The following is a 115,343-nucleotide window of genomic DNA, read 5'->3' as shown; positions in this document are numbered from 1 at the left end:
ACGACCGTCGCGCAGCTCGCCGCCTGTGATCCCCTCGATCTCGTCCCGGAGTTCGGGCCGAAGATGGGCCCGTGGTACGCACAACTTGGTCGCGGTGACGGCGAGCGGCTGGTCGATGACACTCCGTGGATTCCTCGCGGGCACAGCCGGGAGACGACCTACCAGCAGGATCTGGCGGATCCCACGCAGGTGGACAAAGCCGTACGGGTACTCGTGGCGCGGGTCCTTGAGGACGTTGTTGCTGAGGGTCGCCCCGTGATCGGTCTGACGCTCAAGGTGCGGTACGCACCGTTCTTCACCAAGACGTATGCGAAGCGCATTCCCGAAACGTTTGATCGCGACGTCGTGCTGGCCCGTGCCCTGGAGCTCGTCGGGAAGATCGAACCGGGGCGGCCCATCCGGCTTCTTGGTTTCCGGGCGGAAATGCCGATGCCGGAGGAAGCGCGGAAGGGGCATACGCCGACACGCAGCGGCTGGTGAGTGCACCGTCGTCGTTGCCGTCCTACCGTTGAACGTACAGCGGCTCCCCGGAAGCCGCAGCAACCGGGGAGCCGATGTAGACACGAAGGGGAAACCCCAATCAGGAAGTTCTGATTAGGAGACCGTGACCGGTTCCTTGCGCTCGGAGACGCCGCGAACGGCCTCGTCGAACTCGGCTTCGATCTCCGCGTTCGGCTTCCAGGTCAGCCGGCTGACGACGACGGCGACAACCAGGTTGGCGATGAATGCCGGCACGATCTCGTACATCGTGGACGAGAGCGGCGAATTGCCCCACGCGAAGACGATTGCGGCGCCGACGATCATCCCGGACAGCGCGCCGGGCATCGTCAGTTTCCGCCAGAACAGCGACAGCAGTACGGCAGGGCCGAAGGAGGCACCGAAGCCGGCCCACGCGAACGCGACCAGCGAGAGGATGGACTCGTTGCGGCCGGACGCGAGGACGATCGCAACGATCGCGACAACCAGCACGCCGAGTCGACCGAGGATCACGCCCTGCTTCGCGCTGAGGGTCTTCTTGGAGACCATGTTGTAGAGGTCCTCGACCAGCGCGGAGGAGCACACCACGAGCTGCGACGAGATGGTGCTCATGATTGCCGCGAGCACCGCCGCGAGGACGATCCCGGCAACGAACGGGTGGAAGAACGCCTGTGACAGCGAAAGGAAGACGGCCTCAGGATCAGCAAGCGTGAGCTGGGGGTTCTGCTGGAAGTAGGCGATGCCCACCAGTGCAGTAGCAACTGCACCGAGAACAGTGAGGATCATCCAGCTGATACCGATCCTGCGTCCGGCAACGGCGTCCTGCGGGCTGCGCAGCGCCATGAAACGGACAATGATGTGTGGCTGGCCGAAGTAGCCGAGGCCCCAGGCGGCAGCGGAGATGATGGCCAGAACAGAACCGCCGGCGACGAAGTTGAGCATGGACGGGTCCACTGCGTTGATCGACTCCGTCATTCCGGTGAAGCCGCCCACCTGGACGAACCCGATGATCGGCACGACGATCAGCGCGAGCAGCATGAGAAGTCCCTGGGCTACGTCGGTGAACGTTGCACCCATGAAGCCTCCGAACAGCGTGTAGGCGATCGTGACCACCGCGACGATGATCATGCCGAGGGTGTAGCTGGAGTTGAAGGACGACTCGAAGAAGACGCCGCCGGCAACCATGCCGGAGGAGACGTAGAACGTGAAGAACACCAGGATGAGGATGCCGGAGACGATACGGAGAAGCCTCGAACGGTCCTTCAGCCGGTTCTCAAGGAAGCTGGGCACGGTGATCGAGTTGTTCGATACCTCCGTGTAGCTGCGTAACCGCGGCGCAACGAACTTCCAGTTCAACCATGCGCCGATGGTCAGGCCGATGGCGATCCAGACCTCAATCAGGCCGGACAGGTAGATCGCGCCGGGGAGTCCGAGCAGCAGCCACCCCGACATGTCGGAGGCTCCAGCACTGAGCGCTGCAACGCCCGGCTTGAGCCCGCGGCCGGCGAGCATATAGTCATCGAGGTCGGACGTTTTCCGGTAGGCGTACCAGCCGATTCCCAGCATGGCGATCATGTAAAGCGCCATGGCAAGGTATTGCCAGGTCTGGTCAGTCATGGATTCCTTTCACAGTTTCCTTGGAGTTGGCTGAGTGCAGCCGTCCACTATTCCAAGAACCCACACCGCATGGCTAATAAGGTGAGTTGTCTCACGATCCATCCGGACGGTTACTCACCGGTAATATGGCAAAATGCACCTGTTTTTCCGGACACTCTGGATCCTGTTCGCTTCCCGGCGTCGACCGCCCGTCAGTATTTGGGATCCGGCGTCCTTGCCGCTGCGGGTTCGGCTCACCGACATTGACATCGCCATGCACGTCAACAACGGCATGTACCTCTCGCTGATGGACCTCGGCAGGTTCGATCTCATGATCCGGAGCGGTGTTTGGAAGATGATGCGCCGCAAAGGGTGGAGCCCTGTGGTCAATGCCGAAACCATCACGTTCCGGAAGTCCCTTCAGCTCGGCCAGCGCTACACCATTGAAACGCGGATTATGGGCTTCGATGAGCGCGCCATCTACTTCGAGCAGCGCATGGTGAACGACGACGAAATTTACGCACGCGCCTACATCGCCACCCGCCTGCTCAGCGTCCAGGGACCCGTTGCGAACGCTGAAATTTTCGGGGCGTTCGGGAACCCGCCGGAGGATATGGTTCTACCGGAATGGATTCATGAATGGCGCGCGAACACTGCCCTACCCAGCACCCGCCGCCCCGCTCCACACGAATGGTCAGCGTAGCGGGCGAGAGAAACCGCAGGTATCAGGCTCCGTTGAGAACGGCACTGACGACCACGAAGACCACCACCGCGAGAATCAGGACGGCGATGCCGCCCATCATGACGTAGCTGACTTTCTTTTGACCCTTTGGGGTGAGATCGCCGTCGTCGGTTGAGTGCTGCTTGTCGGGTGTCTCATTCATTGGGTGTCCTCACGGTCGGTCCTTGCTACTTTTCCATCGTAGGAAGTTGCGGATGAAATGGAAAGGAAGCTTATTATCTCAGCGATACCTTCGATGCAGGTCCGCCGGCTGTCCGTCGGAAGGCTCCTGTCCGGTCTCCCCGTCCGGTTCGGCGATCCACGGGCCGGTTCCCTCCGACGGGTCGAGGACGCCCTCCTCGAGCCACTCATGACGGCCGTCAAGGACACTGCGCGCAAGCCGGTAATCCGTGCTGTCGGTGTTCTTCCACAGCTCGGTGAAGAGCTGCTCGATCCGCAGCCGTGATTGTCGGCAGAAGGCATCCGCAAGATCGATTGCTTCCCGCCGTCCCTGGCCCTCAAGGTGTTTGGCGTGCGCGCAGGTTGCCGCCATCGCGAACAGTTCCGCTCCGATATCCACGATGCGCCCCAGGAACACCTGCCGGTGCTCGAGCTTGGCCTGCCACCGCGCCATCCCCATGAACGTATGTCGGGCAAGGCGCCGCGATGCCCGCTCAACGTAACGCACGTGCCCGGCGAGCCGCCCGAAATCGGTGTAGGAACGCGGTGAAAGACCCGGTCCTGCAAGCAGTTGCGGCAACCAGCCCGCATAGAAGCTGCTGGCACCGGCGGCCGCCTTCGCCTTCGCTAACAGGTCAGCGTCCGACGACGCGAGGTCACCTGCCGCGGCAAGGTGAGCGTCGACTGCCTCCCTGGCAATGAGCAGGTGCATGATCTCGGAAGAACCCTCGAAGATCCGGTTGATGCGCAGGTCGCGCAGTTGCTGTTCGACCGGAATGGCCCGTTCCCCGCGCGCTTTCAGGGAAGCAGCCGTCTCGTACCCCCTGCCACCACGGATCTGCATCAGTTCATCGGCGATGCGGTAGGCCATTTCGCTGGACCACAGCTTGGCAAGTGCCGCTTCGATTCGGACGTCCTTCTGCCCGGAATCAGCGAGGGCCGCCGAGAGCTCGAAGACGGACTCGAGAGCGAACGCGGTCGCAGCGATGAAGGAAATCTTCTGCGCGACCGCCTCATGCTTGCCGATCGGCCTGCCCCACTGCACCCGGGCATTCGACCATTCACGCGCAATCTTGAGTGACCATTTACCTGCGGCAGCGCAGTTCGCGGGGATTGAGAGCCGTCCGGTATTCAGGGTGGTCAGCGCGATCTTCAGCCCCTGCCCCTCCTTACCCAGACGATTCGCGATCGGGATCCTCACGTTCTCGAATCGGGTGACGCCGTTTTCAATGCCGCGCAGACCCATGAAGGCGTTGCGGTGCGTCACCGTAATACCCGGCGTATCCGCTTCCACCACGAAGGCGGAGATGCCGCCCGGGCCGCCGCTGTGTGCCGGTACCTTTGCCATCACCACCACCAGTTCGGCGATTACTCCGTTGGTGGTCCAGAGCTTGCTGCCGTTGAGTACATACGTGCCGTCGTCGTCATTGCGGGTGGCAGTCGCGCTCAACCGTGCGGGATCGGACCCGACATCGGGTTCGGTGAGCAGGAAAGCCGAGATCGCGCCGGAGGCGCAACGGGGGAGATACTCGCCTTTCTGCTCCGGCGTGCCGAACATGCGAACAGGCTCAGGTACGCCGATGGACTGGTGGGCGGAGACGAGGGCGCCGAGGCTGGGGTGGACGGAGGTGAGCAGCATCAGTGCCCGCCCGTAATAGGCCAGAGACAGTCCGAGTCCGCCGAAATCCTTCGGGATTTTGATACCGAAGACACCCAGGGAAGCCAGATCCTTTAGGTACTCATCGGGGATGCGTGCGTCCCGTTCGATCACCTGCCCGTCCATGTTCGAAAGAATTGCGGCCAGCCGGGAGAGGAACTCCTCGCCGTCGTCGTTCCCGGTGTAAGTCGAGGAGGGTCGGGGGTGAATCAGAGAGATGTCGCAGCGGCCCAGATAGAGACCCTTGGCAAAGCTGGGCCGCGTCCATTCCGTTTCCCTGGCGGACTCAGCCACCTTCCGGGATTCGCGCTCGTTGACGTTCTCCTGAAGTGTTTCGGCGCCCATGGCAGCCCCCTTCAACGGCAGGCTCCGCCAGCCGGAACCCGGCGATGGACTAATGCTACTCCTGAGTAGCAAAACTGCATCCTAGCGACACATTCCCGATCAAAGGAACGACCTCGATTCATTCCCAAGAATTGTCCAAGGAATGGGGCGCAAAGTGGGCGAACCGAGCCGGTAGTAAGCACGGTTTCGGTTCTGAAACGAGGGAGCTCTGAAATGTCCAACCATCCACACGCGGTTGATCCCCCGAAGGACCGCCGCACATTACGTCTCACATCATCAGCAACAATTTCAGCGATGCTCGTGGCGGTACTCGCCCCGCTTGCCGCTGCACCCGCGCAGGGCGCTACCGCCGCCACAGGCCCCGTCAGCACTCTCCATGGTTATCCCGAGTGGTATGACGATGGCACAGTCAAGCTCGCGCTGTGCTACGAGGCCGGACAGGGCTGCCTGTCCGAGCCGCCGAACCCGGAGGCGCCGGCCTCCTACCCAGACAACTTCCCGGACGAGTCCTTCTGGTTCCAGGCCGCTGCCGAGGTGGGCACTATTGGGTCTTACGAGGCCGCGCTGGAGGCAGCGCACGCGAACGAAGCCGTGATTCCGGGGGACCAGATTGGTTTCGGTCGACTTCGGTTCCGCTTCGAGGGCCTTACGCCGAACTCGGATTACACCATCGCCCATCCCTACGGGACGCATACATTCACCTCCGATGGCGAGGGCTTCATCAACCAGACCATCGACGACGGCTGCCTCGACACGCCCTGTGACTGGAATGAAGTCGGTGCGGCGTTCCTCGGGGACTACGCGGTGGGCACTACCGCGACCTTCCTGAAGCAGACCACTGCCCCGGCGGGCACTATCGGTGACATCAACACCGCCCGAACCGTGACTGGAGCACCTTCCGGTCTGAACGGAGTGACGGTGACTGACGCGAGCGGAGCTGTTCTTGCCTCGACAACGCTATTCACCGTTCAGGGCCTGATCGCCACGGTTGTTGACGGCTCCCCGTCCACCCCTAACCTGAACGATGCAAGTGACAGCGGCCGTTCAAACGCTGACAATATCACCAACGTAAACCTGCCGACCTTCACCGGGACGACGACGGCGGATGCGCCCGTTGACCTCCTGGTTGATGGTGTTGTGGCCGCTTCCGGCGTAGCAGGGGCTGATGGCAGCTTCTCGCTGACCCCGGCGACACCCCTTGCGGATGGGGCGCACGCCGTGCGGGCCCAGATCCCCGACCCGGCCACTGCCGGGGCATTCCTCACGTCGGCGGCGCTGAACATTCACGTGGACACAGTGGCCCCGGCCGCTTCCGTCGTGGCACCATTGCCGTCCAATCCCACAGCGGACGACACGCCGACGCTGCACTTCACGTCGGAAGCAAACGCCCGCTTCGAGTGCCAGTTGCTTCCCAGCAACTCGATATTCGCACCGTGCACCTCGCCCCACACCTACGACTCGCAGCTGAATGGCGACTATACGTTCAACGTCAGGGCCACCGACGTCGCCGGGAACACCGGAGCCAACGCCACTTACTCCTGGCGGATCGGTCCCGCAACACCACCGCCGCCGCCGACCGCTGAGCAGAAGGACATGAACGGCGACGGCAATCCTGACCTCGTGGCACGGGACTCCGGCGGACGGCTCTGGCTCTACCCGTCGACTTCATCCGGCGGTTTCGGAACTCGGGTCCAGATCGGCAGCGGTTGGGGTTCGATGAACGCCATCCTGCAGCCGGGTGACTTCAACGGCGACGGACACTCCGACATCATGGCCCGCGATACGTCCGGACGGCTCTGGCTCTACACCGGAACCGGCACCGGCAGAATCAACGGTGGCGCGCTGATCGGTTCGGGCTGGGGCGGCATGACTGCCCTCGTTACGCCGGGTGACTTCAACGGTGACCGAAAGGTTGATCTGCTCGCCCGTGACAGTGGCGGACGGCTGTACCTCTACCCGGGTAACGGCGCCGGCGGTTGGGGCACCCGCACCCAGCCCGGTTCCGGCTGGGGTGGGTTCACTGCCATCCTCAGCACCGGTGATTTCAGCGGCGACGGGCGCTCCGACGTCATCACACGCACCTCCGGCGGAGCCTTGTGGCTCTACCGGGGTAACGGCACCGGCGGCTTCGGCACAGCGAATCAGATCGGATCCGGCTGGAACGGCTTCACCCTGACCGGCCCGGGAGCTTGGGGCACCGCTGATGCACACAGCGACCTCGTAGCCCGCGACAGCGCCGGAGCCCTGTGGCTCTACCGCGGAAGCGGCACGGGAGGGTTCGTCGGATCCCGGACGCAGATCGGCGGGGGCTGGGGCGGGTTCACCATCGTCCAGTAACGCTTCGATTCCGCAGTGATAAGAGAAGATCCCCTCCCGCTCAGGCGGGAGGGGATCTTCTCCGTGAGGCACAAACCGGGGGGAGCCAATAGATTAGGAAGATGCCTGAGCTCACACCACTCCAGCAACTTGCCGAGCAGCACCGCGTCGGAATCACTTTCAAAGGCTGGGACGACACTCCACAGACGGTCAGCGATGCAACTCTCGTTGCGGTCCTTACCGCCCTGGGCGTTCCCTGCACAACGGACGACGACGTGGCGGCCTCCCTGAGCGCAGCGGAAGTAGCGCCGTGGCTGCGGACACTGCCCGCCGCCGTCGTCATTCGGGAGGGCGATGCAACCGAAGTGCCGGTGAACGTACCGTCGGGCAGCTCGCCGACCCTCCGCATTCTGCTCGAGGACGGGTCTGAACGGTCACTGACCGTAGACGCCGCGCGAAACCAGGAGATGGACGGCAAGAGCATCAGCCGGTTCACGGTGGAGATCCCGCTTGACCTCCCGTTGGGCTGGCACACGCTCGTCGCGGATGACGGCTCCACCGAGAGCAGCTGCGCGCTCGTCGCGACTCCGCGCAAGCTCAGCACCGCAGACGGTTTGACCCGGACCTGGGGGCTCATGGCACAGCTGTACTCCGTACGGTCACGATCGTCATGGGGCATCGGTGACCTCGATGACCTCGCACGCCTCGCTGAGGTGTCCGCCGCCAAGGACGCAGGCTTCGTACTGATCAACCCGCTGCACGCTGCCCAGCCGAAGCCGCCGGTGGAGGCATCTCCATATCTGCCGAGCACCCGCAGGTTTTTCAACCCGATCTACCTGCGTGTGGAAAACATCGCCGAGCTCGAGGCTCTCTCCGACCCGGACGCTGAGGTCATCCGGGATCTGGCGGGGAAGTTCGAGACGGCAAACCTGAATGCGGAGAGGATTGACCGGGATCCGAGCTACGCCGCCAAGCTGCAGGCTCTTGAGCTCGTCTTCGGCGTACAGCGCACACCTGAACGGGAAGACGCTTTCGGCAGGTTCCGCCGGGAAGCAGGGCCGGGGCTGGAAAACTTCGCGCTGTGGTCGGCGCTCGCCGAGAAGCTGCCCGAGGGAGCACCCGAGTGGAATGATCCCGAATTCCTCGAAGCGCAGCGGGTACAGCTCGCTGACCGTATCGAGTTGCACGCCTGGCTGCAGTGGCTCTGTGATGAGCAGCTGGAAGCAGCCCAGCGGGCCGCCACGGACGCCGGGATGAATCTCGGCATCATGCACGACCTCGCGGTAGGGGTTCACCCGGCTGGTGCGGATGCGTGGACGTTGCGCGACGTACTGGCCTCCGGGATCAGCGTCGGCGCGCCACCGGACATGTTCAACCAACAGGGCCAGGACTGGGCGCAGCCGCCGTGGCATCCGGAACGGCTCGCAGAATCCGGTTACGCCGCGTACCGCGACATGCTGCGCACCATCCTCCGACACGCCGGCGGCATCCGGATCGACCACATCCTCGGCCTCTTCAGGCTGTGGTGGATCCCGCAGGGGCAGATGCCCGGCGACGGCGCGTACGTGTACTACGACCACGAGGCGCTCATCGGCATCCTCGCGCTGGAGGCCGAGCGGGCCGGCGCCGTCGTCGTCGGTGAGGACCTCGGCGTCTTCGAGCCGGGCGTGCAGGAGTACCTGGCCGAGCGCGGCGTGCTCGGCACGTCCATCCTGTGGTTTGAGTACGACGACGAGGAGCCCCGCCCCGCGGAGCAGTACCGGACGGCGTGCCTCACCACGGTCACCACACACGACCTTCCGCCAACCGCGGGATACCTCGCCGGCAGGCACGTCGAACTGCGCGAGCAGCTCGGTCTGCTGGGCAGGCCCGTGAAGGAGGAGAAGGCTGCGGACCGGGAGGCCCAGGAGCAGGTGCTCTCGCTTGTCCGTTCAACGACCGGCATCGAGCCCTCCACGGCGCAGGAAACGGTCGAAGCAATGCACTCGTTCATCGCGAAGACTCCGTCGGTGCTGCTCGGAGTGGCGCTGACCGACGCCGTCGGTGAGGAGCGCACGCAGAACCAGCCCGGGACCACAGCCCAGCAGTATCCCAACTGGCAGGTCCCGCTGGCAGGGCCGGACGGCGTCGTGCTGGTTGAAGACCTGTCCGGGTTGCAGCGGTTCGATTCGCTGGTTCGCGCTCTGCGACGCTGATTCCGCGCTACCTTTCGTCGCGCCGGGATGACCGTTCACCGCACGGCAGTGTTGTGTGCCCCGGGCAACATGTGACCTAATGCACAATTGTCCCTGGTGGGGGCCGAGCGGACGTTGACGTCCACTAAATAGAGGGAAAGGCGTTCAGCTCATGAGTTGGCTCGACAGGGAACACACAATCGCTCCACCCGGATTCAACCGCTGGCTGATTCCGCCCGCAGCGCTCGCCGTGCATTTGTGCATCGGCCAGGCCTATGCCACCAGCGTCTACAAGACAGCGCTCGTCGAACACTTCGATGCAAGCCTGACCGAAATCGGCGTCATCTTCTCCATCGCCATCGTGATGCTCGGCCTGTCCGCGGCGCTGATGGGGACGTGGGTGGACAAGAACGGCCCGCGCAAGGCCATGTTCACCTCTGCCCTGTTCTGGGTCAGCGGCTTCCTGGTGGCAGCCCTCGGTATCTCCACCAACCAGCTCTGGTTGGTGTACCTCGGGTACGGAGTCATTGGCGGAATCGGCTTGGGGATCGGGTATATCTCACCCGTCTCGACTTTGATCAAGTGGTTCCCTGACAGGCCGGGGCTTGCCACCGGTATGGCGATCATGGGCTTCGGCGGCGGTGCGCTGATCGCCAGCCCGCTGTCCACCCAGTTGCTGAGGACGTATGACCCGAATTCGGGCGCTGAAGGCTGGGTGGCCAGTGGGGCCGCGGTCTCCATGCTCTTCGTGACCCTCGCGGTGATCTACCTGGTCTACATGGTCTTCGGGGCATTCACCATCAAGGTACCTGCCGCGGACTGGCGCCCGGACGGTTTCGATCCGAGCACCCTGAAATCCAAGCCGCTGGTCACCAGTGACAATGTCTCGGCCAAGAACGCGATCCGGACAAAGCAGTTCTGGCTGATCTGGATTGTGCTGTTCTGCAACGTCACCGCCGGGATCGGCATCCTTGAGCAGGCCGCCCCCATGATTCAGGACTTCTTCCGCCAGCCCGATGGCATCAGCGCTGTTTCGGTAGCGGTGGCGGGCGGCTTCGTAGGTCTGCTGTCGATCGGCAACATGGCCGGCCGTTTCGTATGGTCCAGCACGTCGGACATCATCGGACGCAAGCGTATCTACATGGTTTACCTCGGCGTCGGTGCCGTGCTGTACACGGTGCTGGCCCTCGCGGGTTCCTCCACCACAGCGCTTTACGTTCTGCTGGCATTCGTGATCATCTCCTTCTACGGCGGCGGCTTTGCAACTGTTCCCGCGTACCTTCGCGACCTCTTCGGTACGTACCAGGTCGGTGCCATCCACGGCCGCCTCCTGACCGCCTGGTCGGCTGCCGGTGTTGCAGGGCCACTGATCGTGAACGGGATCCTCGATGCAAGGGGTACGCCCGGGCAGCTTGTCGCATCCGATTATCAGCCGGCACTGCTGACCATGGTCGGCCTGCTGATCATTGGCTTCATAGCGAACCTGATGATCAAGCCCGTGGACTCCCGTTTCCATGAGCCGTCGAAGACCACCACCGAAGAACCTGCACTGGAGGCATGAAATGGAAATAAGCAAGGCTCGTCTGGTCGTTGTATGGGCACTCGTGGGTTTGCCGCTGGCCTATGGAATCTTCCAGACCCTCACCAGGGTCACCGCACTATTCACCGGGTAGGAGTGGCCGCCTGAAAGGAGCAGGACCGTGGAATTGTTCCCACGGTCCTGCTCTCTTGTGACGCTTATTTGCGCTGGCTAGCCCCGCGAGACGTTGAGGTGAACGCCTTCCTCGTCGACGCTTTCCACGGAGTCGGCTTCCTCGTAGAAGTGGTTGCCGATACCGGTCCCGTCCACCTCCACGTAGCCTAGCCTGAGCAGACGTTGGCTACGTTCCTCATCGACGTCCTCGGAGGAGAAGGCACCAGAGAAGAAATTGACGATCCCGGGGCGTTCCTCGGATTGGCCCTGCGGAGTGACCGCCTCCGGGTCGCCCATCTTTACTTCCTTCACCGTGCCGACCTTTTTGCCGGCGGCATCGAAGACGTCCATCCCTTCGCGAACTTCACTGAGCTTATCCATGGTGAATGTCCTTTCCGATCGCGTCCTGGAATTTCAACACTAGGACGGTGGCCGAGCTCCGTCGAGGCCTGCTACCAGCGAGGGTGGACCGCTTCCCGGAAGTAGCGGTTGTAGATGTCCTGTACACCAGACCCGATGTTCTTGCCAAGGTCCAACTGCCCCGCTGCTTCCGCATTCGCCCGCGCCTGAGCAGCGGACCGGGCTCCGGGAATGACTGTGGTGACGCCGTCCTGGGCGATAATCCAGGCAAGTGCGGCCTGGGCGGTGCTCCCGCCGTCTGGCACCAACGACGTGAACTCGTCCGCGGCTGCCAGGCCAGTCTCGAAGTCCACGCCGGAGAAAGTCTCACCGACGTCGAACGCTGCACCCGTGCGGTTGTAGTTGCGGTGGTCGTTTTCCGGGAATTCCGTGTTCCTGGTGTACTTGCCGGACAGCAGGCCCGAGGCCAGCGGCACCCTGGCGATGATGCCGATTCCGGCTTGCTTTGCGGCGGGAAGTACTTCATCGAGAGGCTTGAGCCGGAACGCGTTGAGAATGATCTGCACGGTGGCGGTGTTGCCGCGGCGGATCGCTTCGAGGGCTTCGTCCGTCCTTTCAACGCTGACTCCGTAATTGGCAATGGCCCCTTCGGACACAAGGGTGTCGAGGGCGTCATACACTTCGGATGAGGAGTACACAGCCGACGGCGGGCAGTGCAGCTGGACAAGGTCCAGGGTGTCCTGCTGCAGGTTACGGCGGGAGCGGTCGGTCCATTCCCTGAAGTTTTTGAGGGTGTAGTTTTCGGGCACCTGGTCGACCCGGCGGCCCATTTTGGTGGCCACCGTGATGTCGAGGCCTGGGTTTGCCTTCAGGAAGTTCCCGATAGTTTGTTCGCTCCGGCCGTCACCGTAAACGTCCGCTGTGTCGAAGAAGTTCACTCCGGCGTCGGCGGCGGCCTCAAGGACCGCGAGGGCGTCCTCGGGCCGGACGTCTCCCCAGTCCGCTCCCAGCTGCCATGTTCCCAGACCGACGGTCGAGACGTTGCGTTGTGTTCTGCCAAGTGTGCGTTGTTCCATTGTTCGACTATAGGGCGGCCGCTCCTACATGAGCGACAGAACGAACGCGAGGACGAAGCCTGCCGCAGTGCTCATGGCGACTGCGGGTCCTCCGTGCTCGTAGGCCTCCGGCATAAGGGTGTCCGCGAGAGACGCGATCACGGCGCCGGCCGCGAAGGCCAGAGGGAGCGAGATCGTCTGCTCGGTGGCACCGGAAAGCGGGCCGGCTCCGATCACGACGGCGGCTACCAGCAGTACGGCGCAGGCCGACCAGAGGCCGACAATGCGCCCCTTTGGCATCCCCTGACTCTGCATGGAGGCGGAGCCGACAAGTGCCTCGGGCAGGTTGGACACGAAGATGGCCGCGAGGAGCGCCAGCCCGCCGGTGCCCCCGCCGAGCGCAACGCCGAGGGCTACGTTCTCCGGTACGCCGTCCAGCGTGACAGCGGCCAGTAGCGCGAGACCGGCAGCGCCGCGGGTTGACACGGCGGATGACTTTTCATCCTCGGCGGCCGCGTCGGTATCGAGCTTCGCACTGCCCTGATACTCGTCGGAGGGAGTGTCCTTCCCTCCGGGCTGCGCCCACTTGTCCAGCAACGCGCTCAGCACCGTGAAGACAAGGGCACCGGTGAAGAGGCCCACCGCCGCCAGCATAATCCCGCCGCGTTCGTAGGCGTCCTGGAACAGTTCGAAGGCAAGTGCCGTTATCAAGGAACCCGCAGCGAAAGACAGCATGATCGCGAGAACCCGCTTCGGCAGCTTGAAGCGGACGCCGATGAGTGAACCGATGATCAGCGGCGTCGACGCGACCACCCCGAACAGAAGGGCCGTTCCCATGGCGAAAGTATAGGCTCGCTTGCGGGCGAGCGGGGGGCCTCTTTTCGAGGATTAGCGGATGGAGGCAAGCTCCGCCGTCGGAATGGCTTCCTTCGCCGGGAACGACGGCGGATTGACTCCGGCCATCTCCTCCATGACGCGCACTACCTGGCAGCTGTAACCGAACTCGTTGTCGTACCAGACGTAGAGTACGAGGTTGTTGTCATTGCAGATGGTTGCGAGACCGTCGATGGTTCCTGAGCGGCGTGAGCCCACGAAGTCGGTGGAGACGACGTCGGGGGAGTCGATGTAATCCAGTTGCTTGCGCAGCACGGAGTGCAGCGACATTTCGCGGAGGTAGTCGTTGACATCGTCCTTGGTCGTCCCGCTCTCGAGGGACAGGTTGAGGATCGCGATCGACACATCCGGGGTGGGTACGCGGATGGAACTGCCGGTGAGCTTGCCCTGCAATTCAGGCAACGCCTTCGCGACGGCCTTTGCGGCACCCGTCTCGGTGATGACCATGTTGAGCGCAGCCGAGCGGCCGCGGCGGTCGCCCTTGTGGAAGTTGTCGATGAGGTTCTGGTCATTGGTGAACGAGTGAACGGTCTCGACGTGCCCGTGCACGACGCCGAACTCGTCATTGATCGCCTTGAGCACCGGGGTAATGGCGTTGGTGGTGCAGGACGCGGCGGTGACAATACGGTCATCGGCGGTGATATCCGTGTGGTTGATGCCGTGGACGATGTTCTTCAGCGAGCCCTTACCCGGCGCCGTCAGCAGTACCTTGGCAACGCCCTTGCTCTGCAGGTGCTGGCTGAGGCCTTCCTCGTCACGCCAGCGGCCGGTGTTGTCCACGACGAGCGCGTTGTTGATGCCGTACGCGGTGTAGTCGATGGTTGCCGGGTCATTCGAGTAGATGACCTGGATCCGCACGCCGTTGGCGGTGATGGTGTTGGTTTCCTCGTCCACCTGGATGCTGCCCTCAAAGGACCCGTGCACCGAGTCGCGCCGCAGCAGGCTTCCGCGCTTCATGAGGTCATTATCGGCGCCCTTGCGCACCACGATCGCTCGCAGGCAGAGACCGTGCCCGCCGCCTGCCTTCTCGATGAGCAGCCGGGCCACCAGGCGGCCGATGCGGCCGAAACCATAGAGAACGACGTCGGTGCTCGTCCGCGCATCCGCGCCGCGCTTCCCGACGACGTCGGCCAGCTCCGCCCGGAGGAACTCTTCCAGGGAGGCGTCACCGCCGTCGGCCTTGTACTTCTGGCTGAGGCGGGCGACATCAATGGACGCGGCTCCCAACTCCAGGTCGGCGAGGATGCGCAGCAGGGGAGCAGTCTCTTCGAGGAGCAGCTCTTCCTTGCTCATGCGGCGTGCGAAGCGGTGCGCCTTGAGGATGCCCATGGTGGACTTGTTGATCAGGCTGCGCCCGTGAATGCTGGTGACCACGTTGTTTTCGCGGTACAGACGGCCGATGACGGGAATCATCCCTTCGGCCAGTGCCTCCCGGCTCATCCAGGTGTCGCGGGTGACTGAAGGGTTATGATCCACGATGATCAGGTCCTCTCTCTCGCCGGTTGTTCCGGCGTTTGCCGCTGGCTTCCAGAACGGGAGTGCGGCAGGTTCAGTGGCTCGGTTTCCGCGCTGATCCGGACGGCTTCGACGTCGACAGGTTGGGTGCGGTGATGCAGCTAGGATATCCGCCGCCCGGGCTGCGGATAACTTCTGGGGGCGATCTGTGACGAACGGCATACCGGGTGGGTCAGCGTGTTACGACGCGAATGCAGAGAGGGAGGGCGCTCCCACCGATTCCCTCTCGATCAGGGTGGCGGGAAACACAGGCAGGACCGGTGGAGCAACGCCGCGGATGCGGTGCAGCAGCGTGGTGGCCGCTGCCTGCCCAAGTTCGTAGACCGGCTGCGAAACCACAGTCAGCGGCGGCGTAACCAGCCGGGTCCAAGGAAAATCGTCGTACATCACGAAGGAAAGGTCCTCAGGGATTCTCACGTCCATGGAGCGCAGTATCTCCAGAACACTCAGTGCGACGAGGCTGTCAGAGGCAACAATCGCCGTTGTTCTCTCGCCACTGGACAGCAGGTCATTGAGGATTGACTGGACGCTTTCTGTGGTGTTGGCGCCCAGTCGGATGAAGGAATCGTGAAACGGAACCCCGGCTTCATTGAAGGCCCGCCGGGTGCCGCTAATGCGCTCGCCGACCGCTGAAGATTCCAGCGCTCTGCCGCTTTGATACTCGGCACCTCCGGTCTCGAGCGCCGATATATAGGCTATGCGCTCATGACCGCGGTTGATGAGGAGTTTTGCAGCATCGTAAGCGGCCTGCTCGACATCGGAAGCGATCATATCGACGTCGACTCCGGGCGCTGAACGGTCAAAAAGCACCAGCGGGCGGCCAGCCTCAACGATCTGTTGCAGGTGCTGCGTGCTGGAGGAGGAAGCGGGTGCAACAATCAGGCCGTCCACCCGCTTGTCCTGCAGGACCCGCACTGCGTCAATCTCGGCTTGCAGGTCCTCGCCGGTGTTGATGAGGATGACGTCGTAGTCGGCCCGTTTCGCGGCATCGGAAATGCCGCGCATGGCAAGTCCGAAATGGGGGTTCTCAATATCCCCGACCACAACGCCGATCGTGTTGGACCTTCCCGTGTTCATGCTGCGCGCAAGCTCGTTGGGCCTGTAACCCAATTGCTCCGCCGCCGCCAGGACCCGTGAATTGACCTCCTCGCTCACAGCCCCGTAACCGCCGAGAGCCCTCGCCGCCTGCGCTTTCGACACTTTCGCTTCGCGGGCCACGTCGGCAACGGTGATGTCCCGCTTCCGGGAACTGGAGGTCGTCATATGCAGCCTTTCGAATGGTGGGGTTGACGTATCTCTCGATGTGCGCGTAGATTCCTCATCAACCTTTGTGAGCCCGGTCTCATCCTAGCCATTGAGACCGGACTCAACAAGTACGGCAACCGAGGCACACCACTAGCACCCCACTGATAGAGATTGGATCAATGATGAATATCCGTTCCAAGTTCCGCCCCACCGTCGCAATGGCAGCAGCGGCGCTGTCACTTCTGGTGATGACAGGCTGCGCCAGCGAAGCAGTTTCCGACACGGCCGAAAGCAACCCCTACGGGCTGATCGAACCAGGGAAGATCCGGGTTGCAAGTCTCGGTGACGCCAAGCCGTACACCTTCACCGATGAGTCGGGGCAATTCACCGGGTTCGACGTTGAACTGTTCGAGGATGTAGCCGGACGTATTGGGATCGAGGAAGTCGTCTTCACCGGTCAGGACTTCTCCGGCCTACTCGCTGCCGTGGCGAACGAGCAGTTCGACGTCGGCGTTGCCGCAATCGGCATCACCGAGGAACGCAAGCAAACGGTCGACTTCTCGGATGGCTACCTTGCCGGCTACCTCACCGTGATCACCACGGAAGGATCGGGAGTTACGGGCGAGGATGCGCTGGCGGGCCGGCGACTGGGCATGGTGCAGGGGACGCTCCAGGAGGCCTACGCGGTCAAGAACTTCACCGAAACCGACTTGGTGCGCTTCCCGGATAACAACACCGCAATTTCCGCGGTGAACAGCGGCACCGTCGACGCACACTTCCTCGATTATGAAGCAGCCAAGGACTACATGGAGAAGTTCGGACTGGTCAGCGCAGCCGACATTCCGTCCTTCGACGCCCCCGCCGGCTTCGCCATTGCAAAGGGGAAGGAAGAATTCCAGGCAGCCCTCAATGAAGCGCTGGCCGCCGCAATGGAAGACGGGACCTGGAAGGAGCTATACCAGAAGTGGTTCCCGGGATCTCCTATGCCTGAGCAGTACCTGCCCGAAGCCGAGCAAACTTCCGGCAAGTGACCGACGCAGCGCACATCTTGTACTGCGCAGCGAACCGTATGACGACTGAGAGCCAATAATGGACCTGCTCGATACCCTCGCAAGAACGTTCCTCGACTTTGAAGCCATGATGGCAGTGTTGCCCCAACTGCTTCAGGTGGGGCTCATCAATACCCTGATCATTTCTGTCAGCGCCACTATCATCGGCGTTGTGCTCGGAATGGTGGTCGCGATCATGGGCATATCGCAGTCGCGATGGTTGCGCATTCCTGCCCGCATCTACACCGACCTTTTCCGCGGACTGCCGGCCATCCTGACGATTCTCCTGATCGGACAGGGATTCGCACGGATGAGCCAGGAGATATTCGGCCCCTCGCCATACCCCTTGGGCATTCTCGCACTCAGCCTGATTGCCAGCGCCTACATCGGCGAGATCTTCCGCGCCGGTATTCAAAGCGTTGAACGGGGTCAGCTGGAAGCATGCCGTGCACTGGGCATGAGTTATGGCCGCGCGATGGCACTCGTCGTAGTACCCCAGGGCATACGCAGGGTCCTCCCGGCTTTGGTGAACCAGTTCATCGCCATCATCAAGGACTCCTCCCTGGTCTACTTCCTCGGCCTCCTCGTATCCGAACGGGAACTCTTCCGGGTGGGACAGGACGCAGCAGTGCTCACCGGCAACCTCTCGCCCCTCGTCATGGCGGGGCTGTTCTACCTCATTATCACGGTGCCACTCACCCACCTCGTGAACTACTTCGACCAGCGCTTCCGGGCCGGCGGGCGCCGTCGTCCGGCTGCGCCCACCAGCGGACTGAAGGAAGTAACTGAAATCGAGAGCGCAACCACAGGGAGCGGACGATGAACCAGACAACACCGATGGGCCAGGCCATCGCCACTCCGGAAGCCAAGACATTCCGCGGATCAAGCCTCGAGTTGCGGGGAATGTCCATGGCGTACGGCGATGTCGACGTACTGCGCAACGTGAACATCACCGTGGACCCTGGAACGACAACATGCATCATCGGGCCTTCCGGATCAGGAAAGTCCACGCTGCTCAGGGGTATCAACCGTCTCCACGAACCGAAGAGCGGGGACGTCCTTCTGGGCGGGACCAGCGTGCTGAAGGACCAGCCCGATGCGCTGCGCCTGCGCATCGGCATGGTCTTCCAGCACTTCAATCTCTTCCCCGACCACACAGCACTCGAAAATGTTGCCCTTGCTCCGTGGAGGGTCAAGCGGATGTCCAGAGCCGATGCCAGGGCACTGGCCGCGGAGCGCCTGAAGGAAGTTGGTTTGGCCGAACGGGCTGACCATCGCCCCCGCGACCTCTCCGGTGGGCAGCAGCAGCGGGTCGCGATCGCCCGCGCCCTCGCCATGGAGCCTGAGGTCATGCTCTTCGATGAGGTCACCTCCGCGCTGGATCCCGAACTCGTCAAGGGTGTATTGAACCTCATGGCGGGTCTCGGCGAACGGGGAATGACCATGGTCGTCGTCACCCATGAGATGGGCTTCGCACGCAAGGTCGCTGACCAGGTGGTCTTCATGGATGAAGGCGAGGTTGTTGAAGCCGGGCGACCGGCGGACCTGTTCGACCGGCCACAGTCCCCGAGGCTGCAGCGATTCCTCTCGGAGGTGCTCTAGTGGAAGCCGGAAAACCCCTGCGCACCGCCGTCGTCGGTTTCGGGGTATCAGGTCGGGTGTTCCATGCGCCGCTGATTGCGGCGAACCCCGACTATTCGCTGGATGTGATTGTCACAGGCAATCCCGACCGCGCGGCCCAGGCGGAGACCCTGTACCCGGGCACCAAAATCCTCGCAAACCCCGAGGATGTGTTCGCGCATACCGATGAGTTGGATCTGGTCGTGCTTGGAACTCCGCCGGCCAACCACTATGCGCTGACGGAGCAGGCAGTAGCGTGCGGTTTGAACGTGGTTGTAGACAAGCCGTTCGTCCCCACTTCTGCCGAGGGCGAGGAGTTGATCACGAAGGCGGGTGACGCCGGCGTCGTGCTCTCGGTTTTCCAGAACCGGCGCTGGGACGGTGATTTCCTCACCGTCCGCAGACTGATCGACGGCGGCCACCTGGGCGATGTGCGCACGTTCGAGTCGCGCTTTGAATGGTGGATGCCTGAAGGTTTCCGAAGCTGGAAGGACGAAGCCCGCATATCCGAGGGGGGCGGCATTCTCTTTGACCTCGGAAGCCACCTGATTGATCAGGCAGTCGTGCTGTTCGGGCCGGTTAAGGACCTGCATGCGGAAGCCGTACGCCATTCGGCGAGCAGCGTGTCAGATGCGGATGAAGACACTTTCGTGTCGCTGCTCCACGAGTCCGGGGTGCGTTCCCGCTTATGGATGAACGGACTGGCGGCCCGCCCGGCTCCCCGCTTCCATGTGCTCGGTTCCCGTTCGGCCTACACGAAATGGGGTCTCGATGGACAGGAGCCGGCACTGGACGGCGGGCTTTCACCATCAGATCCCCACTATGGGGTTGAGCCCGAATCTCGCTGGGGTGAGCTGGGCGCAGGGGAGAAGGAGCAGTTCGTCCCAACCGTGCGAGGCAATTACCCCGAGTATTACCGGCTGCTGGCCGGTGCTATCCGTAACGGTGGGGAACTGCCAGCAGACCCGGCCGACTCCGTTTCCGTCCTCAAAATTATTGAAGAAATCCACGGCCTGCTTTAGGCCCGTCAGTTTGAGAAAGAGAGCTGCTATGTCCCTGGAATCACCTGCCCGGAGAGTTGCCGTCATCGGTGGCGGCATCCTGGGAGTCTCCACAGCCGTCCACCTGCTTCGCGGCGGTGCGTCAGTGGTCTTGCTCAGTGAGGGGGAACTCGCCAGCGGGGCCTCCGGTAGATCACTGTCCTGGCTGAACTCGGCGGGGGAACGGTCCCGCCCCTACCATGACCTTCGCCTGGCCGGGATCGACCGGTACCGCACGCTGTTTGCTTCCGATCCTGATCGCGACTGGCTGCGCTTCGACGGTGGCCTGTTCTGGGATATCGAAGCGAACAGCGCAGCGACGGTGAAACGCCACAAGTACGAGAAGGCACAGGGCTACGACTCCCACCTCATCGCCCCTGAGCAGCTCAACCGCTGCGCACCCAACGTGAATAGCGCCACTGCGGGAGCAGCATCCATCTTCAATCCGGGGGAAGGATGGGTGAGTTTGCCTCATCTCATCGAGTTCCTGATGGAGGAGTTCAAGGAATTGGGCGGTGACCTCGTCACCCACGCCGGTAAGGTGTCGGTCACCGTGAACGATCAGGGCCGGGCGGCAGGTGTTGCGGCGGCCGACGGGGAGGCCTATGCAGCCGACGTCGTTCTGGTTGCATGCGGACCCCAGACGCCCGCGGTCGTCGCCGGCCTGGGTGTACACATCGACGACGCCTCGCCGGTGTCCATGCTTGTACTGACTGAACCGGCGGAACACGGAGTTCGAGCTGTGATGAACACGCCCCGTGCCGCCGTACGCCCGAACCCTGATAGCACCCTTGCCCTTGACCACGACTGGTATGAGGAGCAGATCACGGAGCATCCGGACGGCACCTTTTCCATCCCGGAAGCCGTTGTCCAGGAACTCGCGGACGAGGCCTCCGCCTTGATCGAGGGGACGCCGCAACTCAAGGCGGCCTCCTGGCAGATCGGCCGCAAGCCTATCCCGGGCGATGGAGAGCCGGTTTTCGGTGAGCTGCAGAAGGTCCCGGGGTGTTTCGTTGCGTTCACCCACTCGGGCGCCACCCTTGGTCTGATCGCAGGGGAGCTCCTGGCCGGGGAGATACTGACGGGCGAAAAGCACCCTATGCTGGCTACCTTCCGCCCGGAACGGTTCGAGAAATAAACCCGCACGGGTAGTAGCTCTACCCGGGGATTATTTGCCGCGCGGCTACGTTGGTATTGGCAGAACATCACTACGAAGATAGGTACCGCGTCATGGCTGGATTAGGCTCGCTCGGCAAGATTGCCCGGGAACTCGCTCGAAACCCGAAGGTTCGGGAGGCGATCAACAGTCCGAAGGCAAAGCAGATGGGCAGCAAGGTGGTGGACCGTGTGGCGGACGCCGCAGACAAGGCCACCAAAGGTAAGCACCAGGACAAGATCCAGGACGCCCGGGGTTCGGCGCAGAAGCACTTGCGCGGCCCCGGGAATGGTCCTGAAGTAAATCCCAATGACCCGGGAACACCCCGCTCCTAAGCCTTGAGCGGGGCAGTTGATTTCATTGACGCAGCGCTTCAGCGCGAGGCGTCCTGGGACCGGGCTGATGCACTGAACGCGCTCGACGATGGACTCCGCTATTACGGGTCCTCCGTCGGCGCGGTCCGCGGCACCGTGCGCGACGCCGTCCGCAAGTATCGCGGCATGGATCGGCAGGACGTGCTCCTTTTGAGCGCTGAACTGTGGTTTGAGCCGGTGTTCGAGAGGCGCCTTGCCGCCGTCGTGCTGCTGCAGACCCAAGTGGCGCTGCTTCGACACTCTGATCTCGCCCGGCTGGAGCGGTATGTGAGGGATAGCCGGAAGGACGCGCTCGTGGACCCGATCGCGGTCGACGTTGTCGGACCCCTGGCGGCGCGCCTGGCGGGGCCGGAGCGCGCCCACGCCGAAGAGGTGCTGGACCGGTGGGCGTCGAGCTCGGATCCTTGGCTCCGCCGGGCCGCCCTGCTGGCACCGTTGCGGGAGTTGCGCTCAGGCGATAACGACGGTGATGCTTTTATTCGCCGCGCTCGTCTGGCGCTTGCAAAGGAGGACGACGACGGCCCCGTCCGCGACGCTCTCGACGTCCTGAACACTGAACTGGGCAAGCGGCGCCCCGAGCTTCTGGCCGAACTGCCCGCGCCCTCTGACTCGCCCTGAGGGCCTGCTTCAGGAGACACGGCGGCGCTTCGGGAACGGGATTCGGTCCAGGTCGCTCGCCGCGATCACCTGCGTGCCGACGACGGCGGCCGTTGCCTGCTCCGCCAGCAGGCCGACATCCGGGTACCGCGACGAAAAATGGGTGAGGATCAACGTCCCCGCATTGCCGTTAGCGGCCAGCGCGCCCGCCTGCCCGGCGGTGAGGTGCAGATACTGCTCAGCAAGACCGGCGTCGTCGTTGCTGAAGGTAGATTCCGCAACGAGTACGTCGGCGCTGTCTGCCAGCGACTCGGCGCCCTCGCACTCCGCAGTGTCCATGACGAAGGCGAAGCTCTGACCCGGACGCGGGACACTGACGTCCGCAAGCGTGGTGTTGCCGATGCGTCCTTCGCGCTGCAAACGGCCGACGTCGGGTCCTGAAATTCCGGCGTGAGCGAGGCGATCCGGCACCAGGCTGCGCGACGGGGGCTCGCTCAACCGGTAGCCGTAGGCCTCGATCCGGTGCCGCAGCGGTTGCACTTCCAGGCCGTCAGCGATGGTACCCGCCGAGCCATGCGGCCTGAATCGCAGGTCGAGGCCCGGTGTCGCCAGCGAAACCAGCGCGCGGAGCGACTCTTCCCCGGACGCGGGGTAGTGGAGGTGTACCGGGTGGGTTACGCCGTCGAGCACCATGCGCGACAGGACCCCGGGGAGGCCGAGGCAGTGGTCGCCGTGGAGGTGGGTCAAACAGATGCGGGTGATGCTCGAAGCGCCGACGCCGGCGTAGGTCATCTGCCGCTGTGTGCCCTCACCCGGGTCGAAGAGCAAGCCCTCGCCGTCCCAGCGGAGCAAGTAACCGTTGTGGTTGCGTGTCCGGGTGGGAACCTGGGAGGCGGTGCCTAGGATCACGAGTTCACGCATGGGGACGAGTCTGCCATCCCTTGCCAGTCGGACACACCCGGGGGTCCGGAAGCCTCCAGCAAGTCCTAAGTCGCAGGCCGGGACCGCTCAGCCAGACGCTTCAATTCCTTCAATTGCTTGCGCATCATGAACAAATCTCCCCATGCGAGTGCGTATCGGCGGAAAGTCTTCAGTGGTCCGGGAGGCCGCGGAACAACCATCTCCACGATGAGACGCGACTGCGCACCCCTGCGTTCGACCTCATAGTGCACCGTCAGGGCTCCGAAGAGCGAGCGCGGTGTTCCCTTGTTCATGCTCACAGTCATCGATGTCCCCGGCACAACCGCAATCACGGTGAAGATGGTCATTACAGAGTCACCAACGGAAACGTTCACCAGAGCCCGGTCAATCGATTGAGGGCTTCGGCGTCCAAAGTTGTCGGCCCAGTCGTAACTGTAGGGCGCCCTGCGCAACTGCGTGACCCAGGCGAACAGCTCCTCAGGCGCAGCATCAATGTCGATCGCCCGGACCCAGCGCTGCCCCGGACTTGTCGCCGCAAAATGCCGCGGAGCAAAGCCTTCACGGGATCCAACCGGATACCACCACCAGGGAGCGCGTTGCGGCAGGGAGTCCGCGTCGCCGATTTTCACAGTCCGCGTGCGGGGGAGAGTTTGCGCATGAATTGAGTCTGCCATCCTTGCCCGATTGCTGGTTCGGCACACGCCCATGGGTGCACGCTGCGCGGTAACGTAGGTGGAATCAACGGGGAATGATCGTAGGAGGAACTCATGAGTACCGGTGATTCGCAGAACGGCGTACAGGACGGTCTTCAGAATGAGCACAATCCGATATCGCGGGACCCTGAGCGCACTGATGATGAAAAAGCCGCGGACATAGCCGCAGACGAAGCCGAGGGTGTCGCCGAGGGCGTCAACGAAGCCGCAGGGCCTGCCGAAGAGAAAGACCAGGAGGGCGACGATGACCGCGAGCTGACCACGGACACCAGTCCCAGCGACTAGGGCTTCGCGGCGGCCGTTTCCTCCGGAACTTCCAGAGCTTGCCAGCCGCCCTTGCGGAACACCGGTGTGCCACACAGGAGCACGACGACGGTGAGCGCCACAGTGCCGAGCATGACCACCGCCATGGAAACGGCATCGCCGCCCAGAAGCCCCACGACCGGACTGACAATCCCAGCCACGCCGGATTGCAGAGCGCCGATCACTGCTGCAGCAGTGCCCGCCATGTGCCCGTAGGAGTTGAGAGCTAGCACCGATGCGTTGGCCGGGATCATGCCCTGGGTGCCGAGGACCAGCCACAGGGCAGCGCAGAGCCCAACGACGCCGCCGAACCCGGTGGCCGCAACTGCGAGCAGGATCAGCGCGAACAGCAGTTGAGCGACCGCCGCCGTGCGCAGGAGCCGCGCTGGAGCGATTCTCCGGACCAACGATGCGTTCACCTGCGCAGATAGCACCAGCGCAACCCCGTTCAGCGCGAAGACCATCGCGAATTGTGCCTGGCTCAGGCCGTACTGGTCCTGGAACACGAAGGGTGAACCCACCACGTAGCTCATGATCATTCCGAGGCCGAGCCCCGGAATGACCGCGAGGGACATAAAGCGCACGTTGCGCAGCAGGTGCCAGTAACCGCCCGCCACGTGCCTCACGTGACTCGACCGCCGCCGCTCCTCCGGCAGGGTCTCCGGCATGAACCGCCAGACGATAATCACGAGGGCTACCCCGATCAGTGCAAGGGCGTAGAACACCGCGCGCCAGTGCCACACTCCGGCGATCGCCTGCCCCACGGTGGGAGCGAAAAGCGGGGCAACGCCGATGACCAGCATCAGGCGTGAAAGGAGCCGGGCGGCGTCGGACCCGACGAACCTGTCGCGGATAACCGCGATGGCGACGACGGCGGCGGCCGCGTTGAAGAATCCCTGCAGAACGCGAAGCACAATGAGCGTGGCGATGTCGGGCGCGATCGAGCACAACAGTGAAATCACCACGTGGAGGGTGATCCCGACGATGAGCGGCAATCGTCTCCCGAACCGGTCGGATAGCGGACCGATCACGAGCTGCCCGACACCTCCGCCCAGCAGCATCCCGGACAGCGTGAACTGCACGGCCGCCTGGCTCGCCCGCAGGTCCTCCGCAACCGCGGGAAGAGACGGGAGGTACATGTCAGTGGTGACGGCCGGCAGGGCGGCGAGGGCTCCCAACATCAGGATGTACTTGATGCCGGGAACATAGCGTGGGGTTTGAGCCTGGGATGCAGGCAGATTGTTCACCCGATCAACTGTAAACCGATTTCGGCTCTAGTGGAGTGGGAGTTGAAACGTTACGAGCGGGTCAGACGGTTCTGCGCCGAGTCGCAGCGACGGCCGCTGCATAGCGCTGCGGGAAGTCGTTCATTCCGCTCACGGCATCCCGCCTGGTCCGGCCTGGCCCTGCATCCCGGCGCTCGGGTACTGGTGCGGGTTGTGCGGCCGGTCGTCGTCGAAGGTTTTTCCACTCGACTCTTCGCCGTACGTGCGTGCGCGCTTGAGGTCGCGCTTGCGCGCCTGCATCCCGAGGAAGAACATGGCGATTCCCTCAAGCAGCAGGAACGCTCCGATGACCGCGAGGAACCAGTCCAGCCCGCCGGCGGTGCCGTCGACGATCTCGCTCAGCGGCACCAGGAACAGGAAGACGCCGGCAAGCAGCGACGTGCCGCCGGTCAGCAGGAGCTTGGTGTAGTTCATTGCGTTCCCCCTTTTGATAGTCCCCTCCATTCAAACAGGGACGACGGCGGCTGGCTATGCAAACCGCGCGTCCTCAACGCCGATGGCCTGCCTTCAGGGACACCGGATCCACGAGCGTCCCGGCTTCCTCCCGCATCCAGACCAGCCCGTTGACCCGTTTCTCCTCGTGCGTGGAGAAACGGTAGCGGAATACCCGGGCACGCACGTATCTGGGTGGTTCGCCGTTGAACGGGTCATGCCGCAGCAGCTTCAGGATCTTTGGATCCGCCTCCAGCAGTTTCACCAGCAGCGGCGTGAACCACCCGCCGTCGGACCCTAATGCCAGGAACCACATCAACCAGTCGAGGCGCAGGTGGTAGGGCGCGTACTGGCGCGGCGTGCGGCTGGGATCGCCGGGCTTGCCCTTGAACTCGTACTCCTCCCAGCGGGAACCCGGTTCGCCGTCGTCAGTTGTACCTTCAACGATCACCTCATACCGGACCTTCGTCACGCTGCCGAACGCACCATACGCATTGACAAGGTGGAAGCGGTTGAAGCTGGCGTTCATCAACTGCCGCTTCGCGAACAGGTTCCGCAGCGGCTGCCAGCTCAGGTAGGCAATGAAAACTGTCGTGAGAACGGCGACGGCGGCGAACCAGACCGGGGTCGTGCTGTAAGTGGGCCCGATCGTGAAGCCGAGGGCTTCATAGAAGGAGTCGGGCACCGCGCCGAACGTGAGGACAATGGTGATCCAATTGAGCCACGCGAAGTTCCCCGAGATCACCAGCCAGCCCTGCGTGACGATGATGATGATCGCGGCAACGCCCGCGACCGGCTGCGGCGCGAAGAGGAAGAACGGCACCACCAGCTGCGTGAAGTGGTTCCCGGCCACTTCCATGCGGTGCAGCGGTTTCGGGAGCAGGTGAAAGAAGCGGCTGGCCGGGTTCGGCATCGGCTGGGTTTCGTGGTGGTAGTAGAGCGCGGTGAGATTACGCCAGGAGCGGTCGCCGCGCATCTTGATCATCCCGGCGCCGAACTCCAGCCGGAACACCAGCCACCGGATGGCCAGCAGCACCAGGAACGGAGGTGCCACCTCGTTGGAGCCCAGGAACGCCACGAGGAATCCGGCTTCAAGCAGCAGGCTCTCCCATCCGAAGCCGTAGAACACCTGGCCTACATTCACGATCGACAGGTACAGCGCCCACAGAATCAGGAACGCGAGTATCGGGAGCCACGGCGGCCCGGCCTGCGGAATCCCGATCACCAGCAGCGCCGCGATAATGCTGCCCACCCAGCACACCGCCAGCAGCAGCCGGTCGGAGTAACGCCAGCGGAACAGCGTGGGGCCGGCACGCTTGCCCGCCCGTTCGATGAACCGGGGAGCCGGCAGCAGTCCTTTCTCGCCGAGCAGCGCCGGGAACTGGTTGATGGCCGAGATAAAAGCGATGAGGTAGATTGCGGCCACTCCGCGCTGGAGGATGTGCCGCCCCACTTCGTATCCCTCGGCGTCGAGCACGCCGCTCAACCACTCCATGCTCCAACGAAACTCCCGTCACGCCCGGAGCGTCAAGGGTTGTTGGGAAGGGTCAGGATGCGTCCCGAGCGGTCACCGGGTGCGGAACGATGGTGATCGAGGTGACTTCCTTCAGCGTCGGGGCAGCATGGTCGCCGCTGACGACGCCGGTGTCCCACCGCAGCTTCAACCCCTCCTCGGTCACCTCCAGGCTTGCGAGGTTGTTGTCGAACCACGGGCTCTTCAGCGTGGACCAGTGGAACGGCGGATGCGGGACGAAACGGGCCAGCATGCCGCCGAGGGGGCCGGCCACCCGCGTCGACAGCAACGCTGCAACCCAGCGCAGCGCAGGCCGGAGCGGATTACGGATCGGGGAGCAGACCGCCTGCAGGACGCGGGATTGCATGGGATGATCCACTTCCTCGATGTAGGAGAAGTGGACGTCGCCGGACAGGAAGGTCACCGTTTCAGGGGCGGCGCCGCGCCTTCCTTCGGCGACCTCCGTGGCCATGGTGGCGACGGCGCGGAAGCTGTCCGGGAACGCGGCCCAGTGCTCGAGGTCGATTTTCTGGCGGATCCATTCGCCCACCGTGGCAAGGCGTTCGCCCCAGCGGCCATCGGCGAGCACGGCGTTCCAGTCTTCGATGTGGTGGAGGCCCCGCGGAAGCAGGAACGGGAGGGACGTGGCGACCAACAGGTGCCGCCGATCACCCTGCATCAACTCGTCCAGCCACTGCAGTTCCTTGTGGTCGAGCATCGAGCGCCGACCGGGTTCCAGGACGCGCGCCGCCCGCGAATCGAGAACGATCAGGCGCGTATCGCCGAAGTCCCGGCAGAAGCTCCAGCGGTAGCGCTCGGGGTCGCGGTCAGCCTCCTCGACGACTGCCTCGACCACGGCGCTGAGGTCCAGTTCTTCCGGTCCCTGGTGGGACTTGATGGTTTGCCAGACTTCGTCGGCGGCGCGCTCGGTCGGGGAGAGGTTCCCGAGGTGCTGGTACACCCAGTAGGACGCGAGACCGGAGACGATGCGGTCATGCCACCAGGGGAGTGCCGCTACCTTCTTCTTCCAGAGCAGCGAGGAGTTCCAGTCGTCACGGATGTCGTGGTCGTCGAAGATCATCGCGCTGGGGACAGTGGAAAGCAGCCACCGGATGGCCTGCCCGCACCATGCCAGCCGATAGACCTGCGTGTACTCCTCATAGTTGCGGAGCTCGGCGTCCAGCTTGGTGCTGATTCCGCGATCGTCGCTGATGAGCTGGCGCATCTCATCGCTTGGAATGTCGGCGTACACCTGGTCACCCAGAAACGCGATGAGATCCGGTCGGGCCCCTTCATCACGGGCGGCGAGGTCGAGTGCGAACGCCAGCAGGGAGTCCACTCCGTGCTCCTTGTGCGTGGCAACGTCGTTGGCTTCGCTCGTCCGGCAGGAACCGTAGGAAAGTCGCAAGGGGCGTTCCGGATCCAGGGTACGGATGGTCGGCGCAGGGAACGGCGATCCGTCCTCCGGCCACACTCGCTGGCCGTCGACTTCCACCGTGTACGCCGAGCTCGATCCTGGTTCCAGCCGGTCCACCTCAACCAGCGCGTAGTGGTGCCCACGCACCGCAAAGGTTCCCGTTTCCCATTCCCGGCCGGCGGCGATGACCCGCACACTGGCGGTCGAGCGCGTTTCCACCCACACACTTGCCGTCGTCTCGTCGACGTACCTGAGCATCGGGCCGAGTACCAGCAAGCTGTCCATCCCTTATTTCTACGCGAGCGGGAGGTGTGGCGCCATTGCAGGACGCCTGCGCTCAGCCGACGTAGTCCTCCCAGAGGCGATCGACGTCGTCGTTCTCGGTTGCCGCGCCGCGCAGCAGGAGCTTCCCCGTCGATTCCAGGTGGCGGCGCATCGCCTGCGCTGCGGCGTCGGCGTCGCCGTGTTCGACGGCGGTGAGGATCGGCAGATGCTCGGCGTAGACGTCCTCGAGTGAGCGGGCCGTGCGGATGGTGGACATGCCGACCAGGCGGGTTGCGTCGCGCAGGTTCTCGATGATGCGGATGGTGTGACTGTTGCTAGCCAGGTTGAGCAGGACGGCATGGAGCCGTTGGTCGTGCAGGAGGAACGCACCCTCGTCGCCGTCCCGGACTGACTGTTGCATGGCTGCGCGTTCCCTCTCAAGGGCCGCGCGGTCCTCCGGGCTGGCGCGTCGGGCAGCCTGCGCGGCCGCCGGAACTTCAAGGGCCAGCCGGACGGCCATGATTTCAGCAAGTTCACGCGCACCGGGCAGCACCACCCGGAAGCCGCGGTTCTTCTCGATGGTCACCATTCCGGTTTCGGCGAGCCGCAGCAGTGCCTCGCGGGCCGGGCTGCGGGACACGCCCAGGCGGTGCGCCAGCTGGTAGACGGAATACAGCTCGCCGGGTACCAGCGAACCGCTCCGGATATCGTCCCGCACCGCTTCGATGGTGCGCTCGGTGAGCGACGGCGGTCTCGACGACTGTGCGGCAGGCATGCGTCAAGCGTAGCCGTGTGCACATACGCCGCGGAGGACTAACATGTTACGCATGGCGACGACGCTCACAGCACCCCGGTCCCTTGTATCCGAACTTCAGTCCCGCGGAGTCGGGGATGCGCGGGCCGATGCCACCTCACGCGCTGTCTACTCGAGCGATGCCTCGCTCTACCGGATCCAGCCCGCGGCAGTCGTCTTTCCACGGCACATCGACGAGGTCCTCACCACCCTTGAGGTCTGCCGGGAACGGGGGATTCCGCTAACGTCACGGGGCGCGGGGACCTCCATCGCGGGCAATGCGATCGGCCGGGGCGTCGTGATCGATTTCAGCCGCCACCTCAACCGGGTCCTCGATTTCGACGCTGAAAACCGGACCGCCGTCGTCGAACCAGGTGCTGTCCACGCGACACTGCAGAAGGTGGCACTCGCCAACGGACTCCGGTTCGGGCCCGATCCGTCGACGCACACCCGCTGCACGGTCGGTGGCATGATCGGCAATAACGCGTGCGGGTCGCGGGCTCTCGCCTACGGGCGGACGGCCGACAACGTAACGCACCTCGAAGTGCTGACAGGCTCCGGAACCAGGCTTCGGCTGGGAGCCGGCCAGACGCCGTCGTCCGCGGAAACCGACGCGCTCCGCGAACTGGTGGCCGCCAACCTCGGAACAATCCGTACTGAACTGGGACGGTTCGGCAGACAGGTATCCGGCTACTCGCTCGAACACCTGTTGCCGGAACGGGATTTCGACCTCAGACGAATGCTGGTGGGCACTGAGGGGACCCTCGCCGTCGTGCTGGAAGCCGGCGTCCGGCTGGTGACCGACGCGGCCCACAAAACCATGGTGGTGCTCGGATTCGAGAACATCGGTGAGGCCGGTGACGCCGTGACGTCCGTCCTCCCGTTCAAGCCGACCGCGTGTGAGGGGCTGGATTCGCGCATTGTCGAGGTGGTGCGCTCGCGGAAAGGCCCGCAGGCCGTGCCCGAGCTGCCCGGCGGAGCGGCGTGGCTGTTCGTCGAGATCTCGGGTGAGGACGCTCTCGAAGTGGCCGACCGGGCCGCTGCGGTGAGCCGCCTCGACGTTGCCCGCCACACCCGCATCATCACCGACGCCGGCCAGGCCGCCGCGCTGTGGAGGATCCGTGAGGACGGCGGCGGACTCGCCGGCCGCTCACCAGCCGGCGCACCGGCCCATGCGGGGTGGGAGGACGCGGCTGTCCCGCCGGAGCGGCTCGGGGACTATCTGCGGGAGTTCGACGAACTCCTGCTCGCGCACAATCTCACCGGCTTCCCGTTCGGACACTTCGGCGACGGCTGCGTGCACGTGCGCCTGGACTTCCCGTTCCAGCGCGACGACGGCACTGCGGCCTTCCGTTCGTTCCTCACCGATGCGGCCAGGCTCGTCGCCTCCTACGGTGGCTCCCTGTCCGGCGAACACGGCGACGGACGTGCACGCAGCGAGCTCCTGCCCTTCATGTACACGCCGGCCGCGCTGTCCCTGTTCGGAAAGGTCAAGCGCATCTTCGACCCGGACAATATCCTCAATCCGGGCGTCCTCATCGATCCCGAGCCGCTCGACGCGAATGTCCGCGTCGCCGAGGCGGGACCCCTGCGGTCCGGCCTGGCCTTCGGCTACGAGCACGACGGCGGCGACTTCAGCCAGGCGGTCCACCGCTGCACGGGTGTGGGACAGTGCCGTGCCACTAATCGGAACAATCAGACGGTGATGTGCCCGTCCTACGTCGCGACGCTCGAGGAGAAGGACTCCACGCGAGGACGCGCCCGCGCGCTGCAGGAGATGATCAACGGCAGCGTGACCGGGGGCGCGGCCGCAGGTCACACGCGTGGCAAACCGAACTGGCGGGCGCCGGAAGTCCATGACGCACTCGACCTGTGCCTGTCCTGCAAGGGCTGCGCTTCGGACTGCCCCACGGGCATCGACATGGCCGCCTACAAGGCTGAAGTCCTGCACCAGAGCTACAAGGGGCGGCTCCGGCCGGCGTCGCACTATTCGCTTGGCTGGTTGCCGCGGTGGGCGTCAGTTGCCGCAGTTGCACCGCGCCTGGTCAACGCCCTGGTGAGCCTGCCCGGTCTCGGAAAACTGGGCCTGCGGATCGCGGGGGTGGACCAGCGCAGGAAGATCCCTGCGTTCGCTCCGCAGACCTTCCACAAGTGGTTCGGCCGCCGGACGGCCCGCGCGTCCGCGCGGCGGCCGCAGGTGCTCCTCTGGGCCGACTCCTTCACCAACAACTTCTCCCCGGAGGTGGGCAAAGCGGCAGTCCGGGTGCTGGAAGATGCCGGGTACGAGGTCCGGATTCCCGAAAAGCCCGTGTGCTGTGGGCTGACCTGGATTTCGACCGGGCAGCTCGACAGTGCCCGCAAGATCCTGCGCTCCTCGGTGGAGACGTTGAAGGAGTATGCGGAACAGGGCATTCCCATCGTCGGCCTTGAGCCCTCGTGTACCGGGGTGCTGCGGTCGGACTCGATCGAGCTGCTGGGTCGGCCGGAAGCCGGGGGCGTCGCAGCCGCCACGCATACTCTCGCGGAACTGCTCGCGAAGACACCGGGGTGGGAAGCGCCGTCACTGGAGGGGACCACCGTCGTCGCGCAGCCGCACTGCCACCATCACGCCGTAATGGGTTGGAGCCCGGATGCGGCTTTGCTGGAGGGTGCGGGCGCCACGCTGCAGAAGCTCGGCGGCTGCTGCGGTCTCGCCGGAAACTTCGGCGTGGAGCGCGGCCACTACGAGGTTTCGGTTGCGGTAGCCGAGCAGCAGCTCCTGCCGGCGGTCCGCGCGGCGGAGGCCGACGCCGTCGTACTCGCGGACGGCTACTCCTGCCGAACCCAGCTGGAGGATCTCAGTGAGCGGAAGGGAATTCACCTGGCGCAGCTGCTGGACCCTGAGCGACGCTGATATCCGCGGGTAGGCCGAAGGTTTCCGCCGGTGCATTTCATCCTGCATGCGCCTTCAGTGGGGTCATTCGTCCATCGACCCCCGGGCCGGTTCAGCTTAAGCTGGCAGTAGCCATTCGAGCGCAGGTGCAAGGAGGACGGATGCGGATCGCAGCCATGCAGGAGGCCGCCGGGGTTCTGGACGTCGACGGAAACCTTGCCCTGATCGAAGCCGCCGCAATCCGTGCGGCCGACGCAGGTGCGGACGTTCTGGTTACCCCCGAGTTATTCACCTGCGGCTATGCGCCGCAGGCGGTGAGCCCCCGTCTGACCACGGACCTGGTTCGCCGTATAGAGGAGGGCGCAGCACGAATCGCGGGAGAGCACCACATCGGGCTTGTTTACAGTGTCCCTTTGCCCGCCCCCGACGGCTGGCATATCGGGGCGGTGCTGCTGGACAAGTCCGGCCACGAACTGTTGCGTTACGCCAAGGTGCACCTGTTCGGTGACGAGGAACGGGCCTCCTTCATGCCGGCATCGGCGGTGCCGGGCGTCACCGTATTCGAAGGGCTGAGCGTGGGTCTGCTTGTCTGCTACGACGCGGAATTTCCCGAGAGCGTTCGCGCCCTGGCCGACGCCGGCGCGGAGGTGGTGCTGGTGCCCACTGCGCTGGGGACCGGCTTTCAGTCGGTGCCACAGGTGCTGCTGCGTGCCCGGGCTCTGGAGAGCCAAGTGGCGCTGGCCTATGCCAATCACGCGGGCAACGCACCCGCGGCTGACGGCGGGACCCTGGCTTTCGGCGGGGGCAGCATCATTCTTGGCCCCGACGGGGGCGTCCTTGGCCAGGCCGGACCAGATCCGGACCTGATCATCGCCGACGTGGAGAAGACAACAATCGAGCAGGCTCGCTCGGCTGTTCCTTATCTGTTGGACCGGCGGCGGGATGTCTACTCCTCCTGGATGACTGACGCAGCGGCCGACTAGGTTTTCACGAACCGCAGGGCTATCAGCAGTTCCGCGCGTGTGCCGGCATCGGCCAGATCCACACCCAGGATCTCGGCCGCCTGACCTACCTGCCGCCGCACGCTGTTGCGGTGCAGCCCCAGTGCCTTGGCCGACGCGTCCCAGCTTCCGTTTTCCTCCAGCCAGCCCCGCAACACACGCAGCAGTGGATGCGATTTGGCTGGATCCGGGTCGAGCAGCGGCCCCAAGAGCTGCTGTGCCAGCATGTTTCCGGCCTCCGGTCCCAGAAGGCCCTCAACGGACCAGCCCGTCTTCTCCGCCCGGAGACTTTTGCCCGAGGTCTCCAGTTGGCGGCGCAGGGCAGTAACCTGCCGGTGAGCATCGGGCAGCTCGTTCGGCTCAACCGGTTCGGACACCGCCAGCAACCAGCCCAACCGTTCTGCTTCGCCAGTTGCGGCGGGATCCACCTTGAGCCGAGTGATCGCACAGAAACCGTAATCGGTCAGCTCCACGAGCTTGGTGTCGAACAACCGCCGCCACTGCAGCAGGTCACGCATCGGACCTTCGGTTCCGCCGTGAGGTGCTCCGGAGGCCGGGATGCCGTGAACTACGCGCAGGGGCGTGAATCGTGCGGACGAGGTGCACTGGGCGAGCAGGTCCCGATCCGCGCCGGCCTGCCTCAAGGATCCGGAGAGAGCGGTCTCGGGATGCAGCAGCAATCCGGTCGCGAGCTGGCCGGGAGCCAGGGCGCCGCTGGTGCGCTGGCGGAGCAGTGCCTCGAGCAGGCCGACGGCGGCTTCCACGATATTGCGATCCACCGGACCGAAACTTCCATCCGTGCCGACGAGAACAGCACCGATGTTCGCGTCGCGCGTGCTACGCAGCGGATAGCCTGTGACGGCGCTGAAGCCGGGTTCGTCGAAACTTTCCAACTCGATCCGCGGACCGCTGCCGGCAAAAAGCCTGCCGAGCACCGCCGCGACCTTCTCCGGATCAGGATCCTGTCCGGCACCCACACGCAGGCGGATCCGGCCGTCCGCCCCTGCCAGGAGCGCTGTCACCGGAACGTACCTCGTCAGCGTCTCCAGTACCTGGGCGTCAGGGCGTGCCGACAGCACGGCCTTGAGCAGCTGACCCGTTGCCTCGGACAATCTGCGCAGGGCATGCAGGTTTTGCGCCTCCAGGAGTCGGGCGAAGTGCAGCCCCAGCGCGGCGAACGGCACGCTCTGCGGAATCTGCAACAGCATGAGCCGGTGCCGCCGGCAGGCGTGGACCAGTTCCTCAGGGACCTCGTCAAAGTAAGGCTCGACGCCGAATCCCAGGGCGCATACCCCGGACCGCACCAGCCGGGCAACGTACTCCTCCAGAGCCTCGGACGTACCGCCGGAGCCCAGGAAGGGCAGACCGGCGGTAAGCACGAGCTCGCCCTCAAGGAGGTACGGCGTGGGGTCTTCGAGCTCGCTCGGTTCCACCCACCGAAGGGCGGCCCCGCGGGCGGCATCCACCAGGTCCTCGTCGGACAGGAGCCGGATTCCCGGGGGCAGCACGTCCAGGAAGTCACCGAGCACCACCTGCCCGAGCTGATTGACGCCGTCGGATTCCGAGATTGCAGGTGGAGGTGCAGAACGTCCCATGAGGACAAATATTAGGGCACTTTGTCCCGGCTTGTAACCGGCACCACATGCCATTCTTATTGGCGGTGGAGACCCCGGCAGGGAGCCGGCGGTCCACGGACCCGCCGGCTCCGAGCCGGCCCAGCAGGATTGGAAAGTCAACGATGACCCAGCAGACAGGTACCCGCGGCCAGCTTGGCCTGACCCGGCAACTGGCGCGCCGCAAGCCCCTTGCCCAGATGATCAGCGAGTCCGGCACCACCACGGGCGGACCCTCTCTGCGGCGTAGCCTCGGCGTCTGGCAGCTGACCATGATCAGTGTCGGTGCCACGCTCGGCACCGGCATCCTCGTTGTTCTCGGTTCGTCCGTGCCCTTGGCCGGACCGGCAATCTTCATCTCCTTCCTGATTGCGGGCGTAGCCGCACTGCTCTCGGCAATTTCGTATGCCGAAATGGCCGGCGCCGTGCCGGTTTCCGGGTCCAGCTACTCGTACACCTACGCCACCATGGGAGAAGGCCTCGCGTGGATCTGCGGTTGGTGCCTGGTCCTGGAGTACGCCGTCTCCGTGGCCGCCGTCGCCGTCGGTGCAAGCGAATACGTCAATGAGGCCCTGCAGACCTTCGGCCTGTCCCTGCCTGCGGCCCTTGCTGCACCACCGGGTGCAGAAGGCGGCATGCTGAACCTGCCCGCCATCGTCATCGTGGTTCTGGCGATGCTGCTGCTGGTCAGGGGCGCGCGGGAAAGCGCCTGGGTCAACACCGTCATGGTGATCATCAAGGTGGCGGTCCTGGTCCTCTTCATCGCTATCGCGTTCACTGCATTCAACGCCGGCAACTTCCAGCCGTTGCTGCCCATGGGTGCTGCGGGCATGTCCGCTGCCGCGTCCCGGTTATTCTTCTCCTACATCGGTTTCGACGCCGCCTCAACGGCAGGCGAGGAAGCCAAGAATCCTCAGCGGGACCTGCCCCGGGCAATCCTGCTGTCCATGACGATCGTCACGGCGCTCTACATCCTGGTGGCCGTTGCAGCCATCGGGGCACGCGAGTGGACCTGGTTCGACGGCACCGAGGCCGCCCTGGTCCAAATCCTGGAGGAACTGACCGGCCAACCGTGGGTCGCTCTGGTCTTCGCCCTCGGCTCCATTGTGGCGATCGCCAGCATCGTGCTGACCGTGCTGTACGGTCAGACCCGCATCCTGATGTCAATGTCCCGTGACGGCCTGGTGCCGCCGGTCTTCGGCAAGGTTTCAGCACGCACCGGCACGCCGGTGGCGGGCACATTGATTGTGGGCAGCGCGGTAGCCCTCACGGCAGGCCTGGTGCCGCTGGGCGAGCTGGCAGACGCCACGAGCATCGGCACACTCTTCGCCTTCATGCTCGTCAACCTTTCCGTCATCTATCTGCGCCGGTCACGCCCGAACCTGCCGCGCACCTTCCGGGTTCCGCTGTACCCCGCCACGCCGATCCTGGGTTCCGTGATGTGCGTCTACCTGATGGCAAATCTCGGGTCCAGCACCTGGTGGGTCTTCGCAGCCTGGATGCTTGTGGGCACAGCGGTCTACTTCGGCTACGGCCGCAGGCACTCCCGGGTCGCAGCTCTGAGCCAGACCGACTACGAGTACCTGAGCGCACAATCTCCCGAGGACAGCACCAATTCCGCGGCACTCCCGGTACGCTAACCGGCACCCCCTCAACCAATCCAACAGCCAATCTCTGCCAAGTATGAAAGTGTCCGCCTCATGACTATCGCCACCGAACTGACATCGCCGCCTCCAGCCGGTGCACCGGTGACCATGCTCAACCCTGACTTCCCGTTCAGCTACGACCACTACCTCACTCACCCGGCTGGTCTCGGTTCGGTCCCGGCACACCTGCATGGCACCGAAGTGGCAGTGGTAGGCGCGGGCCTGTCCGGACTGGTCACCGCATATGAACTGATGAAGCTCGGACTGCGCCCGGTGCTGTACGAGGCTGGGCGGCTCGGCGGACGCCTGCGCACCAACGCCTTTGAGTCCGCACCGGAGGTGGTGGCGGACCTGGGTGGGATGCGCTTCCCCGTGTCCGGCAGGGCTCTCTACCACTACATCGATATGCTCGGACTCCAGACCCAGGCGTTCCCCAACCCGCTATCCGAGGCAACTCCCAGCACCGTCATTGAGCTCGAGGGCCGCCGGTACTATGCGGAAACCCCTGACCAGCTGCCGCAGTTCTTCCATGAGGTCGCTGAAGCCTGGCGGCGGGCTCTGGAGGACCATGCCCAGTTCAGCGAGATGCAGGAAGCGATCCGGAATCGGGATACCCGGCGCATCAAGGAACTCTGGAACAGCATGCTCCCGTTGATGGACGAGCAGACGTTCTACGGCTTCATGGCAGAGTCGAAAGCCTTCAAGGACGCGGGCTTTGCACACCGCGAGGCTTTTGGGCAGGTCGGTTTCGGTACCGGGGGCTGGGATACGGACTTCCCGAACTCGATCCTGGAGATTCTCCGCGTGGTCTACACGAACGCCGACGACGCCCACCGGCGCATCACCGGCGGAGCGCAGCGGCTGCCCGAGGCTCTGTTCACGCACTCGCCCGACGGGATGGTGCACTGGCCGGCCGGAACCTCCCTGGCCTCCCTCCACAACGGGGCGCCCCGCGGCGCCGTCGCCAGGATTCGGCGCGGCGCGGACGGCACCGTGGCGATCACTGAAAAGTGGGGCCGCGAACGGAGCTTCGCGGCCGCCGTCGTGACCTGTCAGTCGTGGCTGCTTTCCACCGGGATCGACACCGAGGAAGATCTGTTTCCTGCGCCGATGTGGACGGCGATCGAGCGCAGCCACTACATGCAGTCATCCAAGACGTTCGTCATGGTGGATCGGCCGTTCTGGAAGGACAAGGATCCGGTCACCGGACAGGATGTACTGTCCATGACGCTCACTGACCGGATCAACCGGGCCACCTACCTGCTCGACGACGGCGACGACAAGCCGGCGGTCATCCTGCTGTCCTACACCTGGAATGACGACGCCCTGAAGTGGCTCTCCCTCGATGCTGAGCGCCGGGCGGAGCTGATGCTGCACTCGCTGTCCAAGATCTACCCGGGCGTGGATATCGCCTCGCACATCGTCGGTGAACCAATCACCGTGTCATGGGAACACGATCCTCACTTCATGGGCGCCTTCAAAGCCAATCTGCCCGGACACTACCGTTACCAGCAGCGGCTGTTCACTCACTTTAAGCAGGACGCCCTGTCTGCACACCAGCGCGGGATCTTCCTGGCAGGGGACGATGTCTCCTTCACCGCCGGGTGGGCCGAGGGAGCGGTCACCACCGGACTGAACGCCGTCTGGGGTGTGGTGAATCATCTGGGCGGCAGCTCGGCGCTGGAAAACCCCGGACCAGGTGAACTGCTGGACGAGCTTGGTCCGGTCGCTTTGGACTAGAAGGCGCCCAGAACTGTAACGGTTCAATAACGTAATAGGCCATCTTTCCTGCGGCCTGCCGGTTTCCTGTAGTACTTGGGAGGGCCTTTTGTTGGGTTTCGCAACTTGAAGGGCTTTGTTGGCAAAAGGCCAACCAATTACACGCACTGGGGAGAACTATGAAAGCACGCAAGCAGTTACTCGCAGCAGGATCCACCGCCACACTCGTCGCCGGCGGTGTTTTCTTTGGGGCGGCACCCGCATCCGCGGTTCACGACTCACCGGGATGCCTCTCGGCGCAGAGCCAGTTCACGACAGCACTCCACAACGTCGAGCTCAATGCCGATCTCGAAGTCCAGCTTTCCGTTGCGCTGCAGAATCTGATCGACGCCGAGGAAGCCCTGAACCTGCTGATCGCAGAGGGGGCGCTCACGATTGAAGAGGTAGAGGCGCTGATCGCTCCGCTGCTGCTCGACCTTCAAGCGAACGTTCCGAATCTGCCGAACATCAATGCTCTCGTGAACGCAGAAGCAAGCGCTAACAGCGCGGTCGCAGACGCACGCGCGCTTCTCGATCTCGCGGTCGATGGTTCGCTGGACCAGGCCACGTTGGAGGCACTGGCAGCGGCCGGCGTTGACGCGGAAACGTTCGTGCTTGCACCATTGCTCTCTGAGGTAGAGCTTACGGCCGCGGTCAACGCGGCAGTTGAGCTCGGACTTCCGACGGACGTTGATCAGACCGACGTAGATGCCCTCCTGGTCGACATCAACGACGGCGACGAGGTGTTGAGCGTCGACAGCCTTGCAACGCTCTCTGCGCTCCTCGTCGACGTGACGGCTTACCAGACGGCACAGTACGATCTGGCGGCAATTGCTGCAGTGCTGGACGCCGTCGTCACGGTGGAGGAGCAGGAAGCCGCGTTGGCCCTGATCGCCGCACTGAACGCCGGCGATATCGCGGCGATTCTGGATGCTGAAGCTGCACTCGAGGCGCTGGTCGGTGAAAGCGTAGATCTCACGGCCCTGGCTGAGCTTGAGGCGGAGCTCCTGCTGACTCTTGCCGTGTTGGATGCTGAGGCCAATCTGAACGCGGCCATTACCGTAGTCGATGATCTGCTGATTCAGCTCGACGCGCTCGACATTGATCTGTCGGAGCTGGAAGCGCTCTTCGCCGCGGCGATTAATGCCTGCTCCGGTGCTGGCGTTGGTGTCGTCGACGACGATGACGATGACGATGACGACTACGCCGGTGGCGGCGGCACCGGTGGCAGCACCACGGGTGGTGCAGGCACGACGGGCGGCAACAAGGGCGGGTCCAACCGCGGAATGAACGTGCAGACCGCAGTACCGACCGCCAGCACCGATCCTGCCGGAATCGGCGCGCTCGCAGCCGGTATCGGCTTCATGGTCGTAGCTGGAACACTGGCAGCACGTCAGGTCCGCAAGAGCTAACAGTCCTGCATACGATTGTCAGGGGGCGCCGTCCGGGTGGACGGCGCCCCCTGTACATGCAGCACCACAGGGGAAAGATCGCAGCACCATGAGCCATACCGACCACGCACCCACCGGACCCGACGAGCACAAACGGCGGCAATCGCCGCTGACGATTGCCGCCGTCGTCGTTGTGTTGTTTCTCGCCCTTGTGGTCTTCGGGATCCAGTTCTTCTCCGGGGCGGGTGCCTCCCCAACCTCGGTAGCTCCGACGGCATCTCCGACGAGTTCGTCCCCGTCAGCACCGTCACCAACACCGGAAACGTCCGCCCCGACGCCGGTGGCGTCACTACCGCCGGCGTCCGCGCCGAATGAACTCACCATCGAATCAGCGGATGTCAACGTTGCCATCCTCCCTTTGACTCCCACGGAGACTGATCTGGAAACGCAGTCCCTGGTGCCCCCCGAGACGCTGGATGGCTACTGGCTCACCAACTACGGGACGCCCGGCGAAGGCTCCGAGAACACCGTCTACATCACGGGCCACAGCTGGGAAGACCGCGACAGTCCCTTCAACCGGTTCAGTTCCGATGTCGAGGTGGGTGACCCCGTCGTCCTCACTACTGACGAGGGGGTCATTGAGTACGTAGTGGACTCCGTCACGACCCACAACAAGGACACCCTGAAGGACAGCGACATCTGGGACATTGTTCCCAACAGGCTTGTTCTCATCAGCTGCTACACCCAGGATCTCTGGGGCAAGAATGTAGTCATTACCGCCAAGCCCGTGCTCTAGGAAGCCTCACGCGGTTTGACCTCTTGAGTAAGAGGGGGATGCGTAGTTTATCGCCATAAATCTGCGGTTGATCCATAAGGAACCCGAGCAGAAAGAGCGCCAAGAAGCCGGATGACCCCCAGAGGTTTCCCTTCGGGGGTCATCCGGCAGCGGTGGGTTAGGATCCTCGGGTCAGCCGCCGGTGCCCTCAGTAGGCTCGTCCGTGGCCTCGTCCGTGGCCTCGTCAGTGGCGCCGTCGGTGGCTTCGTCAGTCGCCTCGTCCGTCGCACCATCGGTGGCTTCGTCGGTAGCTTCGTCGGTCGCGCCGTCGGTGGCTTCGTCAGTCGCCTCGTCAGTAGACGGGCTTTCGGTTGAATCGGCCGTTTCGGTCTCCGTAGGAGTTGCCCCGGAACCTCCCTCGGCCTTGCTCAGAACCTCGTTGACGAGATCCTCCAACTCCTGCTGGTCTTCGTCACCGAGGTCAGTTCCGCCCTTGGTGGCCACCACCAGAAGTCGGCCCTCGGCCGCAGAAACCTGCATCAGCATCTGGGAGTTGTCGGGGCCGCGGGTGCTGACTGTGGCGAAGGTCTGTTCAGCGTCGGTCTGCGCGTCCAGCTCTTCGCTCGTGACCTCCAGTTCCTGGCCGGCGGCCTCAATCGTGAATTCCTGGCACTGATCAGCGGTTCCGCTCACCTCTTCAAGGAGTTCCGTAGCGGACGGTCCTTCCTCTCCCGACTGAGCCGAGAGGGTTCTCGGTTGCTCGCTCTCGGAGATGGCGACTGCAACCTCGCTGCCTTCGACAGTGTCCATGAGGCCTGCGGTGGCGATGGACTTGCATTCCTCGGGGGTGACTGTGGCGGTGGTCAACAGCAGTTCCGCGATCTGGCTGCCCTGCTCTACCTGATCTTCCGAGTAGAGCGTCAGCTCGTTGCCTTCCTCGTCGGTCATACCGGAGATGAGGTCACGGAGCTCATCTTCGCTGTAGACCTTCTCGTCGGGCTGAGCCTCTCCGGTTTCCGTGGCAGTTCCTCCGGCGGTGGGTTCAGCGGTCCCCGAGTCGCCACCACCCCCTGTGCAGGCAGACAATGCAAGGGACATGGCGGCAGCCAGCCCGAGTATCGACGGTGCATTCTTCATGATGCGCGGCCTCATTCCTGATCGGGAAGCTTGCTTACCTTTAAGAGGTTAACCGCCAAAAGCCGAAGGCAACAGGTCGCCGACGTCGACCGTGATGGTCGTGTCCTGAAAGTTATAGATCGAGACAGGGGACCGTTACGTGCTGGCCCCACTCAGGCCACTGTGGACGTGAGCGCGCGGAGCCAGCCCAAGGCTTCCTGAACCAGCTCCGTCGGCGGGTGGGCGATGTCCAGTACAACTCCCGCCTCATCCGTTTGAACCGGCTCCAGCGTCTGCAGCTGTGACGTCAGAAGCGAGGTCGGCATGAAGTGCCCCGGCCGGGCTGCCATCCGGGCGCCGAGAAGTTCGGCGGTGCCGTGCAGATGGACGAATCGGGCGTCCGGAGCACCGGCCCGGATTAGGTCTCGGTAGGAGCGCTTCAGGGCACTGCAGGCGATCACGAGTGATCTGTCGCCCGCTGAGGTGAAGCGCCGTCCGATTTCCTCAAGCCAGGGCTGGCGGTCGGAGTCATCCAGAGGGATTCCTGCTGCCATCTTCTTCACATTGCTGACCGGGTGCAGTGAGTCGCCGTCAAGAAACTCCGCCTCAAGGTTGCCTGCCATGAGCGCTCCGATTGTGCTCTTGCCGCAGCCGGAGACGCCCATGACGATGACGTGATGTGTTCTCACCAGTCGTGCACTGTTCCGTCGGACAGGCGGTTGTAGGGCAGGTACGCCTGCTGGTAGGGGAACGACGCCGCTGCCTCCTCGTTCAGTTCAACGCCGAGACCGGGCTTGTCACCTGGGTGCAGGAAGCCGTCCTTGAAGGTCATGGACTGCTCGAAGACGGTGTTGGTTTTTTCGCTGTGCTCCATATACTCCTGGATGCCGAAGTTGTGGATCGCCAGACCGACGTGGGTCTGGGCGGCCAACCCGACAGGCGATACATCGGTCGGCCCGTGGAAGCCCGACTTGATCTGGTACTGCGCCGCATAGTCCATGACCTTCTTCAGCGGTGAAATGCCGCCGAAGTGGGTCGACGCCGCGCGAACGTAGTCGATGAGCTGCTCGCGGATCAGGGTCTGAAAATCGAACACGGTATTGAAGATTTCGCCGACAGCCAGGGGAGTGGTGGTGTGCTGTCGGATGAGCCGGAAGGAGTCCTGGTTCTCCGCCGGAGTGACATCCTCGAGCCAGAACAGATCGTACGGTTCCAGGGACTTCCCGAGCTTTGCGGCCTGGATGGGAGTCATCCGGTGGTGGCCGTCGTGCAGCAGCGGCAGTTCGGGGCCGAACTCGTTCCGGACGGCATCGAACACGGTGGGGATATGCCGAAGGTAGGCCCGGGTGTCCCAGTCTTCCTCGGTGGGCTGGGCGCCGCGGCCGGCGGGTTCAAAGTCGTAGCGCTCACCGGTGGCCTGGGCCTGCGCAGCAACACCGTACAGTGCCTTGATGCCGGGCACGGATGTCTGTACCCGGATGGATTTGTAGCCCTCCTCGAGGTGCTGGCGGATGGAGTCGAAGAGCTCGGGCAGGTCGCGGCCGGAGGCGTGGCCGTAGGTGCGTAGCGCGGTGCGGGAAGCCCCGCCCAGCAGTTGGTACACCGGCATTCCGGCGGCCTTGCCCTTGATGTCCCACAGCGCCATGTCGACGGCGGCGATCGCGGCCATGGTGACAGGTCCGCGGCGCCAGTACGCGCTGCGGTAGAGGAACTGCCAGGTGTCCTCGATGCGGTGCGGATCGCGGTTGATCAGCAGTTGGGTGACGTGCTCCTTGAGATAGGAGGCAACGGCGAGCTCGCGGCCGTTGAGGGTGGCATCACCGATACCGGTGATGCCCTCATCGGTGGTGATCTTCAGAGTGACGAAATTCCGGCTCGGACTGGTGACGATAACGTCCGCTGCGACGATTTTCATGGGTGTTCCTTTCAGTGATGGGGGCGCCGGAGCGCAGGGAGGGAGGCGCGAAGAGGAGGAGCTGTTACCAGCTGCCCCGGAGACTGTGGACGAGATCGACGACGGCGGCATCGGCTCCGACGTCGGCATTCAGTGTGGTGACAAGCGCCTCGGTGAGGTCCCTGCCGGAGCGCTTCAGAAGCCTTTCAAGGCGGTCGGCTTCAGCGTCGGCCGGCTTGGCGCCGTCGTCGCGCTGCCGGACCAGGAAATCTGCCCAGGCGGCAATCATGTGGGCCGCGCCGATGCCGGTCCGGCCGGCGGACCGTTCGGCGGTGAGGACCGGCACCGCCCGCATGCGGAGTTTGGTGGAACCGTCAGCGCCGATCTGCTCGAGCAGGTGCTCGATTCGTGTGTTGCGGAAGCGGCTCAGGAGAGCTTCGCGGTAGGCAGGAATGTCGAGCCCGGGTTGGTTCAGATGGGCTGCGGCTTCATTCCAGAAGGTCTCGAGCTCTGCCGAGCAGGATGGGTCCGCCACCGCTTCCGCCACCGTTCGCAGGCCACGTAGCTGGCCTGCGTAGGCAAGCAGCGAGTGCGCACCGTTGAGCAGCCACAGCTTGCGTTGTTCAAAGGGTGCAATGTCGTCGACGAAGACGGCTCCGGCGTTCTCCCAGGCCGGGCGCCCCGCGGGGAATTCACCGCTGAGCACCCAGCTCGAGAACGGCTCGGTGATAACGGGTGCGGCGTCGTCGAACCCGGTGGCCTCTCGCACTGCGGTGATGTCGGCCTCAGTGGTGCGCGGGGTAATGCGGTCCACCGAGGTGTCCACGAACGACACGTTCTTCCGGATCCAGTCGGCCAGCTCCGTCGAGACGATCGCGGCGAGGCCTTCAATCGCCTCGGACGCGGCCTGTCCGTTGGATGTCAGGTTGTCGCAGGGGACGACGGCGAGAGGACCGGCGTTCGCGCGGCGCCGCGCATCGAGTCCTGGCAGGACTCGTGCGCCCATTGTGACGAGCTGCGGATAGCCCCCCTGTACGTCGAGGCCTCCAGCCCGCGCCCATATGTCCTTGAGGACGGCTGCATCGGCTGCGACAGCTGGGGCGGAAGTGTTGAGGAGCCCATCGGCACCGAGGTGGTAAGCGGGTTCGGTGATGGTGATCGTCATGAGCGCCGTCTCGGGTGCCGACAGTACCGCCGTGAGCCGGTGGAGGTCCGCGCCGTCGTACGCGGCACTGATGCTGCCCATGACACTGAACCCATCACCGTCGTCGCCGCGTTCCACCAGGGTGTAGAGGCCGTCCTGGGCAGCGAGTGTCGCTGCTGCTTCCGGGCTCCGGCCGGTGAAAGCTGCGATGCCCCACTGGCGTTCCGCGTCGGCCTGCTCCGTGTACCACGCCTGGTGTGAACGGTGAAAGGCACCGAGACCGATGTGCACAATTCGCACCGGCGGCGTCGGGCCAACTTCGGCGTTGGTGCGGTTCAACGCCTTAGCCTTGTTTCGGACGCTCACAGCTTGAAGACCCGTCGCGGCGCGCGGTCAACGACGTCGACGATCAGTTCCTGCGCGCGGTCCGGCGTGATGCGGTGCTCGGCCACGAGTCGGGCCAGGAACGAGGCTTCGATTCGGCGCGATGCATCGTGGCGGGCGGGGATGGAGCAGAACGCCCGGGTGTCGTCGATGAAGCCGGAGGAGCGTGAGAACCCTGCGGTTTCCGTGATCGCTGAGCGGAAGCGGAGCATGGCGTCGGGGGCATCGAGGAACCACCAGGGCGCACCGATGTACACCGACGGGTAGAACCCGGCCAGCGGTGCCAACTCGCGTGAGAAGACGGTCTCATCGAGCGTGAACAGGACCAGGTGGAAGTCCGGTGCTGTGCCGAAATCCTGCAGCAGCGGGCGGATGGCCTCGGTGTAGCTGACCGGGAACGGGATGTCATGGCCGGTGTCGCCGCCGAACTTCTCGAAGCTGGGCAGGTGATGGTTGCGGTAGGACCCCGGGTGGATCGTCATGACTAAACCGTCCTGGACGGACATGCGCGCCATTTCGTACATCATGTGGGCCTCGAAGACATCGCGGTCCTCGGTGGTCCATTCCCCGCACCGTGCCCGGGTAAAGAGCTTCTCGGCATCGGACCGGTCCAGCTTGAGGGTTAGGGGCGTGCGCACTCCGTGGTCTGCGGACACCGCGCCGTGGTCCACGAAGTAGTGTCTGCGGTTTTCCAATGCGCGGATGTATCCGGCGTAACCTGCTGCACCGTCACCGGCAGCTCCGATCAGCCGGTCTACATTTTCCACCCAGTTGGGGTGCGCGATGTTGATGTACGCGTCGGGCCGGAATGTGGGAACCACATTGCCGCGGAATGTGTCATCGGCTGCGATGGCGGCGTGGTGCTGCAGATCGTCCAGCGGGTCATCCGTGGTGGCCAGTACCTCGATATTGAAGTCGTGGAAGAGCTGGCGCGGGCGGAACGCGGGCTCACTCAAGCGGGACTGGAGTGCATCGAAGGTGCTGTCCGCTGTCTCCTCCGAGATCTCCTCGTCGAGTTTGAAGACATGCTCGAACTCTGAGCGGATCCAGTAGCCGGATGCAGTGCCGTCGAACAACGGCCATGCCTTGCAGAACTCGCGCCACACGCTACGGGGATCCGAGTTGGCGATCGGTCCCTGGTTGAGCCGGTCGAGTGGAACTCCGCTGGCATGGATGAGGCGCACCACGTAATGATCGGGTGTGACCAGCAGTGTCGCCGGATCCGGGAAAGCCGTGTCCTGCGCCAGTACGGCGGCGTCTACGTGGCCGTGCGGCGAAATGATCGGGAGTGACTCCACGAGGGCCAGCAGGTCCCGTGCGATTGCCCGCACACCGGGTTCAGCCGGCAGAAGCCGATCCGGCTCGGCCGCGAGAGAAGAGATAGAAGAAGGCATGCGCCCAATCGTTGCCAAGGAGAACGAGCGTGGTCAACGAGTTGCCATTTGTTGGCAACGACGCTCAGTCGGCTGCAGGCGCCGTCGAGTCGCGGACGATCAGGCGCGTCGGCAGAACTACCGGCTGGTTGGATCGCGAACGGGCACCCCCTGCGAAGGCCAGGAGGTTGTTCACGGCAGTTGCACCCAGCGAGTACAGCGGGGCCTCAATCGTGGTGAGGGACGGCGTGATGAGGGCGGCCCCGTAGCTGTTGTCATGTCCAACTACACTGACATCTCCCGGCACGTTGAGACCACGCTGCTGAAGGGCGCGGATGAAACCAATGGCCATCTGGTCGTTGTACGCGATGACCCCAGGGGTTCGGTGTCGCAGCCACTCCGCGGCAACCTCTTCGCCGCCCCGAATAGTAGGCAGATAAGGTCCCGTCCGGCGGACAGAGAGTTCGAGCTCCATGGCCGCCTCGCGCAGGGAACGCCACCGCATGCCGTCAGCCCAGGACGCCTCCGGCCCGGCCAGATAGGTGATGGTGCGGTGCCCCAACTCACCGAGGTGCTCGGCTGCCCGGCGGATGCCGCGGGGATTGTCGGTCACAACGCTCGCCACATCCTTCACGGCGCGGTTCATGACGATCAGCGGCTTCTGCTTGGCCATCATGCGTATGGCCGAATCCGACATGCGGGAGCTGGAAAGGACAATTCCGTCTACCGACGTCAATGCCCGCTCAAGCGCTTGGCGTTCCTTACGTTCGGACTCCTGGGTGTGCGCGAGGAGCATGGTGTAGCCGGCTTCCGCCGCGGCGGCTTCCGCACCGCGCACCATCTCGGCGTACACGGGATTCCGGATGTCCGCGATGACCAGTGCGATCATCGACGTCCGTTGTCCACCGGGGTGCTGAATGCCGGCAACATGGGTGGAGCGATAGCCCACTTCGACTGCTGCGGCGAAGATTTTCTGTGCCGTGTGGTGGCTCACCCGGCCGGGTCGGGCGAAGGCGCGGGAGACGGTCGACGCCGATACACCGGCAACGCGGGCGACGTCGTAGATCGAGGGCAAACCTCGCGAATCGGGCATCAGAACCTCCGCCACCACCATAGACCCGGCGAAGGCAACTTTTGGCAACTGTTTGAACCCTGAAGCAATTTCTTGGCTCTATTGAGGAAGCTCCACTTCAAAGCGTGTACCCAAACGCCCCAACGAGGCAGCGTTTGAGGATCCTCGCGATGAGGTGCATCTGCACGACGGTCCACTGCGTCGGTATCCGGGAGAATTGAACTTCTGACCCGCCGCCGCAGCGCGCCTCCAACAACGTCCGCGATGGCGGCAGGAAAAGGTAGACGATGAACACCAAGAGGAACTTCACAGTACTGGGATCAGCAACGGCAATGATGCTCGCGCTGTCAGCCTGCGGCGGTGGCGCAGGATCTGCCGGCGCCGATTCACAGACCCTGCGGCTCGCATTGAATCAAACCGAAACCCACCCCTCATACATCGCGCTCGACAATCTGGGTACGAACGTCGAGGAGGGCACCGATGGACGGGTCAGCGTCGATGTCTACGCCAACGAGACCCTTGGCGCGCAGCAGGAAGCGATTCAGCTCGTGAGCGACGGCACCGTGGACATGGCAGTTGTGTCCGGCACCCAGCTGGAGAACCTGAACCCGGATTTCCAGGTCTTCAACCTGCCCGGCGTCTTTGACAGCGTCGAGCACCAAATGGAGGTCATCGGCGACGAATCGGTTGTCGGGGAGCTCTACGCCTCGCTGGAGGACCAGAACCTCACCGTACTGGGTGGGCTGACCCAGGGTACGCGCAGCATCTACAACACCCAGGGCCCGATCAACACACCGGAGGACCTGGCGGGCATGAAGATCCGCGTGCAGGAATCCGACGTGCAGATGAAGATGATCGAGCTCATGGGTGGTGCTCCCACGCCGATGGCGTTCGGTGAGGTCTACACTGCGCTGCAGTCAGGCGTCATCGACGGTGCTGAGAATAATGAGATCTCCTACCTCACCCAGAAGCACAATGAGGTTGCCAAGTACTTCTCCAACACCAACCACCTTGTGGGCCTTGACTACGTTGTCATCAACACCGACGTCTACGAGGCCATGACCGAAGAGGACCGCGCCGCGTTCGAGGAGCAGTGGGACGCAGCGGTTGAAGAGCACACCACCCTCTGGCTCGAGGAGACTGAGAATGCCCACGCCGAGCTGGAAGCCAGCGGTACCGAGTTCAACGACGTCGATGAGGAAGCCTTCAGCTCCGCGCTGGAACCGCTGATCGAGGAATACGTCGACACCGAGGTCGAGCAGACGATCTACGACGCCGCTCGCGCTTCGGCAGAGTAGTTCGCGCCAATCATGCGATCGATCAAGAAAGCATCCGACAAGTTTCTTGCGGCTGCCTGCGTGATCCTTTTCGCGGTGCTGGTGGTGACCGTGGTCTGGCAGGTATTTTCCCGCCAGGTCCTCAATAGCCCCAGTGCGTGGACCTCCGAACTGGCCCAGTACCTCTTTGTGTGGCTGGGCCTGTTCGGGGCGGCCCTGGTCTTCGCGGAACGTGGTCACATTGCGGTCGATTTCCTGGTTCGCAAGTTCCCCGCCCGCGTGGAAAAGGGAACGGCACTCTTCGTGCAAGCCGCGATCATCGCCTTCGCAGGACTGATATTGGTCTGGGGCGGCTACCGCGTCTCCGAGCAATCCTGGAGCCAGGCGCTCTCCGGGCTCCCGGTAACAGTTGGTCCGCTCTACCTGGTGATGCCCATCACGGGCATCCTCATCATCTTCTACGCCGTGTACCACATGATGGCGATCCTCAGAGGTGACGAAGAAGCCATCGAAGACACCGAACCCGACGTCATCTAGGAGCAACCGTGGAAACAGCTTTACTCGCGGGGCTCATTCTCCTCGTCGGAATCGTGGTGCTGATCGCGCTCGCAGTTCCCATCGCGGTCGCCATCGGCTTGTCGTCGGTGGTCGCGATCATCGCCGTTCTCGGCGTGGACCGCGCTGTGTTGACGACGTCGCAGCAGATGTTCGCCGGAATCAATTCGTTCACCCTTCTTGCCATACCGTTCTTCATCCTCGCCGGGGTGCTGATGAACAACGGTGGAATTGCCTCCCGGCTCATCGACGCCGCCAAGGTGCTGGTGGGACGGGCGCCCGGCTCCCTGGCGCAAACCAACGTGGTCGCCAACGCACTCTTCGGCTCAGTGAGTGGCGCAGCAGTTGCTGCTGCCGCCGCTGTCGGAACCGTGATGGGCCCACGGCAGCGGGAAGAGGGTTACGACCGCAGCTTCTCCGCGGCAGTCAACGTGGCGTCGGCACCTTCCGGGATGCTGGTGCCGCCGAGCAACACGTTCATCGTCTATTCGCTGGTCAGCAGCACCTCGATCGCCGCGTTGTTCGTGGCCGGCTATGGACCCGGTCTTGTCTGGATCCTTGCCTGCATGCTCGTCGTCTACGTGTACTCCAAGCGTCACAAGGGCATGAAAACCAGCGACCGGGTGACCCTCGCCGTCGCACTGCAAACGCTTGTCAGGGCAATCCCGGCCATGCTGATGATCGTCATCGTGATCGGCGGCATCCTTGCAGGTGTTTTCACGCCGACAGAGTCGGCGGCCATCGCCGTCGTCTACAGCCTGGTGCTCGGTTTTCTCTATCGGGCGATCAAGGTCAAGGACCTGCCGGGAATCCTGCTGAATGCGACCAAGACAACGGCCATCGTGATGCTGCTGGTAGGCGTTTCAACAGCGATGTCCTGGCTGATGTCTTTCGCCCGTATCCCTGACCTGATCTCGGACAGCTTGCTGGGGTTGACGGACAGCCCGACCGTAATCCTGATCCTGATGATGATCATTCTGCTCATTGTCGGCACGTTCATGGACCCGACGCCGGCCATTCTCATATTCACGCCGATCTTCCTTCCGATCGTCATGGAGTTCGGAATCCATCCGGTCCACTTCGGCACCATGATCGTCTACAACCTGTGCGTGGGGACGATCACGCCCCCTGTCGGTAACGTCCTGTTCGTCGGTGCCAGGGTTGCGGGCCTCCGCATCGAACCGGTGATTTCGAAGCTTCTGCCATTCCTCATGGCGTTGATCGTCGGCCTGTTCCTCGTAGTATTTATCCCGGAGCTCAGCCTTTGGTTGCCAACCCAGTTGGATCTCATCACCCGGTAACCGTGCAAGGAATCGGTTTACAAGCGCCGGAGCAGTGCATCGCACTGCTCCGGCGCTTTGGCGTTCCTCTCCTGCTGCGCGTGGATGCAACTTCCGGCAACAGAAACAACTTGTGGCAACCCCTCCTGCAAACGGATGCGGCCCGGTGAGAGTGGAAGAGGCGCCCCGCACCCGTCCCTGGCTGTGTCCGGGGCGCCGATCATCATTCCCACACTCGATGGAGAGCAGACGAGATGACCCGTATATTCAGACGATTGTCCCGGCGCCAGCGCCTTGCCGCGGCAGTCGCCATTCCGTTGACCCTTACGCTGGGGGTGACTGCCGGAGCGATGCCGCTTCAGGCCAAGTCTCCAGAAAGGACCCCAGCGGCGGTGAACAAGGACGAAGGCAACCACGGCAAGCCGCCGGCGCTGGGTTCGCGCGTGAAGGACACCATCAAGGTCAAGGGCCGCACCTTCAAGGACCTCAACGCCAACGGCACCCTTGACCCCTATGAGGATTGGCGGCTGTCCGCGGAGGAGCGGACCGCGAATCTCGTGTCCCTCATGACGCTGGAGGAGAAGGCCGGCCTCATGCTTATCGACACGCTCAATGCTGCGTGCGACGTCGCTACGCAGACCCGCGGCACGCTGGACCCTGCGGCAACTGATTACATCAACAACCAGCAGATGCACCGCTTCATCTTCCGCAATACGGTGACCAGCGAGGACAAGGCTGTCTGCGGCGAACCCGGCGGCGGCTTCCAGGCAAGCACGTCCCTGACCCCGCAGGAAGCCGCGAACTACATGAACACCATCCAGGAACTGGGTGAAGCAACCCGCCTGGGCATCCCGATGCTCTACAAGTCCAACGCCCGCAACCACATCGACCCCAACGCGCGTGCAGGGATCAACGAGTCAGCCGGAGCCTTCACAGCCTTCCCGAAGGAGGCCGGCATTGCCGCAGCCGCTCTCGGCGAAGAGGCGCTGAAGACCGGGCAGGCTCCCACCACCGGCGACATGTCCGTCGTCGACGATTTCGCAACCGTCATGGGCGAGGAATGGGAGTCCATCGGCCTGCGCGGCATGTACGGCTATATGGCGGACCTCTCCACTGAGCCCCGCTGGTACCGGACCCACGAGACCTTCACGGAGGACGCGGATCTCAACTCGAACATCATGACCCAGCTGGTGCAGACGTTGCAGGGTCCGGTCGACGACGACGGCAGCTCCCTCAGCCCTGACACTTCCGTGGCCCTGACCATGAAGCACTTCCCGGGCGGCGGGCCGCAGGAACTCGGCCTCGACGCGCACTACTCCTTCGGCAAGACTCAGGTATACCCGGGTGGTGGCTTCGGTTACCACCTGCAGCCCTTTGAAGCGGCGATCAAGGCCGGTGTCTCGTCGATCATGCCGTACTACGGTGCGCCCGTGAACGTCACGCACGACGGCGTCACCTACGACCAGACGGGCATGGCTTTCTCCAACCAGATCGTCAATGATCTCCTGCGCGACAAGCTGGGCTTTGCCGGGTACGTGAACTCCGACACCGGCATTATCAACGACCGCGCCTGGGGCCTCGAGGACAAGACGGTTCCCGAGCGGGTGGCCGCCGCGATTAACGGCGGCACCGACACCCTCTCCGGTTTCCACGACGTAAAAACCATCACTGATCTCGTCGACGGCGGGCTGGTCTCCGAAGAGCGGGTAACGCTCGCCGCAACCCGACTGTTGGAGCCGATGTTCAGCATGGGCCTGTTCGAGAACCCGTACGTCGACGCTGAGGCGGCCGGCGTCGTCGTCGGCAGTGCTGCGCACCGCGAGGTGGGGCTGGATCTCCAGCGCAAGTCCGCAGTGCTGCTGCAGAACAAGGAAACGGACGACGGCGGCAACACCCTGCCCCTGAAGGAGGGGTCGGACGTATACATTCTGGGAGACTTCACCCAGAAGACGGTCGAGAGTTACGGCTATAACGTCACCAACGGCAACGTTGCGGGCCCGGCTGACCGGCCGAGCGCCGCAGGAAGCGATTACGCGTTGATCTCGGTAACCGTGAACAACACCAACACGTCGTCCTACGTCAGCAACTCACCGACCTCCGGCATGAACCCGGAGCACATCAACCCCGTAACACTCGAGGGCGTCGAGGGGCTTGACGGTAAGAGCCCCTACGGAGCCGCGGATGCGTGCGTGGCCAAGGAGGCGCCGTCGTGCACAGACAACGGACTGCGCTTCGGCGGGTCACTGCCGTGGGAATCGAGCATTTTGGACTTCACGTCCATGGCCGAGTCGGAGTCCTGGAAGATCACGCCGTCCCTGGACACAATCAAGCAGGTCATGGCCGAGGTTGAGGACCCCGAAAAGGTTGTGCTGCACGTGTACTTCCGCCAGCCGTTCGTTCTGGATGAGGCGAGCGGGCTGCGTGACGCCGGGGCGATCATTGCCGGGTTCGGCATGAGCGACACCGCGCTGATGGACATTCTCTCCGGCAAGGTGTCGCCTCAGGGCCGCATGCCGTTTGCGCTCGCCGGAAGCGCTGAGGCCATCCGCGAGCAGTACAGCGACATGCCCGGCTACAAGGAGACGACGGACGGCGAGTTGTTCCCGTTTGGGTTTGGTTTGACGTACTAGTTTCCTGACCGCCCCTGAAGATTCGGTCGAAAACGGCGGGGTAGAGCGAAGGTTGCTCTACCCCGCCGTTGTCGGTCGAAATGCCGGCGGGGGAGTGGGATGGGAGCGGACTCAGCCGCGTTTCAGTTCGATATTCAACGCGTCCCGGCCAACCCTGGCCAGTGCGGTGTTCATCAATCCAGTTAACACTCTGGCGAGCGGCGCTACATCTTCTGGCGCCGGCTCCCGCCGTGCCAGTCCTCCTCGACGCCCGTCTCGGCGTCGGCGATCCCGAAACTGCGCAGCTGGGGCTGCTCGCGGAGGCTGCGCTTCAGTTCCGCGAACCCAGGGAAGCGTGCCAGGCCCAGCACGTGGTCCCAGAGCTCACCGGCCTCTTCGCGGGAGGGGAGCCTGCTGATGACGGGGCCGAAGAACGCCACGCCGTTGGGCGGCTCGAAGTGGATGATCGGTGTGCCGACGTCCTTGCCGGTGTGGGAAAGCGCTTCGTCGGTCTCAGCCTGGATGACGGCGTCAAGCGATTCGTCCTCAAGGGCGCCAACCAACGACGACGGCAGCCCGGCTTCTGCCAGAATCGGCTCCAGGAAGGCGCGGCTGCCGTGGTGTCCGGTGGCTCCGGACTGCCACGGATCGTCCCTTCCGGTGTCGAAGATGTGCGCGCCGCGCCGGGCATAAAGGGTGCCGACGGCGTCGGGCCCGTGCTCCTGCCTTGTGCGGGCCGCGACGCGGAGCAGGCGGAGGCCGGCAGTATGTCCGGCTTCATAGCCCTCGGGGAAATGTGAGTCATAGTCGACCGACGAATTGAGCAGGCGCAATGAGATGAAGCGCCACTCGACGGAGTAGTCGCGATCCTCCGTCACCATGCGTACCCATTTGCTGGTCATCCAGGCGAAGGGGCAGACCGGGTCAAAGTAAAAGTGGATGTCGGCGTTGCTCATGCGGCCACTATAGGGGCGGTGGCTAGCCGAGTTCCACGCCGCCGTCGTCGTTGATGCGCCAGCCCGGATTGTGGGCGATCTCCCAGACGATGCCATTCGGGTCCTGTACATGCGCGTGGAAGATGCCGCCGAACTGGCCATGCTGCGGTGCCTTCACGGTCACGCCACCGGCCGCAGTCATGGCGGCCACAATGCTTCGGACGGCGTCAGGGCTGTTGACGTTGTGGGAGAGGGTTACGCCGGATACGTTCGGCGCGGGACCGCCGCCCAGGTCTTCGGCGAATTTGCCTGCGTCGAACAAGCCGAGGAGCAGGCCGGGCGCCACTTGGTAGAAGAGGATCTCGCCTGGCACATCGAGCTTCGCCTCCCAGCCAAGACCGTCCTGATAGAAGGCTCGGGCAGCATCGAGATTCCGGGTGGCGAGGGTGATGAAATGAAGCTGCTGGTCCATGGGGCTCCTTAACCTGTTCTTCCGACGTAGCGGTCGCGGATGGGTTTGGCTAGTTTCTCAGTGGCAGCCCGCACGGCTGAGCGAGCCATCTCGGGGACGTGCTCGTCAAGGAACGCGAGCAGCGCCGGCTCATCATTGTCGCCGACATAGCGCAGCATCCACCCAACACCCTTCTGAACGAACTCTTCTTCGTCGTGCGTGAGAATTGCCGCGATACGCAACGTATCTGCGACCTCCCCGCGCTTGAGGAACGCCGCAGTCGCGACGATCGCGCTCCTTCTCCGGGGCCAAAACGTCGATACCGCTAGATCGTCCAGGGGCGTCCGCGACCTGTTCAACAGCCAGGATCCGACAACCTGATATGCGACGAGGTCCACGAGGTCCCAGGTGTTGATCCGGTCATGGCGCCGCAGACAGAGGTCGTACAACTCACCGTGCCGCTCAGGAGGAACCTTTTTCGCTGTCGCCGCCTTGCCCATGATCGAGCACGCGCCGACACGTACCTCGTGGGTTTCGCTCTCAAGCAGCCGCTCGATTTCGGCAGTCCTCATCGTGAGATTCTGCTTAGCGAGCGCGAAAACGTCACCCATCCGCACCCCGATCAGCGAATTGTCGCCGGGGAAGAAGCGCTGGTATTTGGTTCGTTGCTCCTCGGTGGCGAGATCCCGGAGGCGGCTCTCGAACTCCGCCGCCGAAAGAGACTCGCTCATGACATCGCCTTCCTCAGGTACCCCGGGACTCAGCTGCACCTCTTGGTAGAGCTCGCCAAACACGGGTCCGGTTGTTGTCTAGTATGGCGAAGAAGCTTCTACCGACTAAGAGAGTGAGATCCCATGTCGATCGTCGTTACCGCAGTTTTCACCCCCAACGAGGGAGCCTTCGACCAGGTGGTCGAGGCGCTTCGTCCGGCGATCGCTGAGGTGCACGAGGAACCAGGGTGTCTGCTCTACGCCATTCACGAAGCCCCGAACGGGGACATCGTGATGATCGAGAAATGGGAGAGCGTGGAGTTGTTGGACGCGCACGGTGCGGGTGATGCTGTTGCACGCCTGGGTAAATCGCTCCAAGGTCTGCTGCAGAAGCCGGTCGAAGTGGCACGGTTGACCGCCAACCCGGCCGGAACGGCGACCCAAGGCGAGCTTTAACCGCTCAGTCGAAAGAGACCGGTTCCGCTCCCTCAACGGAAGCGGAACCGGTCTCTTTCGTCAGAGCTTCTATCTCGATGAAATTGCTCCCTCAGGCCTACCTGACGGGGTGGGTGACATTGAGTGTGTAATCCGCATCCCGACCGGTGTTGTTGATGAGCGAGAAGCGGTAGTCACCGGGAATGGTTACGGTAAAGGTCCCGGTCTTGGGCCGTGCGCTGCTGGTGTCCAGATAGACTTGGCTCCCGGAGGGATCTGTCACCCGCACGTCGAGGTCAACCCGCGATTCGTCCCAGTTCAAGTCGAAGGTCACCGTGCCGGTACCGGAGGAGACGATGTGGTTGATCGTCTGGTTATCGTCTATTTCCCCCGAGAACGTGGTGGTGGTTGTTGTTGGCGTGGGTGCGGTGACGGTAAGGGGGGCCGTACGCGTGACCCCGTCGTAGGTAGCGGAAATGATGCTTGAGGTGTTCGTGCCGACGGTGCTGGTCGAGACGGTGAAAGTCGCTCCCGTTGCTCCTTCGGCGATGGTGACACTGACAGGTACGGTCGCGGCGGATGTGTTGCTGCTGGCCAGGGCAACAGTGACACCTCCGGCCGGCGCTGCAGTGTCGAGTGTGACGGTGCCGGTCGAGTTGTTGCCGCCGGTCACGGTCGTGGGGTCGAGGCTCAGGGACGCCAGCGCGGGGGCCGGCGCGCTGTTGTCGACGGTGATGCTGACAGTTGCGGCGTTGCCGCTGTTGCCCGCGGCGTCGGTGGCGATGGCCGTGAGGTCCACGGAGCCGTTGGTCGTCGTGGTGGTGTCCCACGAGATGTCATACGGAGCGGTGGTGTCCGCGCCGATGAGCGTGCCGTCCGCGAAGAACTGGACTTCGGTGACGCCGACATTGTCTTCGGCAGCCGCGCTGACGGTGATGGTGCCGGAGACCGTGGCCCCGGCAGCAGGCGTCGAGATACTCACGGTCGGCGCGGTCGTATCAGTCGGCGGCGGCGCATTGTTCACCGTGACCGCGACCGCGTCTGCGTTGCCGGCGTTGCCCGCTGCGTCGAAGGCCGTAGCGGTCAGGACGTGCTCACCGTCAGTGGAACCTGTGGTGTCCCAGGAGATCTCGTAGGGCACGGTCTCGTCAGTGCCGACCTCAGTGCCGTCGACATAGAAGACGACATGGGACACCCCGACGTCGTCGGAAGCAGTGGCCGCTACGGTCACCGTTCCCGAAACAGTGGCTCCGCCTGGGGGTGAGGAGAGGCTCACAGCCGGGGCAGTGTTGTCCACCGGTGGCTCCTCCACGTTCTCCACCGTGACCGTCACCGGTGCAGACATGGCCGTGTTGCCTGCGGCGTCGACTGCGGTCGCCGTCAGGGTGTGCTCCCCGTCAGCCACAGTGGTGGTGTCCCAGGAAATCCCAAACGGAGAAGTCGTGTCCGCACCGATCAGCGTGTTGCCCACACTGAAGCGCACCTCGGTAACGCCGACGTTGTCGGCCGCAGTAGCACTCACCGGAACTGTTCCGGAAACGGTCGTGCCGTTCGCCGGCGCGGAGATACTCACAGTCGGTGCCGTCGTATCGGCCGGCGCCTGTGGCGAGTTGACCGGATGCGTGACGTCGAGGGTGTAATTCGTCTTGCGGTCGGTGTTGTTGATGAGCGAGAACCGGTAGTCGCCAGCGACTGTGGCCGTGAAAGAGCCCGTCTTCGGCCTGGCGTTGCTGGTGTTGACGTAAACCTCGTTTCCGGAGGGGCCTGTGACCCGAAGGTCGAGGTCCACCCGTGATTCGTTCCAGTTCAGATTGAAGGTAACGGTGCCGGCTCCGGACGAGACGGTCTGATTGAGCGTCTGGTTCTTGTCGATGCGACCGGAGAACGAGGTGGTTGTTGTGGTGGGTGCGCTGTTGTCGACCGTTACGGTAACCGGTCCGGCATCACCGGTGTTGCCGGCCGCGTCGACGGCGGTGGCCGTGAGTTCCGCGGAGCCGTTGGCCGTGCTGGTGGTGTCCCAGGAGATGCTGTGGGGTGCCGTTGTGTCGGTGCCGATGACATTCCCGTTCGCGAAGAAGCGGACTTCCGTGACGCCGACGTCGTCTGATGCATTCGCGCTGACTGTGGTGGTCCCGGACACCGTGGTGCCGGCTGCCGGTGCGGAGATGCTTACCGTGGGCGCCGTGGTGTCAGCCGGTGGCGGAGGCGGCGGAGCTGTGCCGCTTCCGAACTTCGCGACGAAAGCGTCGCCCCAGAAGATGCTGGTGTCGCCGGCCCATAGCTGGTCGAAAGCCCCGGCAGTGGTCGGGAAGTCCGACGACAGGGTAGTCCCGGTGACATAGATATTCTCGTTCGGATCGAGGGCTATGCCGCTGGCGAACTCGTTGTTGCTGCCGCCCAGATAGGTGGCGTAAATGAGGCTGGAGCCGTTGTCATTGAGTTGTGCAAGGTAGGCATCGCCGCTGCCGGCATTGGTCGGCTGATGTGCATCAGCGGTGGTGGCTGCGCCGGCTTCGGCCCGGCCGCCGATCCATGCGTTATTCGCCGCATCGACGCTGATTGCCGCGGAGGAAGCGATGCCAAGGTAGGTGGAGTAGCTGAGGGCGGCGCCGTCAGAGCGCAGCTTCGCGACAAAGGATTCGCTGGTCGAGTCGAAGGCCGTATCGAACGCCCCGGCAGTCGTCGGGAATTCCGGTGACTGGGTTCCTCCCGTCACATAGGCGTTCCCGGCGCCGTCGATCGCCAGTCCGTTGGCCCGGTCCACCCGGGTGCCGCCCAGGAACGTTGACCAGACAAGACTGCCCCCGGTGGTATCCAGCTTGGTCACGAACACCTCGAAGAGGTCAGCGAAACCGCCGCCGCTATGAGCAGGCTGGAAGGAGCCGGACGTGGTGGGAAATTCAAGGGAGCGCGTTGAGCCGGTCAGGTAGGCGTTCCCGGCAGTGTCGACGGCGATGCCCGCTGACAGCTCGTTCTCCGCCCCGCCGAGGAAGGTGGAATAGGCGAGGGAGCTTCCGCCGGGGTTCAGCTTTGCAACAAAAACGTCCTCGCCGCCACCAAACGTGGCGTCGAATGCACCCGTGCTCACAGGGAAGTCGGCAGAGAACGTACTGCCGCCTACGTAGGCATTGCCGTCACCGTCGACGGCGATGATACGTCCGTCGTCGCTCGCTGCCCCGCCCAGGAAGGTGGAATACTGCAGCCCTCCCGTCGAGCTGAGCTTGGTGACGAAGCCGTCGGTGGCCGTCTGTTCCCCCACGCTCAGCGTCTGCTGAAAGGCTCCGCTGGTGATGGGGAAGTCGCCAGAGCTGGTCTGCCCGGTGATGTACGCGTTCCCGGCAGCGTCCACCGCGACGTCACGGGCCGTCTCCGTCTCTTCAACCGTGCCCCTCCGGGTGGGCGTCGGAGTGCCGCCCAGGTAGGTGGAGTAGACCAGACCGGAGCCGTCAGCGTTGAGCTTGGTGACGAAGGCATCCATCACCCCGCCGCTGAAGGTTCGGTCAACGGTTCCCACCGTGGTGGGGAAGTCCGTCGATTGAGTGCTGCCGGCGATGATCGCGTTTCCGTCGGCATCGACGGTGATCGCTTCGGCGCGATCAGCGCTAGAGCCGCCAACGAAGGTGGAGTAATCGAGTCCCGGATCAATGACCAAGGGGTGCTCCGCCTGATAGGGGCCGACGTCGAAACTGTAGGCGGTGCCTTCATTCAGTTGGAAACTGCTTGCCACCGGCACCCGTGCACCGTCGATTTCCTGATAGGACACAGGGGCTGAGTCCTCCAGGGACCCGAGCGCAGTTCTGATCTGCATCGCACCGGAGCTGTCCACCGTGAGGCTGCTGGCGCCGTCGTAATCCAGCCCGATCACGCCGGGGTCAGTTCCGGGTTGGATATGGAACTCGTACTTCAGCTCGCCGTCCTGGCCGCGCAGCCGCATGTCGATTCCAGGCCAAAGCTCGTCGTAAACGACTTCAGAGTAGCCGGAGAGCCCGGTGTTCCATTGGCCGGGGTCATTGCCCCGGACATAGTTCACCCGGGCGTCAGTGGGTCCGACGGCTTTCAGCTGGACGCCGTCGTGGGCACCGACGAAATTCATGCCAAGGACCGACGCGCGGGGCGCGGCATTCGACCCCACGGGGAGATCCTCGCTGAGCGAGATGACGATCTGCTCGGGCGTAAAGAAGAAGGCGTAGTCGGACCCCTGAGCGTGGTAGCGCACCTGAGGATCGGTTTGACCGAGGTTCTCAACGAAGGTCAGGGGCAGATCCGCGAAGGCCTGCGAAATCTGTTTCTCCTCCGCGGAGGTAGGAGAGGCCGACGACGACGAGGCCGTTGTCAGCGGCTGCGCGCTCGCAGGCACTCCGAGCATCAGCGAAAGAACGACGACGCCGAGCGCCTTCAATGACAGGTTGCTGCTGGACCTGGAGGGCATCGCCGGTCTCCGTCTGTAATGGCGCTGCCTTCGAGGCAATCGGTAAAACGGATACGCGGACGAGTTATGACGGCCGAGCTTGGCTCCCAGAAGCGCCTGACCTATGTGGAGATCTCACGGTAGGCAGGATCCCATGGAGAAACCTTGGGAAATTCTTGGGAGGCCTAGCTAGGGAAGACGATCGACGTCAACCTTCCGCTCCCACCCGATCGCCGGCGCAACGTGTTCAGCGACGTTCCGCAGCAGTTTGGCGTTGTAGTCGACGCCAAGCTGGTTCGGCACGGTGAGCATGAGGGTGTCGGCGGAGCGCACGGCGTCGTCACCGGCCAGTTCCGCGGCGATTCTGTCGGGCTCGCCGATGTAGCTTTTCCCGAAACGGGACATGGCGCCGTCGAGCACGCCCACCTGGTCGCGCGTCTCGCGCAGCGCGCTGAGGGCAAAATACTGTCGGTCCTCGTCGTCAACGATCGGGATGACGCTGCGGCTGACTGAAACCCGGGGGGAAAAGGTGTGGCCGGCCTCGTCCCAGGCTTCGCGGAACAGCTGGATCTGTTCGGCTTGCAATTGGTCGAAGGGAACGCCGGTGTCTTCCGTCAGCAGGGTCGAGCTCATCAGGTTCATGCCCTGCTCGGCGGCCCAGACCGCGGTCTTCCGTGTGCCGGCTCCCCACCAGATGCGTTCGCTCAATCCGGGGGAGTGCGGCTGGATGGGTAGCAAGACGGCTCCCTGACGAGGGTCGGCCTGTGCAATCCCGGCACCGCTGATCGCGTAGCGGAACACCTCGGCGTGCCGGCGTGCCGTGTCCGCCGGTTCCTCGCCGTCCGCAGGGACGTAACCGAAGTTCGCCGCACCGTTGAGCGCTGGCTCGGGGGATCCCCGGCTGATTCCCAACTGCAGCCGTCCGCCGCTGATGAGGTCGGCTTCTGCGGCTTCCTCCGCCATATAGAGCGGGTTTTCGTAACGCATATCCACTACGCCCGTGCCGATCTCGATGCGCGAAGTGCGGGCCGCAATGGCCGAGAGGAGCGGGAACGGGGCTGCCTGCTGGCGCGCAAAGTGATGGACCCGGAAGAACGCACCGTCGATGCCGATTTCCTCGGCTGCCTCCGCGAGCTCGATTCCCTGGATGAGGGAGTCGCGTGCGGAACGGGTGCGTGAGCCTTCAAGCGGTGACCAGTGGCCGAAGGAGAGGAATCCGATTCGCTTCATACGCGCAACAACCACGCCCGACGGCGGGACATTCCTTTCGTGCCCAGGGTCCGCATGCCGTCAGCGACGAGTCAACACGTCCCGCGGGGACCGCTCAGTCAACCGTCCGCATTCACGTGACAGATCTCACCTTTTCGTGGTTGACTGTTAACAGTCGAACAGTGAACCTCGAGAGGTGACGATGACGTTTCATCCCAAACTGGGATGCTCCAGTATCAGCTTCCGGCATCAGGACCTTCCCGAGGCCCTGTCCACTATCCGCGGCATCGGATTCGAGCAGATTGACCTCGGAGCGCTGCCCGGTGTCTGCAACCATGTGCCCTTCGAGCTCACCGCGGAGGCGGTGACAGAGGTCATCGGCCAGGTGAAACAATCCGGCATCGCCGTGCGTTCGGTCAACGGCGACGTAGGCGATCTCAATGCGCTACTCGACGCCGATGCACGCGCCGCCCGTCAGGAGCATCTGAACCGACTCCTGTCACTGACAGCCGGCGTCGGTGCACGTGCCCTGGTGCTTCCCTGCGGTGCGCAGGACCACGCGCCGGTGGCAAACCTGGAGGAAGACCTCGCCCTCGTTGCGGAGGAACTCATCGCGGCGTCCCGCCTCGCACAGTCCTATGGTGTGGAACTGTGGACCGAATCCCTCCACTTCTTCCGGCTCAGCTGGAACATCGACATCGCCTCCAGGCTCCATGAGTTGCTGGGGGAGAGCGGCGTCGGGGTGGTCATGGACTTCAGCCACATCGTCGCTGCCGGCAACGACCCTATGGACTTCGTGGAACGCTTTGCCCCGATCATCCGGCATGTGCATCTTCGCGACGCTGTGCCGGGGAACATCCATCTGTCCATCGGAAACGGAGCCGCCGACTTCGCCGGCGGCATCGCCGCCCTGTTGAACGCCGGCTACGACGGGAACTTCGCGCTCGAACTTGAGACGCGGGACGTCTCCCATGAGGAGCGGCCGGCCGCCGCCGCCAAAGCCGGCAAGTACATCTCCGACATCATCAGTACGAAGTCACGACAGAAAGCAGCAGTTCTATGACCCGGGTTCCGGCTCTTTCTACCTCCTAACTCATCCGTTGTTCGCTGGAAGGCACTCGACATGACTCACATATTCAACGATCCCGCCGAGTTCGTCGGGGACGCTATGCGCGGGTTCGTGGATCTTTACCCCCGCTACGTCCGGGGAGTTGCCGGGGGAGTGACCCGCCGGCAGAAGCCCGCCGAACCCAAGGTCGCAGTCATTGTGGGTGGCGGCAGCGGCCACTACCCGGCGTTCGCGGGGATTGTGGGACCGGGTTTCGCCGACGCCGCCGTCGTCGGGAATATCTTCACCTCGCCGTCGTCGCACTTCGCGTACTCTGTGGCGAAGGCCGCGCACAGCGGCAGGGGCGTGATCTTCAGCTACGGAAATTACGCCGGCGATGTCATGAACTTCGGGCTCGCAACGGAACAGTTGCAGGAGGAGGGTATCGACGCCCGCAACCTGTTGGTCACCGACGACATTGCCAGCGCGCCCGTCAATGAAATGAGCAAGCGCCGCGGGATCGCCGGCGACTTCGTCGTCTTCAAGGCGCTCTCCGCTGCGGCGGATGCAGGCTTGGACATCGATGAGGTCGAGCGCGTCGGGCGCAAGGCGAATGACCGCACGCGCACCATTGGCACTGCCTTCTCCGGATGCACCTTCCCCGGCGGAGCCGCTCCGCTCTTCACCGTAGACAAGGGAGAAATGGGCCTGGGCCTGGGTATCCATGGCGAACCTGGTCTGCACAACGAGCCCATCCCGTCCGCTGAGGACCTTGCGCGGCTGCTGGTCGACCGACTCATGGCCGAGGCCCCCGCGGACCACAACGGGCGGGTCGGTGTCATCCTCAACGGACTCGGCAGCACCAAGTACGAGGAACTGTTCGTGTTGTGGGGATCGGTGGCGCCGCTGCTGCGTGAGCAGGGCCTGGAACTGGTGGACCCTGAAGTCGGTGAACTCGTCACCAGCCTGGACATGGCCGGTGTCTCCCTCACCCTTGTCTGGCTCGACGAGGAACTGGAAAAGTACTGGACCGCGCCGGCAGATACCCCCGCCTACCGCAAGGGTGACAATATGGCCGCCGCGGAGTGGGACGCCGACGACGACGCCGCTGCGGAAAGCAGCGTTGCTTACGCATCAGGCTCCGACGCCTCGCGCGCGGCCGCAGCCCAGACTCTCGAACTCATGGCGTCGGTCCGGAAAGCCCTCCACGATGCCGAAACCGAGCTCGGACGGATCGACGCTATCGCCGGCGATGGCGACCACGGCCGCGGCATGGTCCGCGGTATCGACGCGGCGCTCGCCGCCGCACAGCGCGCCGCCGAAGCTGGCGCGGGCGTCGGCACGGTGCTGCAGGCCGGCGGCGATGCCTGGACGAGTGAGGCGGGCGGAACCTCCGGCGTGCTCTGGGGCAGCGCCCTCGGGGCGTTCGGCCGGGTCATCGGCGACGAAGAACATCCATCGGCGCAGCGCCTCGCCGAAGCGGTCGAAGCTTTCCGGCAGCGGCTGGTGGCACTCGGGAAGGCGGAGCCGGGTGACAAGACGATGGTCGACGCCGTCGTCCCGTTCGTCGCCACCTTCCGTGAAGCGGTCGACGGAGGGCGTCCTGCATCGGAGGCAGTGGCCGCCGCAGCTGAGGCTGCCGATTCCGCTGCCCGCAGCACGGCGGAACTGCGCCCCAAACTCGGCCGGGCGCGTCCGCTTGCGGAACGAAGCATCGGCACCCCGGACCCGGGGGCCACATCATTCGCGCTGATCGCGCGTGTACTGACGGGAGAAACCAAATGAACGCACCACTGCGGCTGGTCATCGGCTGCGACGACGCCGGACTGCGCTACAAGGAAGCACTCAAGCAGGTGCTCGAAGACAGCGACCTCGTTGCCTCCGTGCTCGACGTCGGTGTCCAGGCAGACGAGGACACCGCGTACCCCCGCGTTGCCTTCAAGGCCGCCGGTGAGATCGCCGAAGGCCGGGCCGACCGCGCCCTGCTGATCTGCGGCACGGGACTCGGCGTCGCGATCAGTGCCAACAAGGTGCCCGGCATCCGCGCCGTTACCGCGCACGACTCCTTCTCCGTGGAACGCTCGGTGCTCTCGAACAATGCACAGGTCCTTTGCGTCGGCGAGCGCGTGATCGGTTTGGAACTCGCCAAGCGCCTGGTGAAGGAATGGCTCGGCTACCGCTTCGATGAACAGTCTGCTTCCGCAGGCAAGGTCGCCGCCATCACCGACTTCGAACGGAAGAACGGCACCGTCGAGGAGCCGGCTTCCTGCGACTGAGCAGCCCTGGAATCGGCGCGGCCGTGAGTTACTGAGCGGGCTCCTCAGGAGAAGTGCCGAGGAGGTTGGAAAGGGCAATCTCCATGTGTTCAATGGTCACGTGACGGGCGATGCCTGTATCTCCGGACTTGATCGCGTCCACAATGTCCTGGTGGCGGTTCGGTGTCATGTTGCCGACTGCGCGCTCAAGGCCGGAGAACATGATCGACATCCGGATCGAGCCCTCGAGGGACCCCCACTGGTGGATCAGGGTGCTGTTCCCTGCCAGCTCGACGAGCGTTCGGTGGAAGTCGAGATCCGCTTCGATGCTCGCATCGAGACCGTCCTTCCGGGACCGCTCCATGTGGGCGACGGCGGCGGTCAGCTTCTCGACGACGGCGCTGCGGTCGGTCCTAGCCGCCAAACGCTCAGCGGCCAGGGCCTCCAGGGCAGCACGAACCTCGAAAATCTCGCCGATCTCACCGGAGTCCAGGTTGCGCACCCGCAAACGGCCCCTGTCATCAGCGGTAACGAGGCCTTCCTGCTGAAGCTGACGGAGCGCTTCACGCAGGGTGCCGCGGCTGATGCCGAGCGTTTCCGACAGCTCGGTTTCGACCAGATGCCTGCCCGGGGGAAGCTCGCCGGTGGTGACTGCGATGCGCAGCGCCGTGACCGCTTGCTCGCGCAGGTTGGTCCGCGCGAGTCCGGATAATGCCATTGATGAAGCTGCCACTGATCGGTCTCCGAGTGTCGGCAATTGGTTCGTCTACGGAACTGTACCGCGCCGCCGGAGAGTTCCAGAGCTGCAGGAATTCGGCCTGCTGTTGACAGTTAACTAGATCCACTGTCCGATATCGCGGGAATGTTTGTCAATGGGTTGCTCAGGGACTTTACGAGTCGGAAAAAATGTGACAAGCTTCACTTCAATGAGTTGACTGTTAACAGTCAGCATGCCGGAACAGGCGAACGGAACGCATACCGTCGCATCCGCGAAAAACTGATACAAATCCCCCGATTCCCAGGAGACAAAGCATGACCAACCCTCAACGCACTGCCGTCGTCACCGGCGCAGCCTCACCACGAGGAATCGGTAAGGCGACAGCTGCCCGCTATGCCCGCGACGGCTGGGCCGTCGTCATTCTGGATCTCGACGGTGAAGCCTCCTCAAAGGTCGCCGCCGAAATAGCCGGTGACTTTGGAGTTCCTGCCTTCGGCCACGTCGTTGATGTGACCAACGAGCAGTCAGTTCTCGAAGCGCACGCCGCCGTTGACGCCGAGGTTTCTGCAGGCAGGCTTCCGGCTGTCGGTGCCCTGGCCAACATCGCAGGAATCACCTCGCCCGTGCCCTTCCTGGAGACCACGCTCGACCTGTGGAACAAGGTCATGGCCGTGAACGCAACAGGCACCTACCTCGTGACCAAGGCATTCCTGCCGGGCATGCTGGATCAGCAGTGGGGCCGGATCGTGAACATGTCCTCCGTATCCGCCCAGCGCGGCGGCGGCGTATTCGGCCGCGTACCTTACTCCTCGGCCAAGGCCGCGATTCTAGGGTTCACCAAGTCGCTGGCCCGTGAACTCGGGCCGCAGGGCGTGACGGTCAATGCTGTTACCCCCGGTGCCGTGGATACGGACATCCGTGTCGGCACCACGCCTGAGCTCGAGGCCGCGATCGTCCGCGATGTTCCGCTGGGCCGTCAGGGATCGACGGACGACATCGCCGGAGTGATTGCATTCCTTTCCTCGGAGGACGCCGGCTACATCACCGGTTCCACCATCGATATCAACGGCGGCAGCCACATCCACTAACACGCTCCACACCCACTTCAGGAAAACAAGGAGGTCTTCCCATGACAACGAACAAGACTTACACCGGTCGTAAGGCGCTCAAGGCACTCGCGCTTGCCGCCGTCGTCGGACTCGCGGCGACAGGCTGCGGCGGCGGCGGTGGCGGTGGCGGCGAGACGGGTGGCTCAGGAGAATCGCGCCAGCTGCTCCTCGGCCACGGCGCTGACCCGACGAACCCCCGTTCGGAGGCTGCGACGTTCTTCAGCGAGGAAGTTGCGGAACTCACCGACGACCAGCTGACCGTGCAGGTGCAGGGATCCGAGCAGCTCGGCAGCGACAGCGAGATGATGGTTTCGCTGTCCTCGGGCACACTGGATCTGACCGCAAACTCCCAAGGCGCAGTCTCGGGCAGCGTGCCCGAAATGGCGCTCTTCGGCCTACCCTTCCTCTTCGAATCGTCTGAGCACGCCTACGCCGTGGTCGACGGTCCCATCGGGGACGAGATCGCAACAGCAGCCGAAAGCGCCGGTTTCAAGGTACTCGCATGGTGGGACAACGGAATTCGTGACATCACCAACAGCAAGGTGCCCATCGAAACTCCGGAAGACGTTGCCGGGCTGAAGATCCGTACACCCGAGGATCCGATGACCATCGACATCTTCAATGCACTCAACGCCAACCCGACACCGCTGGCCTTCAACGAGCTGTACCTCGCACTGCAGCAGGGCGCGGTTGATGGCCAGGAGAACCCGATCACGAACATCGCTTCCTCGAAGCTTTACGAAGTGCAGGAACACCTTGCCCGCACCGGCCACAAGTACGAAGTGACCCCGTTCATCATCAGCATGAGCACGTGGGAATCCCTGTCCCCCGAGCAGCAGGAGGCGGTGCAGACCGCGGCGGACGAAGCGCGTGACATGCAGCGTGAGCTGATGCTTGAGCGCAGCGAGGAACTCTACGCGGAGCTTGAAGGCGAGCTTGCCATCACCACTCCGGAGCTGGAGCCCTTCCGCAAGGCCACCTCGTCGGTTTACGACAAGTGGTCCGAGGAGTACCCGGAACTCGTTGAACAGTTCGTGTCGGAGGCCGACGCGAACCGAGCAGAATTCGCCGCTGAATAATGACAACCACGACTGGGTTGGTTCCGAGCCCGGAACCGGAGTTTGACCCGAACAATCCGCAGGCGCTCGATCAGCCCAGTCCCCTGGCGCTCGTCACCGACAAGGTAAACCTCTGGGCTACCTATGTCGGTGGCGCAGTGTCGGTCGTCGGCTTCCTGGTGATCGGCGCGCTGCTGGTCGTTGCGGTAATCCTGCGATTCGTCTTCAACTCCAGCCTCGACTTCGCGACGGAGATACCGACCTTCGCGTTCCCCTGGCTGGTTGCCGGAGGTGTTGTGGCGGCAATGGGGCGCAGCGGGCACCTGGCGGTGGATTACTTCACCAAGAAGGCGAGCCCCAGGGTGCAGCGTTACATCGACGTCCTGGTGTGGACGCTCTGCACACTCGCGCTCGCGTACCTGTTCTACATCGCCACATTGATGATCAGGCCCTACACCTTCCAGAAGTCTCCGATTCTGGGGCTCCCGCTGATGATGAGCTACGGAGCGTACCTCTTTATGACCGCAAGCCTCGTAATCCAATCCGCAGCACGTCTATGGACGGCGATTCGCGGCACCTACGTTCACAGGGAGGCCCTCGGTGTTTGAGGTCGGAATTGCAATCCTCGTCTTCCTGGTACTGCTTCTCATCAGCGTGCCGGTCTCCTTCGCACTGTTCATGTCCACGATGACGGGCCTGGCGCTGGTGGGGACCTACCCGCTGCAGATCGTCGCGCAGCAGTCCTTCGCGCCGGCGTCAAACTTTCTGTTCCTTGCCATACCGTTCTTCATTCTGACTGCGGATCTGCTGTCGAGCGGGAAGTTGGGTCAGACGGTCATCGGGCTGGCTACCAAACTGGTGGGCCGGTTCCGTGGTGGCGTGGGCCAGGCCAGCGTCGCAACTTCCGTGGTGTTCTCCGGCGTTTCCGGATCCGCCGTAGCGGACGCCTCCGGTCTGGGCTCCGTGCTCATTCCGTGGAGCAAGAAGGTTGGCTATCCGGGCCCGTTCAACGCTGCGGTCAACGCCTCGTCATCCGTTATCGGCGTCATTCTTCCGCCGTCGATTCCGATGATCCTGTTCGCCGCGACCTCCGGCGTCTCTGTTGCCGCGATCTTCCTGTCCGGGCTCATCCCGGGTTTGATTCTGGCAACCGCCTTCTTCATCACCTGCTGGGCCGTGGCTCTTCGCCATGGGTTCCCGAGGATCAAGGTGAAGTTGACGGCACGGAACCTGATGAAGGATCTGCTGCTCGCGCTCCCCGCGGTCCTGATGCCCATCATCATGATCCGCGTGGTTCTGCTGGGCGGCATTGCAACGGTGACCGAGGTAGCCGTGCTGTCGGCGCTCTACGCGATCCTCATCCGTCTGATCTACCGGGACATTACGTTCCGCGGATTCATCAGTTCGCTGGTGAACGCGGCAGCGGCGACCGGCGTGGTGATGCTGCTGATCATGATGTCCGAAGCGCTGAGCTGGTTCCTCACGGTTCAGCAGGCGCCGCAGCAGATCACCCAATCCCTGCTCTCGAGCATCGGGTCGCCGTTCCTCATCCTGCTTCTGATCAACCTGATCCTTCTGGTTGTGGGGGCGTTCCTCGATATGTCACCGGCAATCCTGCTACTGACTCCGGTGCTGATGCCGATTGCCGAAGGCATTGGGCTGGATCCCATCCAGCTCGGGCTGATTATGATCCTCAACCTCGGTATCGGCTTGTTCACTCCACCGGTGGGAACCACGCTGTACATCTCGACGTCCATTGCAAAGGTGCCGATTGAACAGACGGTAAAGGCCCTGCTTCCGTTCTATGCAGCGTCTATCGCCGTTCTCCTGGCTGTCACCTATATTCCGGCGCTCACGAGCTTCGGACGCTAGAGGGCAGTGCCATTTCGATGAGTCCGCTTCCGGTAGTGCTCCAGCACCTCCGGGGCGGGCTCAGTTTCTACCAGTTCGACGTCGTTCGTCTGCCAGGTAGGCAGGGCTCCACGAAGCGCCCCTGCCGCCTGGCGGGCGGCGCCGTCGGCCACGTATTCGCCCGGACTCGGTACTGAAACGGGCAGTCCGAAGACGGCGCCGACCGACTGCCGCAGTGCAGCTGAACGTGCGCCGCCCCCAACCAGGATGATGCGCCGCGCAACTACTCCCACGTCCGTCAGGGCCTTGAGCCCGTCCGCAAGCGAGCAGGCAACGCCCTCGACGGCGGCCCTGGCAAGGTTCGCCGGGGTGTAGTTCTGAAGCGTCAGACCGTGGAGGGAACCCGTTGCGTTCGGAAGATTGGGTGTCCGCTCACCGGAGAAATAGGGCACGAGCGTGAGTCCGTCCGCGCCGGCGGGAGCCTGCAGAGCGAGGTTCGAGAATTCCTCATGGTCGACCTCCAGCAGACCCGCGGTCGCGTCGAGCACGAGGGTTGCGTTGAGAGTGCAGACCAGCGGTAGGTAGTTTCCCGTCGCGTCGGCGAAACCGGCCACCAGTCCGGAGGGGTCCGACGCCGGGCTATCAGACACCGCAAACACCGTGCCGGACGTGCCAACCGAGACGACGACGTCGCCCTCCGCCGCTCCGACGCCCAGCCCCGCTCCGGCGTTGTCACCACAGCCGGCCCCGATGATCATGCCTTCAGGCGTTTTCCGGAAGTCGAGCGGCCCGAGGACCTCGGGGAGCACCGGTACATGCCCGAGCGTGTTTTCGAGGACCTCGGCCAGGTACCCCTCAGTTGCAGACCAGTAGCCCGTGCCGGAAGCGTCGGAGCGGTCCGTTGCCAACTCCTTCAGCCCGTCGGTGCCTGAGCCGGGGCCGTACCCGGCCAGACGCCAGCTGAGCCAGTCATGGGGCAGGCAAACGGCGGCGGTCCTCGCGGCGTTTTCCGGTTCGTTCTCCGCAAGCCACCGCAGCTTCGTTGCAGTCAGGGAGGCCACCGGGACGGTGCCGGTGGCCTCTGCCCACCACTCGGCACCCTTCTCGTCGACCAGTGCCGACGCAGCAGGTGCGGAACGCGTGTCATTCCAGAGGAGCGCCGGGCGCACCACGTCACCATTGCTGTCCAGGCACACCATGCCGTGCTGCTGGCCGGAAACGGAGACCGCGGCGACGTCGTCGAACCCGCCCGCCGCTGCGATGGCCTCCTGCAAAGCGGTCCACCAAGCCTCTGGATGGATTTCCGTGCCCGGCGGGTGTTGCGCCGCGCCCCGGCGAACCAGTTCACCGGTTTCCGCATCCCGGATGACGACCTTGCACGACTGCGTGGAGCTATCCACTCCGGCTACCAGCGACATGACTGTTCCTTTGCTGCGTTCTCAAACCTTGGGGGCGTGTGAAGGTTTTGTCGCCTAGTTGCTGCTGAAGCCACTTCATAACGTCAACTAGGCGACAAAAACTTTCTTAGGTGGGGCTCTTAGGCGCGGGCGCCGAGGAGGTGCTCCATGGCCAGCTGGTTGAGGCGGACGAAGGCGAAGGAACGCTCTGAGGCCTTCTCTGCATCGAAATCCTCGAATGCGGTGCGGTCCGCGAGAAGGTCCGCGGTGGTTTCGCCCGCTGCGAGCGTCGTTTCGCCGAGTTCGACGACGCCGGACGTCTTCAGCGCTTCCTGCACCTCGGGATCAGCACGGAAGGCGAGAGCGCGTTCCTTGAGCATGAGGTACATGGAGATGTTGGCTCGAGCGGATTCCCAGACGCCGTCGTAACCGTCGGTGCGGGACGGCTTGTAGTCGAAGTGCCGCGGACCGTCGTAACGCGGGCCGCCGTTGGGGAACCCGTTCTCAAGCAGGTCGACCGTGAAGAAAGCGCTGGTGAGGTCGCCGTGGCCGAACACGAGATCCTGGTCGTACTTGATGGACTTCTGCCCGTTGAGGTCGATGTGGAAGAGCTTGCCCGCCCACAGCGCCTGCGCGATGCCGTGCGTGAAGTTCAGACCGGCCATCTGCTCGTGGCCTGTCTCAGGGTTCAGACCCACGATGTCGCCGTGTTCCAGCTCGGCGATAAACGCCAGTGCGTGGCCGACGGTGGGCAGGAGGATGTCGCCGCGCGGCTCATTGGGCTTCGGCTCGAGGGCCAGGCGAAGGTTGTATCCCTTTTCCTTGATGTAGCCGGCGGCGGTGTCCACGCCTTCCTTCATACGGTCGAAGGCTGCTGCGAGGTCCTTGGAGCCGTCGTACTCGGCGCCTTCGCGGCCACCCCACATGACGAACGTCTCGGCGCCGAGCTCGGCGGCGAGGTCAATGTTGGCCAGGACCTTCCGCAGAGCGAACCGCCGGATGGAACGGTCATTGCTCGTGAACCCGCCGTCCTTGAACACAGGGTGGCTGAAGAGGTTGGTGGTGACCATGGGAACCTTCAGCCCGGTCTCGTCCAGAGCGGCACGGAAGCTCGCGTGGATGTTTTCACGCTGCTGGTCGGTGGAGCCAAAGGGCACAAGGTCGTTGTCGTGGAAGGTGATTCCGTACGCACCGAGCTCCGCGAGCCGGTGCACGGCTTCGACGGGATCCAGGGGTGCGCGGGTGTCCGTGCCGAAAGGGTCATTGCCGGTCCAGCCGACGGTCCAGAGGCCGAAGGTGAAGCGATCAGCAGGGGTGGGTTGAGGTGACATGTAGTACTCCGCACTGAGCTTGAAGGGATAAGTTCGTGACTAAAACATATCGGTAAAGTCGTCGGCCGTCAACGGGTGCAAACGCTATTTCTGCGGGCGCGAATGCTATGTTTAGGTCCAGCACAAATGAGGTAGGGAGTAGCAATGAGTGAACGCGGCGGCACTGAAGACCTGCGGCGTCGCAACCTCTCAGCAGTCCTCACGACAGCGCATCGCCACGGTCCGCTGACTCGTGCAGCCCTCGTGCAGCGCTGCAATCTCACCCGGTCCACCATCGGCGCATTGGTCGGCGAACTGTCAGCCCTCGGCCTGGTCTACGAGACGGACGCCGCCGCGGCGCGCGTCGGCCGGCCCAGTCCCATGGTGCACGCGAGCGAACGTGTGGTTGCCCTCGCGGTCAATCCTGACGTTGATGCGGTGACAGTCGGTGTCGTCGGTCTGGGCGGCACGGTTCATCGCCGGATCCGTTACAACACCTCGTCCATTCCATCCCTGGATGAGGCAGTGAACATCACGCGCGCTGTTGTCGAGGGGCTCTCGGTGGAACTGGCGGGCAGTGAGCTTGTGCTCGGCGTGGGCCTGGCAATCCCGGGCCTGGTCAACGCTGACGCCGGCGAAGTTCGTTTGGCGCCGCACCTCGGCTGGAAAGATGTCGACGTCGTCGGGCCGTTCCGGGACGCGCTCGGCATGCCGGCTATGGCGGCCAATGATGCCACGCTCGGCACGCTGGCCGAGAGCATTTTCGGTGCAGCCGCCGGGTACCGCGACGCGCTCTATCTGAACGGCAGCGCCTCGGGAATCGGTGGAGGGGCGATCGTCGGCGGCCAGCCGCTCGGCGGTGCGTCGGGGTACGCCGGTGAGTTCGGGCACATGGTGATCCGGCCTGACGGAGAGCCGTGCCACTGCGGGCGCCGAGGATGCCTCGAGACGGAGGTCAATTTGGAGCGGCTGCTCAAGGTCGCAGGCCTGGACCACGCGGACGCCGAGCAGTTGGAGGACGCACTTGCCTCCGGACCGTCCTTCCCGACCCTGCGCGAGATCCGGCGCCAGTCCGACCTGCTTGCAATTGCGCTCAGCAACCTCGTAAACGTCTTCAACCCCGAGGTGATCGTGCTCGGTGGGTTCCTCGGCATGCTGCTCGCGGCCGATAAGGAGCGGCTCAGCGCTGCGGTGGCCACGGGTGCCATCAGCGGGCTCGGAGCCGAAGTCCGCCTTGAGCGCGCTGCACTCGGTGCGGAACTTCTGCTCGTGGGGGCGGCAGAGGCCGTCTTCGCCGGGCTCCTGTCTGAACCGCGAAGCGCCGCCCGGTAATACAACCTTACGGTGCGGGCGGGGCTGGGACCTTCGGGCCAGGTGAGCGACGTCGTCGTGCGCCCACTGTCACTCCCACCGATGCGGCGGTGACCAGAAGGAGAGCAGTGATTTCCCGCGGACCAAGCGCCTGGCCGAGCACCAGCAGCCCCGCGAGCGCGGCCATCGCCGGACCCAGGGCGGAAAGAACTCCGAACACGCGGGTGGACAGCCGCCGCAGCGCGAGCATTTCGAGCGCATAGGGGAGGGCGCTGGACAACAGCGCCACACCGACGAAGACCGGTACCACCATGGGCGATGCCAGAGCTCCACCCGTCGCTGCCACTGCACCGAACGGCAGGACGATCACCGCGCCGATCGCCATCGAGACAGCCAGCCCTTCAACGCCGGGAACCAGCCGCCCCACGCGCGCGCTGAAAACGATGTAAACGACCCAGAACACGCCGGCGCCGAGCGCGAAGAGGATGCCGGCAAGCGGAAGGGCACCGCCGTCGTCGAGACCCAAAAGAATGACGCCGGCAAACGCCAGCAGTGCCCATGCCGCGTCGGCGAAGCGCCGCGTCTGCACGAGGGCCAGCAGGAGCGGGCCGGTGAACTCGAGCGTTACGGCCACGCCGATCGGGATGAGGCCGATGGCAAGGTAGATCAGGCTGTTCATCCCCGCCAGCGCCACGCCCAGCATCGCAGCGGCTGCCCACTGTTCGCGCTTCCATCCGCCGATTCTCGGACGTACAACGATCAACAGGATGAGCGCACCGAAGACCAGCCGAAGCAGTGTCGCGCCGGTGGGGCCTACGGCGTCGAACTGGGTTGCGGCAAGCGCCGCCCCGAACTGGACGGACAACACAGCCGTGATCATCAGCACGGGAGCGGGAACGGACGAGGTGCGCATACCTACATTCTGTCCGGCTCACGGCCGGCGCCTTACCAATCGGTGTTTATGTAGTTTGTGGTCAGTTCCTTGATCGTCGCTTCTCCGCACAGTCTCAGTTCGGGGAGCGCCTCGGCAACCGCCTCCGTGTTACCGCGCTTCAGGCTCACCTCCAGTTCCGCCGCGAGTCTGGCTAATCGTGAGGCGCCGATCATTGTGGAGGAAATCCTGACACTGAGCAGGGCATCGAGTGTCGCGTCGGGGTCACCGTGCCTTACCGCATCGGCGACGCGCAGGTATCTTTCGTCCCAGAAAGCAATGAAGTCCCGCACGAATGATCGGGCAGGACGGGGATCCTCGAACTCTTCCTCGAGTTCGTGCAGCACTTTCTGGTCTACCAGCGGCAGTCGCTTTTTCGCTGTCATACGGGTCTCCTAGGAGTGGCACTGGCAACTGTGCGGCGCTAGTCACCGGTTGTTCATGCTCAACCTAGGGATGGAGAGGACGGAAAACATCAGTAGTCAATACCCGCTTATCCGGAGGCGACTACTCGAACGAGACGGGAACACTCGCATGCAGCGGCCGCCGGCAGGGTTCGTTGGCAGTGTTCCCTGGCAGAAAACGCCCGATCAGGAGAAGCCAAGAACCAACGAACCGCCAGCGACGACGACACACAACGTGGCGAAGACAGACCGAGCAAGAACATTCCCTCGCAGTTGCAGCAGGGGACCGCGAAGGCCACGATTTGCCGCGACATGCGCTACATGAAGCTGTAGGCGGGGTCTTCTGCGAGCTAGGAACGGCTGGTTGCTACCATTTCTTCGGCGGCCGGCGCGGCCTGGTATTGCACTTCACCGCCCACAACAACGGTCGTGGGACCGTTCTCCAGCAGCCGTTCAAGGTGCTGATGGAACGGGTTGTTGCGCAGAACGACGAAGTCCGCCCTGAAACCTGGAGCTATGCTGCCCTCCTCATGCTCGGCTCTGCAGGAATAGGCCGCATCACGGGTGGCGTGCTGCAGCGCATCCTCGAGGCGTAGCGCGTACTTCGGGAAATTCGCGGGCAAGGACCTGTCCAGTGCTGATTTGCGGGTCGTCGCGACGTACATGTTCGGCAGCGGATCATACGGAGCGGTAGGCGCATCGGTGCTCAGCGCCAGGGTTGCGCCCGCTGCGGTGAATTCCGTCCAGGGGAATCCCCGTTCGATCCGATGGTCATCCAAGACTGCCCGCCAGTTCTCCTGCACGGCGGGGTCTGCGTGGACCGGCTGCATCGAGGCAACGAGTCCCAGCCTCGCTAGACGCATCACATTCGCCTCGGTGACCGTTTCAAGGTGTTCGATGCGATGACGGCGCTCGCGTGGACCATTGAGACGGTAAGCCTCCTCAAGCGCGTCTAGCGCGATGTTCGATGCTTCATCCCCAATAGCGTGGATGGCGATTTGCAACCCGGCGGCATCCGCCGCAGCCACCACGGGTATGAGGGCTTCCCGGTCCCACACTGGGTCCGCGTTGGTGCCATTGGCGTAGGGCTCCTTCATTGACGCGGTGCAGCTGTCGATCACTCCGTCGATCATCAGCTTGATGCCGGTGATCTTCAGCGTCGGTGAATTGATCTCCTGCGCAAGTGCGGCAGCGTGGGTGACCTGCTTCAGGTTTTCCTCGACGGCCGCGCGGCGGTGGATAAACCAGTGCCCCTTGATGCGAAGAGGCAGGGTGTCATACCGGGCCTGCGCACGAAGGAAGGTTTGTAGGTCGTCATCTCCGACAGCCATATCGACGGCGCTTGTGACGCCACTGGCGAGATAGTGACTGATGGCGCTGTCCAGCCATGAATCCCGGTCGGCATCCGTTGCTTGCCTTGCCAGCGCAGGCCAGACAATCTGTTGGGCGGCCGTCTCCTGCAGCATTCCCGTGGCCTCCCCGGTGTCAGGCTCGCGGGCGATGGTTCCACCGATAGGGTCGGGTGTGTCCGCTGTAATTCCCAGTTCAACGAGCGCAGCGGAATTGACCCATACCGAATGCAGATCGTTCGCGTCGAGATACACGGGGATGTCCGGAACAGCGGCATCCAATAGTTGCCGTGTCGGCTCCTGGCCGTCGAGCGCGCTGTAAAGCCAACTGGTGCCCAGGATCCGCCGTGCTGCGGGATCCTGCGCCCGCGCAGCGCGCAATGCCGCCTGAATATCCTCCACGGTCTTCGCCGAGCGCAGCTGCACCTTCTGAAGAGACTGCCCAAGCATGAGCAGGTGTGTGTGGGCGTCAATGAAGCCCGGCATGACGAAGCGGCCCTCAAGGTCAATCTTCTCGGCATCCGCAGTTGTTGGAGTGGTGGTACCCGGTCGGCAAACTTCTTCAATCAGATTGCCTTCGACAGCAAATGAACAGCTGTCGATAACCCCCTCCGGAGTCAGGATCGAGGCATTGGTGTAAATGGTGCGGGTGGTAGGCACAACAGTCCGTTCTGAGTTAGACAATGGCGGCTTTGGGAAAGTCGGTCTCCGGGGCAGAGCCTGCGTCAAGATCCCGTTCCGTCCTGAGCGACAGCCGGGAAATCAGGGCCAGGGGAACAAGAAGGACGAGGGTGATACCGCCGAGGATGATGCCCAGCGCTGAGTAGCCGAGCGACTCTGAGACCACGGTGCCGAAGAGCGGTGCGAAGGAGGAACCCACCAGATACACGCCGAGGATCGGTCCCGACCAGCGGCCGCTGGCGTCGAGGGCTGCGGCGATAGCTACCACGTAGAGGAAGGCGACGATGTAGATGGTGTTCCAGGCGATGATTACGACCAGGTACAGCTGCGGGTCGGTCACGAAGCCGGACGCGATCTTGAGCCCGGCTCCGGCGAGGAGCGCTGCCACCAGCGGGATTGTCCGACCGATCCTGTTGCCGCCGATGCTGACCATGGCGGCAGCGGCGAGGCCACCCAGTGTGGACAGGCTGAGCACCAGCCCCATACCCGTTTCATCGAGCCCGGCCTGCTCTTCACCCATCACGGCGGCGACGGCCCATAGGGAGTCCTCGCCCAGTGCCCAGACGGCGAAGCAGGCCAGCAACCCGAAACCGGCGATCGTGACGGTGCGCGGGGGCTTTTCCTGACGAGCGGCAGGCGAGGCAAGGCCAGGGGCCGCCTGGACAGGGCGGTCGGGAAGCCAGCCCGTTGTTACGAGTGCTACCAGTGCAAGGCCCGCGAGAATCCCGAACGCGCTTCCCATCGCAATACCGACCGCGGGGATGATGAACAGAACCACCGCCACAATCGCGCGGTTGGTGAAGCCGCTGATCCCGGAAGCGCGGTCAGGGTTGCGCAGGGCAGCGAGGGCGGCGCCGCCCGCTGCCACGGCACCTCCGCTGCCGATTCCGGCCAGGACGATACCGATTCCGGCGACGACGGCGTCGGGCACCACTGCCGCAGTACCGTACCCGAGCGCAGTGAGGAGCAGACCGACGCGTGCGACGACGTAGCGCCCGTTCAGGGCGGTCCATCGCGATGTCGCGAGGCAGGACAGTGCGGACAGCAGAAGGCAGGCGGTCATGAGGCTGCCCGCTCCGGTGGCGCTGTAGCCGAGGTCGGCGAGGGCCAAAATCATCACCGGGATGAGGTTGGCGGTCATGAAGCCGACGACGGTCACGCCGAAGGTTGAGATGGCACGCGGCGCCGTCAGCGGAACACGCGTTTCCTCGGGATGGTGGGCCTGGTTCACGTGGAACCCCGTTTCGTTGGAAGGATGTGAAAGCCGTCACTAACGAACGGCATTCGTTTAGTATGGGGGTCGCTTCCTGTCATCTGCAAGGGTTTTTGAAAGGCTTTCAGTAAATTTCCTGTTTCGCCCGTATTTCGATGCCTGCAACAAGGGTCTCCATCCCGAATTCGAACGCCCGGTTCACGCGCTCCGAAGCCGATGGTGCGGACCCTGTGGCTCTCGCCAAAGCGGGAAACTGCTCCGGTGACAGGTGCCACACCTCATCCGGAGCGGTGGCGTCCAGCGCTGCACCCAGGGCGAAGTAGTCAATCATCGCGATTGCCGGTCCAATGTCTTCCGCAGCCAGCCCTGATCGCTCGAGCGTGAGGGCGAGGTCCTCGTACATACCCATGACTTCAGGTGCGCGCACCGTTTGCGTCACGAGGAGAGGTACCAGCTTCGGATGCCGGGCGAAGCGGTCCCGGTATGACCGGATGAGGGTTCGGGCAGCGTCCTGCCAGGGTTGGTGCGCTACTGGTTTCGATGGCGTCGCTTCGAACAGGTGCGCCCGGAGTAGCTCAACGATGTGCTCGCGGCTTTCGATCCGGTTGTAGAGCGACGACTGACTGACGCCCAGTACCCGTGCGATCTTGGGAAAGCTGAAATCACCCGTCTCGTCAACCAACTTCAGGGCCGCATTGACGATCAGCTCGACTGACAATAGTTCGGATCGGGGACGAGGCATGGGTCCTCTTCCTTGGTAGTTAGTCTGCCGAAGCGGGGGAGTGCAACCGCTCCAGCTGCGCGCGGAGGCCGACAAGAAGCGCCTCAAGGCCGACGTCGAACGCGTCATCAGCGCCGCTGCGCTCGGTTCCGGCGGAAGAACTGCTCGTCACCGCGGAGGTGAACAGCGGAAAGTCATCAGCGAGTGCGCCGGGGTCAAAGATGTTGGTCGGCGCTGACACATCCATGGCCGAGCCGTAGACGAAGGACTCGACGGCGACGATTGTCGAGATGACGCGCTCCCGCGGCCATCCGGCGTGCAACAGTCCGCGCGTGACTTCCTCGTACATGCGCAGCGTTTCGTATGCGCCGCCCACCGGCATGACCGCGATCACCGGCACCAGCGGTGCGTGCGCGGCGAACGCCTCCCGGTAGGACCAGGCCCAGCCCCGAAGCGCGTCATCCCAGGGCCGGCTCTGGAACCCACTGGTGTCGACGAGCCCCATGAGGTGATCCTGTACCCAGATCAGGACGTCCCGCTTGGATTCGACGTGGTTGTACAGGGCTGACGGTGCCACCTTCAGATGGCGTGCCAGCGCGCCGATGGTGAATCCCTCGTAACCTACGGTCTCCAGAAGGGAGAGGGTCGCGGAGGTGATGCTCTCGCGGGTCAGAACCTTATTCGCCGGGCGGCCGGCGCGCCGGGGCTCATGCCTGCCTGCCGCCTGGTGCTCCAGTGCCATGTCCTGTCCCTTCTGAGTGCCGGTTTCATGCGTCCGGCTTTTCAAACTGTGCCCTGTCCTCTACAGTAATCGGAAATAAATGAATATGATTCATTTTATGCCGCGGCGTTCGCCGCGTAGAGAGGACACCATGAGGATTATCGAAAGCGACGTCGTCGTCGTTGGGGCCGGACCGTCAGGACTGATGGCAGCGAGGGAGCTGCGCAAGGCCGGCCACACTGTCACGGTTCTGGAGGCGCGGGACCGCGTGGGCGGTCGCACTCACACCGACGTCGTCGACGGTGCGGTGCTCGAGGTCGGCGGACAGTGGGTGTCCCCGGACCAGGAGGCGCTGATCGGGCTTCTCGATGAGCTGGGGCTGCAGACCTACTCCCGCTACCGCGAGGGCGAATCCGTCTACATCGGAGCCGACGGAAAAGCCGTCCGCTACACCGGGGAGATGTTTCCCGTCGGCCGCCGGACCAGTGCGGAAATGGCCCGGCTCATCGAGGAACTGGACCGTCTGACAGCGCTGATGGACCCGAAAGCGCCGTGGGAACACCCGCAGGCGCGCGAGCTGGACACCATCTCGTTCCACCATTGGCTCCACCAGCAGTCCGACGATGAAGAGGCCTGCAACAACATCGGCCTCTTCATCGCCGGTGGAATGCTGACCAAGCCGGCTCACGCGTTCTCCGCCCTGCAGGCTGTTCTGATGGCCGCCTCCGCAGGGTCTTTCTCGCACCTTGTGGATGAAGATTTCATCCTCGACAAGCGCGTGGTCGGCGGAATGCAGTCGGTGTCGGAGCGCATGGCAGCAGAGCTGGGGGACGACGTCGTACTGAACAGTCCCGTGCGCACCCTCCGCTGGTCTGAGGATCCGGACGGGACCACCAGCGTGACGGTCATCTCGGAGGATGTCGCCGTCAACGCCCGCTATGCCATCATGGCCGTCCCGCCGAACCTGTATTCGCGCGTCTCCTACGAGCCGCCGTTGCCGCGCAGGCAGCACCAGATGCACCAGCACCAGTCGCTCGGCCTGGTCATCAAGGTGCACGCCGTCTATTCCACGCCGTTCTGGCGGAAGGACGGACTGTCCGGGACAGGGTTCAGCGCGGGGTCAATTGTGCAGGAGGTCTACGACAACACCAATCACCAGGACACCCGCGGGACCCTCGTCGGCTTCATCTCCGATGAGAAGGCCGACGCAATGTTCGAGCTTGCTCCCGAGGAGCGACGCAGCCGCATCCTCGAATCCATCGCCGGTTTCCTTGGGCCGCAGGCGCTGGAACCGGAGGTGTACTACGAGTCCGACTGGGGCTCGGAGGAATGGACGCGCGGCGCGTATGCCGCTAGCTACGACCTGGGCGGCCTGTACCGCTACGGCCGGCACCAGCTGACGCCGGTCGGGCCCATCCACTGGTCTAGCTCCGACCTCGCGGCCGAGGGCTACCAGCACGTGGACGGCGCCATCCGCATGGGCCAGTTCACCGCGCGGAACATTACGACCGCGCTTTCCAAACAGCGTGCTCTCATCGGCTAGGGGCAAGCACAATGAAAACCAATACCTTGACCACCATGGCAACAACCACGGTGATGCCCGCCGAGTGGGAGCGGCATGACCGCACGTGGATGGCGTTCCCGCCTGCCAATGAAACGTTCGGAGCGCCCGGCAGCGAGAGCCTGGGCTGGGCGCGGGAGGCGTGGTCCCGCGTCGCCCGGACCATCGCGCGCTACGAGCCCGTGACGGTGCTCGCCGATCCCGCCGACGTCGAACAGGCACGCGCCATGCTCGGTGAGGGCATCACCGTCCGGGAAAGCGAGCTCGACGACGCGTGGCTCCGCGACTCTGGGCCCACGTTCACCCATCGGGCTGACGGGTCCGTCGGCGCCGTCAACTGGGTCTTCAACGGCTGGGGCGCTCAGCACTGGGCGGCCTGGGAGAAGGACCAGCACGTCGGAAGGTCCGTCGGCACGCATGCCGGTATTCCGGTCGATGACAGCCCGCTCGTGAATGAGGGGGGCGGGTTCCACATCGACGGTCGCGGAACGGTCCTGCTCACCGAGACCGTGCAGCTCGATCCCGGACGCAATCCGGGGGCCACCAGGGACTCGGTCGAAGCCGAGTTGCATGCCCGGCTGGGCACCCGGCACGCCATCTGGCTGTCGCGCGGCCTCAGCCGCGATTACGAGGAGTTCGGCACCCGCGGCCACGTGGACATTGTCGCCGCGTTCACGCCGTCGGGCGCGGTGCTCCTGCACCGTCAGTACAACCCCGCGCACCCCGACTATGAAGTGACCCGCTTCCTGCGCTCCGAGCTCGAGAAAGCGGTCGACGCCGCCGGCCGGCCACTGGCGATTATCGATGTCCCGGCGCCCACCGTTATTACCGATGACGACGGTTTCGTCGATTACTCCTACATCAACCACTACGTAGCGAATGACGCAGTGATCCTCTGTGCCTTCGATGACGCGAAAGACGCCGTTGCGGCGGACATCCTCGGCCGCGCCTACCCGGGACGCACCATCGAACTGGTCGACGCCCGCGACATCTTCTCCTTCGGCGGCGGCATCCACTGCATCACGCAGCAGCAGCCCGCGCCGCGTACTGAGTCTTCCGTCAGCACCGGTGAGGGGGAGCGGTAATGGGGTTCGACGTCGTCGAAGCAGGCATAGCGGACCTCCGCGAAGCGCTTGAGACCGGTCAGGTGACCAGCGAGGAACTTGTCGAGGCCTACCTCAATCGCATCGCCGTCTACGATCATGCGGGCATCCGGCTCAACTCCGTGATCGTGATGAACCCTGACGCGCTGGAGGAAGCGCGTGCCTCGGATGCCCGCAGATCCCGTGGGGAGACCTTGAGCCCACTGGACGGTGTCCCGTACACGGCGAAGGACAGCTACCAGGCCAAGGGCCTCACCGTCGCCGCCGGGTCACCGGCATTCCAGGGGCTGATCGCACAGCAGGACGCTTTCACCATTGAACGGCTCCGCCGCGCCGGCGCCATCCTGCTCGGGCTCACCAACATGCCGCCCATGGCCAACGGTGGGATGCAGCGCGGCGTCTACGGGCGCGCGGAAAGCCCCTACAACGCCGACTACCTGACCGCTGCGTTTGCCTCCGGTTCCTCGAACGGTTCCGGGACAGCGACGGCCGCCAGTTTCGCAGCCTTCGGCCTGGCCGAGGAGACGTGGTCCTCGGGGCGTGCTCCGGCGTCGAACAACGGGCTGTGTGCCTACACGCCCTCGCGCGGGGTGATCTCCGTCCGCGGGAACTGGCCCCTGGTGCCCACCATGGACGTCGTCGTTCCCCATGCCCGCACCATGGCGGATTTGCTGGAAGTCCTCGACATCATCGTCGCGGACGACGCCGGGACCCGCGGCGACTTCTGGCGTGTCCAGCCCTGGATTCCCATCCCGCCCGCTTCGGAGGTGCGTCCGTCGTCGTACCGGTCATTGGCAGCGGGCGCTGCCGCGTTGAAGGGGAAGCGCTTCGGTGTGCCGCGCATGTACATCAACCGGGATCCCGACGCCGGTACCGCAGACTTGCCCGGAATCGGCGGCCCCACGGGCGGGCGGATCGAGACCCGCCCGTCGGTGATCGCGCTCTGGGAAGCAACCCGGCGGGACCTGGAGAACGCAGGCGCGGAGGTGGTCGAGGTCGACTTCCCCGTTGTGTCCAACTACGAGGGCGACCGGCCGGGAGCACCGACGATCAGCACGCGCGGACTCGTGAGCCCTGAGTACCTCAAACGCGAGATCGTGGACCTGTCCGCCTGGGCATGGGAAGACTTCCTGCAGGCGAACAATGACCCGCAACAGTCCTCGCTCGCCGACGTCGACGGCGCCACCATATTCCCCGCGCCAGCCGGCGCGTTGCCGGACCGGTATACCGGGTTCGACGACGACATCGCCGAATACCCCGGATTCATCCGTGAGCACGGAGCCGGCCAGATGACGGACATCCCTCACCTGGAGGAGGGGCTTCGAGGTCTGGAGGAGACCCGCCGCGTGGATCTGCACGAATGGATGAATGAGAACGGACTGGATGCCGTCATCTTCCCGGCAGCGGCCGACGTCGGCCCTGCTGACTGCGACACGAATGTCGCCTCCGCGGACCTCGCCTGGCGGAACGGGGTGTGGGTGTCCAACGGCAACCTGGTGCCGCGCCATCTCGGCATTCCGACGGTCACCGTACCGATGGGAGTCATGTCCGACATCGGTATGCCCGTGGGCCTGACGTTCGCGGGACGTGCTTACACCGACAACGATCTGCTGCGCCTGGCGGCTGCGTTCGAAGCGACAGGGTTCCGGCGGGTCGCTCCACCGCGAACACCGGCGCTGTAAGGCAGAAAGCAAGGCCCGTCAGAGCGTGGTGACGAGCCCGGCGACCTTGTCGAGCGCACCGGGAACAAGCGAGTAGTAGGCCCAGGTGCCGCGCTTTTCACGGTGCAGCAGACCGGCCTCCACGAGGATTTTCAGGTGGTGGGAGACGGTCGGCTGGCCAAGGTCCAGAGGCTCAGTCAAGTCGCACACACAGGCCTCACCTGACTCACCAGCCTTCACGATGGAAAGCAACCGCAACCGGTTCGGGTCTGCGAGGGCCTTGAACATGGCGGCCCGCTGCTGGGCGTCCTCAACGCTCAGCGACGGCTGATCCGACGGGAGGCAGCAGGAAGCATCCGTGGTCGGTTCGAGGGTTTGCGCAGTGTTCATGAACCCATTATGCACCGTGGATTGACAACGATCGATATAGCTGGTGGTATTCATATCGATCCCCATCAATCTATCTCGCAGGAGCCGTGTGAGTATCCAGACTGCCCCCTTGCCCCCGGAAGGCGCGCAAACCGCCGTCGTCGGCAAGCTCTCCACCCTCGACCGGTTCCTCCCGGTATGGATCATCGCCGCGATGGTTCTGGGGCTCCTGCTCGGTGCGCTGATACCCGGGCTCAATACTGCACTGGACGCAGTGAAGGTCGGTGAAGTCTCCCTGCCGATCGCCATCGGGCTCCTGGTCATGATGTATCCGGTCCTGGCCAAGGTCCGCTTCGACCAGACGCACCGGGTGATCGCCGACCGCAAGCTCATGGCGGCGTCGCTGGCGCTGAACTGGCTCCTGGCCCCGGCCTTCATGTTCGCTCTGGCGTGGATCTTCCTGCCGGACCTGCCTGAATACCGTACCGGCCTCATCATTGTCGGTCTTGCCCGCTGCATCGCCATGGTGATGATCTGGAACGACCTCGCCTGCGGTGACCGCGAGGCAGCGGCAGTGCTGGTCTTCATCAACTCCGTTTTCCAGGTGTTTGCTTTCGGTGCGCTCGGCTGGTTCTACCTCCAGGTCCTGCCGTCCTGGCTCGGATTATCGACCACCAGTGCCGACTTCTCCTTCTGGGCAATCACGGTCTCCGTCCTGATCTTCCTGGGTATACCCCTGTTGGCAGGCTTCCTGACCCGGACGATCGGCGAAAAGGCGAAGGGCAGGGACTGGTATGAGAACACGCTCCTGCCCAAACTCGGCCCCTGGGCGCTGTACGGACTGCTGTTCACGATCGCGCTGCTCTTCGCACTCCAGGGCGAGACCATCACCGCCCGCCCGCTCGACGTCGCCCGCATCGCTCTGCCGCTGCTTGTCTATTTCCTGGTGGTTTTCACCGCCGGTATGCTGACCGGCAAGTGGCTCGGCCTCGGCTATGCGAGGACGACCACGCTGGCGTTCACGGCCGCAGGAAACAACTTCGAACTGGCCATCGCGGTGGCGATCGGCACCTTCGGGGTCACGTCCGGGCAGGCGCTCGCCGGCGTCGTCGGACCGTTGATTGAGGTGCCCGTCCTCGTTGCGCTCGTCTATGTCGCCCTCTGGGCACAGAAACGCTTCTTCACTCCAACTTCCCTGTCCGCATAATTTCCGCAGGAGCTCCCATGACTACTGAAACCACCAAGAAGCCTTCCGTCCTGTTCGTCTGCGTCCACAACGCCGGCCGTTCGCAGATGGCGGCGGCGTTCCTCACCACCCTGTCAAAGGGCGCTATCGAGGTGCGCTCGGCAGGTTCCCAGCCGGCTGACAAGATCAATCCTTCAGCCGTGGAGGCCATGGCAGAGGTCGGGATCGACATGGGTAACGAAATACCCAAAGTCCTCACCACCGAGGCCGTGCAGGAATCAGATGTGGTGATCACCATGGGCTGCGGCGACGAGTGCCCGTACTTCCCCGGAAAGCGTTACGAGGATTGGGTGCTCGAGGACCCCGCGGGCAAGGGCGTGGAGTCGGTACGGCCCATCCGTGACGAGATCCGGGGCCGCATCGAAGGGCTCATCGAGTCGCTGACGCCTGCGGCCGGATAGGGCCGGGGGAGCGACCGGAGGCAGAGACTACGCCGGGACGGCCTTCTTCTTGCGCCGGCTGAACTTCGTGAGTGCCTCGACCACCAGTTCGTGGTCCGCCACTTGGGGAAGGCCGGAAACCGTGACGACTGCGACAGGTCCCGTTCCGCGCACATACACGGGGAAGGCGCCGCCGTGTGCAGCGTACGCCGACTCGTCGAACCAGGCGTTGTCCTCCAACCGGCCGCCTCCCAGCCGTCCGCGCAGGCCAACCAGCAGGGACGGCACACCGTAGCGTTCAGCCGTACGGGACTTCTTCTCCACCCAGATGTCGTTATCCGGTGTGGCGCCCGGTAGGGACACATGGAACAGCACGTGTGTTCCCCGCCGGATGTCGACGGCGACCGGCAGCTCCCGTTCCGTCGCAAGTTCGACGAGCAGCAGTCCAAGCGCCAGGGCATCCTCCTGGCTGAACCGCGCCAGCTGAAGTTTGTCGACTTCATTCTCGATGCGCCCGATGAACGCCTCAAGGGCGGACTGGGACTGTGCACCGGACGCATCCGGGTCAAACTCAGCTGCAGAATTCAGGTTTTCAGTCACGTAGCGTCTCTCCTTGGCAACAGGGCCTCAGATCCGAGCCTAGCGGAGTGGTGTTCCCCACTGCCCATCCCGTGGGGAATACGACTCCACCGGCCGACGTTGCTTAGCCCTGAAACGTTGCACGTCAACACGATGCTCAGGAGTTACCTATGCCCACCACTGTTTCCGCCTACGCCGCGCCGTCGGCCACAGAGGACCTCATCCCCACAACCATCGAACGCCGGGACGTCGGACCGGACGACGTCTTGATCGACATCAAGTTCGCAGGCATCTGCCACTCGGACATTCACACTGTCCGCGGAGACTGGGGTCCGCAGCAGTTCCCGTTGGCGCCCGGCCACGAGATTGCCGGCATCGTCACCGAAGTCGGCTCCAACGTCACCAAACACGCCGTAGGCGACCGCGTGGGAGTCGGCTGCATGGTCAACTCCTGCCGTGAATGCAAAAACTGCCAGGCCGGCGAGGAGCAGTACTGCCTCAACGGCAACGTTGGCACCTACGGCGCCGTCGACCGCGACGGCACCATCACGCAGGGCGGCTACTCCACCCACATTGTGGTGACCGAGGACTTCGTTGTCCGCATTCCCGAAGGCATCGAGCTCGACGCCGCCGCACCGCTTCTGTGCGCGGGCATCACCACTTTCTCGCCCCTGCGGCACTGGGGTGCCGGACCGGGGAAGAAGGTTGCCGTCGTCGGCCTCGGCGGGCTCGGCCATATGGCCGTGAAGCTTGCCCATGCCATGGGAGCGGAAGTGACGGTTCTATCGCAGTCCCTGAAGAAGCAGGAAGACGGCCTCCGTCTCGGCGCCGACTCCTACTACGCCACCAGCGACGAGAACACGTTCACCGAGCTCGCAGATTCCTTTGACCTGATCATCAACACGGTCAGTGCGTCACTGGATATCAGCGCCTACCTCGGACTGCTGAGCCTCGACGGTGCGCTGGTCAACGTTGGTGCTCCGGCCGAGCCCCTTCCCGTTCAGGCGTTTGCGCTGATCGGCGGGCGGAGGTCCTTCGCCGGATCAATGATCGGTGGCATCCGGGAGACCCAGGAGATGCTCGACTTCTGCGCCGAGCACAACCTTGGTGCCGAGATCGAGGTGATCCCGGCCGAGAAGATCAACGAGGCCTACGAACGTGTGCTGGTTTCCGACGTGCGGTACCGCTTCGTCATCGACGCCTCGACCTTCAACTAGGCATATTCGACCGAAAGCGGCAGGTTCGAGCAATTATCGCTCGAACCTGCCGCTTTTGGTCTACGAGATCCCGGATCCGCTACCGGAGAGTCTCGCTCTGCACCGGAGGCTTTTCGCTCACGGTGTTGTTCGTCACCGTGTTATTGGTTGCGGTGTTGTGATCGGTGACGGTGTTGCTTGGGCAATCAGAGCCCTGGCAAGTGTCGCCACACTCGTGCTTCGTGACGAAGTCGAACTGGACGCCTCGGTGTTGTTCCACCCCGGTGCGGATTGCGCGTTCCATCACTGAATCGGCCAGACGCCGACGCAACGACAGTGGGTCACGACGCAGGTCCTTGACGAGGGCGAAGCACAACAAGAGCATGACCAGGACGAACGGCAACGCAGCCACGATTGTAATTCTCTGTAGTCCTGAGAGTGCCTCCGAGGGTTCATTACCGCCGGCCAGCAACATAACGGCCGCGACTGCTCCGGTGAGCGTGCCCCAGAAGACCACCAGTCCACGCTTCGGATCAGAGGAGCCGTTGGAACTGAGCGACGACATAACCAGCGACGCCGAATCCGCTCCGGTGACGAAGAAGATTCCAACCAGCACCATGGCCAGAGCAATCACTCCGACGGTAAGCCAAGCCGGCAAAGACAACTGCTTCACCAGGTCGAAGAGCGCTCCGTCGAAGTCAATCGTGGGGACGCCATCCGTAACGGTAACCAGCCCGGGAGTATTCGCTGCGTCCGCTTCGCGCTGGAGATGGAAAGCCGTTCCGCCGAAGATTCCAAACCAGATAACACTCACAACGCTGGGAACCAGCAGGACGCCTGTAACAAACTGGCGGATCGTGCGACCGCGGCTGATACGGGCAATGAACATACCGACGAAGGGCGTCCAGGAGATCCACCATGCCCAGTAGAAGATGGTCCAGCCGGACATCCAGGCACGCAGTGATTCGTCGCCTACGGCTTCCGTGCGCGAGGACATCTCCGCAAGGTCGCGGGCGTAGTCGCCGACCGCTGACGGAATTAGGTTCAGGATGAACAGGGTCGGTCCGGCGATGAAGACGATTGCGGCGAGGACGACTGCCAAGACCATGTTGATGTTGGATAGCCACTGGATGCCACGGCTGATACCTGAGACGGCTGATGCAACGAAGCAGGCGGTCAGAATGGCGACGATAGCAACGAGGACCGGCGTCCCTATCTCGCCGAACCAGCCGTTGGAGGTGAGGCCGCTACCGATCTGCAGTGCGCCCAGTCCCAGGGAGGCTGCCGTGCCGAAGAGAGTAGCGAAGATAGCCAGAATGTTGATGAACTTACCTGCCGGTCCTTCGACTGTCCGGATGCCAAACAGGGAAGTAAACGCCGCGGAGATCAGCTGCTTGCGTCCCAGACGGAAGGTGCCATAGGCCATTGCGATCCCGACAACCGCGTACATAGCCCAGGGGTGAAGCGTCCAGTGGAAGATCGAAGTAGCCATCGCTGTTTGAATGGCTGCAGGAGTGCTTCCGTCCACCGTTCCGGGCGGGGGAGAAACATAGTGGTAGAGGGGTTCGGCAACTCCATAGAACATGAGGCCAATACCCATGCCGGCGGCGAACATCATGGAGATCCATGAAACTGTCCGGAACTCAGGCTTCTCGCCGTCTTTGCCGAGAGGAATGTTTCCGAACTTGCCGAGTGCCAGCCAGAGGACGAAGACAACGAAGAGGGAGGCCAAGACCATAAAGAGCCAGCCCGTATATTCCATCACCCAGTCCAGCGCGGTCAGCGAGGTGGAGGAGAGGCTCTCCTTGCCGACAAAGCCCCAGATCACGAAGGCGACCGCCAGGACGTGATTCCGAAAATGGTCTTGTCGAGGGTGAGGTTTCGGCTCCTGCGCGCGGTGACCGCCTGATCTGTCTTAGCGTGGCGGAGTTCGTCGAGGATCTGCTCGTATTCCTCTGATTCCGGTGCGCTCGCCGGGCTTCCGTTCTCGGAGCCCAGGGCGGGGGAGACTTCATCCGCGGGAACGGAGCGGCGGGTACTCCCGGGTCTGTTTCTTAGGGGAGCGTCAGCCCCACCCTTGTCGGCAGGCAACTCCTCTGGGGGTAGGGGTTTTACTTCACTGTTTGTAGCCATGAGCGGATCCTTTGCTCGGCGAGTCAGGGGCTTTCGCCTTAGACATGGCCTTGGGGTGTTAGACCGGGCGGAAGATTGGGGGCTTCCTCCGATTCGATGACCATGATGTTTCCGTCGACGATTTGTACTTCGTGCTTGCGGACCGGCAACTTCGCCGGCGGCGCATCCACGCCTCCAGTACTGAGGTTGAACCTGGATGCGTGAAGGGGGCACTCGACCCAGCAGTCCTCCACGTAGCCATCAGCCAGCGACGCGTCCTGATGCGTGCACGTGTCGTCAATGGCGAAGATCTCGCCGTCTTCAGTGTGAAAGACCGCGATTGGCGGAGCTGTGTCGAGCCTGAGCGCCTCCCCGGGAGCGAGTTCACTGAGCGGGCAGGCCTTATGCATTTCGCACCTCTTCGTGCTTGGGGGGATCAGATTCGATATCGCACGCTCCTAGCTTCTCCAGTTGTTCCGCAGTAGTCAACGAAGTGCACGCTAAGCAACAGAGTGCTCCTGGTCACATGCAATGTCAAGGGTTGCCGTCATGCGTTCGTTACATATTGACACCGAGAGTGTTCTAGGTCACTCTGTTGCATATCGCGCTTTCTGTTGCGCTGAAGGCAATTCCGAAGAAGGACAAGATATGAAGACTCTCGTGGTCGTGGGGGCTTCTCTGGCAGGGCTCTCTGCAGCCCGGGCCGCCCGCGCTCAAGGTTTCACCGGACGTTTGGTCATCATTGGCGATGAGCATCACCGTCCGTATGACAGGCCCCCGCTTTCCAAAGATTTCCTCCTCGGCACGATTACCACTCAAGACCTTTTCCTTGAGACGGACGGGGACGGACTGGACGCAGAATGGATTCTTGGCGTAGGGGCAGTCGGGCTGGACACCGCGAGCCTGACCATCCGATTGGCGGATGGACGGTCAGTTGCGGCTGACCGCATCGTCATTGCCACCGGTGCCCGATGCCGCAAGCTTCCGGCGTTGGAGGGCATGGAGAACGTCTTTTACCTGCGGACCATTGCGGACGCCGAACGCCTCGCACCGAAGTTGATCGCAGGCGACCGGATGATAGTTATCGGCGCCGGATTCATCGGTGCCGAGGCCGCCTCCGCGGCCGCAGCCCGCGGTATGGACGTCACCATGATCAACAACAACCCCGTTCCCTTCACCGCTCAGCTGGGCTCTGACATGGGTGCCGCGGTAGCCAGCCTTCACACCTCCAACGGAGTGAGCCTGGTCTGTGGAGTCGGGATCGAGCAGTTTGACACAGCTGATGGAGAGGTAACAGGGCTGTCCCTGGCCGATGGACGCCGGCTGCCAACCAACGTTGTTGTGGTCGGGATCGGTGCCGAGCCCAACGTTGAATGGCTCGAAGGCTCGGGGATCGAGCTGTGCGACGGCGTGCTGTGCGATGCCATGGGTCGGACAAATATCCCGGGCATCGTCGCCGTCGGAGATTGTGCAGCATGGTTTGATGAAGGGCTGGGCAGGAACCGTCGGGTTGAGCACTGGACCGGCGCCCTGGAGCGCGCCGCTCTGGCAGTTCAGGCACTGATTGACAAGGACGCTCCGCAGCAACCTCTGAAGCCGCCTTATTTCTGGTCCGACCAGCACGGCGTGAAGATTCAGTTCGCCGGCCACTCGGCAGGTTACGACTGGCTCGAGATTGAAGCAGGCGACCCGCAGGAACACAGCTTCCTGGCCGTCTACTACCGGGGTGAGACCCCCGTGGCAGTGCTTGGCATGAACCAACCGCGACTGTTCACGCGGTGGCGCCGGAGCATCGGCATCGCGGGTGCGAAACCAGCGTCAGCCAAGCTTGTGTCCAGAGCGGCATCCTAGGCCCAGGCAACGCACCTTTCGTTTTCACAAGCTTGAAAGCAACACGGCAACTCAGTTCTGAGGAGGAACAATTGACCACTGAGGTAACCACTCCGAGCCTTATCCCCACGCTGCCGGGCTCGACTTACGTGGATGAAGCGGTATTCCGTGCTGAGCAGGAGCGCATCTTCGAGCAGATGTGGTTCTGCGCAATTCGGTCCGCTGACCTGGACAAGGCCGGCGCCTGGCGGACAGTGCAGGTTGGTCGCGAGAGTGTGTTGATTTCACGCACCCGTAAAGGGCAGATCCGCGCGTTCTACAACATTTGTCGGCACCGTGGTGTGAAGCTGTGCATGGAGGAGCAGGGCGAAGCGGCCCGCAACTTCCAGTGCCCTTACCACGCCTGGACCTATGATTTCGAAGGCAAGCTGATTGCAGCCCCTAACCTCACCAAGATGCCGGACATCGACCGCGACGAATACGGCCTGGCCAAGGTTCACATTCGTGAATACCTCGGTTATGTCTGGATCTGCCTCGCTGACGAGCCGCCGTCGTTTGAGGAAGATGTCATGGGAGCTATTGAGGAGCGGCTCGGGAGCGTGCACGCTATCGACGGCTACGACGTGGCGAACCTCAGCCTCGGACGCCGGATCAAGTACGACGTCAAGGCGAACTGGAAGCTCATCATTGAGAACTTCATGGAGTGCTACCACTGCGCCACCATCCACCCTGAACTCACCGAAGTTCTCCCCGAGTTCGCCGACGGCCTTGCTGCGCAGTACTTCGTGGGACACGGCGCCGAGTTCGGCGAAGATGTCAAAGGCTTCACTGTCGACGGTTCCGAGGGCCTCGACGTGATCCCGGGCGTCGCGGAGGACCAGGACCGCCGCTACTACGCCATCACCATCAAGCCAACAGTGTTCGTGAACCTCGTTCCCGACCACGTCATCATCCACCGCATGTTCCCCATGGCAGTAGACCACACCATCGTCGAATGTGACTGGCTGTACCTGCCCAGCGTGGTGGAAAGCGGCAAGGACGTCTCCGCCTCGGTGGAGCTGTTCCACCGCGTCAACCAGCAGGACTTCGACGCCTGCGAGCGTTGCCAGCCTGCCATGGGATCGAAGGTCTATGCCAAGGGCGGTGTGCTGGTGCCAAGTGAACACCACATCGGTGCTTTCCATGACTGGATTCAGGAGACGGTAGGGGACGTCGTGCCAATTAGGTAACTCGACGATAACCCGCTGACGAGCCCGGCCCTACGGCCGGGCTCATTGGCGTCGGTAGCCCATTCTGGCGCTGATCGCCATGCCCGCCTCGCGAAGATGCTCTATGAGTGCAGGGTCATCTTCGGGAGCGAACCGGAACGCGGGACCGGAGATGCTGACCGACGCGATGACATTCCCCTCATGGTTATAGATGGGAACGGCTATGGCAGTCAGGCCGATCTCATATTCCTCGTGGACCACTGCGTAGCCTTGGTGCGAGACCTCCAACAGCTCCTTCTCGAGTTGTGCTCGATTCGTTATGGTTTTCGGGGTGCGGGCAGGGAGGCCGATGCCCTTGAGGATCGCATCCCTCTCATCGGTGGAAACGGCAGCGAGCAGTACCTTCCCGCTTGACGTGGCGTGCAGAGGGGTCAGGCTGCCTACCCAGTCATACGTCGCAAGAGTGGAAGGACCCATGGCCTGGTCGACGTTCACGGCGTATCCCGATCGCAGGACGGCCAGGTTCACAGTTTCCTTGAATTCCTCGGCCAGGCCCTCCAGTACTTCCCGGGCCTGTTGCACGATGCTCAGCCTCCCGGGGATTGACGATGCCAATCGCAGAATCCCAAAGCCCAGCTGGTACTTGCCCCGCTCGCTGTTCTGCCGGACCAGTTCACGATTCACGAGAGAGCCCACGAGCCTGGAAACTGTGGATTTGTGCACGCCCATCTCTTCAGCGATTTCGCTGGCTCCGGCGTCTCCCTCCCGGGCGAGGATTTCCAGGATCTGGAGGGCGCGATCCACGGATTGGACGCCTCCACCTTGGGCGTCTGAGTCCACTTCCGGTTCGGTATGTGCGGCCATGATGCCTCGTGTCTTTGTCTAAGCGCGGGTCTTCAGGGCTGGAATGCCAGGCCTGATATCCATTCACTTCATCCTAGACCGTGTCTGAAGCGCGCCCGTTCACGGCCGCTGGGGCTACGGACGTCCGGTGACCTAACGGAATTGTCCGCCCTGATGGACGTTCGCATTCGACTGCGTCCAAGGTAGGGGAAGCACGGGAACCGTCCCGCCTGACTTGGTGCCGCCGGGGGGAACTGCCATCACACACTCCGCCCGGGCAAGGCCGCGCATCATGCCGGGCCCGGTATGGGAAACAGGAACAGCCATGCCGTGGATGAAGGTGCAGGGAATGAGACGTGTATGTCCTGGGAGCGGATCAATGTCAGCTCCGGATGCCATGTGCACTGGTGCGGTCAAAGGACGGTCACCAAGAGCAGCCAGGAGCGGCTCTGCCAGCGTGACGAGCGCCATCATGGCAGCCAGGGGGTTTCCGGGGAGGCCCAGGAGGAAGCGTCCGTCGGGCAGTTCCGCCAGGACAGCGGGGTGACCGGGACGCATGGCGACACCGTCCAGAAGTAGCCTCCCGCCAAGTGCGGATACGACGGCGCGGAAATGGTCGGTCTCGGAAACGCCGGTCCCGCCGGTCGTTATCGTTACGTTCGGTCGCTGCCCGGCCGGCGTATCAAAAGCTCCCAGGGCCGACAGCCAGTCCTGGTAGGAATCACCGATTCTGAGCGGGATAGCGGGGGTGGCTCCAAGAAGGGAGATTACAGACTCAAGTTGGGGACCGAGCGTGTCCCTGACCCGTCCCGGTGCGGGGAGGCCGGACGTCACTACCTCTGAACCAGTCAGGACGATCGAGACCGTCGGTCTTCCCTGGACTCGCAGTTCGTCGTAGCCTGCTACGGCGGCGAGGGCAACGTGCGCGGGATTCAGCACTGTATCCATGGCGATCAACACCTCACCGGCTGTGGCCTCTTCTGCCGCATGGCGAATGTGCTGACCGAATACTGGCTCGCCGAGCGCCGCCCGGTCGTTCAGGGTCAGGAGCGGTTTGCCCTCAGCGTTCTGCGTGAGCCGGCCACTTTCCTTGCGGAGTATGGCCTGAGTGCCCGGTGGAACCAGTCCACCGGTGGCAATGGTGCAGGCCTCGTCGGGTGACAGGGCGCGTCCTTGTGCAGTGAGTATCCAGGGACCGTTGCCGTTGACGGCCCAACCATCCATGGCGGAGGAAGCATAGTGGGGTATGTCCTGCCGCGCGGTGACGTCTCGGGTAAGCCTCCGGCCCGGAGCCGACGCGAGGGGGACGCTCACGGGTGGAAGTGCGGAAGCACAATCGAAGGCAATCCTGCGGGCTTCGGACCAGGATCGGGTTGACCCTGCGGCCTGGTCCCGGTGCAGCGGCGAACCGGCAGCGTGACCACCTGGGGTTTCGTGAGTAAGCACTTCGGCACCTTTCTGGCTGGCTTGACGCGCGCTGTCCCGACTCCCGAGAGCGATGCTTCGATGAGGATACCTCCCCAGGTTTCAGGCCACCGAAGCACCGTTCACGGGATACGCGACACCTCATCCTTCATGAATCCGGCACGCACCCGGCTCAGAACAGTCGTCCGGTCATATCAGAGCTGGGAGCCGGCCCTTTCCATCCGCACGACGACTGACTTGGAGGTCGGCGTACCGCTGGTGTCGGCGACAGAATCAAGCGGCACGAGCACATTGGTTTCCGGATAGTACGCCGCTGCGCATCCCTTGGGGGTCGAATACGAAACGATGCGGAAATTGTCCGCTCGGCGCTCAGTTCCCTGGAACTCGGAAATGAGGTGAACCAGATCGCCATCCCTGAACCCCATCTCCGCAATATCCGATTCGTTGACGAGGGCCACGCGTCGCCCTCCATGAATGCCGCGGTACCGATCGTCTTTGCCGTAAATGGTGGTGTTGTACTGGTCATGCGAGCGTAGCGTCTGGAGGATCAGGCGTCCCGGGGGCACCTTGATGAACTCGAGCTTGTTGCCGGTGAAATGGGCCATGCCCGATTCTGTGTCGAACTTTCTGGCGTCCCGGGGAGGGTTTGGAAGCACGAAGCCCCCGGGATGCTGGATCCGCTCCTCGAAGTCCTCGAATCCGTCGATCACAGCCTCGATGTGTTTCCGGACGAGGGAGTAGTCGTCCTTCATCGCGAGCCAGTCGGCTCTGGGGGCGTTGGACCGTGGACGATTGTCGCTGTCCACGAACAGCTTGTGGGCGAGGTTGCACACGATGGCCACCTCTGAGTGCAGGTGCTCACTGGCGGGCTTGATGCGTCCGCGCGAAGCGTGGACTGCGCTCATGGAGTCTTCCACTGTCACCCTCTGGTCACCAGAACGTTGGGTATCCTTCTCGGTGCGTCCGAGGGTGGGCAGGATCAGCGCACGGCGGCCTGTGGACACGTGGGAATGGTTAAGTTTCGTGGAGATCTGCACACTCAGACGGGTATTGGCCAAGGCCTTCTCTGTGACCTCTGAATCCGGGGCCGCCCTGACGAAGTTGCCGCCCATTCCGATGAAGACACGGACGTCACCGTCCCGCATGGCGCGGATCGCTGCCACAGTGTCGTAGCCGTGCTTCCGCGGTGAGAGGAACTCGAACCGGTGGTCGAGGCTGTCGTGGAACTTCGCGGGCATTTTCTCGAAGATGCCCATGGTCCGATCGCCCTGGACGTTCGAGTGGCCTCGGACTGGGCAGACTCCTGCTCCGGGCTTCCCGATGTTCCCCTGAAGTAGCAGCACGTTGACCACGTCCCGGAGCGTGGGTACCGAATGCTTGTGCTGGGTGAGGCCCATGGCCCAGCAGACGATCGTCGCGTTGGACGCCAGAAGGCGTTCTCCGGCGGCTTCGATCTGTTCCCGGGTGAGTCCGGTGGCTTCCAGGATGTCATCCCATTGCGTTTCATTCAGGAACCGCAGGTACTCATCGATTCCGACAGTGTGGTTCCTGATGAAGTCATGGTCGAGCACTGTGGACAGCCCGGGTGTCTTTCTCCCCTGGGCTTCCGCTTCGAGAAGGTACTTGCCAAGGCCCTGGAAGAGGGCCTGGTCGCCGCCGGCACGGATCTGCAGGAAGTCATCGGTCAGTTGCGTGCCTTTGACCATGCCTGAGACGGTCTGGGGATTCTCGAACCGAAGGAGTCCGGCTTCGGGAAGGGGATTCACGGAAATGATGAAGGCGCCGTTTTTCTTGGCCTTCTCCAGTGCGCTAAGCATTCGTGGGTGATTGGTGCCGGGGTTCTGGCCGGCGACAAAAATCAGGGACGCGGTTTCGAGGTCATGCAGGCTTACGGAACCTTTACCGATGCCGATAGTTTCGACGAGCGCTGATCCCGAGGACTCGTGGCACATGTTGGAGCAATCGGGGAGGTTGTTGGTCCCGATGCCCCGCACGAGGAGCTGGTAGAGGAAGGCTGCCTCATTGGAGGTCCGTCCGGAGGTGTAGAAGACCGCCTGATCCGGATGGTCCATGTCCTTTATTTCCTGGGCGATCAGTTCATAGGCGTCGTCCCACTCGATCGGCCTGTAATGGGTTGCATGCTCGTCAAGAAGCATCGGGTGCGTCAGCCGGCCCTGCTGGCCCAGCCAGTAGTCGTCACGCGTCCGCAGGTCGGCGATGGAATGCTTGGCGAAGAACTCGGGCGTAACGCGGCGGCGAGTGGCTTCTTCCGCCACCGCCTTTGCGCCGTTCTCGCAGAATTCGGCTGTGTTGCGCTTTTCGTGTTCGGGCCAGGCGCACCCCATGCAATCGAAACCGTCGATCTGATTGACGGCCAAGAGCGTTTGAACGCTGCGCAGAGGGCCCATCTGATCCATGGAGATCTTCAGCGAGTTCATGACTGCGGGCAGGCCGACAGCCTTGGACTTGGGCTTGGTGAGAGTCAGCTTCGACTCGTCGATATTTTCTTTGGGAGCTTTTGAAGCCACGAGATCTTCCCTTCAGATCTTGGCAGGAAACAGAGGACTGGGGGTGTTGCCTGGGGGCAACGTTGCCTGCTGCGGCAATCCGCTCAGGAGGTTGGGTAGACGCCCGAGGTCATTGAATGTGTAGACGTGGAAGCCGGCGAAGAGGGGATTGTCCGCCACCTTCCGGTGAACGTCGCGGACCAGCCTGCCGCTGTCGTAATTCAGGAAGTCGCCCCGTCGCCACAAGGCGCCGGCCATGCCGGTCCTACGGGCAAGCTTGAGCGAACGGCCGACTCCGAGGCGCGCTCCCATTGCCGCCAGCTTCTTGACTGAAACGGGACCGGGAACCCCGACCCATACGGGCAGTTCTACGCCATTCTCGCGCAGTGAGCGCAGATACCGGCTGATTGCTTCCGCGGAAAAGCACATCTGGGTGACAAGGGAGGATGCCATCGGTGCCTTGCTCGCAAGGTTGCGCGCCAGCTGTTCCTGGCTCAGCTCAGGATGCCCTTCAGGATAGCCGGCAATCCCCGCGGAAAATCCAGGGGAGAACTCCTTCACTGCCTCCAGGAGGTGCCCGCTCCAGGAGTACGGGCCTGCAGGTGTGCGTCGGTCGCCCGCAACAAGAAACAGCTCTGAGACGCCGGCATCCTGCAACTGTGTCAGCAGGGAATGCAGCTGCGCCCGGCTGGCGATACCGCGGGCCGCGAGATGGGGAATTGCGCGGTAACCCAACCGGGCCAGGTCTACCGATGCTTCTACAGTGCGCTTGGGACCGTGGTGGGGAAGGCAGGTCACACTGACGGAGCCCGGCATATCAAAGATCGCCGGAAGTTGTGTGAGCAGATCTGGCGACGGGACAACTTCCAGCCGCACCCTCGCGGCCGTTTGGTTACTCATCGGTCTCCATTTCTGGGCAACTGGCCTTCGCCGATTTACGTAAGTCTCTGACACCCGCAAGGGCAGTTTCGTGACATTCCGCTTGTTGCGTATTGATATATCAGTTATGGGAATACTATGTACGCAGAGCCTTCGAGTCAAGGCTCACCGTATCCAGGAGGAGAACTTCGAAGATGACAAGTGTTGGCGAATTAGCGGTCGCGGGGGAAGATTCGTACTTGCCTCCGAGGCAGGACGGCGAATCCTTTGCCGATTATGCCTACCGGGTTCTCTGCGACGAACTGATCGTGCTGGACATCAAACCCGGTGAACCGCTCAACGATGAGGTCATCTCCCGGCGCCTGGGTGTGGGCCGGACGCCTATCCGGGAGGCCATGAAACGGCTCGAGAGCGACCATCTGGTCGTGGCTTATCCGCGGCGGGGCACATTCGCCGCAGGCGTGGACATCACCGATCTCGCTGAGATCTCCGAGATTCGCCAGTTGCTCGAGCCTGCAGCAGCATCGCGTGCTGCGCGGATGGCGTCTCCGCAGCTCAGGCAGGAGCTGAAGGAATTCGCCCGGGAGGTCGAGCAGCGTCTGCCGGAAATGCACGCGCAAAAGGACCTGATGCGGCTGGACATGCGCGTGCACCGGACCATTTACCGGGCCACGGGAAGCCGCCACCTCGAAGATGTCCTCACCCGGTACGACAACCTTGCGACGAGGATCTGGAGCCTGGTGCTGGAGAAGCTTCCGCCGGTGTCCGAGCACATTGCCCAGCACATTGAGCTGCTGGAATGTATCGCCGAAGGGGACTCCGAGTCCGCAGTTCGACTGACAACCAAGCATGTCACCGATTTCGAGAATCTGATCAGGGCAGTCCTGTAGCCCTTGCGGATGCCTGCGGCATCAGCTCATTCGGGGAAGTTAGCCCCAAGAACGCCGAGGATCGCCCTGGCTTTGGTATGGATTTCTGCAAGCTCCTCGTCGGGGTGTGAATCGGCTGTGATGGCTCCGCCGATGCCCACGGTCACCCGTTGGACCCCCGTGGTCGATCTTTGGAATACGGCGCTGCGGATCGTGACGGACAGGTCTGCTGCGCCGTTGGGAGAGAAGTAGCCAACCACACCCGAATATGGGCCGCGTGGTTGAGGCTCGAGCCGGTCGAGGATGTTCATGCTGCTGATCTTGGGTGCGCCCGTCATTGACCCTGGGGGATAGGCGGCTGCCACGACCGCCGCCCGTGACCTCCCGGGCGCGATGGTTGCTTCGATGGTACTGACCAGCTGGTGCACTGTTGCGTACGTCTCCACGTCGCAGAGCCGTGTCACGCATACTGTTCCCGGTTCGGCATGGCGTGACAGGTCGTTACGCATCAGGTCCACGATCATGATGTTCTCCGCCCTGTCTTTTACTGAAGTCGTCAGGTCCCGCTTCAGGCGCCTGTCAACCAACGGGGATGCGTCACGCCGTCGTGTTCCCTTGATGGGTTCGGCACGCGCGTGGCCGTCAGCAGTGATACTGAGGAACCGCTCCGGCGAGGAGCTCGCGATGGTGACCGATCCCAGCTGTATGTAACTCGCAAACGGGGCAGGGCTTGCGCGGCGGAGCCTCCGGTAGAACTCCCACGAATCGACGCTCTCGTGGTTGTCGCTGGAAATCTGCGTCGTCAGGCAGACCTCGTAGGAGTTCCCCTGCGTGATTTCATCCTGGGATGCAGCGATCTTCTCCAGGTAGGACCGGCAGGAGTCGGCTGCGCTGAACTGCACGGACGGCAAAGGGCTGGTGATCGGCTGTGGCGTGTCAGGCAGGCGGCCGATGCGTCGTGCAGCATCTTCGCACCATTGCCGGCCTTCCTGCCCGGCTTCCGCCAGTAGATATACGTGCCGTCTCTGGTGGTCGAACACCACAGCCCGGCTGCAACGAATCAGTGAAGCATCCGGCAGGGATGACTCCACAGCGTTGCCGCCGCACTCACGCTTGAGTTCATATCCGAGATAGCCGAGCCAGCCAAGAGCGAACCCCAGTCCGGAGGGAAGGCCGGCAGTGTGGGCCTGGGTATTGTCCCAATTCCTGTCCAACCAGGTGAAAAAGGGACCGGGAACCCGGCTGGTGATGACGTCTGATTCGACGGTGGTCACACCGTTCTCGTGCCGTGCCCGCATCCCCCGGCTACCGGAATCATCGGCCATGATGCTGAATCGGCTTCGTCCTTCCGTGGCGTCCGTCGCAGGGTTCGAGCTGTCCAGCCAGACACGGTGGCTGGACAACCCGTACAACTCCAGAAAGACGGCTTCCGCGTCCAGGTGCTCCGACAGCTTCACACATTGCAGAGGAGGGGGGACGGGCAATTTCCCGAGACCGGCGACCGCGTCCAGAGCGGGTAGGGAAGCCATGGCTTCGGCCGTGCGCAGAGCCGCATCCGGGTGCAGAGGGTCCATCACCGTGATTTGGGTACCGGCTGCTGCGCGGCGCCCATTGGTCCCGAGGAGGATCTGCAGTGCGTGGCGCCGGTCTTTGGCAGCCCCTGACTCGAAAACCATGTCGGGGCATTCTCCAGGCGCGTGCAGCTCATCCTGGTCGTCCGCCGTCCGCACCAGGTAGGAGTATCCCAGCGCCTTCCTCAGCGTGGTAACGAAGTCCTGCCGTTCGGGCTCATCCGCACCCTCGACGGAGACGACGACGGGTTCAACCGGATAGCAGCTGTGCCCGCTGCGGTTCACCCGACAGTTCCCCGTACCAATGCATGAGACTGCTCCCGCGCGGCATCCGTGGTGTGCAGGAGCAGCAGAGACGTAGTGACTGAACCGACGCCGCCCGGGACTGGGGTCAGCGCTGCGGCGGTGCCGCGCACGCTGGCATCGTCGACGTCGCCCACGAGGGTGCCGTCGGCAAGGACGTTTGTGCCGACGTCGATCACTACGGCGTCGGTGGAGATGTGGTCGCCGTTCAGCAGACCGGCGCGGCCTGCTGCGACGACCACGACGTCGGCCGTTTTTGTGTATTTCTCCAGGGGCCCCGACCGGGAGTGGCACACAGTGACCGCGGCATCGCGTTGCAGCAGCAGCAGGGACAGCGGCTTTCCAACCACGGCGGAACGGCCGACGACGACGACGTTCTTGCCCGCGACAGGGATGTCGAAGTGGTCAAGAATCTCCACAACCGCACGCGCTGTCGCGGGAGCGAAAGAGGGCTGGCCTACCGCCAGGCGTCCAAGGCTCAACGGGTTTGCGCCATCGATGTCCTTTTCCGGCGCAATATGACCAACCAGCTCGTCGGTCCGGACGCCGGCAGGCAAAGGTGTCTGGAGGATGATGCCGTGTACAGACGGGGTTGCGCTGAGGTCTTTCAGGACGGAGGCCAGGACTGGTTCGGTGGTGTCATGGCCGAGGTCCACGATCCTGCAGTTGATGCCCGCGCTTTCTGCGGCCCTTTCGATGGACCGCACATACCAGTGTGTGGAGCTGTCGTCTGTGGCCACGACTACCGCCAGCGTAGGGCGCAGCCCGTCAGCTTCGAGTGTCCTCGCCTGATCCTCGGCCTTCTGCCGAATCAGACCTGCCAGTGCCTTCCCGGAGAGGATTGCGGTGCTCAACTGAGAATCCTTCCGCGTACGCGCTCCACGAGGGAGTCTGCTGCCAGGACGATTTTCTCCTCGAGACCATCGGTCTGCTCAGCCAGCTGGGCACGGGCCGCAGGATCTTTCACCGCGACCACGTTGATGTCTATGTTCACTCGGGCGGTGGTCGCGGCTGCGCGGGCTGCATCCGCAGCTGCGGCAATGTCACTGATGACGTTGGCATTGGCGACCTCGAGAAGTTCAGTGCCCAGGTCCACGATGACGCCGGCAAGCTCGATGAGCTGTGCAGGGACTTGCGCGGCCAGGATGAGTGCCTCCTGGATGGACGCCGTCCGCGCCGCCTTGAGCTCATCCGTCCCGGATGGAAGTTTGTAGGCATCAATGACGCCCTGGAACGCCTGTTGATCCGCGTCCGAGAGGCGCAGCGCGTCCGTCACCAGTGCATCGGCGGCGCTGATGACTCTGGTCACGAGTTCTGCGTGCTGCTCGTATTTCCCGCCGGTGGTGTACCTGGCAACCATCGCAACCAGCGCGGCCGCCTGGGCCGCGTGAAGGGCCGCGGCTGCGCCGCCCCCGGGCGTGGGTTCGCGTGAGGCAAGCCTGGCGAGGTAGTCGTTAATAGTTTCTGAGCTGATCATGTGTCTTCCTGGCTAAAGCTCGAGTCGGCTCGGCTGGGATTGAGGGGCCGGGGTACAACGGCGGCCCGGCCCCTGTTTGCAGGGATGGGGCCGGGCCGCCTGCCCTGGTGGACCGCGGTTACTAGCCGCGGAGCCTGGTCATGGTGGGGTCGTAGAGCGGATCCGCCGTGACCGTCGCCGGGATGCGGCGTCCGAAGTACTCAATCTCCACAGAATCGCCGATGGAGACTGCGGACGGAAGGTACGCATAGGCGATCGGTTTGGCGACGGTGTAGCCGTACGCAGCGCTGGTGACGTAGCCAACGGCCTGCTCCTTGTAGAAGACCGGTTCCTTGCCCAACACGATGCTGCGGCCGTCGTCGACCGTCAGGCACCGCAGGCGGCGGGCGGAGTTGTCCTCGGTCCGGCCTTCGAGGGCGGCCTTCCCGACGAAGTTCTCCTTGGTCATCTTCACCGCGAATCCGACACCTGCTTCGAACGGATCATGCTCAGTGGTCATGTCGGTGCCCCACGAGCGGTAGCCCTTCTCGAGACGCAGCGAGCCGAATGCTGCCCGGCCTGCCGCAATGACGCCGAACGGCTGACCGGCCTTCCAGAGCGCATCCCAGAGGCGCTGCCCGTTGTCCGCACTGGTGTAGAGCTCCCAGCCCAGCTCGCCAACGTAGGACAAGCGCATCGCGGTGACGGAGACGCCGCCGATGACTACCTGCTTGGAACGGAAGTAGCGAAGACCATCATTGCTGAAGTCGTCGCTGCTGACGGTGCCGATGAGGTCACGGGCAAGCGGACCCCACAGGCCGATGCAGCAGGTGCCGCCGGTGGTGTCCCGAACCTGGACCCAGTCGCTGGCGGTGCCGGCTTCAGTCTGGTGGCGGGCCGCACGCTCGAAGTAGGCGGTATCGATGTTGCCGTTGGCACCGAGCTGGAAGGTGTCCTCGCTCAGGCGCGCCACCGTGATGTCGCTTCGGATGCCGCCGGCGTCGTCCAGCAATAGGGTGTAAGTGACTGCGCCGGGCTTCTTGTTCATCTCCGCGGTGGTGAGTTCCTGGAGCAGTTTCAGGGCTCCAGGGCCGGAAACTTCAAGGCGCTTGAGCGGAGTCATGTCGTACATGGCAACTGCCGTGCGGGTCTTCCAGGCTTCGGCAGCGGCAATGGGCGAGCTGAACATCCCGGACCAGGCGTCGCGGGCCGGCGGCTGCCATTCGTCCGGCATCTCCTTCAGCAGCTCGGCGTTCGATTCGAACCAGTAGGGGCGTTCCCATCCGCCGCCCTCCAGGAAGTACCCGCCCAACTGCTTGTGGCGTGCATGGAAAGGGCTCACCCGGAGGTTGCGGGGGGAGAGCTTGGGCTGGAGAGGGTGGAGGACGTCGTAGATCTCCACGAAGTTCTGCTGGGACGTTTCGCTCACGTATTCGGGGGTCAGCTGGATCTCCTCGAAGCGGTGAATGTCGCAATCGCCCAGGTCAATCTCCGACTTCCCGGTGGTCAGCAGTTCGGCGACAGCGCGGGCAATACCGGCAGAGTGGGTTACCCACACGGCTTCAGCCACGAAGAAGCCGTCCAGCTCCTTGGACTCGCCCACCAGGGAACCGCCGTCGGGAGTGAAGGAGAAGATGCCGTTGAAGCCATCCTCGATGTCGCTTTCCTGCAGCGCCGGAAGCAACTGCTTGGTGGCCTCCCAGACCGGGAGGAAGTCCTCCAGCGTGAAATCCAGCCGGGATGGCATGTTGTGTTCGCTGATCGTGCTCGGCTCATAGTTGCCGAGCTCGTCGAGGTCCACGGGCATGGGGCGGTGGGCGTAGGAACCGATGCCGTAGCGGTCGCCGTGCTCGCGGTAGTACAGGTCCTGGTCCTGGTGGCGCAGGATGGGCAGGGAGGCGCCGTTGGGCAGTTCGTTCTTGCCCTTCTGAGCCGGCACAGGAGTGGTCTTGACGTACTGGTGGGCCAGCGGGAGGAGCGGAACGGACATGCCGATCATCTCTCCGATTTTGGCGCCCCAGAAACCGGCGCAGGAGACAACGATGTCGGCCGGGATGACGCCGTCGGACGTTTCGACGCCGGTGACCCGGCGGTTGGACTGTTCGATTCCGGTGACGGTGGTGTTGCCCAGGTACTTGACTCCCGCGGCCTCCGTGCGCTTGATCAGCAGCTGCACGGCGCGGGCGGCGCTGGCCAGTCCGTCACTGGGAACGTGAAGCCCACCAAGGATGTCTTCCTCGTTGAGGAGCGGGTAAAGCTCCTTGCACTCTTCAGTGGTAAGGATCTTGCCTTCGATGCCCCACGATTCCGCATAGCCCAGCTTGCGCTTCAGGTCGGTAAGGCGCGTTTCGGTGGTGGCAACTTCCAGGCCGCCCACCTGGTTGAAACAGCTCACGCCGTCCTCGGTGAGGGACAGAAGCTTCTCCACCGTGTACTTGGCGAAGAGGGCCATGGTCTTTGAGGGGTTGGTCTGGAAAACAAGGCCGGGGGCGTGGGACGTTGAACCCCCGGGCATGTTCAACGGTCCCTGATCCAGGACGGTGATGTTGTTCCAGCCCCGTGTGACCAGTTCGTCGGCGAGATTGGTGCCAACGATTCCGGCTCCGATGATGACAATACGCGGCGTCGATGCCATGTGCTTTTCTCCTGCTGATTTAGTCTTTGGACTCTGCTGCTTCAGTTGATTCGCTTACCGGAACACGACTGTGCTGGTTCGATCCAGCAGTACGCGGTGTTCACAGTGCCATCGGACGGCGCGTGAGAGTGCGAGGGCTTCTGCGTCCCGGCCCACTGTCGAAAGGGCAGTGGGGCCGTAGCTGTGATCGACCCGGATAACTTCCTGCTCGATGATCGGTCCCTCGTCCAGATCCGCAGTTACATAGTGCGCGGTGGCCCCCACGAGCTTCACGCCACGGTCGTAGGCCTGGTGGTAGGGCCGTGCGCCCTTGAAGCCCGGCAGGAACGAGTGATGAATATTGATGGCCCGGCCTTCCAGGGCCCGGCACAGATCGTCGGAGAGCACCTGCATGTATCGGGCGAGCACCACGAGGTCGATGTCATACTCGTCCACCAGTTCCAGGAGTCTCGCTTCGGAGTCTGCCTTCGTCTCTGGAGTGACCGGAACGTAGATGAAGGGAAGGCCTGCCGCATCGGCCATGGCGCGGTGTGTCTCATGGTTTGAAACCACAAGGACGATGTCGCCGCCGAGGCTTCCGCCGCGCCAGCGGAAGAGCAGGTCATTCAGGCAGTGGCCGAATTTCGAGACCATGACCAGGATGCGCTGCTTGGTCTCGTCGTGAAAGCCGAACTTCATGTCGAAGCGGTTTGCGATCGCGCTGAACTCTTCGTTGAGCCTTTCGGGTGTGTACTCGGAGGAACCCGAGAACGCAGTGCGCAGATGCAGTGTCTGACGGAGGCCGTCGTCGAACTGCTGGTGCTCGTCGATGTTGAACCCACGCTCAAAGAGGAACGTGGTGACCGCCTGGACGATGCCGGCGCGTTCGACGCACGACAGCGTGAGAACGAACTTCCTCGTCTGTTCCTCCGCGCGGGCCTCCGGCTGGGCAAGTGTGCTGGTGGATGAATCTGATGCCATGAGGGTCATGTCTCCTCCTTTAGATATATTCCAAAAATCCATACTGATATATTAGATTCGGCAATCAGCGTATACTGGTGAGAGGGGCGGGGTCAATAGTCTCGCCATTCGGGATTAGAGGGGTTGGCGTTATGGTTTTTGAGGCTCTTGCGGTCGACGACGAGACCGCCAGAAAGTCATTGGCAGACGTAGCGTACGAGAACATCAGGGACCGGCTGTTGATGTTGAACATCCGGCCGGGGGACCTCCTCAATGACGACCAGCTCGCAAAGGATCTTGGCGTGGGACGGACTCCGGTGCGTGAGGCGCTCAAGCGGTTGGAGCTGGATCGCCTCGTTGTTTCCTACCCGCGGAGGGGCACGTTCGCCACGCGGGTGGAAGTCACCGACCTCGCGTTCATCTCGGAGATTCGCACACAGCTCGAACCCCTTGCCGCCGCCCGGGCGGCCCGGGTGGCAACCGAAGCCTCGCGGGAACAGCTGCGGGCAGTTATGCGTGCAGTCGAGGAATTCGATACCGGTGCCGCGTCCATTGTGGAAACCTTGCGGCTCGATGCCCGGGTTCACCAGGGTATATACGCTGCGGCTGCCAATCCCCATCTGGAGGATGTCCTGATCCGCTACGACAACCTCGCAACCCGCATCTGGTGCATGGTTCTGGACCGGCTTCCGGACTTGTCTCATCACGTGCGCGAGCACGTGGACCTCCTGCGTGCCGTCATCGACGGTGATGAGGCGAAATCCGCCGAACTCGCCAGGGCTCACGTCACCGGTTTTGAGCATGCCGTCCGCGAGGCTCTTTTCGCCGCGTAGGCCGGCCCGCACTCCGTCTGTAGAGGGTGTTGACAGCTACGACCGTCGATAGCATACTTGAGCCACACAACTAATATATCAAGAGGATATTAGAGCTGACTTAGGAGAAACGATGGTCGAGATTCTGACCCGCTCGCTCACAGAGACCGATCCCGAGATCCACGCCGCCGTGGAGCAGGAACTGCTACGACAGCAGAACACTCTGGAGATGATCGCCTCTGAAAACTTTGCTCCTACTGCCGTTATGGAGGCGCAGGGGTCCGTCCTGACGAACAAGTACGCGGAGGGTTACCCCGGCAAGCGTTACTACGGTGGCTGTGAGCACGTCGATGTTGTGGAGCAGCTTGCAATCGACCGCCTCAAGTCGCTGTTCGGTTCCGACTTTGCCAACGTCCAGCCTCACTCCGGTGCGCAGGCCAACGCGGCTGCGATGTTCGCCCTCATCCAGCCCGGAGACACCATTCTCGGGTTGAACCTCGCGCACGGCGGGCACCTGACCCATGGCATGCGCATCAACTTCTCCGGAAAGCTCTACAAGGTCGTCCCTTACGGAGTCCGCGAAGAGGACATGCTGATCGACATGGCCGAGGTGGAACGCCTGGCTGTCGAGCACAAGCCGCAGCTGATCGTCGCCGGCTGGTCTGCCTACTCCCGGCAGTTGGATTTCGCCGAATTCCGTCGTATCGCCGACCTCGTTGGTGCTTACCTGATGGTGGACATGGCGCACTTCGCCGGACTGGTGGCAGCAGGTCTGCACCCGAATCCCGTCCCGCACGCACACATTGTCACGAGCACCACGCACAAGACACTCGGCGGTCCGCGCGGGGGAATCATCCTCACCAACGACGCCGCCATCGCGAAGAAGGTCAACTCCGCAGTCTTCCCCGGCCAGCAGGGCGGCCCGCTGGAACACGTTATTGCCGCAAAGGCCGTCGCTTTCAAGCTGGCAGCCGAGCCAGAATTCCGGGACCGCCAGGAGCGCACCCTGGAAGGTGCCCGGATTATCGCGCAGCGGCTACTTGCTGATGACGTAGCCGAGAACGGTGCGACTGTCGTCAGCGGCGGCACCGAAGTGCACCTGGTCCTGGTGGATCTGCGTAACTCGGAGCTGGACGGGCAGCAGGGCGAGGACCGGCTGCACCGCATCGGGATCACCGTCAACCGCAATGCCGTCCCGTTCGATCCGCGCCCCCCGATGATCTCCTCGGGCCTGCGCGTCGGCACGCCGGCTCTGGCCACCCGAGGTTTCGGCGCGGCTGAATTCAGCGAGGTGGCGGACATTATCGCGGCAGCCCTCAAACGCGAGTTCAGCGACGAGACCGCGGCAGCACTCCGGCAGCGGGTTGAAAACCTGGCCGAGAAATTCCCCCTTTACCCCAACCTCTCCGCCCAAAAGATCAAGGTAGCGTAATGGCTGATCTCCTCCCGGAGCACCCGGATTTCCTCTGGCACAATCCCGAGCCCAAGTCCTCCTATGATGCAGTCATCATCGGCGGCGGCGGACATGGCCTTGCCACTGCCTACTACCTGGCCAAGAACCACGGCATGACCAACATCGCCATCCTTGAAAAGGGCTGGCTGGCTGGTGGCAACATGGCCCGCAACACCACGATCATCCGTTCCAATTACCTCTGGGACGAGAGTGCGGCCATCTACGAGCACTCGCTCAAACTGTGGGAGCAGCTCCCGGAGGAGCTCGAGTACGACTTCCTTTTCAGCCAGCGCGGTGTTCTGAATCTGGACCACACGCTGCAGGATGTCCGTGATTCCACACGTCGCGTCAACGCCAACAAGCTCAACGGCGTCGATGCTGAGTGGCTGGACATTGACCAGGTCAAGGAAGTCTGCCCGATCATCAACACGAGCGACAAGATCCGCTACCCGATCCTGGGCGGCACATTCCAGCCGCGCGCGGGCATCGCGAAGCATGACCACGTGGCTTGGGCCTTCGCACGCAAGTGCGATGAGCTCGGCGTGGACATCATCCAGAACTGTGAAGTCACAGGCTTCATCAAGGACGGCAACAAGGTCACCGGCGTCAAGACCAACCGTGGCACCATCAACGCAGGCAAGGTTGCCTTGTGCGCAGCCGGTCACTCCAGCGTTCTGGCCAAGATGGCCGGCTTTGACCTGCCCATCCAGTCACACCCGCTGCAGGCGCTGGTTTCCGAACTGCATGAAATGGTCCACCCGACCGTCGTGATGTCCAACCACGTGCACGTCTACGTTTCCCAGGCGCACAAGGGCGAACTGGTCATGGGCGCGGGAGTCGATTCCTACAACGGTTACGGCCAACGTGGATCCTTCCACGTGATCGAGAACCAGATGGCTGCCGCCGTCGAGCTGTTCCCGATCTTCGCCCGTGCCCACCTGCTCCGGACCTGGGGCGGCATCGTGGACACCACGGCGGATGCCTCTCCGATCGTCGGCAAGGCCCCGGTTGAGAACATGTACGTGAACTGCGGATGGGGAACCGGCGGCTTCAAGGGAACGCCCGGAGCGGGCTGGAGCTTCGCCGCGACAATCGCCGATGACGAGCCCCACCAGCTCAACAAACCCTTCGGGCTTGAACGCTTCGTCACCGGTGCGCTCATCGATGAGCACGGCGCAGCCGCCGTGGCCCACTGAAAGAAGAGACGGCATGATACAGATCCAGTGCCCCAACTGCGGGCCACGAGACGAAACCGAATTCCACTACGGCGGACAGGCCCATGTGGAGTATCCGGCAGACCCCCACGCGCTCAGCGACGAAGAATGGGCACGCTACCTCTTCTACCGCGAGAACACGAAAGGCCAGTTCGCTGAACGCTGGTCGCACGCAGCCGGCTGTCGCAAATGGTTCAACGCCATCCGCGACACAGTCACCTACCGGATCTCGGCCGTCTACCCTCCGGGTGGGGCCCGTCCCGACATCACGAACGCCCAAGCCGATAGCACCGGCCCCATTGCTGGAGGGACCAAATGACACCTCAGCCCCACCGCGTCGCCGAAGGCGGCCGGATCGACCGTTCCCAGGAGCTGGCCTTCACCGTGGACGGCAAGGAATACACCGGTCACGCCGGTGACACCCTTGCCTCCGCCCTGCTGGCCAATGGAGTTATTGAAACCGCTCCCTCCCTGTATCTGAGCCGGCCTCGCGGCATTCTCTCCGCCGGCATCGAGGAACCCAATGCGCTGGTGAAGGTTCATCACCGCGGCCAGGGCGGCGTGAACGAGTCGATGCTTCCGGCCACGACGGTGGAGCTGACCGACGGACTCTCCGCCGAGTACCTCTCCGCCCTGGGCCAGCTGGATCCGGCCGATGATACGGCCGTCTATGACAAGAAGTACGTCCACACCGACGTCCTGGTCATCGGAGCCGGACCCAGCGGGCTGGCCGCTGCCCGCGCTGCCGCCGTCACAGGTGCCCGCGTGATCCTCATCGACGACCAGCCGGAACTGGGCGGCTCGCTCCTGTCCGCGCCGGGCACCACGATCGATGGACAGAGCTCCGTCGAATGGATCAATTCCGTTCGGGCTGAGCTGGAGGCCGCCGAGGAAGTCACCATCCTTTCCCGCACCAACGCCTTCGGAAACTACGACAGCAATTACGTGATCGCCCTCCAGAGCCGGACGGACCACCTCGGGCAGGCTGCAGCTGCGCCCGAGATGTCACCGGTCTCCCGTCAGAGACTCTGGCACATTCGCGCCCAGCAGGTGGTTGTTGCCACCGGCGCACATGAGCGTCCCATCGTTTTCAGTAACAACGACCGTCCAGGTGTCATGCTCGCCTCGGCAGTCCGCACCTACATCAACCGTTACGCCGTGGCGCCGGGTGCCCGAGTGCTTATCAGCACCAACAACGACAGCGCGTATGACCTGGTCAGCGACCTCCAGCGTGCAAACATCAGCATCGCGGCGATCGTAGATGCCCGGCCTGAAGCGTCCCCCGCGGCCCGGGCCGCTACGGACCAAGGAATCCGGGTCCTGCTCGGCTCCGTTGTCGCGGACACCGTGGGCAACCCGCGCGTCAGCGGTGCCGTCGTGCGATCGCTCAATGACGACGGCATTGCGTACGGGCCGGTGGCGGAAGTCGCCTGTGATCTGGTTGCCGTTTCAGGCGGCTGGAGCCCGGTCACCCACCTTCACAGCCAGCGCCAGGGCCGCGTCCGCTGGGACGACAGCCTGGTTGCATTCGTGCCGTCCGATGCGGTGGAGGGCCAGCAGATAGTCGGATCGGCCGCGGGCAGCTTTGCCACGGAGGATTGCCTTGCGGAAGGCGGCCACGCAGGATCGGTGGCAGCGTTCAACGCCGGCTTCGTCAACGAGATGGGCGCCCATGCCCTCGCGGTTTCCTCCCACCCGCCTGTGGCGCAGGGTCCGACCCGGCCACTGTGGCTCGTCCATGACGAAAACTCGCAGCTCGGGGACCTGAGCGAGCACTTTGTGGACCTGCAGCGCGATCAAACGGTTGCAGACGTACTTCGGGCCACCGGCGCCGGAATGCGTTCGGTGGAACATATCAAGCGCTACACCTCCATCAGCACCGCCAACGACCAGGGGAAGACCTCCGGTGTCAACGCAATCGGCGTGATCGCCGCAGCGCTGAACGGCGGAGCGACCCCGGGCGAAATCGGTACCACGACCTACCGTGCTCCTTACGCTCCGGTGGCGTTCGCGGCGCTGGCGGGTCGCGAGCGAGGCGACCTCTTCGATCCGGCACGATTCACTTCGATCCACCCATGGCACGTCGCCCAGGGCGCCGAGTTCGAGATCGTGGGCCAGTGGCTGCGTCCCTGGTACTACGCACAGCCGGGTGAAGACATGGATGCTGCGGTTGCGCGCGAGTGCGCTGCAGTGCGGGATTCGGTCGGCTTCATGGACGCCACCACGCTGGGCAAGATTGAGATCTGGGGCAGCGATGCCGGTGAGTTCCTGAACCGCATCTACACCAACGCTTTCAAGAAGCTCGCACCCGGTTCCGCCCGTTATGGAGTCATGTGCACTCCGGACGGCATGATTTACGACGACGGCGTGACCCTGCGCATCGACGAAGGCCGCTACTTCATGACCACCACCACAGGCGGCGCCGCAAAGGTTCTGGACTGGCTTGAGGAATGGCTCCAGACCGAGTGGCCGGAGCTGGACGTCAACTGCACCTCGGTGACTGAGCAGTGGAGCACCATCGCAATTGTCGGCCCGAAGTCCCGTGAAGTGGTCGCCAAGCTGGCGCCGGAGCTGGACGTTTCCAACGAATCGTTCCCGTTCATGACCTTCCGGGAGACCACCCTCGCCTCGGGGATCCCTGCGCGTGTCTGCCGTATCTCCTTCTCCGGTGAGCTGGCCTTCGAGATCAACGTCTCGGGCTGGTACGGACAGCAGGTGTGGGAGGACGTGGCCGCCGCCGGTGCAGAGTTCAACATCACCCCCTACGGCACCGAAACCATGCACGTACTTCGCGCCGAGAAGGGCTATCCCATCGTCGGGCAGGACACTGACGGCACCATCACACCCCAGGATGCCGGCATGGAATGGATCATTTCCAAGGCCAAGGATTTCGTGGGCAAGCGCTCCTACTCACGCGAGGACACCAAACGCACTGACCGCAAGCACCTGGTGAGTGTGCTTCCTGTGGACAAGCACATTCGGCTCCCCGAGGGAACCCAGCTTGTCGAGGAGGGAGCCATCGAGAAGGCCGGAGCGGGTGCTGTTCCGATGGTCGGACATGTCACGTCCAGCTATCACAGTCAGGCGCTGGGTCGCTCATTTGGCCTGGCGCTGATCAAAAACGGCCGCAACCGCATCGGGGAGACCCTTGTGGCTCCGGTAGGCGACCAGCTCGTCGACGTCACCGTCGCCGAAACCGTACTTTACGATCCGGAAGGGAACCGCCGAGATGGCTGACACGCTCCTTGAGAACACCAGTACCACTGATCACGCCGCCTTGCGGCGCAGCCCGGCAGGCCATCTGGCAGCTGCCTTCGCCGACGCCAGCGTGGACGGCCGGCGCGGAGTAAGCCTTCGCGAGGTGCCGTTCCAGACGATGGTCGGTTTGAGGGCGACGCCACAGAGCGAGGGCGCGCATCGGCTCGAGGAGGTCCTCGGGGCGCAGCTCCCGGACCGGCACGGTCTGGTCACAACGGGGTCCGGACGCTCTGTCCTCTGGCTGGCGCCGGACGAGTTCCTTGTGGTTTCGGATGAAGCTTCCGAGCATCTTGTCCTTGCGCTGCAAAAGGCGCTTCAGGGTTTTCCGGGCTCGGTGCTCGATCTCTCCGCCAACCGGACCACTTTTGAACTGACCGGTCCATCGGCCAGGGGCGTCCTGGAGAAGGGATGCCCAGTGGACCTTCACCCCCGGGCCTTCAAGGAGGGCACAGCGGTGAACACGAATATCGGGCACGTTCCGGTGATCCTTCGGAAGGTGGAGGCGGAGACTTTCCGGCTCTACCCGCGGTCTTCCTTCGCGGACTACCTGGGCCGGTGGCTTGTCGATGCCATGGCTGAGTACAAAGCACCGGAGATAAGTTAATGGCGCTGAGCACGCTGGACCTTTTCTCGATCGGAATCGGCCCGTCGTCCTCACACACCGTTGGCCCCATGCGTGCCGCCAAGCGGTTCACTGACGTTCTGGCAGCAGAGGGGCTGCTGGAACAGGTGACCCGCGTTCACTCCCAGTTGTTCGGTTCCCTCGGCGCCACCGGTCATGGCCATGGATCCGGCAAGGCCGTGGTTCTCGGTCTGCAGGGGGAAACCCCCGAAACGGTGGACACCGACCGTGCCGACGAGATCGTGGCCGATGCAGCCAGACAGGGGAAACTGAATCTGGCCGCTGTACGGCCGATCGGGTTCGACATGGATGCGGACGTTATCCTCCATCGGCGCAAATCCCTGCCTGCCCATCCGAACGGCATGACGTTCACCGCCCAGAAAAGCGATGGGTCGGTGCTCAAGGCTGCGACGTACTATTCGGTGGGCGGCGGGTTTGTCGTCGACGAGCAGGCTGCAGGTGCGGACCGCATCGTTCAGGACACCACTCCGCTCCCGTATCCGTTCACAACCGGCGGCCAGCTTCTCGAGCATTGCCGCCGGGAAGGGCTGCGTATCAGCGACATCATGCTCGCAAATGAGCTGTCCTGGCGGAGCGAGGATGCACTGCGCAGCGAACTGCTGCATATCTGGTCCGTCATGAAGGAATGCGTTCAAAACGGATGCGAGCGTACCGAACCGGTCCTGCCCGGTGGACTGCGCGTTCCGCGGCGAGCCCCCAGGTTGTACGCCGCGCTGTCCACCCGCACGGATGATACAGACCCGATGCGTGCAATGGACTGGGTGAACCTTTTCGCGTTGGCGGTCAATGAAGAGAATGCCTCAGGCGGCCGCATAGTGACCGCACCGACCAACGGCGCCGCAGGCATCGTCCCGGCAGTGCTGCATTACTACGAGAAGTTCATTCCGGGAGCGAGCGAGGACGGCATCGTCCGCTTTCTCCTCGCGGCGGCCGCGGTGGGCATTCTCTTCAAGGAGAATGCCTCCATCTCCGGCGCCGAGGTCGGCTGCCAGGGCGAGGTCGGATCGGCGTGTTCCATGGCTGCAGCGGGTCTCTGCGAAGTCCTGGGAGGCACACCGGAGCAGGTTGAGAATGCTGCCGAGGTGGGCATCGAGCACAATCTGGGGCTGACGTGCGATCCCGTCGGCGGTTTGGTGCAAATCCCTTGCATCGAACGCAATGCCATTGCCAGTAACAAGGCCATCAACGCGGCGCGCATGGCGATGCACGGCGACGGATCACACAAGGTCTCCCTCGACAAAGCAATCAAGACGATGAGGGAAACCGGTGCTGACATGAAAGTCAAGTACAAGGAGACCTCGCGGGGCGGGCTCGCGGTCAACGTCATCGAGTGTTGATCCGGACACTTGCCTGTCTACCGGGTGTTCGCGGACACCCGGGCTTCCTCCCACCATTCCAACGCCTGGCTCTACAGGCATACCGTTCCCATGGAGCAAGACTTGACCCTTAGACCACTCCCTTATGAACACATGGCCACCGGCAGCAGTCGTGTTAAGCGCGGGATGGCGGAAATGCTCAAGGGCGGCGTCATCATGGATGTTGTCACCGCGGAGCAGGCCCGCATCGCCGAGGATGCCGGCGCTGTTGCCGTCATGGCGCT

Annotated in this window: 97 protein-coding genes and 2 pseudogenes (1 of these 99 running past the window's edge); 50 read left to right on the top strand and 49 right to left on the bottom strand. The window is 63.5% G+C overall.

Annotation, left to right across the window (positions count from 1 at the left end; translation table 11 throughout):
- Positions 1 to 480 carry the final stretch of a DNA polymerase IV gene (locus AC4D1W_RS12375; protein ID WP_490898935.1) on the top strand. Its footprint begins 639 nt before the window's first position, so the window shows 480 of its 1,119 coding nt (coding positions 640-1,119); the start codon falls outside the window, past its left edge; it ends in the stop codon at positions 478 to 480.
- A 114-nt stretch (positions 481 to 594) separates the two neighbouring features.
- Here AC4D1W_RS12375 and putP read toward each other — a convergent pair whose 3' ends face one another.
- On the bottom strand, positions 595 to 2,094 hold the full coding sequence (gene putP / locus AC4D1W_RS12370; protein ID WP_490898934.1) for a sodium/proline symporter PutP: 1,500 nt from the start codon (positions 2,092 to 2,094) through the stop codon (positions 595 to 597).
- Positions 2,095 to 2,227: 133 nt separating this feature from the next.
- Here putP and AC4D1W_RS12365 point away from each other — a divergent pair, with 133 nt between their 5' ends.
- Complete coding sequence (locus AC4D1W_RS12365) at positions 2,228 to 2,776, top strand: acyl-CoA thioesterase (protein ID WP_490891936.1); 549 nt, start codon at positions 2,228 to 2,230, stop codon at positions 2,774 to 2,776.
- 22 nt (positions 2,777 to 2,798) lie between these two features.
- Here AC4D1W_RS12365 and AC4D1W_RS12360 read toward each other — a convergent pair whose 3' ends face one another.
- Complete coding sequence (locus AC4D1W_RS12360; protein ID WP_490891939.1) at positions 2,799 to 2,957, bottom strand: hypothetical protein; 159 nt, start codon at positions 2,955 to 2,957, stop codon at positions 2,799 to 2,801.
- 78 nt (positions 2,958 to 3,035) lie between these two features.
- The gene (locus tag AC4D1W_RS12355) at positions 3,036 to 4,976 is read right to left on the bottom strand and encodes an acyl-CoA dehydrogenase family protein (protein ID WP_490891940.1); all 1,941 of its coding nucleotides are present in this window, start codon (positions 4,974 to 4,976) and stop codon (positions 3,036 to 3,038) included.
- 213 nt (positions 4,977 to 5,189) lie between these two features.
- Here AC4D1W_RS12355 and AC4D1W_RS12350 point away from each other — a divergent pair, with 213 nt between their 5' ends.
- The 4 genes from AC4D1W_RS12350 to AC4D1W_RS12335 all read left to right on the top strand — a co-directional run bounded on the left by AC4D1W_RS12350 (position 5,190) and on the right by AC4D1W_RS12335 (position 11,139).
- Positions 5,190 to 7,313: an FG-GAP-like repeat-containing protein gene (locus AC4D1W_RS12350; protein WP_490891941.1), complete on the top strand. Its 2,124-nt coding sequence runs from the start codon at positions 5,190 to 5,192 to the stop codon at positions 7,311 to 7,313.
- A 101-nt stretch (positions 7,314 to 7,414) separates the two neighbouring features.
- Positions 7,415 to 9,487 (top strand): 4-alpha-glucanotransferase, encoded by a 2,073-nt coding sequence (malQ, locus tag AC4D1W_RS12345; RefSeq protein ID WP_490898933.1) that lies wholly within the window; start codon positions 7,415 to 7,417, stop codon positions 9,485 to 9,487.
- A gap of 151 nt (positions 9,488 to 9,638) precedes the next feature.
- Positions 9,639 to 11,027 (top strand): OFA family MFS transporter, encoded by a 1,389-nt coding sequence (locus AC4D1W_RS12340; RefSeq protein ID WP_490898932.1) that lies wholly within the window; start codon positions 9,639 to 9,641, stop codon positions 11,025 to 11,027.
- Between the two features lies 1 nt (position 11,028).
- On the top strand, positions 11,029 to 11,139 hold the full coding sequence (locus tag AC4D1W_RS12335; protein ID WP_490891944.1) for an MFS transporter small subunit: 111 nt from the start codon (positions 11,029 to 11,031) through the stop codon (positions 11,137 to 11,139).
- Positions 11,140 to 11,216: 77 nt separating this feature from the next.
- Here AC4D1W_RS12335 and AC4D1W_RS12330 read toward each other — a convergent pair whose 3' ends face one another.
- From AC4D1W_RS12330 to AC4D1W_RS12310, 5 genes are all read right to left on the bottom strand, one after another.
- A complete protein-coding gene (locus tag AC4D1W_RS12330) occupies positions 11,217 to 11,540 on the bottom strand; it encodes a hypothetical protein (protein WP_490898931.1) in 324 nt (107 codons plus the stop codon).
- A 71-nt stretch (positions 11,541 to 11,611) separates the two neighbouring features.
- Positions 11,612 to 12,595, bottom strand: a complete 984-nt coding sequence (locus tag AC4D1W_RS12325; RefSeq protein ID WP_490898930.1) for an aldo/keto reductase — start codon at positions 12,593 to 12,595, stop codon at positions 11,612 to 11,614.
- Between the two features lie 24 nt (positions 12,596 to 12,619).
- On the bottom strand, positions 12,620 to 13,411 hold the full coding sequence (locus AC4D1W_RS12320) for a ZIP family metal transporter (RefSeq protein ID WP_490891950.1): 792 nt from the start codon (positions 13,409 to 13,411) through the stop codon (positions 12,620 to 12,622).
- 51 nt (positions 13,412 to 13,462) lie between these two features.
- Complete coding sequence (locus tag AC4D1W_RS12315; protein ID WP_490898929.1) at positions 13,463 to 14,944, bottom strand: glyceraldehyde-3-phosphate dehydrogenase; 1,482 nt, start codon at positions 14,942 to 14,944, stop codon at positions 13,463 to 13,465.
- Between the two features lie 219 nt (positions 14,945 to 15,163).
- Entirely contained in the window at positions 15,164 to 16,246 is a 1,083-nt protein-coding gene (locus AC4D1W_RS12310) for a LacI family DNA-binding transcriptional regulator (RefSeq protein ID WP_490898928.1), read from the bottom strand.
- A gap of 164 nt (positions 16,247 to 16,410) precedes the next feature.
- Here AC4D1W_RS12310 and AC4D1W_RS12305 point away from each other — a divergent pair, with 164 nt between their 5' ends.
- The 7 genes from AC4D1W_RS12305 to AC4D1W_RS12275 all read left to right on the top strand — a co-directional run bounded on the left by AC4D1W_RS12305 (position 16,411) and on the right by AC4D1W_RS12275 (position 22,085).
- Positions 16,411 to 17,259: an ABC transporter substrate-binding protein gene (locus AC4D1W_RS12305; RefSeq protein WP_490899009.1), complete on the top strand. Its 849-nt coding sequence runs from the start codon at positions 16,411 to 16,413 to the stop codon at positions 17,257 to 17,259.
- A gap of 58 nt (positions 17,260 to 17,317) precedes the next feature.
- Positions 17,318 to 18,100: an amino acid ABC transporter permease gene (locus tag AC4D1W_RS12300; protein WP_490891952.1), complete on the top strand. Its 783-nt coding sequence runs from the start codon at positions 17,318 to 17,320 to the stop codon at positions 18,098 to 18,100.
- Complete coding sequence (locus AC4D1W_RS12295) at positions 18,097 to 18,879, top strand: amino acid ABC transporter ATP-binding protein (RefSeq protein WP_490898927.1); 783 nt, start codon at positions 18,097 to 18,099, stop codon at positions 18,877 to 18,879. Before AC4D1W_RS12300 ends, AC4D1W_RS12295 begins: the two co-directional genes overlap by 4 nt.
- A complete protein-coding gene (locus AC4D1W_RS12290; protein ID WP_490898926.1) occupies positions 18,879 to 19,919 on the top strand; it encodes a Gfo/Idh/MocA family protein in 1,041 nt (346 codons plus the stop codon). Before AC4D1W_RS12295 ends, AC4D1W_RS12290 begins: the two co-directional genes overlap by 1 nt.
- Positions 19,920 to 19,947: 28 nt before the next feature.
- A complete protein-coding gene (locus AC4D1W_RS12285; RefSeq protein ID WP_490898925.1) occupies positions 19,948 to 21,075 on the top strand; it encodes an NAD(P)/FAD-dependent oxidoreductase in 1,128 nt (375 codons plus the stop codon).
- A 92-nt stretch (positions 21,076 to 21,167) separates the two neighbouring features.
- Positions 21,168 to 21,428: an antitoxin gene (locus tag AC4D1W_RS12280; RefSeq protein ID WP_490891959.1), complete on the top strand. Its 261-nt coding sequence runs from the start codon at positions 21,168 to 21,170 to the stop codon at positions 21,426 to 21,428.
- A 3-nt stretch (positions 21,429 to 21,431) separates the two neighbouring features.
- Positions 21,432 to 22,085 (top strand): DNA alkylation repair protein, encoded by a 654-nt coding sequence (locus tag AC4D1W_RS12275; RefSeq protein ID WP_490898924.1) that lies wholly within the window; start codon positions 21,432 to 21,434, stop codon positions 22,083 to 22,085.
- Between the two features lie 9 nt (positions 22,086 to 22,094).
- On the opposite strand, the gene AC4D1W_RS12270 is transcribed toward AC4D1W_RS12275, so the two are convergent.
- Complete coding sequence (locus AC4D1W_RS12270; protein ID WP_490891963.1) at positions 22,095 to 22,985, bottom strand: ribonuclease Z; 891 nt, start codon at positions 22,983 to 22,985, stop codon at positions 22,095 to 22,097.
- Between the two features lie 65 nt (positions 22,986 to 23,050).
- Positions 23,051 to 23,659 (bottom strand): SRPBCC family protein, encoded by a 609-nt coding sequence (locus tag AC4D1W_RS12265; RefSeq protein WP_490898923.1) that lies wholly within the window; start codon positions 23,657 to 23,659, stop codon positions 23,051 to 23,053.
- Positions 23,660 to 23,752: 93 nt separating this feature from the next.
- Here AC4D1W_RS12265 and AC4D1W_RS12260 point away from each other — a divergent pair, with 93 nt between their 5' ends.
- A complete protein-coding gene (locus AC4D1W_RS12260; protein WP_490898922.1) occupies positions 23,753 to 23,983 on the top strand; it encodes a hypothetical protein in 231 nt (76 codons plus the stop codon).
- Here the strand turns inward: AC4D1W_RS12260 and AC4D1W_RS12255 are convergent.
- The 5 genes from AC4D1W_RS12255 to AC4D1W_RS12235 form a co-directional block, all read right to left on the bottom strand.
- Entirely contained in the window at positions 23,980 to 25,248 is a 1,269-nt protein-coding gene (locus AC4D1W_RS12255; protein ID WP_490898921.1) for a multidrug effflux MFS transporter, read from the bottom strand. The genes AC4D1W_RS12260 and AC4D1W_RS12255 overlap by 4 nt on opposite strands.
- A gap of 129 nt (positions 25,249 to 25,377) precedes the next feature.
- Positions 25,378 to 25,701 (bottom strand): hypothetical protein, encoded by a 324-nt coding sequence (locus AC4D1W_RS12250; protein ID WP_490898920.1) that lies wholly within the window; start codon positions 25,699 to 25,701, stop codon positions 25,378 to 25,380.
- A 73-nt stretch (positions 25,702 to 25,774) separates the two neighbouring features.
- Positions 25,775 to 27,214 carry a lipase maturation factor family protein gene (locus AC4D1W_RS12245; RefSeq protein ID WP_490898919.1) on the bottom strand — a complete coding sequence of 480 codons (1,440 nt, stop codon included), beginning with the start codon at positions 27,212 to 27,214 and terminating at the stop codon, positions 25,775 to 25,777.
- 52 nt (positions 27,215 to 27,266) lie between these two features.
- Positions 27,267 to 28,934, bottom strand: a complete 1,668-nt coding sequence (locus tag AC4D1W_RS12240) for an alkaline phosphatase D family protein (protein WP_490898918.1) — start codon at positions 28,932 to 28,934, stop codon at positions 27,267 to 27,269.
- 52 nt (positions 28,935 to 28,986) lie between these two features.
- Positions 28,987 to 29,688 (bottom strand): GntR family transcriptional regulator, encoded by a 702-nt coding sequence (locus AC4D1W_RS12235; RefSeq protein ID WP_490898916.1) that lies wholly within the window; start codon positions 29,686 to 29,688, stop codon positions 28,987 to 28,989.
- A gap of 52 nt (positions 29,689 to 29,740) precedes the next feature.
- Between AC4D1W_RS12235 and AC4D1W_RS12230 the strand changes: the two genes are divergently transcribed.
- Together AC4D1W_RS12230 and AC4D1W_RS12225 are read left to right on the top strand one after the other, a co-directional pair.
- Entirely contained in the window at positions 29,741 to 32,599 is a 2,859-nt protein-coding gene (locus AC4D1W_RS12230; protein ID WP_490898915.1) for an FAD-binding and (Fe-S)-binding domain-containing protein, read from the top strand.
- Between the two features lie 140 nt (positions 32,600 to 32,739).
- The gene (locus AC4D1W_RS12225) at positions 32,740 to 33,561 is read left to right on the top strand and encodes a nitrilase-related carbon-nitrogen hydrolase (protein ID WP_490898914.1); all 822 of its coding nucleotides are present in this window, start codon (positions 32,740 to 32,742) and stop codon (positions 33,559 to 33,561) included.
- On the opposite strand, the gene AC4D1W_RS12220 is transcribed toward AC4D1W_RS12225, so the two are convergent.
- Entirely contained in the window at positions 33,558 to 35,174 is a 1,617-nt protein-coding gene (locus AC4D1W_RS12220) for a PucR family transcriptional regulator (protein WP_490898913.1), read from the bottom strand. The two genes, AC4D1W_RS12225 and AC4D1W_RS12220, sit on opposite strands and share 4 nt — an antisense overlap.
- Positions 35,175 to 35,317: 143 nt before the next feature.
- Here AC4D1W_RS12220 and AC4D1W_RS12215 point away from each other — a divergent pair, with 143 nt between their 5' ends.
- The 4 genes from AC4D1W_RS12215 (at position 35,318) to AC4D1W_RS12200 (ending at position 40,783) form a co-directional block, all read left to right on the top strand.
- Positions 35,318 to 36,832: an amino acid permease gene (locus tag AC4D1W_RS12215; RefSeq protein ID WP_490898912.1), complete on the top strand. Its 1,515-nt coding sequence runs from the start codon at positions 35,318 to 35,320 to the stop codon at positions 36,830 to 36,832.
- Positions 36,833 to 36,892: 60 nt separating this feature from the next.
- A complete protein-coding gene (locus AC4D1W_RS12210; protein WP_490898911.1) occupies positions 36,893 to 38,578 on the top strand; it encodes a flavin monoamine oxidase family protein in 1,686 nt (561 codons plus the stop codon).
- Between the two features lie 158 nt (positions 38,579 to 38,736).
- Positions 38,737 to 40,008 (top strand): hypothetical protein, encoded by a 1,272-nt coding sequence (locus AC4D1W_RS12205; protein WP_490898910.1) that lies wholly within the window; start codon positions 38,737 to 38,739, stop codon positions 40,006 to 40,008.
- An 88-nt stretch (positions 40,009 to 40,096) separates the two neighbouring features.
- Positions 40,097 to 40,783 carry a class F sortase gene (locus AC4D1W_RS12200; protein WP_490898909.1) on the top strand — a complete coding sequence of 229 codons (687 nt, stop codon included), beginning with the start codon at positions 40,097 to 40,099 and terminating at the stop codon, positions 40,781 to 40,783.
- A 171-nt stretch (positions 40,784 to 40,954) separates the two neighbouring features.
- On the opposite strand, the gene AC4D1W_RS12195 is transcribed toward AC4D1W_RS12200, so the two are convergent.
- The 6 genes from AC4D1W_RS12195 to AC4D1W_RS12170 form a co-directional block, all read right to left on the bottom strand.
- A complete protein-coding gene (locus AC4D1W_RS12195) occupies positions 40,955 to 41,899 on the bottom strand; it encodes a hypothetical protein (protein ID WP_490891984.1) in 945 nt (314 codons plus the stop codon).
- A gap of 152 nt (positions 41,900 to 42,051) precedes the next feature.
- Positions 42,052 to 42,567 carry a gluconokinase gene (locus tag AC4D1W_RS12190; protein ID WP_490891986.1) on the bottom strand — a complete coding sequence of 172 codons (516 nt, stop codon included), beginning with the start codon at positions 42,565 to 42,567 and terminating at the stop codon, positions 42,052 to 42,054.
- Positions 42,564 to 43,793: a D-mannonate dehydratase ManD gene (gene manD, locus AC4D1W_RS12185; protein WP_490891988.1), complete on the bottom strand. Its 1,230-nt coding sequence runs from the start codon at positions 43,791 to 43,793 to the stop codon at positions 42,564 to 42,566. Before manD ends, AC4D1W_RS12190 begins: the two co-directional genes overlap by 4 nt.
- Positions 43,794 to 43,857: 64 nt before the next feature.
- A complete protein-coding gene (locus tag AC4D1W_RS12180) occupies positions 43,858 to 45,255 on the bottom strand; it encodes a mannitol dehydrogenase family protein (protein ID WP_490898908.1) in 1,398 nt (465 codons plus the stop codon).
- A gap of 23 nt (positions 45,256 to 45,278) precedes the next feature.
- Positions 45,279 to 46,694: a glucuronate isomerase gene (gene uxaC, locus AC4D1W_RS12175; RefSeq protein ID WP_490898907.1), complete on the bottom strand. Its 1,416-nt coding sequence runs from the start codon at positions 46,692 to 46,694 to the stop codon at positions 45,279 to 45,281.
- A 64-nt stretch (positions 46,695 to 46,758) separates the two neighbouring features.
- The gene (locus AC4D1W_RS12170) at positions 46,759 to 47,766 is read right to left on the bottom strand and encodes a LacI family DNA-binding transcriptional regulator (RefSeq protein ID WP_490898906.1); all 1,008 of its coding nucleotides are present in this window, start codon (positions 47,764 to 47,766) and stop codon (positions 46,759 to 46,761) included.
- Between the two features lie 266 nt (positions 47,767 to 48,032).
- On the opposite strand from AC4D1W_RS12170, the gene AC4D1W_RS12165 reads away from it, so the two are divergent.
- From AC4D1W_RS12165 to AC4D1W_RS12150, 4 genes are all read left to right on the top strand, one after another.
- Positions 48,033 to 49,043 (top strand): TRAP transporter substrate-binding protein, encoded by a 1,011-nt coding sequence (locus AC4D1W_RS12165; RefSeq protein WP_490898905.1) that lies wholly within the window; start codon positions 48,033 to 48,035, stop codon positions 49,041 to 49,043.
- A 12-nt stretch (positions 49,044 to 49,055) separates the two neighbouring features.
- Positions 49,056 to 49,559 (top strand): TRAP transporter small permease, encoded by a 504-nt coding sequence (locus AC4D1W_RS12160; RefSeq protein ID WP_490898904.1) that lies wholly within the window; start codon positions 49,056 to 49,058, stop codon positions 49,557 to 49,559.
- Between the two features lie 8 nt (positions 49,560 to 49,567).
- Positions 49,568 to 50,878, top strand: a complete 1,311-nt coding sequence (locus AC4D1W_RS12155; protein ID WP_490898903.1) for a TRAP transporter large permease — start codon at positions 49,568 to 49,570, stop codon at positions 50,876 to 50,878.
- A gap of 233 nt (positions 50,879 to 51,111) precedes the next feature.
- Positions 51,112 to 53,487, top strand: a complete 2,376-nt coding sequence (locus AC4D1W_RS12150; protein WP_490898901.1) for a glycoside hydrolase family 3 protein — start codon at positions 51,112 to 51,114, stop codon at positions 53,485 to 53,487.
- Between the two features lie 203 nt (positions 53,488 to 53,690).
- Here AC4D1W_RS12150 and AC4D1W_RS12145 read toward each other — a convergent pair whose 3' ends face one another.
- Genes AC4D1W_RS12145 through AC4D1W_RS12135 form a run of 3 tightly spaced genes read right to left on the bottom strand, consistent with a single transcriptional unit; the run spans position 53,691 to position 55,583 of the window.
- On the bottom strand, positions 53,691 to 54,422 hold the full coding sequence (locus AC4D1W_RS12145; protein WP_490898900.1) for a mycothiol-dependent nitroreductase Rv2466c family protein: 732 nt from the start codon (positions 54,420 to 54,422) through the stop codon (positions 53,691 to 53,693).
- Between the two features lie 22 nt (positions 54,423 to 54,444).
- Positions 54,445 to 54,873, bottom strand: a complete 429-nt coding sequence (locus AC4D1W_RS12140) for a VOC family protein (RefSeq protein ID WP_490898899.1) — start codon at positions 54,871 to 54,873, stop codon at positions 54,445 to 54,447.
- A gap of 8 nt (positions 54,874 to 54,881) precedes the next feature.
- Positions 54,882 to 55,583 carry a DNA alkylation repair protein gene (locus AC4D1W_RS12135; protein WP_490898898.1) on the bottom strand — a complete coding sequence of 234 codons (702 nt, stop codon included), beginning with the start codon at positions 55,581 to 55,583 and terminating at the stop codon, positions 54,882 to 54,884.
- Positions 55,584 to 55,706: 123 nt separating this feature from the next.
- On the opposite strand from AC4D1W_RS12135, the gene AC4D1W_RS12130 reads away from it, so the two are divergent.
- The gene (locus AC4D1W_RS12130; protein ID WP_490898897.1) at positions 55,707 to 56,018 is read left to right on the top strand and encodes a putative quinol monooxygenase; all 312 of its coding nucleotides are present in this window, start codon (positions 55,707 to 55,709) and stop codon (positions 56,016 to 56,018) included.
- 97 nt (positions 56,019 to 56,115) lie between these two features.
- Here AC4D1W_RS12130 and AC4D1W_RS12125 read toward each other — a convergent pair whose 3' ends face one another.
- Positions 56,116 to 60,426 carry a beta strand repeat-containing protein gene (locus tag AC4D1W_RS12125; RefSeq protein WP_490898896.1) on the bottom strand — a complete coding sequence of 1,437 codons (4,311 nt, stop codon included), beginning with the start codon at positions 60,424 to 60,426 and terminating at the stop codon, positions 56,116 to 56,118.
- Between the two features lie 168 nt (positions 60,427 to 60,594).
- Positions 60,595 to 61,635: an LLM class flavin-dependent oxidoreductase gene (locus AC4D1W_RS12120; RefSeq protein ID WP_490898895.1), complete on the bottom strand. Its 1,041-nt coding sequence runs from the start codon at positions 61,633 to 61,635 to the stop codon at positions 60,595 to 60,597.
- 181 nt (positions 61,636 to 61,816) lie between these two features.
- Here AC4D1W_RS12120 and AC4D1W_RS12115 point away from each other — a divergent pair, with 181 nt between their 5' ends.
- From AC4D1W_RS12115 to AC4D1W_RS12105, 3 genes are read left to right on the top strand one after another with little or no spacing between them, the layout of a single operon-like run.
- Complete coding sequence (locus AC4D1W_RS12115) at positions 61,817 to 62,677, top strand: sugar phosphate isomerase/epimerase family protein (protein WP_490898894.1); 861 nt, start codon at positions 61,817 to 61,819, stop codon at positions 62,675 to 62,677.
- A 60-nt stretch (positions 62,678 to 62,737) separates the two neighbouring features.
- Positions 62,738 to 64,447, top strand: a complete 1,710-nt coding sequence (locus AC4D1W_RS12110; RefSeq protein ID WP_490898893.1) for a dihydroxyacetone kinase family protein — start codon at positions 62,738 to 62,740, stop codon at positions 64,445 to 64,447.
- Entirely contained in the window at positions 64,444 to 64,938 is a 495-nt protein-coding gene (locus tag AC4D1W_RS12105; protein ID WP_490892026.1) for a ribose-5-phosphate isomerase, read from the top strand. Before AC4D1W_RS12110 ends, AC4D1W_RS12105 begins: the two co-directional genes overlap by 4 nt.
- A 28-nt stretch (positions 64,939 to 64,966) precedes the next feature.
- Here AC4D1W_RS12105 and AC4D1W_RS12100 read toward each other — a convergent pair whose 3' ends face one another.
- Complete coding sequence (locus AC4D1W_RS12100; protein WP_490892027.1) at positions 64,967 to 65,650, bottom strand: GntR family transcriptional regulator; 684 nt, start codon at positions 65,648 to 65,650, stop codon at positions 64,967 to 64,969.
- Positions 65,651 to 65,949: 299 nt separating this feature from the next.
- Between AC4D1W_RS12100 and AC4D1W_RS12095 the strand changes: the two genes are divergently transcribed.
- The 4 genes from AC4D1W_RS12095 to AC4D1W_RS12080 are packed head-to-tail and all read left to right on the top strand — an operon-like array spanning position 65,950 to position 69,674.
- A complete protein-coding gene (locus tag AC4D1W_RS12095; RefSeq protein ID WP_490892028.1) occupies positions 65,950 to 66,723 on the top strand; it encodes an SDR family NAD(P)-dependent oxidoreductase in 774 nt (257 codons plus the stop codon).
- 41 nt (positions 66,724 to 66,764) lie between these two features.
- Positions 66,765 to 67,823: a TRAP transporter substrate-binding protein gene (locus AC4D1W_RS12090; RefSeq protein WP_490898892.1), complete on the top strand. Its 1,059-nt coding sequence runs from the start codon at positions 66,765 to 66,767 to the stop codon at positions 67,821 to 67,823.
- The gene (locus AC4D1W_RS12085; protein ID WP_490892030.1) at positions 67,823 to 68,410 is read left to right on the top strand and encodes a TRAP transporter small permease; all 588 of its coding nucleotides are present in this window, start codon (positions 67,823 to 67,825) and stop codon (positions 68,408 to 68,410) included. The genes AC4D1W_RS12090 and AC4D1W_RS12085 overlap by 1 nt, the downstream gene beginning before the upstream one ends.
- Complete coding sequence (locus AC4D1W_RS12080; protein WP_490892031.1) at positions 68,403 to 69,674, top strand: TRAP transporter large permease; 1,272 nt, start codon at positions 68,403 to 68,405, stop codon at positions 69,672 to 69,674. The genes AC4D1W_RS12085 and AC4D1W_RS12080 overlap by 8 nt, the downstream gene beginning before the upstream one ends.
- Here AC4D1W_RS12080 and xylB read toward each other — a convergent pair.
- Entirely contained in the window at positions 69,671 to 71,071 is a 1,401-nt protein-coding gene (gene xylB, locus AC4D1W_RS12075) for a xylulokinase (protein WP_490898891.1), read from the bottom strand. The genes AC4D1W_RS12080 and xylB overlap by 4 nt on opposite strands.
- 119 nt (positions 71,072 to 71,190) lie before the next feature.
- On the bottom strand, positions 71,191 to 72,381 hold the full coding sequence (gene xylA / locus AC4D1W_RS12070) for a xylose isomerase (protein WP_490892034.1): 1,191 nt from the start codon (positions 72,379 to 72,381) through the stop codon (positions 71,191 to 71,193).
- A gap of 144 nt (positions 72,382 to 72,525) precedes the next feature.
- Here xylA and AC4D1W_RS12065 point away from each other — a divergent pair, with 144 nt between their 5' ends.
- Entirely contained in the window at positions 72,526 to 73,692 is a 1,167-nt protein-coding gene (locus tag AC4D1W_RS12065; RefSeq protein WP_490898890.1) for an ROK family transcriptional regulator, read from the top strand.
- A 7-nt stretch (positions 73,693 to 73,699) separates the two neighbouring features.
- Here the strand turns inward: AC4D1W_RS12065 and AC4D1W_RS12060 are convergent, their stop codons facing one another.
- The 6 genes from AC4D1W_RS12060 to AC4D1W_RS12035 form a co-directional block, all read right to left on the bottom strand.
- Positions 73,700 to 74,584, bottom strand: coding sequence for an EamA family transporter (locus AC4D1W_RS12060; RefSeq protein WP_490898889.1), 885 nt, complete (start codon positions 74,582 to 74,584; stop codon positions 73,700 to 73,702).
- Positions 74,585 to 74,616: 32 nt separating this feature from the next.
- Entirely contained in the window at positions 74,617 to 74,988 is a 372-nt protein-coding gene (locus tag AC4D1W_RS12055; protein ID WP_490892038.1) for an Hpt domain-containing protein, read from the bottom strand.
- 368 nt (positions 74,989 to 75,356) lie between these two features.
- Positions 75,357 to 77,015, bottom strand: a complete 1,659-nt coding sequence (locus tag AC4D1W_RS12050) for an amidohydrolase (protein WP_490898888.1) — start codon at positions 77,013 to 77,015, stop codon at positions 75,357 to 75,359.
- 16 nt (positions 77,016 to 77,031) lie between these two features.
- Positions 77,032 to 78,267: an MFS transporter gene (locus AC4D1W_RS12045; protein WP_490898887.1), complete on the bottom strand. Its 1,236-nt coding sequence runs from the start codon at positions 78,265 to 78,267 to the stop codon at positions 77,032 to 77,034.
- A 106-nt stretch (positions 78,268 to 78,373) separates the two neighbouring features.
- Positions 78,374 to 78,991 carry a TetR/AcrR family transcriptional regulator C-terminal domain-containing protein gene (locus AC4D1W_RS12040; RefSeq protein ID WP_490898886.1) on the bottom strand — a complete coding sequence of 206 codons (618 nt, stop codon included), beginning with the start codon at positions 78,989 to 78,991 and terminating at the stop codon, positions 78,374 to 78,376.
- A gap of 19 nt (positions 78,992 to 79,010) precedes the next feature.
- Positions 79,011 to 79,712, bottom strand: coding sequence for a TetR/AcrR family transcriptional regulator C-terminal domain-containing protein (locus tag AC4D1W_RS12035; RefSeq protein WP_490898885.1), 702 nt, complete (start codon positions 79,710 to 79,712; stop codon positions 79,011 to 79,013).
- Positions 79,713 to 79,842: 130 nt separating this feature from the next.
- On the opposite strand from AC4D1W_RS12035, the gene AC4D1W_RS12030 reads away from it, so the two are divergent.
- Genes AC4D1W_RS12030 through AC4D1W_RS12020 form a run of 3 tightly spaced genes read left to right on the top strand, consistent with a single transcriptional unit; the run spans position 79,843 to position 84,037 of the window.
- Positions 79,843 to 81,234: a flavin monoamine oxidase family protein gene (locus AC4D1W_RS12030; RefSeq protein WP_490898884.1), complete on the top strand. Its 1,392-nt coding sequence runs from the start codon at positions 79,843 to 79,845 to the stop codon at positions 81,232 to 81,234.
- 11 nt (positions 81,235 to 81,245) lie between these two features.
- Positions 81,246 to 82,337, top strand: coding sequence for an agmatine deiminase family protein (locus AC4D1W_RS12025; RefSeq protein WP_490898883.1), 1,092 nt, complete (start codon positions 81,246 to 81,248; stop codon positions 82,335 to 82,337).
- Positions 82,337 to 84,037, top strand: coding sequence for an amidase (locus AC4D1W_RS12020; protein WP_490898882.1), 1,701 nt, complete (start codon positions 82,337 to 82,339; stop codon positions 84,035 to 84,037). Before AC4D1W_RS12025 ends, AC4D1W_RS12020 begins: the two co-directional genes overlap by 1 nt.
- A gap of 18 nt (positions 84,038 to 84,055) precedes the next feature.
- On the opposite strand, the gene AC4D1W_RS12015 is transcribed toward AC4D1W_RS12020, so the two are convergent.
- Positions 84,056 to 84,406 (bottom strand): ArsR/SmtB family transcription factor, encoded by a 351-nt coding sequence (locus AC4D1W_RS12015; RefSeq protein WP_490892047.1) that lies wholly within the window; start codon positions 84,404 to 84,406, stop codon positions 84,056 to 84,058.
- Positions 84,407 to 84,494: 88 nt separating this feature from the next.
- Here AC4D1W_RS12015 and arsB point away from each other — a divergent pair, with 88 nt between their 5' ends.
- Both arsB and AC4D1W_RS12005 read left to right on the top strand, forming a co-directional pair.
- Positions 84,495 to 85,592, top strand: coding sequence for an ACR3 family arsenite efflux transporter (arsB, locus tag AC4D1W_RS12010; protein ID WP_490898881.1), 1,098 nt, complete (start codon positions 84,495 to 84,497; stop codon positions 85,590 to 85,592).
- A gap of 17 nt (positions 85,593 to 85,609) precedes the next feature.
- A complete protein-coding gene (locus tag AC4D1W_RS12005; protein WP_490898880.1) occupies positions 85,610 to 86,032 on the top strand; it encodes an arsenate reductase ArsC in 423 nt (140 codons plus the stop codon).
- Between the two features lie 27 nt (positions 86,033 to 86,059).
- On the opposite strand, the gene AC4D1W_RS12000 is transcribed toward AC4D1W_RS12005, so the two are convergent.
- Positions 86,060 to 86,611: a heme-degrading domain-containing protein gene (locus tag AC4D1W_RS12000; RefSeq protein ID WP_490898879.1), complete on the bottom strand. Its 552-nt coding sequence runs from the start codon at positions 86,609 to 86,611 to the stop codon at positions 86,060 to 86,062.
- 149 nt (positions 86,612 to 86,760) lie between these two features.
- Between AC4D1W_RS12000 and AC4D1W_RS11995 the strand changes: the two genes are divergently transcribed.
- Positions 86,761 to 87,807, top strand: coding sequence for an NAD(P)-dependent alcohol dehydrogenase (locus tag AC4D1W_RS11995; RefSeq protein WP_490898878.1), 1,047 nt, complete (start codon positions 86,761 to 86,763; stop codon positions 87,805 to 87,807).
- A gap of 79 nt (positions 87,808 to 87,886) precedes the next feature.
- Here AC4D1W_RS11995 and AC4D1W_RS11990 read toward each other — a convergent pair.
- Both AC4D1W_RS11990 and AC4D1W_RS11985 read right to left on the bottom strand, forming a co-directional pair.
- Positions 87,887 to 89,946, bottom strand: a pseudogene (locus AC4D1W_RS11990) (BCCT family transporter).
- Between the two features lie 11 nt (positions 89,947 to 89,957).
- Positions 89,958 to 90,308, bottom strand: coding sequence for a bifunctional 3-phenylpropionate/cinnamic acid dioxygenase ferredoxin subunit (locus AC4D1W_RS11985; RefSeq protein WP_490892052.1), 351 nt, complete (start codon positions 90,306 to 90,308; stop codon positions 89,958 to 89,960).
- 238 nt (positions 90,309 to 90,546) lie between these two features.
- On the opposite strand from AC4D1W_RS11985, the gene AC4D1W_RS11980 reads away from it, so the two are divergent.
- Together AC4D1W_RS11980 and AC4D1W_RS11975 are read left to right on the top strand one after the other, a co-directional pair.
- Positions 90,547 to 91,749 carry an NAD(P)/FAD-dependent oxidoreductase gene (locus AC4D1W_RS11980; protein WP_490898877.1) on the top strand — a complete coding sequence of 401 codons (1,203 nt, stop codon included), beginning with the start codon at positions 90,547 to 90,549 and terminating at the stop codon, positions 91,747 to 91,749.
- A gap of 71 nt (positions 91,750 to 91,820) precedes the next feature.
- On the top strand, positions 91,821 to 92,957 hold the full coding sequence (locus AC4D1W_RS11975) for an aromatic ring-hydroxylating oxygenase subunit alpha (RefSeq protein WP_490898876.1): 1,137 nt from the start codon (positions 91,821 to 91,823) through the stop codon (positions 92,955 to 92,957).
- Positions 92,958 to 92,999: 42 nt separating this feature from the next.
- Here the strand turns inward: AC4D1W_RS11975 and AC4D1W_RS11970 are convergent, their stop codons facing one another.
- The 4 genes from AC4D1W_RS11970 to AC4D1W_RS11955 all read right to left on the bottom strand — a co-directional run bounded on the left by AC4D1W_RS11970 (position 93,000) and on the right by AC4D1W_RS11955 (position 98,611).
- Positions 93,000 to 93,800 (bottom strand): IclR family transcriptional regulator, encoded by an 801-nt coding sequence (locus AC4D1W_RS11970; RefSeq protein ID WP_490892055.1) that lies wholly within the window; start codon positions 93,798 to 93,800, stop codon positions 93,000 to 93,002.
- Positions 93,801 to 93,932: 132 nt separating this feature from the next.
- Positions 93,933 to 95,225, bottom strand: a complete 1,293-nt coding sequence (locus AC4D1W_RS11965) for a molybdopterin molybdotransferase MoeA (RefSeq protein ID WP_490898875.1) — start codon at positions 95,223 to 95,225, stop codon at positions 93,933 to 93,935.
- A 173-nt stretch (positions 95,226 to 95,398) separates the two neighbouring features.
- On the bottom strand, positions 95,399 to 97,732 hold the full coding sequence (locus AC4D1W_RS11960) for an FdhF/YdeP family oxidoreductase (protein ID WP_490898874.1): 2,334 nt from the start codon (positions 97,730 to 97,732) through the stop codon (positions 95,399 to 95,401).
- A 12-nt stretch (positions 97,733 to 97,744) separates the two neighbouring features.
- On the bottom strand, positions 97,745 to 98,611 hold the full coding sequence (locus AC4D1W_RS11955) for a methylenetetrahydrofolate reductase (protein ID WP_490898873.1): 867 nt from the start codon (positions 98,609 to 98,611) through the stop codon (positions 97,745 to 97,747).
- Between the two features lie 218 nt (positions 98,612 to 98,829).
- Between AC4D1W_RS11955 and AC4D1W_RS11950 the strand changes: the two genes are divergently transcribed.
- Positions 98,830 to 99,480 (top strand): GntR family transcriptional regulator, encoded by a 651-nt coding sequence (locus tag AC4D1W_RS11950; protein ID WP_490892059.1) that lies wholly within the window; start codon positions 98,830 to 98,832, stop codon positions 99,478 to 99,480.
- 26 nt (positions 99,481 to 99,506) lie between these two features.
- Here AC4D1W_RS11950 and AC4D1W_RS11945 read toward each other — a convergent pair whose 3' ends face one another.
- From AC4D1W_RS11945 to purU, 5 genes are all read right to left on the bottom strand, one after another.
- On the bottom strand, positions 99,507 to 101,315 hold the full coding sequence (locus AC4D1W_RS11945; RefSeq protein WP_490898872.1) for an anthranilate synthase component I family protein: 1,809 nt from the start codon (positions 101,313 to 101,315) through the stop codon (positions 99,507 to 99,509).
- A complete protein-coding gene (locus tag AC4D1W_RS11940; RefSeq protein ID WP_490892061.1) occupies positions 101,312 to 102,187 on the bottom strand; it encodes a bifunctional 5,10-methylenetetrahydrofolate dehydrogenase/5,10-methenyltetrahydrofolate cyclohydrolase in 876 nt (291 codons plus the stop codon). The genes AC4D1W_RS11945 and AC4D1W_RS11940 overlap by 4 nt, the downstream gene beginning before the upstream one ends.
- Positions 102,184 to 102,810, bottom strand: a complete 627-nt coding sequence (locus AC4D1W_RS11935) for a cyclodeaminase/cyclohydrolase family protein (RefSeq protein ID WP_490892062.1) — start codon at positions 102,808 to 102,810, stop codon at positions 102,184 to 102,186. The genes AC4D1W_RS11940 and AC4D1W_RS11935 overlap by 4 nt, the downstream gene beginning before the upstream one ends.
- Positions 102,811 to 102,931: 121 nt before the next feature.
- Positions 102,932 to 105,424 (bottom strand): GcvT family protein, encoded by a 2,493-nt coding sequence (locus AC4D1W_RS11930; RefSeq protein WP_490898871.1) that lies wholly within the window; start codon positions 105,422 to 105,424, stop codon positions 102,932 to 102,934.
- A 54-nt stretch (positions 105,425 to 105,478) separates the two neighbouring features.
- On the bottom strand, positions 105,479 to 106,393 hold the full coding sequence (purU, locus tag AC4D1W_RS11925) for a formyltetrahydrofolate deformylase (RefSeq protein ID WP_490892064.1): 915 nt from the start codon (positions 106,391 to 106,393) through the stop codon (positions 105,479 to 105,481).
- A 122-nt stretch (positions 106,394 to 106,515) separates the two neighbouring features.
- On the opposite strand from purU, the gene AC4D1W_RS11920 reads away from it, so the two are divergent.
- The 8 genes and pseudogenes from AC4D1W_RS11920 to AC4D1W_RS11885 all read left to right on the top strand — a co-directional run.
- Entirely contained in the window at positions 106,516 to 107,196 is a 681-nt protein-coding gene (locus AC4D1W_RS11920) for a GntR family transcriptional regulator (RefSeq protein ID WP_490898870.1), read from the top strand.
- A 112-nt stretch (positions 107,197 to 107,308) separates the two neighbouring features.
- On the top strand, positions 107,309 to 108,607 hold the full coding sequence (gene glyA / locus AC4D1W_RS11915) for a serine hydroxymethyltransferase (protein ID WP_490898869.1): 1,299 nt from the start codon (positions 107,309 to 107,311) through the stop codon (positions 108,605 to 108,607).
- Positions 108,607 to 109,824 carry a sarcosine oxidase subunit beta family protein gene (locus tag AC4D1W_RS11910; protein ID WP_490898868.1) on the top strand — a complete coding sequence of 406 codons (1,218 nt, stop codon included), beginning with the start codon at positions 108,607 to 108,609 and terminating at the stop codon, positions 109,822 to 109,824. Before glyA ends, AC4D1W_RS11910 begins: the two co-directional genes overlap by 1 nt.
- Before the next feature lie 13 nt (positions 109,825 to 109,837).
- Positions 109,838 to 110,161 carry a sarcosine oxidase subunit delta gene (locus AC4D1W_RS11905; RefSeq protein ID WP_490892068.1) on the top strand — a complete coding sequence of 108 codons (324 nt, stop codon included), beginning with the start codon at positions 109,838 to 109,840 and terminating at the stop codon, positions 110,159 to 110,161.
- Positions 110,158 to 113,079: a sarcosine oxidase subunit alpha family protein gene (locus AC4D1W_RS11900; RefSeq protein ID WP_490898867.1), complete on the top strand. Its 2,922-nt coding sequence runs from the start codon at positions 110,158 to 110,160 to the stop codon at positions 113,077 to 113,079. Before AC4D1W_RS11905 ends, AC4D1W_RS11900 begins: the two co-directional genes overlap by 4 nt.
- The gene (locus tag AC4D1W_RS11895) at positions 113,072 to 113,704 is read left to right on the top strand and encodes a sarcosine oxidase subunit gamma (protein ID WP_490892070.1); all 633 of its coding nucleotides are present in this window, start codon (positions 113,072 to 113,074) and stop codon (positions 113,702 to 113,704) included. The genes AC4D1W_RS11900 and AC4D1W_RS11895 overlap by 8 nt, the downstream gene beginning before the upstream one ends.
- Positions 113,704 to 115,080 carry an L-serine ammonia-lyase gene (locus tag AC4D1W_RS11890; protein ID WP_490892071.1) on the top strand — a complete coding sequence of 459 codons (1,377 nt, stop codon included), beginning with the start codon at positions 113,704 to 113,706 and terminating at the stop codon, positions 115,078 to 115,080. Before AC4D1W_RS11895 ends, AC4D1W_RS11890 begins: the two co-directional genes overlap by 1 nt.
- Positions 115,081 to 115,212: 132 nt before the next feature.
- A pseudogene (locus AC4D1W_RS11885) lies at positions 115,213 to 115,343 on the top strand (pyridoxal 5'-phosphate synthase lyase subunit PdxS); the annotation flags it as partial.

The organism is Arthrobacter sp. TJ-170, assembly GCF_058269305.1.
The sequence above is the reverse complement of the archived record's forward strand: the minus strand, read 5'-3'. Positions and strand labels throughout refer to the sequence as shown.

Bases quoted from the DNA above. Each gene is read 5' to 3' on its own strand.
- AC4D1W_RS12305 (WP_490899009.1), top strand. From the start codon at position 16,411: ATGAATATCCGTTCCAAGTTCCGCCCCACCGTCGCAATGGCAGCAGCG.
- AC4D1W_RS12035 (WP_490898885.1), bottom strand. From the start codon at position 79,712: ATGGCACTGGAGCACCAGGCGGCAGGCAGGCATGAGCCCCGGCGCGCC.
- AC4D1W_RS12105 (WP_490892026.1), top strand. From the start codon at position 64,444: ATGAACGCACCACTGCGGCTGGTCATCGGCTGCGACGACGCCGGACTG.
- AC4D1W_RS11995 (WP_490898878.1), top strand. From the start codon at position 86,761: ATGCCCACCACTGTTTCCGCCTACGCCGCGCCGTCGGCCACAGAGGAC.
- AC4D1W_RS11900 (WP_490898867.1), top strand. From the start codon at position 110,158: ATGACACCTCAGCCCCACCGCGTCGCCGAAGGCGGCCGGATCGACCGT.
- AC4D1W_RS12150 (WP_490898901.1), top strand. From the start codon at position 51,112: ATGACCCGTATATTCAGACGATTGTCCCGGCGCCAGCGCCTTGCCGCG.
- AC4D1W_RS12200 (WP_490898909.1), top strand. From the start codon at position 40,097: ATGAGCCATACCGACCACGCACCCACCGGACCCGACGAGCACAAACGG.
- AC4D1W_RS12225 (WP_490898914.1), top strand. From the start codon at position 32,740: ATGCGGATCGCAGCCATGCAGGAGGCCGCCGGGGTTCTGGACGTCGAC.
- AC4D1W_RS11910 (WP_490898868.1), top strand. From the start codon at position 108,607: ATGGCTGATCTCCTCCCGGAGCACCCGGATTTCCTCTGGCACAATCCC.
- AC4D1W_RS12055 (WP_490892038.1), bottom strand. From the start codon at position 74,988: ATGACAGCGAAAAAGCGACTGCCGCTGGTAGACCAGAAAGTGCTGCAC.
- AC4D1W_RS12195 (WP_490891984.1), bottom strand. From the start codon at position 41,899: ATGAAGAATGCACCGTCGATACTCGGGCTGGCTGCCGCCATGTCCCTT.
- xylB (WP_490898891.1), bottom strand. From the start codon at position 71,071: ATGTCGCTGGTAGCCGGAGTGGATAGCTCCACGCAGTCGTGCAAGGTC.
- AC4D1W_RS12160 (WP_490898904.1), top strand. From the start codon at position 49,056: ATGCGATCGATCAAGAAAGCATCCGACAAGTTTCTTGCGGCTGCCTGC.
- AC4D1W_RS11935 (WP_490892062.1), bottom strand. From the start codon at position 102,810: ATGATCAGCTCAGAAACTATTAACGACTACCTCGCCAGGCTTGCCTCA.
- malQ (WP_490898933.1), top strand. From the start codon at position 7,415: ATGCCTGAGCTCACACCACTCCAGCAACTTGCCGAGCAGCACCGCGTC.
- AC4D1W_RS11895 (WP_490892070.1), top strand. From the start codon at position 113,072: ATGGCTGACACGCTCCTTGAGAACACCAGTACCACTGATCACGCCGCC.
- AC4D1W_RS12115 (WP_490898894.1), top strand. From the start codon at position 61,817: ATGACGTTTCATCCCAAACTGGGATGCTCCAGTATCAGCTTCCGGCAT.
- AC4D1W_RS12085 (WP_490892030.1), top strand. From the start codon at position 67,823: ATGACAACCACGACTGGGTTGGTTCCGAGCCCGGAACCGGAGTTTGAC.
- AC4D1W_RS12135 (WP_490898898.1), bottom strand. From the start codon at position 55,583: ATGAGCGAGTCTCTTTCGGCGGCGGAGTTCGAGAGCCGCCTCCGGGAT.
- AC4D1W_RS12245 (WP_490898919.1), bottom strand. From the start codon at position 27,214: ATGGAGTGGTTGAGCGGCGTGCTCGACGCCGAGGGATACGAAGTGGGG.
- AC4D1W_RS12130 (WP_490898897.1), top strand. From the start codon at position 55,707: ATGTCGATCGTCGTTACCGCAGTTTTCACCCCCAACGAGGGAGCCTTC.
- AC4D1W_RS12040 (WP_490898886.1), bottom strand. From the start codon at position 78,991: ATGCCTCGTCCCCGATCCGAACTATTGTCAGTCGAGCTGATCGTCAAT.
- AC4D1W_RS12340 (WP_490898932.1), top strand. From the start codon at position 9,639: ATGAGTTGGCTCGACAGGGAACACACAATCGCTCCACCCGGATTCAAC.
- AC4D1W_RS12295 (WP_490898927.1), top strand. From the start codon at position 18,097: ATGAACCAGACAACACCGATGGGCCAGGCCATCGCCACTCCGGAAGCC.
- AC4D1W_RS12285 (WP_490898925.1), top strand. From the start codon at position 19,948: ATGTCCCTGGAATCACCTGCCCGGAGAGTTGCCGTCATCGGTGGCGGC.
- AC4D1W_RS12215 (WP_490898912.1), top strand. From the start codon at position 35,318: ATGACCCAGCAGACAGGTACCCGCGGCCAGCTTGGCCTGACCCGGCAA.
- AC4D1W_RS12060 (WP_490898889.1), bottom strand. From the start codon at position 74,584: ATGCGCACCTCGTCCGTTCCCGCTCCCGTGCTGATGATCACGGCTGTG.
- AC4D1W_RS12325 (WP_490898930.1), bottom strand. From the start codon at position 12,595: ATGGAACAACGCACACTTGGCAGAACACAACGCAACGTCTCGACCGTC.
- AC4D1W_RS12120 (WP_490898895.1), bottom strand. From the start codon at position 61,635: ATGAAGCGAATCGGATTCCTCTCCTTCGGCCACTGGTCACCGCTTGAA.
- purU (WP_490892064.1), bottom strand. From the start codon at position 106,393: ATGACCCTCATGGCATCAGATTCATCCACCAGCACACTTGCCCAGCCG.
- AC4D1W_RS11920 (WP_490898870.1), top strand. From the start codon at position 106,516: ATGGTTTTTGAGGCTCTTGCGGTCGACGACGAGACCGCCAGAAAGTCA.
- AC4D1W_RS12250 (WP_490898920.1), bottom strand. From the start codon at position 25,701: ATGAACTACACCAAGCTCCTGCTGACCGGCGGCACGTCGCTGCTTGCC.
- AC4D1W_RS12265 (WP_490898923.1), bottom strand. From the start codon at position 23,659: ATGGCAGACTCAATTCATGCGCAAACTCTCCCCCGCACGCGGACTGTG.
- AC4D1W_RS11980 (WP_490898877.1), top strand. From the start codon at position 90,547: ATGAAGACTCTCGTGGTCGTGGGGGCTTCTCTGGCAGGGCTCTCTGCA.
- AC4D1W_RS12330 (WP_490898931.1), bottom strand. From the start codon at position 11,540: ATGGATAAGCTCAGTGAAGTTCGCGAAGGGATGGACGTCTTCGATGCC.
- AC4D1W_RS12095 (WP_490892028.1), top strand. From the start codon at position 65,950: ATGACCAACCCTCAACGCACTGCCGTCGTCACCGGCGCAGCCTCACCA.
- AC4D1W_RS12140 (WP_490898899.1), bottom strand. From the start codon at position 54,873: ATGGACCAGCAGCTTCATTTCATCACCCTCGCCACCCGGAATCTCGAT.
- AC4D1W_RS12235 (WP_490898916.1), bottom strand. From the start codon at position 29,688: ATGCCTGCCGCACAGTCGTCGAGACCGCCGTCGCTCACCGAGCGCACC.
- AC4D1W_RS12230 (WP_490898915.1), top strand. From the start codon at position 29,741: ATGGCGACGACGCTCACAGCACCCCGGTCCCTTGTATCCGAACTTCAG.
- AC4D1W_RS12145 (WP_490898900.1), bottom strand. From the start codon at position 54,422: ATGAGCAACGCCGACATCCACTTTTACTTTGACCCGGTCTGCCCCTTC.
- AC4D1W_RS12240 (WP_490898918.1), bottom strand. From the start codon at position 28,934: ATGGACAGCTTGCTGGTACTCGGCCCGATGCTCAGGTACGTCGACGAG.
- AC4D1W_RS12005 (WP_490898880.1), top strand. From the start codon at position 85,610: ATGACTACTGAAACCACCAAGAAGCCTTCCGTCCTGTTCGTCTGCGTC.
- AC4D1W_RS12310 (WP_490898928.1), bottom strand. From the start codon at position 16,246: ATGACGACCTCCAGTTCCCGGAAGCGGGACATCACCGTTGCCGACGTG.
- AC4D1W_RS12090 (WP_490898892.1), top strand. From the start codon at position 66,765: ATGACAACGAACAAGACTTACACCGGTCGTAAGGCGCTCAAGGCACTC.
- AC4D1W_RS12350 (WP_490891941.1), top strand. From the start codon at position 5,190: ATGTCCAACCATCCACACGCGGTTGATCCCCCGAAGGACCGCCGCACA.
- AC4D1W_RS12260 (WP_490898922.1), top strand. From the start codon at position 23,753: ATGAGTACCGGTGATTCGCAGAACGGCGTACAGGACGGTCTTCAGAAT.
- AC4D1W_RS12320 (WP_490891950.1), bottom strand. From the start codon at position 13,411: ATGGGAACGGCCCTTCTGTTCGGGGTGGTCGCGTCGACGCCGCTGATC.
- AC4D1W_RS12065 (WP_490898890.1), top strand. From the start codon at position 72,526: ATGAGTGAACGCGGCGGCACTGAAGACCTGCGGCGTCGCAACCTCTCA.
- AC4D1W_RS11890 (WP_490892071.1), top strand. From the start codon at position 113,704: ATGGCGCTGAGCACGCTGGACCTTTTCTCGATCGGAATCGGCCCGTCG.
- AC4D1W_RS12270 (WP_490891963.1), bottom strand. From the start codon at position 22,985: ATGCGTGAACTCGTGATCCTAGGCACCGCCTCCCAGGTTCCCACCCGG.
- uxaC (WP_490898907.1), bottom strand. From the start codon at position 46,694: ATGCCTTCTTCTATCTCTTCTCTCGCGGCCGAGCCGGATCGGCTTCTG.
- AC4D1W_RS12170 (WP_490898906.1), bottom strand. From the start codon at position 47,766: ATGCCCGATTCGCGAGGTTTGCCCTCGATCTACGACGTCGCCCGCGTT.
- putP (WP_490898934.1), bottom strand. From the start codon at position 2,094: ATGACTGACCAGACCTGGCAATACCTTGCCATGGCGCTTTACATGATC.
- AC4D1W_RS11930 (WP_490898871.1), bottom strand. From the start codon at position 105,424: ATGGCATCGACGCCGCGTATTGTCATCATCGGAGCCGGAATCGTTGGC.
- AC4D1W_RS12025 (WP_490898883.1), top strand. From the start codon at position 81,246: ATGAAAACCAATACCTTGACCACCATGGCAACAACCACGGTGATGCCC.
- AC4D1W_RS11985 (WP_490892052.1), bottom strand. From the start codon at position 90,308: ATGCATAAGGCCTGCCCGCTCAGTGAACTCGCTCCCGGGGAGGCGCTC.
- AC4D1W_RS12030 (WP_490898884.1), top strand. From the start codon at position 79,843: ATGAGGATTATCGAAAGCGACGTCGTCGTCGTTGGGGCCGGACCGTCA.
- glyA (WP_490898869.1), top strand. From the start codon at position 107,309: ATGGTCGAGATTCTGACCCGCTCGCTCACAGAGACCGATCCCGAGATC.
- AC4D1W_RS11970 (WP_490892055.1), bottom strand. From the start codon at position 93,800: ATGGCCGCACATACCGAACCGGAAGTGGACTCAGACGCCCAAGGTGGA.
- AC4D1W_RS12280 (WP_490891959.1), top strand. From the start codon at position 21,168: ATGGCTGGATTAGGCTCGCTCGGCAAGATTGCCCGGGAACTCGCTCGA.
- AC4D1W_RS12365 (WP_490891936.1), top strand. From the start codon at position 2,228: ATGCACCTGTTTTTCCGGACACTCTGGATCCTGTTCGCTTCCCGGCGT.
- AC4D1W_RS12360 (WP_490891939.1), bottom strand. From the start codon at position 2,957: ATGAATGAGACACCCGACAAGCAGCACTCAACCGACGACGGCGATCTC.
- AC4D1W_RS12210 (WP_490898911.1), top strand. From the start codon at position 36,893: ATGACTATCGCCACCGAACTGACATCGCCGCCTCCAGCCGGTGCACCG.
- AC4D1W_RS11905 (WP_490892068.1), top strand. From the start codon at position 109,838: ATGATACAGATCCAGTGCCCCAACTGCGGGCCACGAGACGAAACCGAA.
- AC4D1W_RS12015 (WP_490892047.1), bottom strand. From the start codon at position 84,406: ATGAACACTGCGCAAACCCTCGAACCGACCACGGATGCTTCCTGCTGC.
- AC4D1W_RS12110 (WP_490898893.1), top strand. From the start codon at position 62,738: ATGACTCACATATTCAACGATCCCGCCGAGTTCGTCGGGGACGCTATG.
- xylA (WP_490892034.1), bottom strand. From the start codon at position 72,381: ATGTCACCTCAACCCACCCCTGCTGATCGCTTCACCTTCGGCCTCTGG.
- AC4D1W_RS12355 (WP_490891940.1), bottom strand. From the start codon at position 4,976: ATGGGCGCCGAAACACTTCAGGAGAACGTCAACGAGCGCGAATCCCGG.
- manD (WP_490891988.1), bottom strand. From the start codon at position 43,793: ATGAAAATCGTCGCAGCGGACGTTATCGTCACCAGTCCGAGCCGGAAT.
- AC4D1W_RS12165 (WP_490898905.1), top strand. From the start codon at position 48,033: ATGAACACCAAGAGGAACTTCACAGTACTGGGATCAGCAACGGCAATG.
- AC4D1W_RS12020 (WP_490898882.1), top strand. From the start codon at position 82,337: ATGGGGTTCGACGTCGTCGAAGCAGGCATAGCGGACCTCCGCGAAGCG.
- AC4D1W_RS11955 (WP_490898873.1), bottom strand. From the start codon at position 98,611: ATGAGTAACCAAACGGCCGCGAGGGTGCGGCTGGAAGTTGTCCCGTCG.
- AC4D1W_RS12300 (WP_490891952.1), top strand. From the start codon at position 17,318: ATGGACCTGCTCGATACCCTCGCAAGAACGTTCCTCGACTTTGAAGCC.
- AC4D1W_RS12220 (WP_490898913.1), bottom strand. From the start codon at position 35,174: ATGGGACGTTCTGCACCTCCACCTGCAATCTCGGAATCCGACGGCGTC.
- AC4D1W_RS12125 (WP_490898896.1), bottom strand. From the start codon at position 60,426: ATGCCCTCCAGGTCCAGCAGCAACCTGTCATTGAAGGCGCTCGGCGTC.
- AC4D1W_RS12205 (WP_490898910.1), top strand. From the start codon at position 38,737: ATGAAAGCACGCAAGCAGTTACTCGCAGCAGGATCCACCGCCACACTC.
- AC4D1W_RS12335 (WP_490891944.1), top strand. From the start codon at position 11,029: ATGGAAATAAGCAAGGCTCGTCTGGTCGTTGTATGGGCACTCGTGGGT.